This window comes from Paenibacillus sp. FSL P4-0338 (genome assembly GCF_038002365.1).
In the GTDB taxonomy this organism is placed as follows: domain Bacteria; phylum Bacillota; class Bacilli; order Paenibacillales; family Paenibacillaceae; genus Paenibacillus_AQ.
The window spans coordinates 1,095,761-1,211,103 of record NZ_JBBOCG010000002.1 but is presented as its reverse complement, the minus strand read 5'-3'; the positions used below and the strand labels follow the sequence as shown (position 1 = coordinate 1,211,103).

At 53.0% G+C, this 115,343-nt stretch carries 84 protein-coding genes and 1 other annotated feature (2 of these 85 running past the window's edge); of the genes, 25 read left to right on the top strand and 59 right to left on the bottom strand.

Features of this window, described 5'->3' with window-relative positions; genetic code table 11:
* Positions 1 to 696, top strand: partial view of a DMT family transporter gene (locus MKZ07_RS29120; RefSeq protein ID WP_341029021.1) — the 3' portion only. The gene continues 255 nt to the left of window position 1, outside the view; 696 of the gene's 951 nt are visible here — the last part of the coding sequence; the start codon falls outside the window, past its left edge; the stop codon is at positions 694 to 696.
* Between the two features lie 95 nt (positions 697 to 791).
* Here MKZ07_RS29120 and MKZ07_RS29115 read toward each other — a convergent pair whose 3' ends face one another.
* Both MKZ07_RS29115 and MKZ07_RS33680 read right to left on the bottom strand, forming a co-directional pair.
* A complete protein-coding gene (locus MKZ07_RS29115; protein WP_341029019.1) occupies positions 792 to 1,391 on the bottom strand; it encodes a hypothetical protein in 600 nt (199 codons plus the stop codon).
* 183 nt (positions 1,392 to 1,574) lie between these two features.
* Positions 1,575 to 2,465 carry a general stress protein gene (locus tag MKZ07_RS33680; protein ID WP_445670312.1) on the bottom strand — a complete coding sequence of 297 codons (891 nt, stop codon included), beginning with the start codon at positions 2,463 to 2,465 and terminating at the stop codon, positions 1,575 to 1,577.
* Between the two features lie 341 nt (positions 2,466 to 2,806).
* On the opposite strand from MKZ07_RS33680, the gene MKZ07_RS29105 reads away from it, so the two are divergent.
* From MKZ07_RS29105 to MKZ07_RS29090, 4 genes are all read left to right on the top strand, one after another.
* Positions 2,807 to 3,118, top strand: coding sequence for a (2Fe-2S) ferredoxin domain-containing protein (locus tag MKZ07_RS29105; protein ID WP_341029016.1), 312 nt, complete (start codon positions 2,807 to 2,809; stop codon positions 3,116 to 3,118).
* A 159-nt stretch (positions 3,119 to 3,277) separates the two neighbouring features.
* On the top strand, positions 3,278 to 4,120 hold the full coding sequence (locus MKZ07_RS29100; RefSeq protein ID WP_341029014.1) for an AraC family transcriptional regulator: 843 nt from the start codon (positions 3,278 to 3,280) through the stop codon (positions 4,118 to 4,120).
* Between the two features lie 95 nt (positions 4,121 to 4,215).
* A complete protein-coding gene (locus MKZ07_RS29095; protein ID WP_341029012.1) occupies positions 4,216 to 5,205 on the top strand; it encodes an aldo/keto reductase in 990 nt (329 codons plus the stop codon).
* Between the two features lie 540 nt (positions 5,206 to 5,745).
* Complete coding sequence (locus tag MKZ07_RS29090; protein ID WP_341029010.1) at positions 5,746 to 6,654, top strand: aldo/keto reductase; 909 nt, start codon at positions 5,746 to 5,748, stop codon at positions 6,652 to 6,654.
* Positions 6,655 to 6,859: 205 nt separating this feature from the next.
* Here the strand turns inward: MKZ07_RS29090 and ltrA are convergent, their stop codons facing one another.
* From ltrA to MKZ07_RS29060, 6 genes are all read right to left on the bottom strand, one after another.
* A complete protein-coding gene (gene ltrA / locus MKZ07_RS29085; protein WP_036694821.1) occupies positions 6,860 to 8,152 on the bottom strand; it encodes a group II intron reverse transcriptase/maturase in 1,293 nt (430 codons plus the stop codon).
* Positions 8,153 to 8,772: 620 nt separating this feature from the next.
* Positions 8,773 to 9,072, bottom strand: a complete 300-nt coding sequence (locus MKZ07_RS29080; RefSeq protein ID WP_341029009.1) for a hypothetical protein — start codon at positions 9,070 to 9,072, stop codon at positions 8,773 to 8,775.
* Positions 9,073 to 9,166: 94 nt separating this feature from the next.
* Positions 9,167 to 9,898: a ZIP family metal transporter gene (locus MKZ07_RS29075; RefSeq protein ID WP_341029007.1), complete on the bottom strand. Its 732-nt coding sequence runs from the start codon at positions 9,896 to 9,898 to the stop codon at positions 9,167 to 9,169.
* Between the two features lie 74 nt (positions 9,899 to 9,972).
* Positions 9,973 to 10,929 (bottom strand): peptide-methionine (S)-S-oxide reductase MsrA, encoded by a 957-nt coding sequence (gene msrA, locus MKZ07_RS29070; protein ID WP_341029005.1) that lies wholly within the window; start codon positions 10,927 to 10,929, stop codon positions 9,973 to 9,975.
* A 31-nt stretch (positions 10,930 to 10,960) separates the two neighbouring features.
* The gene (locus MKZ07_RS29065; RefSeq protein ID WP_341029001.1) at positions 10,961 to 11,758 is read right to left on the bottom strand and encodes a hypothetical protein; all 798 of its coding nucleotides are present in this window, start codon (positions 11,756 to 11,758) and stop codon (positions 10,961 to 10,963) included.
* Positions 11,755 to 12,678 carry an ATP-binding cassette domain-containing protein gene (locus tag MKZ07_RS29060; protein ID WP_051493344.1) on the bottom strand — a complete coding sequence of 308 codons (924 nt, stop codon included), beginning with the start codon at positions 12,676 to 12,678 and terminating at the stop codon, positions 11,755 to 11,757. Before MKZ07_RS29060 ends, MKZ07_RS29065 begins: the two co-directional genes overlap by 4 nt.
* 156 nt (positions 12,679 to 12,834) lie before the next feature.
* On the opposite strand from MKZ07_RS29060, the gene MKZ07_RS29055 reads away from it, so the two are divergent.
* Positions 12,835 to 13,569, top strand: coding sequence for a LytR/AlgR family response regulator transcription factor (locus MKZ07_RS29055; RefSeq protein ID WP_341028998.1), 735 nt, complete (start codon positions 12,835 to 12,837; stop codon positions 13,567 to 13,569).
* Positions 13,566 to 14,882, top strand: coding sequence for an ATP-binding protein (locus MKZ07_RS29050; RefSeq protein ID WP_036693743.1), 1,317 nt, complete (start codon positions 13,566 to 13,568; stop codon positions 14,880 to 14,882). The genes MKZ07_RS29055 and MKZ07_RS29050 overlap by 4 nt, the downstream gene beginning before the upstream one ends.
* Before the next feature lie 13 nt (positions 14,883 to 14,895).
* Here the strand turns inward: MKZ07_RS29050 and MKZ07_RS29045 are convergent, their stop codons facing one another.
* The 10 genes from MKZ07_RS29045 to MKZ07_RS29000 all read right to left on the bottom strand — a co-directional run bounded on the left by MKZ07_RS29045 (position 14,896) and on the right by MKZ07_RS29000 (position 49,062).
* A complete protein-coding gene (locus MKZ07_RS29045) occupies positions 14,896 to 15,258 on the bottom strand; it encodes a hypothetical protein (protein ID WP_036693741.1) in 363 nt (120 codons plus the stop codon).
* Positions 15,245 to 15,421, bottom strand: coding sequence for a hypothetical protein (locus MKZ07_RS29040; protein WP_155991288.1), 177 nt, complete (start codon positions 15,419 to 15,421; stop codon positions 15,245 to 15,247). Before MKZ07_RS29040 ends, MKZ07_RS29045 begins: the two co-directional genes overlap by 14 nt.
* Positions 15,418 to 15,672, bottom strand: a complete 255-nt coding sequence (locus tag MKZ07_RS29035) for a hypothetical protein (protein ID WP_036693739.1) — start codon at positions 15,670 to 15,672, stop codon at positions 15,418 to 15,420. The genes MKZ07_RS29040 and MKZ07_RS29035 overlap by 4 nt, the downstream gene beginning before the upstream one ends.
* A gap of 205 nt (positions 15,673 to 15,877) precedes the next feature.
* On the bottom strand, positions 15,878 to 17,041 hold the full coding sequence (locus tag MKZ07_RS29030; protein WP_051493343.1) for a response regulator: 1,164 nt from the start codon (positions 17,039 to 17,041) through the stop codon (positions 15,878 to 15,880).
* A gap of 22 nt (positions 17,042 to 17,063) precedes the next feature.
* Entirely contained in the window at positions 17,064 to 18,839 is a 1,776-nt protein-coding gene (locus tag MKZ07_RS29025) for a sensor histidine kinase (protein ID WP_143804290.1), read from the bottom strand.
* Between the two features lie 142 nt (positions 18,840 to 18,981).
* Entirely contained in the window at positions 18,982 to 33,060 is a 14,079-nt protein-coding gene (locus MKZ07_RS29020) for an S-layer homology domain-containing protein (RefSeq protein ID WP_341028991.1), read from the bottom strand.
* Positions 33,061 to 33,278: 218 nt separating this feature from the next.
* Positions 33,279 to 34,892 (bottom strand): S-layer homology domain-containing protein, encoded by a 1,614-nt coding sequence (locus MKZ07_RS29015; protein ID WP_036693735.1) that lies wholly within the window; start codon positions 34,890 to 34,892, stop codon positions 33,279 to 33,281.
* Positions 34,889 to 40,579 (bottom strand): hypothetical protein, encoded by a 5,691-nt coding sequence (locus MKZ07_RS29010; RefSeq protein ID WP_341028988.1) that lies wholly within the window; start codon positions 40,577 to 40,579, stop codon positions 34,889 to 34,891. The genes MKZ07_RS29015 and MKZ07_RS29010 overlap by 4 nt, the downstream gene beginning before the upstream one ends.
* Positions 40,580 to 40,582: 3 nt before the next feature.
* Positions 40,583 to 47,401 (bottom strand): hypothetical protein, encoded by a 6,819-nt coding sequence (locus MKZ07_RS29005; protein ID WP_341028986.1) that lies wholly within the window; start codon positions 47,399 to 47,401, stop codon positions 40,583 to 40,585.
* A 14-nt stretch (positions 47,402 to 47,415) separates the two neighbouring features.
* Positions 47,416 to 49,062 (bottom strand): clostripain-related cysteine peptidase, encoded by a 1,647-nt coding sequence (locus MKZ07_RS29000; RefSeq protein WP_341028984.1) that lies wholly within the window; start codon positions 49,060 to 49,062, stop codon positions 47,416 to 47,418.
* Positions 49,063 to 49,324: 262 nt separating this feature from the next.
* On the opposite strand from MKZ07_RS29000, the gene MKZ07_RS28995 reads away from it, so the two are divergent.
* On the top strand, positions 49,325 to 50,302 hold the full coding sequence (locus MKZ07_RS28995) for a tRNA dihydrouridine synthase (RefSeq protein ID WP_036693729.1): 978 nt from the start codon (positions 49,325 to 49,327) through the stop codon (positions 50,300 to 50,302).
* 143 nt (positions 50,303 to 50,445) lie between these two features.
* Here the strand turns inward: MKZ07_RS28995 and groL are convergent, their stop codons facing one another.
* The 7 genes from groL to MKZ07_RS28960 form a co-directional block, all read right to left on the bottom strand.
* Positions 50,446 to 52,080, bottom strand: a complete 1,635-nt coding sequence (gene groL / locus MKZ07_RS28990) for a chaperonin GroEL (protein ID WP_036693727.1) — start codon at positions 52,078 to 52,080, stop codon at positions 50,446 to 50,448.
* Between the two features lie 68 nt (positions 52,081 to 52,148).
* Complete coding sequence (gene groES, locus MKZ07_RS28985; protein WP_036693725.1) at positions 52,149 to 52,430, bottom strand: co-chaperone GroES; 282 nt, start codon at positions 52,428 to 52,430, stop codon at positions 52,149 to 52,151.
* Positions 52,431 to 52,735: 305 nt separating this feature from the next.
* Entirely contained in the window at positions 52,736 to 53,500 is a 765-nt protein-coding gene (tatC, locus tag MKZ07_RS28980) for a twin-arginine translocase subunit TatC (RefSeq protein ID WP_036693723.1), read from the bottom strand.
* 240 nt (positions 53,501 to 53,740) lie between these two features.
* Positions 53,741 to 53,983, bottom strand: coding sequence for a twin-arginine translocase TatA/TatE family subunit (gene tatA / locus MKZ07_RS28975; protein WP_036693722.1), 243 nt, complete (start codon positions 53,981 to 53,983; stop codon positions 53,741 to 53,743).
* Positions 53,984 to 54,114: 131 nt separating this feature from the next.
* Positions 54,115 to 54,600, bottom strand: a complete 486-nt coding sequence (locus MKZ07_RS28970; RefSeq protein ID WP_036693720.1) for a MogA/MoaB family molybdenum cofactor biosynthesis protein — start codon at positions 54,598 to 54,600, stop codon at positions 54,115 to 54,117.
* Positions 54,601 to 54,691: 91 nt separating this feature from the next.
* Entirely contained in the window at positions 54,692 to 55,168 is a 477-nt protein-coding gene (gene moaC / locus MKZ07_RS28965) for a cyclic pyranopterin monophosphate synthase MoaC (protein ID WP_036693719.1), read from the bottom strand.
* A complete protein-coding gene (locus MKZ07_RS28960) occupies positions 55,159 to 55,821 on the bottom strand; it encodes a 5-formyltetrahydrofolate cyclo-ligase (protein WP_076157171.1) in 663 nt (220 codons plus the stop codon). Before MKZ07_RS28960 ends, moaC begins: the two co-directional genes overlap by 10 nt.
* 216 nt (positions 55,822 to 56,037) lie before the next feature.
* Between MKZ07_RS28960 and MKZ07_RS28955 the strand changes: the two genes are divergently transcribed.
* Complete coding sequence (locus tag MKZ07_RS28955) at positions 56,038 to 57,993, top strand: ABC-F family ATP-binding cassette domain-containing protein (RefSeq protein WP_036693715.1); 1,956 nt, start codon at positions 56,038 to 56,040, stop codon at positions 57,991 to 57,993.
* 548 nt (positions 57,994 to 58,541) lie between these two features.
* On the opposite strand, the gene MKZ07_RS28950 is transcribed toward MKZ07_RS28955, so the two are convergent.
* The 7 genes from MKZ07_RS28950 to MKZ07_RS28925 all read right to left on the bottom strand — a co-directional run bounded on the left by MKZ07_RS28950 (position 58,542) and on the right by MKZ07_RS28925 (position 64,834).
* A complete protein-coding gene (locus MKZ07_RS28950; RefSeq protein ID WP_036693714.1) occupies positions 58,542 to 60,104 on the bottom strand; it encodes a 2-isopropylmalate synthase in 1,563 nt (520 codons plus the stop codon).
* Positions 60,105 to 60,179: 75 nt separating this feature from the next.
* Positions 60,180 to 60,472 (bottom strand) — a binding site (T-box leader).
* Positions 60,473 to 60,520: 48 nt separating this feature from the next.
* Positions 60,521 to 60,649 carry a hypothetical protein gene (locus MKZ07_RS33675; RefSeq protein ID WP_442792426.1) on the bottom strand — a complete coding sequence of 43 codons (129 nt, stop codon included), beginning with the start codon at positions 60,647 to 60,649 and terminating at the stop codon, positions 60,521 to 60,523.
* A gap of 268 nt (positions 60,650 to 60,917) precedes the next feature.
* On the bottom strand, positions 60,918 to 61,967 hold the full coding sequence (gene tsaD / locus MKZ07_RS28945) for a tRNA (adenosine(37)-N6)-threonylcarbamoyltransferase complex transferase subunit TsaD (RefSeq protein WP_036693712.1): 1,050 nt from the start codon (positions 61,965 to 61,967) through the stop codon (positions 60,918 to 60,920).
* Positions 61,964 to 62,488: a ribosomal protein S18-alanine N-acetyltransferase gene (rimI, locus tag MKZ07_RS28940; RefSeq protein ID WP_076157168.1), complete on the bottom strand. Its 525-nt coding sequence runs from the start codon at positions 62,486 to 62,488 to the stop codon at positions 61,964 to 61,966. The genes tsaD and rimI overlap by 4 nt, the downstream gene beginning before the upstream one ends.
* Positions 62,485 to 63,282, bottom strand: coding sequence for a tRNA (adenosine(37)-N6)-threonylcarbamoyltransferase complex dimerization subunit type 1 TsaB (gene tsaB / locus MKZ07_RS28935; RefSeq protein ID WP_036693711.1), 798 nt, complete (start codon positions 63,280 to 63,282; stop codon positions 62,485 to 62,487). The genes rimI and tsaB overlap by 4 nt, the downstream gene beginning before the upstream one ends.
* Positions 63,279 to 63,770, bottom strand: coding sequence for a tRNA (adenosine(37)-N6)-threonylcarbamoyltransferase complex ATPase subunit type 1 TsaE (tsaE, locus tag MKZ07_RS28930; RefSeq protein ID WP_036693709.1), 492 nt, complete (start codon positions 63,768 to 63,770; stop codon positions 63,279 to 63,281). Before tsaE ends, tsaB begins: the two co-directional genes overlap by 4 nt.
* Positions 63,771 to 63,859: 89 nt before the next feature.
* On the bottom strand, positions 63,860 to 64,834 hold the full coding sequence (locus MKZ07_RS28925) for a DMT family transporter (protein WP_036693808.1): 975 nt from the start codon (positions 64,832 to 64,834) through the stop codon (positions 63,860 to 63,862).
* Positions 64,835 to 65,299: 465 nt separating this feature from the next.
* Here MKZ07_RS28925 and MKZ07_RS28920 point away from each other — a divergent pair, with 465 nt between their 5' ends.
* Together MKZ07_RS28920 and MKZ07_RS28915 are read left to right on the top strand one after the other, a co-directional pair.
* Complete coding sequence (locus MKZ07_RS28920; RefSeq protein ID WP_036693708.1) at positions 65,300 to 65,632, top strand: transposase; 333 nt, start codon at positions 65,300 to 65,302, stop codon at positions 65,630 to 65,632.
* Complete coding sequence (locus MKZ07_RS28915; RefSeq protein ID WP_084648871.1) at positions 65,629 to 66,492, top strand: IS3 family transposase; 864 nt, start codon at positions 65,629 to 65,631, stop codon at positions 66,490 to 66,492. The genes MKZ07_RS28920 and MKZ07_RS28915 overlap by 4 nt, the downstream gene beginning before the upstream one ends.
* A gap of 427 nt (positions 66,493 to 66,919) precedes the next feature.
* Here the strand turns inward: MKZ07_RS28915 and MKZ07_RS28910 are convergent, their stop codons facing one another.
* A complete protein-coding gene (locus MKZ07_RS28910; RefSeq protein ID WP_036693706.1) occupies positions 66,920 to 67,105 on the bottom strand; it encodes an H-type small acid-soluble spore protein in 186 nt (61 codons plus the stop codon).
* A gap of 15 nt (positions 67,106 to 67,120) precedes the next feature.
* The gene (locus MKZ07_RS28905; protein WP_036693705.1) at positions 67,121 to 67,303 is read right to left on the bottom strand and encodes a hypothetical protein; all 183 of its coding nucleotides are present in this window, start codon (positions 67,301 to 67,303) and stop codon (positions 67,121 to 67,123) included.
* 141 nt (positions 67,304 to 67,444) lie between these two features.
* On the opposite strand from MKZ07_RS28905, the gene ku reads away from it, so the two are divergent.
* Both ku and MKZ07_RS28895 read left to right on the top strand, forming a co-directional pair.
* Positions 67,445 to 68,425: a non-homologous end joining protein Ku gene (ku, locus tag MKZ07_RS28900; RefSeq protein ID WP_036693703.1), complete on the top strand. Its 981-nt coding sequence runs from the start codon at positions 67,445 to 67,447 to the stop codon at positions 68,423 to 68,425.
* Positions 68,418 to 69,416: an ATP-dependent DNA ligase gene (locus tag MKZ07_RS28895; protein ID WP_051493340.1), complete on the top strand. Its 999-nt coding sequence runs from the start codon at positions 68,418 to 68,420 to the stop codon at positions 69,414 to 69,416. The genes ku and MKZ07_RS28895 overlap by 8 nt, the downstream gene beginning before the upstream one ends.
* Before the next feature lie 4 nt (positions 69,417 to 69,420).
* On the opposite strand, the gene MKZ07_RS28890 is transcribed toward MKZ07_RS28895, so the two are convergent.
* Genes MKZ07_RS28890 through MKZ07_RS28880 form a run of 3 tightly spaced genes read right to left on the bottom strand, consistent with a single transcriptional unit; the run spans position 69,421 to position 72,009 of the window.
* A complete protein-coding gene (locus tag MKZ07_RS28890) occupies positions 69,421 to 70,239 on the bottom strand; it encodes a hypothetical protein (RefSeq protein ID WP_036693699.1) in 819 nt (272 codons plus the stop codon).
* Between the two features lie 37 nt (positions 70,240 to 70,276).
* Entirely contained in the window at positions 70,277 to 71,470 is a 1,194-nt protein-coding gene (locus MKZ07_RS28885) for a hypothetical protein (protein ID WP_156949589.1), read from the bottom strand.
* Complete coding sequence (locus MKZ07_RS28880; protein WP_235218388.1) at positions 71,434 to 72,009, bottom strand: RNA polymerase sigma factor; 576 nt, start codon at positions 72,007 to 72,009, stop codon at positions 71,434 to 71,436. The genes MKZ07_RS28885 and MKZ07_RS28880 overlap by 37 nt, the downstream gene beginning before the upstream one ends.
* A 187-nt stretch (positions 72,010 to 72,196) precedes the next feature.
* On the opposite strand from MKZ07_RS28880, the gene ligD reads away from it, so the two are divergent.
* Positions 72,197 to 73,093 carry a non-homologous end-joining DNA ligase gene (gene ligD / locus MKZ07_RS28875; RefSeq protein ID WP_036693695.1) on the top strand — a complete coding sequence of 299 codons (897 nt, stop codon included), beginning with the start codon at positions 72,197 to 72,199 and terminating at the stop codon, positions 73,091 to 73,093.
* 174 nt (positions 73,094 to 73,267) lie between these two features.
* Here ligD and MKZ07_RS28870 read toward each other — a convergent pair whose 3' ends face one another.
* The gene (locus tag MKZ07_RS28870; protein ID WP_036693693.1) at positions 73,268 to 74,176 is read right to left on the bottom strand and encodes a YitT family protein; all 909 of its coding nucleotides are present in this window, start codon (positions 74,174 to 74,176) and stop codon (positions 73,268 to 73,270) included.
* A 167-nt stretch (positions 74,177 to 74,343) separates the two neighbouring features.
* Positions 74,344 to 75,774 (bottom strand): cardiolipin synthase, encoded by a 1,431-nt coding sequence (gene cls, locus MKZ07_RS28865; protein WP_341028968.1) that lies wholly within the window; start codon positions 75,772 to 75,774, stop codon positions 74,344 to 74,346.
* A gap of 276 nt (positions 75,775 to 76,050) precedes the next feature.
* Here cls and MKZ07_RS28860 point away from each other — a divergent pair, with 276 nt between their 5' ends.
* A complete protein-coding gene (locus MKZ07_RS28860) occupies positions 76,051 to 77,331 on the top strand; it encodes a M23 family metallopeptidase (protein ID WP_341028967.1) in 1,281 nt (426 codons plus the stop codon).
* A gap of 28 nt (positions 77,332 to 77,359) precedes the next feature.
* Positions 77,360 to 77,809: a bactofilin family protein gene (locus MKZ07_RS28855; RefSeq protein ID WP_083677908.1), complete on the top strand. Its 450-nt coding sequence runs from the start codon at positions 77,360 to 77,362 to the stop codon at positions 77,807 to 77,809.
* Positions 77,810 to 77,860: 51 nt separating this feature from the next.
* On the opposite strand, the gene MKZ07_RS28850 is transcribed toward MKZ07_RS28855, so the two are convergent.
* The 5 genes from MKZ07_RS28850 to MKZ07_RS28830 all read right to left on the bottom strand — a co-directional run bounded on the left by MKZ07_RS28850 (position 77,861) and on the right by MKZ07_RS28830 (position 88,605).
* On the bottom strand, positions 77,861 to 78,658 hold the full coding sequence (locus MKZ07_RS28850) for an ABC transporter permease (protein WP_442792425.1): 798 nt from the start codon (positions 78,656 to 78,658) through the stop codon (positions 77,861 to 77,863).
* Complete coding sequence (locus MKZ07_RS28845) at positions 78,642 to 79,568, bottom strand: ABC transporter ATP-binding protein (protein WP_036693687.1); 927 nt, start codon at positions 79,566 to 79,568, stop codon at positions 78,642 to 78,644. The genes MKZ07_RS28850 and MKZ07_RS28845 overlap by 17 nt, the downstream gene beginning before the upstream one ends.
* Before the next feature lie 904 nt (positions 79,569 to 80,472).
* Positions 80,473 to 85,068 carry a glutamate synthase large subunit gene (gene gltB, locus MKZ07_RS28840; RefSeq protein WP_036693685.1) on the bottom strand — a complete coding sequence of 1,532 codons (4,596 nt, stop codon included), beginning with the start codon at positions 85,066 to 85,068 and terminating at the stop codon, positions 80,473 to 80,475.
* A gap of 375 nt (positions 85,069 to 85,443) precedes the next feature.
* Positions 85,444 to 87,798, bottom strand: coding sequence for a YhgE/Pip domain-containing protein (locus tag MKZ07_RS28835; protein WP_036693682.1), 2,355 nt, complete (start codon positions 87,796 to 87,798; stop codon positions 85,444 to 85,446).
* Between the two features lie 231 nt (positions 87,799 to 88,029).
* Positions 88,030 to 88,605, bottom strand: coding sequence for a TetR/AcrR family transcriptional regulator (locus tag MKZ07_RS28830; protein ID WP_036693681.1), 576 nt, complete (start codon positions 88,603 to 88,605; stop codon positions 88,030 to 88,032).
* Between the two features lie 298 nt (positions 88,606 to 88,903).
* On the opposite strand from MKZ07_RS28830, the gene MKZ07_RS28825 reads away from it, so the two are divergent.
* Positions 88,904 to 90,100, top strand: a complete 1,197-nt coding sequence (locus tag MKZ07_RS28825; RefSeq protein ID WP_036693680.1) for a UDP-N-acetylglucosamine--LPS N-acetylglucosamine transferase — start codon at positions 88,904 to 88,906, stop codon at positions 90,098 to 90,100.
* Between the two features lie 204 nt (positions 90,101 to 90,304).
* Here the strand turns inward: MKZ07_RS28825 and MKZ07_RS28820 are convergent, their stop codons facing one another.
* Positions 90,305 to 91,207, bottom strand: coding sequence for a cell wall hydrolase (locus tag MKZ07_RS28820; protein ID WP_036693679.1), 903 nt, complete (start codon positions 91,205 to 91,207; stop codon positions 90,305 to 90,307).
* An 83-nt stretch (positions 91,208 to 91,290) separates the two neighbouring features.
* Positions 91,291 to 91,896 carry an RNA 2',3'-cyclic phosphodiesterase gene (thpR, locus tag MKZ07_RS28815; RefSeq protein WP_341028964.1) on the bottom strand — a complete coding sequence of 202 codons (606 nt, stop codon included), beginning with the start codon at positions 91,894 to 91,896 and terminating at the stop codon, positions 91,291 to 91,293.
* 90 nt (positions 91,897 to 91,986) lie between these two features.
* Here thpR and MKZ07_RS28810 point away from each other — a divergent pair, with 90 nt between their 5' ends.
* Positions 91,987 to 92,943, top strand: a complete 957-nt coding sequence (locus MKZ07_RS28810) for a D-2-hydroxyacid dehydrogenase (protein ID WP_036693676.1) — start codon at positions 91,987 to 91,989, stop codon at positions 92,941 to 92,943.
* 34 nt (positions 92,944 to 92,977) lie between these two features.
* Here MKZ07_RS28810 and MKZ07_RS28805 read toward each other — a convergent pair whose 3' ends face one another.
* The 3 genes from MKZ07_RS28805 to MKZ07_RS28795 all read right to left on the bottom strand — a co-directional run bounded on the left by MKZ07_RS28805 (position 92,978) and on the right by MKZ07_RS28795 (position 97,138).
* On the bottom strand, positions 92,978 to 93,352 hold the full coding sequence (locus MKZ07_RS28805) for a hypothetical protein (RefSeq protein ID WP_341028963.1): 375 nt from the start codon (positions 93,350 to 93,352) through the stop codon (positions 92,978 to 92,980).
* A 389-nt stretch (positions 93,353 to 93,741) separates the two neighbouring features.
* Positions 93,742 to 95,526, bottom strand: a complete 1,785-nt coding sequence (locus tag MKZ07_RS28800; RefSeq protein WP_036693672.1) for a methyl-accepting chemotaxis protein — start codon at positions 95,524 to 95,526, stop codon at positions 93,742 to 93,744.
* Between the two features lie 202 nt (positions 95,527 to 95,728).
* A complete protein-coding gene (locus MKZ07_RS28795; protein ID WP_036693670.1) occupies positions 95,729 to 97,138 on the bottom strand; it encodes a deoxyguanosinetriphosphate triphosphohydrolase family protein in 1,410 nt (469 codons plus the stop codon).
* Between the two features lie 192 nt (positions 97,139 to 97,330).
* On the opposite strand from MKZ07_RS28795, the gene MKZ07_RS28790 reads away from it, so the two are divergent.
* The 5 genes from MKZ07_RS28790 to MKZ07_RS28770 all read left to right on the top strand — a co-directional run bounded on the left by MKZ07_RS28790 (position 97,331) and on the right by MKZ07_RS28770 (position 102,807).
* Complete coding sequence (locus MKZ07_RS28790; protein WP_036693668.1) at positions 97,331 to 98,107, top strand: polysaccharide deacetylase family protein; 777 nt, start codon at positions 97,331 to 97,333, stop codon at positions 98,105 to 98,107.
* A gap of 117 nt (positions 98,108 to 98,224) precedes the next feature.
* Positions 98,225 to 99,250, top strand: a complete 1,026-nt coding sequence (locus MKZ07_RS28785) for a substrate-binding domain-containing protein (protein ID WP_076157121.1) — start codon at positions 98,225 to 98,227, stop codon at positions 99,248 to 99,250.
* 41 nt (positions 99,251 to 99,291) lie between these two features.
* Positions 99,292 to 100,929: an ABC transporter substrate-binding protein gene (locus MKZ07_RS28780; protein WP_076157119.1), complete on the top strand. Its 1,638-nt coding sequence runs from the start codon at positions 99,292 to 99,294 to the stop codon at positions 100,927 to 100,929.
* 82 nt (positions 100,930 to 101,011) lie between these two features.
* Entirely contained in the window at positions 101,012 to 102,019 is a 1,008-nt protein-coding gene (locus tag MKZ07_RS28775) for an ABC transporter substrate-binding protein (protein ID WP_076157116.1), read from the top strand.
* The gene (locus MKZ07_RS28770) at positions 102,016 to 102,807 is read left to right on the top strand and encodes a hypothetical protein (protein WP_341028958.1); all 792 of its coding nucleotides are present in this window, start codon (positions 102,016 to 102,018) and stop codon (positions 102,805 to 102,807) included. Before MKZ07_RS28775 ends, MKZ07_RS28770 begins: the two co-directional genes overlap by 4 nt.
* 48 nt (positions 102,808 to 102,855) lie before the next feature.
* Here the strand turns inward: MKZ07_RS28770 and MKZ07_RS28765 are convergent, their stop codons facing one another.
* From MKZ07_RS28765 to MKZ07_RS28750, 4 genes are all read right to left on the bottom strand, one after another.
* Positions 102,856 to 105,060, bottom strand: coding sequence for an alginate lyase family protein (locus tag MKZ07_RS28765; protein WP_341029798.1), 2,205 nt, complete (start codon positions 105,058 to 105,060; stop codon positions 102,856 to 102,858).
* A 50-nt stretch (positions 105,061 to 105,110) separates the two neighbouring features.
* A complete protein-coding gene (locus MKZ07_RS28760; protein WP_341028956.1) occupies positions 105,111 to 105,980 on the bottom strand; it encodes a carbohydrate ABC transporter permease in 870 nt (289 codons plus the stop codon).
* A gap of 24 nt (positions 105,981 to 106,004) precedes the next feature.
* Positions 106,005 to 106,913, bottom strand: coding sequence for an ABC transporter permease (locus tag MKZ07_RS28755; protein WP_076157105.1), 909 nt, complete (start codon positions 106,911 to 106,913; stop codon positions 106,005 to 106,007).
* 75 nt (positions 106,914 to 106,988) lie between these two features.
* Positions 106,989 to 108,560 (bottom strand): extracellular solute-binding protein, encoded by a 1,572-nt coding sequence (locus MKZ07_RS28750; RefSeq protein ID WP_162174450.1) that lies wholly within the window; start codon positions 108,558 to 108,560, stop codon positions 106,989 to 106,991.
* Positions 108,561 to 108,782: 222 nt separating this feature from the next.
* Here MKZ07_RS28750 and MKZ07_RS28745 point away from each other — a divergent pair, with 222 nt between their 5' ends.
* Together MKZ07_RS28745 and MKZ07_RS28740 are read left to right on the top strand one after the other, a co-directional pair.
* Positions 108,783 to 110,588: a sensor histidine kinase gene (locus MKZ07_RS28745; RefSeq protein WP_076157103.1), complete on the top strand. Its 1,806-nt coding sequence runs from the start codon at positions 108,783 to 108,785 to the stop codon at positions 110,586 to 110,588.
* Positions 110,575 to 112,191, top strand: a complete 1,617-nt coding sequence (locus MKZ07_RS28740) for a helix-turn-helix domain-containing protein (protein WP_076157100.1) — start codon at positions 110,575 to 110,577, stop codon at positions 112,189 to 112,191. The genes MKZ07_RS28745 and MKZ07_RS28740 overlap by 14 nt, the downstream gene beginning before the upstream one ends.
* Positions 112,192 to 112,377: 186 nt before the next feature.
* On the opposite strand, the gene modB is transcribed toward MKZ07_RS28740, so the two are convergent.
* The 6 genes from modB to MKZ07_RS28710 form a co-directional block, all read right to left on the bottom strand.
* A complete protein-coding gene (modB, locus tag MKZ07_RS28735) occupies positions 112,378 to 113,040 on the bottom strand; it encodes a molybdate ABC transporter permease subunit (protein WP_036693651.1) in 663 nt (220 codons plus the stop codon).
* A gap of 29 nt (positions 113,041 to 113,069) precedes the next feature.
* Positions 113,070 to 113,852, bottom strand: coding sequence for a molybdate ABC transporter substrate-binding protein (modA, locus tag MKZ07_RS28730; protein WP_341028950.1), 783 nt, complete (start codon positions 113,850 to 113,852; stop codon positions 113,070 to 113,072).
* A 217-nt stretch (positions 113,853 to 114,069) separates the two neighbouring features.
* Positions 114,070 to 114,450 carry a hypothetical protein gene (locus MKZ07_RS28725; protein ID WP_341028948.1) on the bottom strand — a complete coding sequence of 127 codons (381 nt, stop codon included), beginning with the start codon at positions 114,448 to 114,450 and terminating at the stop codon, positions 114,070 to 114,072.
* Between the two features lie 4 nt (positions 114,451 to 114,454).
* Positions 114,455 to 114,847, bottom strand: a complete 393-nt coding sequence (locus MKZ07_RS28720; RefSeq protein WP_036693646.1) for a PLDc N-terminal domain-containing protein — start codon at positions 114,845 to 114,847, stop codon at positions 114,455 to 114,457.
* The gene (locus MKZ07_RS28715; RefSeq protein WP_036693644.1) at positions 114,825 to 115,145 is read right to left on the bottom strand and encodes a hypothetical protein; all 321 of its coding nucleotides are present in this window, start codon (positions 115,143 to 115,145) and stop codon (positions 114,825 to 114,827) included. The genes MKZ07_RS28720 and MKZ07_RS28715 overlap by 23 nt, the downstream gene beginning before the upstream one ends.
* Positions 115,146 to 115,343 carry the 3' portion of an RNA polymerase sigma factor gene (locus MKZ07_RS28710; RefSeq protein ID WP_083677904.1) on the bottom strand. The gene runs 357 nt beyond the window's last position, so 198 of the gene's 555 nt are visible here — the last part of the coding sequence; its start codon lies off the right edge, out of view; its stop codon occupies positions 115,146 to 115,148.

The window sequence follows — 115,343 nt, the reverse complement described above, 5'->3', positions numbered from 1 at the left end:
TATGTATCCTCCGGGCTTGCTGCCGTATTGTCAGCTACTGGACCGATGATGATTCTGCTGATGCAGACGGTCTTCCTGCGCCAAAAAGCTCCCGCCTACTCCCTGCTCGGCTGCATCATCGGGTTCACTGGAGTCCTGCTGCTGGTGCTGCCCAGCCTGGCAGCTGACGTCACTCCGCTCTGGCTGATCGGCTGTGTGGTGGTGCTGATTGGGGAACTCTGTTACGCGGGGGGGGCGATCTATTCCAAAAAAGTAATCACCACCTTCTCCGCCGAGTCCCCCGTGGCTCTGAACGCAGCCCAGATGATGTACGGCGGGGCGCTGCTGTTCATCATCTCTCTGTTCACAGAGCCGATGCATCCGTCCTTCTTGTTGTCTTTCAAAACTGCAGGTTCCCTGCTCTACCTGACCGTTGTCGGCTCCATGGTTGGACACACGCTGTTCTACTGGCTCGTCTCCAAGACGAATCCGGTTTTCCCGTCCACCTGGCTGTATATCTCGCCGCCGATTGCCGTCGGGGTAGGCTTCCTGTTCTATAACGAAGCAGTCACCTGGGTAACGCTGCTTGGCGTGTTCACGATTATATCCGGAACCATTCTTGTGAATGCTGGCGCACTGAAGCAGCTGTTCTTCAAGCCTAAATCAGTAATACCCGTTCTGCCAAAAGCAAGCGTTGAACCCCTGGTTCAGGAGTAGCTGCTGCGCTTCTCCCGAACACAAACAGCCTGCTCCCTAACTTAAAGGGATGCAGGCTGTTCTGTTATCTTCACAGGCTTCACGCCAATGGGAGTCTACGGCTGCTCTTCTGAGCTGAAATACAAATTCAGCGGCAATTCCTTATCGCTATCGAAGCTATTCGCCATTCTGTAGGTGATGAACAACTTGTCATCACCCTCACCGTGCGTCCAGGATTCTTCTACCGCCCCTGTCAGCGGCTTCAACGGGAAGGTCATCCCGTCAATCGACTGGAGTGATTCCTCTACTTTGTCAGCCTCTGCCTCATCCACTGGTTTGTACTGGTTCAGGAAAGCACGTACCAGCTCTCTCGCATCCTCATACCCGCTGTCCGATCTGGGAAAAACCGTCCCGATCCGGTAACCGGTAATCTTACCGTTTGTGATATCTGCCGTCATCTGCTGGATAAATTCTTTTTGATTGACGGTCAGTTTCTCGTCCAGCATCAGTGTACCCAAGGATGTATCGTACGCTTGAGCAGCATCCTTCATTCCCAGAGTAGTAAGCCCTTCTTCAAGCGGTTGCTTGAATACGGCCCGGTGCTTCTCTACCTGTGTGAACAGCTCGTTATATTGGGGTGTATCCTTGCTGCAGCCCGCCGTTAATAAGGAAAGAACCACTATTCCACAAATGAGCACAAAGTATGATTGTCTCAATTGAACCTGCCTCCTTCTCCTATCCCCTTCTATAAAATAACAAATATTCAAGCTACGATCCACACCGCAAAAACAAGGGCCTCCCTAAAGTCCGGCAGGACTTCGGGAAACCCTTGTCTTTTATCCTCTAATACGCCGTTCATCACTCTATGCTCATTGCTTCATCCGCTGTTCATTCGCCACTTAACGGATGCGCCCGTGGTTTCTGAGCAGCTCGCTGTCATCCTTCGCCTTCTCATCTGCAAGGCTCCCGGACCGGGTGCCTTCCTGTCTGGCGGCTTCCTGTGCCTGCCGTTCCTCCCGGTCTTGGAGCCTGCGGTCGGCTATATGATCCGGCATCTTGTCGATGCCGTTACGCGTGCCGGAATACAGATCCCCTGTCATTCCCGGCCGTTTCATATCCTCGACTGCGCTTCGCTCCGGGAGATCATGCTCCGTGGCTGAATTCATCGTGTCCAGCCCGGTATCATGTCTGCCTTCGAGACCTGAGCCATTGAACGCCGCATCCACCGCGTCTGTTACGGAGTCCCGTGGAGCATTCACATCTGCAGCCGTATCTGCAGTGCCGGCATCCCTCATATAGCGGTCAGCATTTGCCGAATTATGGTTGCGGAATACAGTGTATACGTCATGTTCGCGGGAGACATCTGCATCCACCATAACCAGAATGTGTCCTTCGTCTACATAGTTGTCATAGCTCGCGGCTTCATCCTCCGGAATGCCTAATCCGATCAGACCGCCGACCAGACCGCCCGTTCCTGCGCCTACGGCTACTCCGGTCAGGGTGGCTGCAATCGGCCCCGCTGCGATAATCGGCCCGATTCCCGGAATTGCCAGAGCGCCGATGCCTGCGAGCAGTCCGGTTACACCGCCAAGGATACCCCCGGTCGCCGCCCCGGAAGCCATACCCTCCGGCACCTTCGTCCCGGTCTCATCATTGATCGCTTCCACATCGCGTTTATTTCTCGCTATCACTGAGATATCCTCTGTCAGAAAGCCGTGCACCTTCAAGTCTTCAATGGCCCGTGAAGCTTCATGCTCGGCATGGAACACACCTACAATTTTCTTATTCATAACGATTCCCTCCTGATAGCTGTTTTAGGTTGTTGTTGGAATGACGCTCGCTTTACTTTCACATCCCTTACTTAACCAAACCCTTCTCCGCGAAACTGGTAACTTTCGATCTTGAGCCGGGTTCCGCAAAAAAATTTATGAAACAGGAAATTGCCTGCCGGACACATTTTCCACAAATTCAGTGATTTGAAGTCAGCTTAGATTACACTGAATTCTCCAATTGATGGAAGTTATTAAGCCTTTGGGAACAATGCTCCAATCTCCTTACAGCGCGGCCAAAAGAGACTATACTCCTCGTATAACAGGTTAGCTACTCTTATAGAATCCAGGGGGAAACCGCGATGAATATGCGTCTGAAGGTACTCAAGAAGCATCTGCTCTTCTGCTGCAGTGAGCACTGCAATAACCAGGATGTAGAGCATGTCATGCAGGAATTCAAGGAGCAACTGGTGGAGCAAGGGATCAACAAAACGGTCAAAATCAACAAAACCAGCTGTCTCGGCCTATGCGGCAACGGCCCTTTTGTCATCGTGTATCCGGACGGGGTCTGGTATTACAATGTAACAACGGAGGATGTGGCCCGTATCGTGGAGGAGCATTTAGTGAACGGTCAGCCCGTAGAAGAGCTGGTTATGCTCAAAATGGAAGCCTGATTCCCAGCGTCCCCAGCCTGCCTGCCTTCTGCCTCCTAGTCCCTCCCCTTCCCGGGCTGGGACTATTTGCGGTTGTCCGGTGATCCTCCTTCTGAGGTATACTAGGGGTATATGTTCATTAGGAGTGCCATCATCCTTTTAGGAAATGAGGCTGCAAGCATGACAGTATTCAAATATAACGCCCATCGCCCCCACCGGGCCAATCCTGACCTGTATCTGCATTACTGGGGCCAGGAGCAGTGTGTACCCGGTCATTCGTTCGGACCCGGGGTACGCAGCCTGTACAAAATCCACTTCATACACGCCGGAACCGGCACGGTAACCGTCGGTGAAGCCACCCATACATTGAACGCAGGACAGGCCTTCCTCACTTACCCGCATGTGGTAACGCATTATGCCGCAGATCAGGACAACCCTTGGCTGTATTCCTGGATTGCTTTTACCGGGGAGGAGGCAAATTATCTGCTGGGACGGACTTCGCTTACTCCCGAGCAGCCGGTGTTCCCGATGGACCAGGTGCTGATGCCCTCGCTGTCCGCCAGGTTATCGGAGACAGGGAGCAGCGGGGAACTGCTGGATCTGCCGCTGAAGGTGATGCTCTATGAGTTCTTCTCCCTGCTGCTGCGCACGGTCCCGGCTGCCGACAGCCCGGCTCCGCGCAGCAGAAGTGTCTATGTCGAGCAGTGCCTGCATTACCTTCAAGCCCATTACGCCGAGAATGTGACGATGGAGAGCTTGTCCTCCTCCCTGAAGCTGGACCGCAAATATATGTCGGCGCTGTTCAAGCGGACAGTCGGCTTGCCGCCGCAGCAATATCTGCTCCAATTCCGTATGTCCAAGGCCTGCGAGCTGCTGACAGAGACCGGCTGCACCATCGGGGAGATCTCGCAATCGGTGGGGTATCAGGACGCCTTGCTATTCTCCCGGATGTTCAAGAAGGTGAAGGGCTGCTCCCCCAAAGAATACCGGCTCCGCCATGCGGATACGGACATTGTGCTATAAAAATCATCCATGCTGACATACGATTGAAAGCGTTTATCCGCTACAATTAGGGAGGTATGAGGTCAAGCACAACTTACACTTAGGAGGAATCCAATATGTATATCGCCAATTCTGAACGCTATGACAAGATGAAATATAACCGCACCGGACGCAGCGGCCTGCTGCTTCCGGCCATCTCCCTCGGGCTATGGCATAATTTCGGCGGCAATGATGTGTATGAGAATGGCCGCGCGATGGTCCGCCGGGCATTTGACCTGGGGATCACCCACTTCGATCTGGCCAATAACTATGGCCCGCCTGCCGGCTCTGCGGAAGAGAGCTTCGGCCGGATGCTGAAGACGGATCTCGCGCCTTACCGCGATGAGCTGATCATCTCCAGCAAGGCCGGATATTACATGTGGCCCGGCCCTTACGGCGAATGGGGCTCCAGGAAGTATCTGGTCTCCAGTCTGGATCAGAGCCTGAAGCGGATGGGGCTGGATTATGTAGACATCTACTACCACCACCGTCCGGACCCGAATACACCGCTGGAAGAGACCATGTCCGCCCTTGATTTCCTGGTCCGTCAGGGCAAGGCGCTGTATGTTGGCCTCTCGAACTACAAGCCGGAGGAAGCGCGCGAAGCCGCGCAGATTCTCCGCCGCCTGGGCACGCCTTGCCTGATCCATCAGCCGAACTATTCGATGATGTCGCGCTGGATCGAAGACGGCCTGCAGGATGTACTGGAGGAAGAGGGCATTGGCACCATCGCCTTCTCCCCGCTGCAAAAGGGGATTCTGACCGACCGCTACCTGAACGGCATCGCAGCCGATTCCCGTGCAGCCGGACCCAGCGTATTCCTCTCTGAGAAGGAGCTCACGCCTGAGGTGCTGGCCAAGGTTGGCAAGCTGAACGAAATTGCGGCGGCACGCGGACAGAAAATGTCCCAGCTCGCCTTATCCTGGGTGCTGCGCGGCGGCAAGGTGACCTCTGCACTGATCGGGGCAAGCAAGATCAGCCAGATCGAGGATGCTGTAGCTTCACTGAATGCGCCTGAGCTAAGCGTAGAAGAGCTGGGGCAGATTGAGACGATTCTGCACGGATAAGCCTTGCAGATACTGCTCCTGCCTGCTGAACCTGCAGCTCACAGATACCAGATCACAGATTGTAGATTACAGATCCCAGATCACAGATCACAGATATGACGGAAATCCTGCCCACCCGCTCGCGGTGGTGCAGGATTCTTTTTGTGCAGATATCCCTACCCTAACTAGTACAGCACAAGATTTAAATATATGGATTGGATCAGTAAGACGGAACCACCAAAACTATTATGTTCGGTTTACCGCATACATTAGGCCCGATACCTTCGCGCAAGCACATTGTATTCGGTTTTTAGCATACATTGGGCCTGATTACCTTCACGCTAACACATTGTATTCGGTTTTCCACATACAATTGCTCCCAATTCCTTTACTCCTTATAAAACTTCAGGTCTCATCATGCCCAACCACAATTAAAAGACTGAGGTTGTTCCAGTTGAACTCTGAAGGAATCCCGCCCGAGTGCTTACGGTGTGCCTGAATGCTATAATGAACTCATTCGTACCCATTAATACCCATCACTGCGTAACGAAAGGACATCCGATGAAGACTAACCGACTGGGGCAATCTGATTTACATGTAAGTGCCATGGGGCTTGGCTGCATGTCGCTGGGGACCGAGGAAGCGCAGGCCACCGCCATTATCCACGAAGCGCTCGAACGCGGAATTAACTTCCTGGATACTGCCGACCTCTACGATGAGGGCCGCAATGAGGAGATTGTCGGTCAGGCCATCCGGCACCGCCGCGCTGACGTGATCCTGGCGACCAAGGTGGGCAACCGCAGAATTCCCGGCCAGGAAGGCTGGAGCTGGGATGCCTCCAAGGCCTATATCCGCTCTGCTGTGAAGGAAAGTCTGCGCAGACTGCAGACCGATTATATTGACTTGTATCAGCTGCACGGAGGAACGCTGGAGGATGATATCGATGAGACGATTGAAGCCTTCGAGGAGCTGAAGCGGGAAGGGGTTATCCGCCATTACGGCATCTCCTCCATCCGGCCGAATGTGATCCGGGAATATGTGCAGCGCTCCGGCATCGTCAGCGTGATGAGCCAGTATAGCATTCTCGACAGACGCCCGGAGGAGAGCATTCTTCCGCTGCTGGGCCGCGCGGGCATCAGCCTGATTGCGCGGGGGCCGCTGGCAAGCGGCATTCTGACCGATCATGGCCGCAGCAAGGCGCAGCGGGCGTATCTGGACTATACGGAGGCCGAGCTCACGGCGCTGCATGAGCAGCTGATGAGCCAGACCCCCCTTACCCGGACGCTGACACAGACTGCGCTGCAATATCCGCTGGCTGATCCGGCGGTTGCGGCCATCATTCCGGGGGCCAGCAGCCTGGAGCAGCTGCGGCAGAATATGGCGGCTGCCCGCTCGCAGCCGCTCTCTGCACAGGAGCTTGAGGCCGTACGGGATTCCAGCAAGGCTGGACGGCATACTCTGCACGTATAGAGCAGCTTACGGCCAAGTGGAAACAGCTTCGCCGTCCTTTTAAAGGACGGTACCGTTTCAGCCAGAAATAGAAGGATAATTTCTAGCGTGAAATATATAAATTCTAGAGTAAAGGGCTGGTGCAACCCAGCCCCTCCTCATCAAACCGTACGTGAGGTTTTCCCTCATACGGCTTTCCGATGTTTGTCATTCATCGGCATGCAGATTACAATAGCGTTTTTAGTCCATATTGGATGGTCAAATATCTAACTTCTGACCGGGATCTCATCCATCTTCCTCGTTGTCTCTTCTTCGCATACCACCGGGTAAATCGTTGCAGAATATACCAATCCAGTTTTGCTAACCTCTTTTGGCTGTACTTTGTGTAATAGTAGTTTCTCCATCCTTGAATCTTGGGATTGAGCCATTCCACGTGTTCCGCAAACGATTTCGAACGCATGCTGGGCGGTGCTAATCTTTCTTTAACCACGCCTCGAATTCGTTCCTCCGCCTTCTTCGTTAGCCACTGCTGCGTGGTGTAATACACCTTGCCTTGGGATGTTTCTGCCTTCTTTTTCCGGTGGTGCATTCCTAAGAAGTCGAATCCTTCGTCTCCTGTCCATAAGCCGACAATACGGGTTTTGGTTGGGTGTAGCGTCAGCTCCAGACGTTCCATGATTCTGCGTATGAGTTCATACGCATGTCCGGCGTCCTTTTTAGTTTTACAGACCACCACAAGATCGTCTGCATACCTCGTGAGTTCACCTACTCCTTTCCCGTGTTTTTCCCACAGTCGGTCAAAATAGTTCAGATAGATGTTCGCCAAAAGTGGTGAGATCACTCCACCTTGTGGTGTGCCTAAATCGGAACGTCTTACGTTTCCTTCTTCCATGACTCCCGCCTGAAGCCACTTCCGGATTAACTTCAGGATTCGTCTGTCATTGATACGCATTTGTACCAATTTCATCAGTTTCTCCTGGTTAATATTGTCGAAGTAACCTTGGATGTCGACGTCGACTACCCAATTTCCTTTGCGGTTGCAGGCTTTCCGGATTCGATCCAGTGCTCCTTTCGCACTTCGCTTCGGGCGAAATCCGAAGGATACTTCTTCGAAATCCGCTTCGAAGATCGGTTCAATGACGAGTTTGGTTGCCATCTGCACCACTCGGTCGCGCACGCTGGGTATGCCCAGCGGTCTTGGTTTCCCGTCTTTCTTTGGGATATAGTGCCGCCGTACGGGCTGTGGGTGGTAGTTACCATCCTTTAATGCTCGCTCGCAGTCTTTGAGAAATTGCACTTCTCCTTGTTTCTCAATATCCGCGAGCGTCACCGTATCTACTCCGGCAGCCCCCTTGTTCGCTTTCACCCGTTTCCAGGCTTCACTCAGCACATCCCAGCGGTAGACTTTGTCGTACAGTGCATGGAATTTACGCTTGTTGTTCTCCTTGGCCGCATGACCTAGCTTTTCTTGGAGTTCTTGAACTTTTTCCTTAGGTGTCGTTAGCCTACTGGCATTCACTCACTCGTACCTCCTCCAAAAGCATAAACAAAGCAGGGCTCCTTCTCTCCCTAAGGTTATGTTGTCCTTAGGTTCCTCGGTACTATGAGCCCCTCGGACTCCCTTCCCACAGACGGTTCATTTCATCTTTTGGACTTATAGAGCGTCTTTTTACGGGTTTCTAAAAAAAAAATCCTCCCGTGTGGGGGAGGGTCTCCCCAGTTCACTATGTCTTCTTTCCTTCCATGCCGATCCCCATACGCCGGAGGATTCTTCACTGCCGTTCCAAGTTCTCTGCAGCTTCCATGGTCTTCACCCATATAAGCGAGGTTCGACTTCCTCTCTTCCCCCTTGCGGGGCCTTTATGACGACGCGGCAGGATTCACTTCATGTTACGGCCTGGCGGGTTGCTCGCCCTGTCTCTGACCGGACTTTTGTCGATGCGCTTCTACGCACGGATTTCGCCGTACGCAGGCATCCTAGCTACACGGGGGCTTGGCCCCTCCCGTGACCGGACTTTCACCGGTTAGAAGATACGCGCTTTCTGGGCACGCCTTATATTATAACAGAAGAAGCTGTCCGGAAACTGTAGGCATTACAGTCTCTGGACAGCTTCTTATTTTTGCTAAGCTTCTTATTTTCTACCTATGAGCGCGTTTCCTTGCCTTAACTACCCACGTAATTAGTGCAGCCACAAATACAACTGCGGTAATGAGCCAGGTCAGCAGGAACGCCATGCCCAGCCCGATATTGGCATCCAGCGCTTCTCTTCTGCTCTCCAGAATCAGCATCACGGCAAGCGGCGCTCCGCTGGCTATCAGGAGAACCGTCATGCTGTACCGGGCGAAATTCGTCCGCTTCTGAATAGCCGCGTATAAGCACAGGTATGAAGCAATCAATAATACGAAGGATAATACAGCTTCCCATTCCAGTCTAACCATCGTGTCACCACTCCTTCTCCATAGGAACCGGGGATTGCGTTATAGTATAGCGGCTGCGGCAGGCAGATGCAAACGACACTGCCGCTGAAGCGGCCTAGCCAAAAAACTGCGTAATATAGACCATCGCCAGCAGCCCGAAGATGAAAGAATACGTCGAGGGCCGTTCAAATCCGTGGCCGTGACTCTCCGGGATCAGCTCCTTATATACGATAAAGAGCATCGCCCCGGCAGCGAATGCCAGCCCGTATCCAACCACATTCTGTACATAGCTGGCTGTAAAATACCCGATCACGGCCGACACCATCTCCATCAGACCGGTCAATGCGGCTATAATTAACGCCTTGCGCCGGCTGGCGCGGGCATTCATGAGGAAGATCGCCAGAATCAGCCCTTCCGGCATATTCTGCGCACCGATCGCAATCGCCACCATCGGGCCAAGGCTTGTCTGCTCGCTGGCATAGCTGAAGCCTGTGCTGAGCCCTTCGGGGATGTTATGAATGAACAGCGCAATCATGACGAGCAGCGCTTTGGAATCCAGAGTGCTGAGGCCGGGCTTATTCTCCACATCGATATGCGGTATATGGCTCTCAATCAGATCAAGCAGCAATACGCCGGTAATCAGCCCCAGAGTCAGTGCAGTAATGCCCGATTCCTTGATTGCCTGCGGCATCAGCCCGAACGTGCTTGCAGAAACCATGATCCCTGCGGTGAAAGCCACCAGCACATCCTTCCACAGCTCAGACAGCCGCCTTACGAACAGAATAGGAATAACGCCCAGCACTGTTGCCATTGCAGACAAAAAGCTGCCTAGAAGTGCACCCGCCAAATCTTCAACCCCTTTTGTGGACAGGACTATAGATCAAGCATATGCTCAAGGCAGCTATAAATATGACCTAAGCTTCAGAGTCTCACATACCGTCTCAGCCCCCGGTCTTCAAGCTCTGCCTTAGGGACGAACTGAAGGGCGGCAGAATAGATATGGTAATGCTGCTTCGCCGGCTCCGGTCCGTCAAAGGTCAGATACCCCAGATAAGCTCCGCTCAGCCTGCTGCGCAGCACGGTCCGCACCTGCCCGCCGCTATAATCCGCTTCGCGCCGGATCAGCCCCTCTTCCACCGGACCCGTGAAGCTGGGCCAGCCTGTGCCGGAATCGAATTTGTCTGCCGAGCTGAACAGCGGATCACCGCTGATCACATCCGTGTATAGACCCTCCTCGAAGTGGTCCCAATACGCATTCTGGTAGGCAGGCTCCGCGCCTTTGTTCTGGGTGACCTCATATTGCAGCTCTGTAAGCCGCTCCCGCAGCCGCTTCTTGTCCTCACGGCTGTTCCAGTGCAGCGCTGTGAAGTCGTCACGGCCCGAGCCCTTCTGATATAGCTTATAATCCAGCGGATGGGTCAGATAATATTGCTGATGCTCCGCTTCCGCCGGATAGAACGGCGCAGCGGGCAGGATGGGCGTCACAATCGGCGCTTTGAAGCGCTTGCTGGCCTTCAGCCTCTCCTTCGACAGCTCCGCCTGCTTCTGCTGCTCTTCATTCTGAACAAAGATCGCCGAAGCGTAAGAATGCCCCCGGTCCATGAACTGTCCGCCGTCATCCGTCGGATCGATCAGCTGCCAATAGATGTCCAGCAGCCGTTCATACGGGAACAGCTCCGGATCATAGACAATCTGTACCGCCTCCCGGTGCCCGGTAGTTTCCGACCCTACCTCTTCATAGGTCGGATTCTCCGTATGCCCGCCTGTATAACCTGATACCACAGAGACGATGCCCGGCAGCTCGTCGAACGGCTTGACCATACACCAGAAGCAGCCGCCGGCGAAGGTCGCCAGCTGCAGCGCATCATTCGAAGTCAAACAGACCGCCTCCCTACATGCTTTTCCCCTATTATATCTGAATATCCCGCTTCTCCAAAACGGTCAGGGTGATAGTTAGAGACAGCAAGATCCAAGCTGCGGGAATCCACAACGCGCGTATATAATCCCCCGTCCCCGAGAGCAGGATCAGCTGTGAGTTCTCCACATATATCCTCGAGAATTTGAGAATCTGCGTCATGAGGGAATGCTCAGAAACTGCGCGAAGAACCGCAGAGGAGGCGTCCTTGAGATACCCGCTGAGCAGCAGATTACCGAAGATGAAGAAGAATGCGGCCACCACCGCCGAAGCCGGTTTGCGGATCAGCATCCCCAGCATCATGACTGCTGCACAATAAGCTGCCAGATAGAGCAGGTTCAGTCCCAAGGCTGTCAGACCAGCCGCCAGATCCTCTGTATATCCGGCATGTCCTACCGGCACTCCTGTGATCAGCGCTGCCGCCAGAGAGAAGAGATAATATAAACCGTAGAACTCCAGCAGCCAGCCCAGAACAGCAAGCAGCTCCAGCACGTATTTACCGGTGTAGTATTTCGCCTTGCTATGCCCGGCAGCAATAATATTCTGCACCGAGCCATGCTCGAAGCCTTCGGTTGCGAAGAAGCAGGCATGCAGCGGAATGACCAGATAGAACAGGATGGAGAACGAAGCAGCCGTCTTGAGCGGCTCTGCATAACTGCTTAAGGAATAACCGCCTTTGCTGCCCAGAATTAGAACAAGTGCGAGGCTGGCGAGGGCGAAGACTGCGGTGACGCTTTTGAAAGCCAGATCCTTACGCAAATAATAGATTTCAGCCTGCCAGAGGTTTCTCATCTTCCGCCGCCCCCGATCAAGTCCATATAATACTGCTCCAGATTGGGCGCCGTCAGATGGAAGCCGTCAACCGGAATCTCCCGCTGCACGAGAAGAGACATTAGGCGCTCCAGATCTACCCCGCTGCGGGGAAGCTCGATCTCTCCGGACTGCTTGACCCGGATATCCCCGCAACTTAGCTCCTGCCTCAATATCTCAGCTACAGCTGCTGCCGGAGAAGATGTGGTAATACAGATCATCACCTGCGCAGACCGCTGCAGTTCAGCAGCCGAAATCTCCTGAATCAGCCGGCCTTGATGAATGAAGCCGTATTTACCGGCCAGCAGCTGCAGCTCACTCAGAATATGGCTGGAGATCAGCAGAGTCACGCCTTGTTCCCGGGACAGTTGCTCCAGGATATGCCTGACCTCCACAATTCCCGCAGGGTCGAGTCCATTCACCGGCTCATCCAGCACCAGGAACTCCGGCCGGTTCAGGAGGGCCACCGCAATTCCCAGCCGCTGGCGCATGCCAAGCGAATACTCGCCCGCCTTCTTTGGTCCCGCCTCATCCAGACCTACAAGCTTCAGCACTTCAGCACTTCTGCCCTTATCCCTGATGCCGAAGATCCGGCAGTAAAAGCCCAGATTCTCCATAGCATTCATATGCGGATAGAGCGAAGGCCGTTCAATCAGAAAGCCGATCCGGCGTCTGGCCGCAATCTGTTTCTCCTTGCTCTGCTCTCCGAATAAGGCCATCCTTCCGGCTGTCGGATGCACCAGACCGCCGATGATTCTCATCAGCGTTGTTTTGCCTGCCCCGTTCTCCCCCACGAAGCCGTATACATCCCCCGCCTCAATTCTCATGCAGAGCTGATCCAGCGCCGCTCCTGTAGGGTACTCCTTGGATAAGCCCTCAGCCTCAAATACCGTTGCCGTCAAAGCAAACACTCCTTTTCCCATTCAAATCTGTTGACGGCTTAACGATACCATCTGGTGTTCCCTCCGCTAACGCAGGTGTCATATTCACGCGAGATCATGTCGTTTTCGAGGATGAAAATGTATAATGTAGGGATAAATGCAAAGGTGGAGAAGCCGATGATTCATATTGCTGTGTGTGACGATGAGCCCCGCGCAGCCGGAGAGGCCGAGCGCCTGATTCTGGAAACCGGAGAACACTTAAACGAGCCTATTGAAATTTCCATATATTATTCAGGAGAAAGCTTTGCCCGGGCCCTCCGAGATGGCAGCCCGTTCGATATTATCTTGATGGACATTGAGCTGGGCGGTCTGGACGGCATTGCGGCGGGACAACTGCTGAGGGAAGATGACGGCAATGATCCGGTGCAGCTTATCTATATTTCCAGCCATGAAGAATACCATATGCAGCTGTTTGACTTGCGTCCGTCGGGGTTCATGAAAAAGCCGGTAACGCCGGAGAGCTTCAAGCAGAAGCTGGTCCGGGCCATACATAAGACCCTCCGTCTCCGGCAGCAGGGCCGGACTAACTTCCTTGCAGTACAGCTGAAGAACCAGGAACTAAGGATTCCTCACAGGGACATTCATTATCTGGAGAGCAGCATCCGGCGGATTACACTGGTTACTCATGATCGGACACTGCAATACTACGGGAAGCTAATAGAGGAGGAGCAGAAGCTGGCGTCCAGCCATTTCGTAAGAATTCACCAGTCCTATATCGTGAACTTCTATTCAATCCAGGCCATCAGCGCCAAAAAAATCATTCTCACCACCGGCTGTGAGCTGCCGGTCAGCAGCAAATATAGCCCCGCTGTGCGCAGGGCCTATCTTCATTTCAGGGGGGAGCTGGTATGAATTCCTTACTCCTCGATGAAATCATATATCTCGCTGTACTACCGCTCCTGTCAGTCATACTGCATCTCTTCTTCAGCCGCTTCTTCACCTGCCGTGTAGAATCACGGCTGCGGCTGACCGCCTTTTATATTCTGTATATTGGTGTTCATGCTCTGCTCCATCACAGCTCCCTGCCCGGCTTGCTGCTGATGGCTGCTAATATCGGACTGATCCTGGGTCTGTCCCTGCTCTACAGGGGCAGCCTTGCCTGGCGGTTATACGCTGCGGTGTTTATCTCTGCTGTAATTATCCTCAGCGATGCAGCGGTTCTTCTGCCGCGTACAGACTTCGGTTACAGGCTTGGCTTGCTGCTCTCGAAGCTCTTGATGCTATTGCTCGTGCTGCTGCTGCGCAGGCTGGTGAAAGACGAGGGCCGGGGCCAGCCAAACGGATGGTTAGGGTCTGTTGTCTTTCTCTGTCCTTGTCTTAGCATTGCGGTATTGCTGAAGTTATCCGGCAGTCCCTTCTTCCAGCTATATCCGCAGTTATTCCCTATTGTTCCCGCCTTGCTGCTCGCTATCAATCTCTTGATCTTCCTCCTGATTGACCGCGTGCTGAACGCGCAGTCTGAACGCAGCCAGCGCCTGCTGCTGGAGCAGCAGAACAGCTATTATGTGAACCAATACCACCGGAACCGGGAATTTCAGGAGGAAGCTCTCCGCTTCCGCCATGACTTCAACCATATTCTGCTGGGCCTGCGCTCCAGAATTCTCAGCGGAGAAGAAGCCGCCTCTACAGCCGAGCTGGACGCTCTGCTGGGCTCGACTGGACAAGCCCAAGCTTACTGCAACACGGGCAACCCGGTTATTGACTCCATTCTGGACTACAAACGGCAGGAGGCATTCACAGCAGAGATAGATCTCCGTCTGGAGCTGAGCCTTCCTCCCCGGCTGATGCTCGATACCGCTGTTATCAGCGTTATTCTGGGCAATGCCCTTGACAATGCACGGGAAGCAGTCAGCCTGATCCCCAAGGAACAGGGAACAGAACGGTACATCGCGGTCCATATGCATTATCTGAATGACAGCTTATTTATACGGATTCAGAATCCGTATGCCGGGTCTGTCCTCCAAGGCCCAGGCGGCGAGCTGCTGACGACCAAAAGCGATAAGCGCTCCCACGGGATCGGACTGCGGAATATCCGCCAGACGATGGAGCGGGCCGGCGGGCTGTTTCAGCTTGCTTACAGCGGCCAGCTGTTTCAGCTGGAGCTGGTGCTTTTTCATATGGAGAGAGATGAACGCGGCGGAAGACTAGTGTCCGAGGGGGAATGATGGGGAATGGGGCCTACTTCAGTTTCTTGCGTTCGCTGCGGGGCTTAGGCCTATGGTTGCTGTCCCATAACTCCTTGTGCATCAAGCCTGCGAATACAAGCATGACGAGGGTCAGCACCAGCACATACTCCCGCAGGATATCGGATAAGCTGCCGGACAGGTTCAGCCCGAGAATAATGTTCAGCCTTCCCCACAGCAGATTGAGACACAGGAGTGCTACTGCCCCATAAGTTACCCACACACTGCGGAGGTACAAATTATAGGTGCGCATAGGTCCCCGTCCGATGAAATATTTGCTGTAACGGATAACATACGCGGTAAAAGCGATCAAGGCGATCAGTTCCAGTGTAATCAGGATCAAGTCAATAATGTCCATGCAGATCATCTCCCCTTCTACCTAAGCCCGTGCGGTGCAGATCAATAAGCCTCTCTAGATCATTGGATTCATACGCCTCCTGAATTTGGCCCAGGGTCTCAATTTCCCGTTTGACCCGGCTGGGCTTCAGCTCGTGCTTGCGAAAGATATCGAGGAGCTTCACTTGTTGACGACCTCCTCATCATTAGGTTTTCTCTCTGCGGTTCCTCTCTCAATCAGCAGCTTCACGAGCGTACGGTTATATTCGCTAAGCTGCTTCTCATTCTCCTCATCGCGTTTCTGATAATTCTGTATGACTTTCTCTTTATTCGCAATTTGCTTAATACTCCAGATCAAGGCAGTAGATAACAGAACATTCAGCACGACCGAACCATTGTTATCCACGAAAAGGCCAGTCAATGCACTGAAATCCATCTGTATCCCCCCATTTCCTAATGTAATCGGAACGGATTCGCGCCTTTACCCCTGTCCACATTTTTGGCGAAATTCCTTGCCGCCACTCTAACAGAATCACCCTCAAGCTAATCTACTCTAGCAACAGCCATTCTGATTGGGTTGAGCAGCAAAAAAAACCGGAAGACCCGTAATCCGGGCCCTCCGGAGAAGGCTGAAACAGCGCTTATTTGAGTTCCGAGATCCGCCGGACCAGGGAATCATACAGGTAGATTAGGTCACCGGAGGGCTTGATGCCAAGCTCGCGGCTCAGCAGCCGCACGTAGTCTGTGTAGACGGCATTCAGACCTTTTTTGTCTCCGGCCAGTTCGTGAACGGCCATCAGCTTGCGGATCACCGATTCATCCAGCGGATTCCGCTTGTTCAGCTTCAGCAGCAGCTTGGAGGCCGCAGCGGAATCCCGGCTGGCAATGAGCGCTGCGGCCAGCCGTTTGACGAAGGAGGCATACAATTCCGCATAACGCTCCGTCTCATGGATGGCCCACACATAAGCCTTGTCGCCGAACAGCTCCCCTGTATAGAGCTGCTCGATACGCATAGCCCTCTCTATATCCGGGAGTTCAATGGTGTGCAAGGCGGCTGCCTCCTGCTCAAATTGCAGATAGTCGATAACCGGCGCCTGAAGCTCAAGCGCATACCCGTCGTTCTCCGAACGGATGGCTTCCCGCAGGCCCAGCGGCTCCAGAGATTTGCGCAGTTGATAGACGGTAGTGTTAAGATAGCTCTCCGCATTGGTCTTATGCATGCCGCCGAAGATATCCGCAACCAGCCTGCTCCGGGGGACGCGCTTCCCCCGGAGCAGCAGCAGATAGGCAAACAGCTCAGCACATTTACGTGAGGTCCATTTGACCCGGCCTGCCCCGCTGCTGACGGCAACATCCCCAAGCATCGTGAGCGTTACCCGGCCGGAACCGGCCGGAGCCTGCACCTCCGGCTGAGGGGAGAGCCGTGCCGGCGCAGCCCGCCGCTGGGTAAGCACCCGGTTCACTGTGCGCGCAAGCCGCTCCTGGGAGACCGGCTTGACCAAATAATCCAGCACGGACAAGTCGTAAGCCTCCAGGGCAAATTCCTTATGTGAGGTCACGAACACAATTTGCACCGGAGAAGCGGCAGCCGCCAGCCTGGCTGCAAAGGCCATGCCGCCTTCTCCCGGCATAGAGAGGTCTACGAAGGCAAGCTCCACATCCGGGTGCTCCACCAGAAAGGCAGCAGCCGACTTCGTATCTGTGAACGTACCCGCAAGCTCAACTTCAGGCAGTTTAAGCAGCATAGTGCTAAGGATCAGATGCATCATCCGTTCATCATCGACCAGTATAACCTTCACTTGCATATCTCCTCCCTCCCGCTGCCCGTTACTCCATCCGTTCGCCTCCTGCCGATCCCGGCAAGGTGAAGAAGAAGGTGGTTCCACTACCCGGCTTGCTCTCAAACCACAGGCTCCCGCCATGAATGCGCACAAATTCACGCGCGAGCGCCAGGCCGAAGCGGGCATCTCCTGCCTCCTCTCCCAGCGGCGCCTTCAGAATCGGCTCCTCCAGGCGCAGCATGTCTGCGGTCGCTTCATCAATACCGATCCCGTCATCGCGGACAGACAAGATCACCTTGTCCTCTTCAAACAGGGCTTCAACCACAATAGAGCCGCCTATCCCAGTGAATTTGATAGCGTTAGAGAGCAGATTGCGCAGGATCAGATCCAGCATCTCTTTATCCGCCCGGACGGTTAATTCGCTGCCGATACGCTCCGTCAGGCGGATCTGCTTCATCCCGGCCTTCGTACCCGCCAGCATCAGGGCCTGCCGGACCACCTGCTGCACACTCCAGGCCTGCGGATGGAACGACACTGTCCCCTTCTGGCTGCGGTACCAGTCCAGCAGATTGTCAACAAGCTGGAACGTATTCCGCACCTGCCCTTTAATCTCCCGCACCACCTCCGCATGCTCCCCATCTGCAGCTGTCAGCCCGTCGCCCAGCAGCTCTGTCAGGCTGACCAGCAGTGCTACCGGATCGCGGATATCGTGGGCCACAATGGTGAACAGCTTATCCTTGAAGGCATTCAGCTCGGACAGCTGCCGGGCATTCTCGCGCAGCCGGACCTCGCTCTCCTTCAGCTCGGTAATGTCGCTGACCAAGAGGATTTTGCCGATAGGGGTGCTGCCTGTATCATGAATGAAGGACAGGCTGCAATTATAGTACATACGCCTACCAGCTTGGAGCCGCTCATAGGCAAACCGCTCGTCCTCATCGCTTAAGCCCCTGAGACGTTCAAGCAGCTCCCCGCTGCCGGCAAGCACCTCCGTCATATCCGCCGGGTAGCGCCGCCTGCTCCCAAGCTCGGGAAACATCTTCTCTGCGGCACGGTTGTAGCTGACGATCTGATTCTCATAATCGAACAGAAGGACACCGTCCCGGATCGTCTCGAACACCTGCGCCATAGCCAGCGGAGTCAGACGGAGCAGGTTGAATCTGAGGATGCCCCAGGCGTAGGCGATGCCCGATACTGCAAATCCGAACGGCGTAAGATCTATTCGGGTTCCGGTCCACAGGAACAGATTGAGCAGCATAGGCGCAACCGCACCCAGAAGCAGAACAGCAATCTGTTTGCGTACAATCGGCAGCGCCCGCACAAACATGGATATGAACAGCGCAATCCCGCCAAGCAGCACCAGATAATTATACGCAGCATGGATGTTATACCACAGCCCCTTGACGGTGTAATACAAGGAGACTGAAGGGTCCGTATTCAGCAGAAATTCCCGATAGATCAGATGATGCCAGTCATTGGTGAGCTGCAGGATGAAGATGACGGCGGGGATCAGGAACAACAAGGCAATCAGTCGCTTACGGAAGCGCGCAGCGGCTCCGGTGAATTGAATCGCTTGTACCAGCCATAAGGTGGAGACAAAGGGAATACCCAGATATTGAATGTGCAGCGCCAGCTTCACCTGGCTTAAGTTCCCGCTAAGCAGCTCAAGACCATAGCCGAAGGCGTAGAAGGCTGCTGTCAGCATAATCAGAATCATCGTTCTGGCAACAGGCAGATGTCTTTTCTGGTACGACAGGAACGAGACAAACAGCATCAGTGCTGCTGCAATAAAAAGCATAATCGACATCCAATGCCTACTTTCCACGGCTGCGTCTCCCTTAATAACAAATTCTATTAAGTTAGGATAGCACCTTCCGGGTCGGGGTGTCCACGCCTTGATTTTCCATGACAGGTTACCGGCAAAGGCCGGTCCTTATGCGGACCGGCCTTTGCTGCAGCCTCATTTCTTACTTGGATACTTTATAGATAATCTTGGATAACGTCATGACCAGCTTGTAGTAATTACTGAAGTCACTAATATACTTGCCTGCCGCCTTTTCGAACATCTTGAGGACAATCTTGGCCCCGATATAATCGCGGTAGACATCCCATACGGCTCCTGCCGAATCCAGCACATTGGCTCCTGATACAATCAGCACCTTCAGTGCATCTTCCGGTTCAATCCCTTCCGTCACCTTCAGCTGATTGGTGGCATCGGCGATACTGATCCTTCCGTTACGCATGGCGGACACCACTACAATCATGGCGATTTCATTGTTGTCCAGCAGCATGCGCTCCACGCTGCTAAGACTGTCATAGAATTCCCGCTGTTTCACGGTGGATACCTTTTTGAGAATACGATAGGTCTCCTTCAGCACGCCGCCCGTGGCCATCTGAATCGCCGTTCCCAGATCCACGAGTGAGATCAGCCCGGAATCCAGCATTCCCTGGGCGATATCATCCATGGTCCAGCCGCCAATCCCCACCAGCAATCCCAGCAGCCAGACCGGCTGATAATTGATCGCGATCAACGCACCTGCTACTTCACTGACCTGTGTAAATCCTCCGTCATACAGTGCTTTGGCTAAGTAATAGTGACTCATACTGCCCTTATACTTATTCAGCAGCTTGGCAATATCAGTTGCGGACAAGCCGAGCTGCTGTCTCAGAACTGCAATGGTATTGTCGGTCTCCACATTCCGGTAGCGGATGTATTCGCTTGGTGTATAGCCATTGCTGATCAGCCATTGCAGCTGCTCGTCCACGGACCAGCTTTTGCCTAGGAAAACCAGTGCCCGTACCACCGGAAGCCCAAGCTTCCTGAGAATCGCAGCAATGCTATCCCCGCCTTCTCCGATAATTTCAAGTCCGCCCATAATGGCTTCACCATCGTAGCCCTGCTCACGCATGGCAAGGGCAATCTCCGCGATTGGTGCATCCGGCAATCCTGCTCTTACGATCTTAAGAACCTTGTAAGGGGTCAGACTCCACTTGCGCAAGTATTGAACGATAGCGGCTGGTGTATTTACGCCGAGCTGCACCAGCTGTATTCCCTGCTCCTCTTCCGTGCCTGCATTCTGACGCATTTCGTTGAAATAATTGTAGCGCATCTTCAGGATGCTGGCGTTGTCGTAGCCCAGGCTCCGCAGTGTATCTACCAGGTAGCCGGACGGTGCCAGCTCAAGCAGTCCCCGCAGATCCAGTTCGGCAGCGACATCATTCGCACTCGCTCCCCGGTCTTTCATACGCTTCAGATAAGTATAGAGCGGATCAGCCCCGAACACTTCGGTTACCGCTGCCCGGACTCGCTCCGCAGGCATCACCGCCGTAGTGATTGCATCCAGCACACCGAGAGCGTCCAGATTGAACATCACCTTCAGCGCAAGCACGATATCGGTATCCCTGAATTTCGCCTTCATATAGTTCGCCACCGTTCCCGGGCTGCCCATAGAGGTTGCCGGAATCAGCTTCGCGAGATAACCGATATTCGTGCTGCTGTAATACACCGTAGTGACGGCCAGACCAAGCTCCGGCCCCTTGACATGCACGGCCAGCAGGGCGGTTGCTTCATCGGCACCCAAGTGATAAGCATCCTTCAAATACTGGAGGATATCCTGCACCGGTGTACCTTGCTTATAGAGCAGGCTTACAGCAGCCTCTGTACCCGTGATTCCATACAGATCAAGTACTTGCTGAAGCGTTCCAGAGGATGTGCCCACTGCGAAATACATTTCGGCCACTGTCTTCTGTACCGCATCCGCAGTGTAAATACCCAGTCCGTTCAGGACGTCCTTCGCCTCTGCCTCTGTCTTGCCATAGCTCTTCTTCAGTAATTCTGCGATATACGCCATCCGGTAGCCGCTTGTACTCAAGACCTGCGCCGCTTGCGGGGCGTCTGTAAAGATGCCCTGCGCTCTGAAGAGCTCCATCACAGCGGGATCATACGCAGTGCCATATATAGCACTGATGCTGCTCAGAACCGCAGAGCTATGGAACGAGCCATCGGCAAGCAGCAATGCTGCCGCTGCGGCCGCAGATTGGCCGTTATACTCTTTGAGCATTCTGACAATTTCCTGTAGCGGGTAGCCTGCGTTCCATAGATAGGCAATGGCCGCTGGCTCCCCTGTAATTCCAGCTTCCTGCAGGATTGATTGAGGCGTGGCAGCCGTAGTGCCTTCCTCCGCAGTTGTGCCGTAGACCTGCCGTACAGTCCATTCTATAATGCTGGCGTCTTCCAATTGGAGAGACAGTAAGGCGTCATAGGTAGCCTGTAGCGTATTACCGTAGTAGTTCTTGGATACTTCGCTCACATCCTGCAGTGTGTAGCCCAGCGAACGAAGATATGGCGCTGCATCCTGGATGGAAGCAATACCGCTGCGGTTCAGCAGCTCCTCTACACTCTCATTCACCGGCTTGCCATAGAATTCCGCCACAGCAGCCAGAAGGTCTGCAGCCGGATATCTCCCGGATTGCAGCAGGCTGTAAGTTGTCTCTCCGGCGCTGAGCTTGTAGTGCGTCTTGCCTGCAAGCACCAGGTCGGCTAGTGTAAATCCGGCGCTTATCAGCTCCGGCACAGCATCAGCGAACACGGTGATCCCCAGCGCATTCAGCGTATCGAGCCGGGTCTGCGTCAGATTCTGTCCGTATACATAGGACACCGCACTCTGGATGTCCTCATCACTATAAGTGCCCTCGACAGTCAGAGCGGCGGCAGTCTCACCGGCCGTTAACCGGTAATGCTCCTTGCCCACCCGGACGATCCCGTTCAGATCGAACTTCATGTTGCGCAGGAAGGTTACGGCAGATTCCAGGGTGACCAGCCCGCTGGCTGCCAGTGAATCCACGATACTCTCACGCTGCGAGGTCCGGTAGATATCCGTCACTCCCGCAAGGATATCCTCCTGGCGGTATAACCGGGAATCTGTGAGCAGCTGCAAGGCGGTTCCCGCAGATAATCCGTATTCTGTCTTGGCCAGCCTGATGCTGTTCGCCAGACTGAACCGGGCCTGGAACACAAAGGCAATGGCTCCCTCGAAGGAGGGGTCTCCCTGACGGACAAGCAGTGCATGGATCACCTGCTCTACGGACAGTCCATAGACAGAGGCAAGGGTCGTTACCAGTACATTTTTATCTGCCAGAATATTCTTCTGCACGAAGAGCAGTGCGGTCTGACCTGCGTCCTGGTGGAAGGCGTCTTTGGCAGAGACCGCAATTTCTTTGGGAGCAAATCCCGCATTCCACAGATATTCAACAGCTGCGCCTACTTCAGTAATTCCCTGCTCCTGCAGCGCTTCTGCTACCGTACTTCCGAGCGTCTGTCCGTATACGGAAGCAAGCCCGGAGAGAATAAGACTCTGATCATTCGGATAAGCGGCGGTAAGCAGCTTGGCTGCTTCTCCGGCCGTAAGCCCGTAATAATCCTTGAGTGCGCGGGCAATATCAGGCAGCTTATAGCCGCCCTTCTGCAGAAATTCCAGTCCGTCTCCCGGCGATTCGGACTTGGCCGCACTCAGCAGCTGGGCAATGGTAATCTGCTGCTGGCTATACAGCGACTGCAGCAGCGCAAGCGTTGCCTTCAGGTTGCCCCGCACTCCGGCATGGATCAGCAGCCCCCGCATCACCTCATCCTGGCTGAATCCGCCCTGAATCAGGGCCGGGCCCACCTTGTCCGACTGCCAGTAGGCAGGGTATCGCGCGGCGAGCGTATTAATCACGGAGGCAGCCGTAGCCCCTTGTGCCCGCAGCGTCTGAATCCACAACGCGATTGGATCGCTGCCGTAGGCCCAGGCCGCTGCCCGGCCGATATCCTCCTGATCCTCGTCAGTCTGCTGGAGCAGCTGTGCCACCGCAGCAGCGCTATCCAGCCCGTAGGCTTCGCGCAGGACCAGCGCCCGGTCCTTCAGCGGATAAGGAGCCAGCCGGTCAATGACCTGGCTCATGGTAAGACCTTTTGTAACCAAATAGGCAGTCACATCACTTGCTGCAATTCCGTATGTGCTGAAGACAGACACCCATTCACTCCACCCTTGGCGGTCGAATTCCGCAGCGACTTCTTCGAAGGAATACCCCGCATTTTTCAGCGCAGAGATCAGGTAAGGCATTCCCTTCGCTCTGACACCCCCTGTAGGGTAGAGATTAATCGTTCCTTCCACAATCATGTTCAAGGTATAGCTGCTGGATAAGCTCATGGCCACCGTAATCTCCGGCAGGGTTGCACCAGCGAAAAGATACTGGGTATCCTTCACCACCGTACGTACATCACAAGCGCAGCCGAACCGGGACAAGGCCTCTGTGCGCTCCAGCTCCACCCAATCCTGAATTGTGAGGCCCATCTGCCGGATAAGCGGCTTGGCAATTTCATATTTATCCCACAGCGTGGAGTTGCTCATAACAGCCGCTAGTGCGGTAGCATCCGCCTTCCCATCTACATCCTGGGCGAACACGGTACGCAGCGCCGTCAGGACTTGGTCTGCTTCGTAACGGTTATTGTAATCATGGTAGAACAGATCCATGGCTCCGCTCAACGTCAGCGCTGTTCCCGCTTGAATATAGGCATCATGCATCGTCTGCAGCGATTGTACCGGCGTCTTGCCCGCCAGCCTGAATTGTCTGAACAATTCATAAGGATGGCTGCCCTGCTTCAGATAATAATCTGCTAAGAGAACCGGATCATATCCCCCATCCAATAGGTATTTCAGGATATGCTCCCGCTGGGTCTGGGTAAGCCCTGGAGAGAGCGCCGCAATGCTTGCCGGAAGCTCTGCACGGAACTGCTCCCGCAGCAGCGCGGCCCGTGCTGAAGGCTCATATCCGCCAGCAGCGAACTGGGCAAGGATATCGCTTAACGGGGTACCCGCCGATACCCATAAATCATTCACAATGAGGGCAATTTCCTGCACCTCATAGTGCTTGGCCGTTAAGGCGCTAATGATAACAGCGGCTCCGTCACCGGCTGCTTTCACCGCTTCAGCCGCATCCCGGGCAGACACCTTGGCATTAAGCAGCTCTGCCGCCGCATCCTGCTGCGAATACTCCCTCCGCAGCAGAGCATACGTGTAGGCTGCCGGGAAGCCGGCGTCCATGAAGGCCTGCCGCATTTCAGCCGCACTGGCGTAGCTGTACTGCTCTGCAATCGCCTTGCTCACCTCCGCCGCCGGATATCCGGCTTGGGACAGCCAGGTTGCACTTGTAACCGCACTCTCCTGGTACAGCTCTTTAATGACCGCTGCCGATTTCGTTGCCGGCTGCTTGCCTTCGGCCATAGCAGACACCGTCTGTGCCGGATTCAGACCATATGCATTCTGGACAGCTCCGGCAATCCCGTTGCTGTCATAACCCGTACGCCCGAGTAACTCCACGGTATTTCCGCTTGTTTCATTCCAGTTCTCCCTCAGGACCTTCGCCGCTTCTGTCACCGGTACATTGTAGCGCTTCAGATATCCCAAGATGTCTTTGCTGAGCAGACCGAATCGCTGGAGGACCGGGCCAATCTCACTGGCCGAATAGCCTGCCGAGAGGAGCTCACCTATAATCAATCCATCATACGCAGCCGTAGCTGGCTTAAGCGAATTGTAAGCATCAAAGAGCGCTGACGCATCCGCGTTCATTGCATACAGGATAGGAGTGATTTCTGAACGGATCATCCCGTATTCGACCAGCACCGCTCGGTACAGATTCGCTGCCTTGAAGCCGCCGTCCCGCAGAAGCTCCGCCGTCTCCAGCGCCGTCTTGCCATATTGCTTGTGAAGGATTTGAGCCGGATAGGCTGCATCGTTCTTATAGGCATAGCTGGAGACGAACCCGGCCAGGGTCGCCGCATTGGCCACCGGCAATTCGTCAAAGACAGCCAGGAACGTCTGATTGACCGCCTTCACCCGGTTCACGCCGGTGTAAGCTACCGATACCGTAGAGGCTGAGCCAATTACCCGGCCGCTGCTATTCCAGCTCAGGAGAATCTGCGCCGGATCTGCGCCGAGTGCCGCAGTTACGGAGCTCTGCCATTGTCCGTCGATCTTAACGGAGAAGGACCCGCTTGCTGTTACGCTGGCCAGCGGCTTGTCGAACGTCAGGATCACCTGGGTTCCGCTCTCTGAAGAGGTCGCATCCATCAGTTGCGGCGGCGCGCTTATATTATTCACCGTCAGCTCCGCCCCGAGCTCATACCCCGCTGCGCTCAGCCGCAGCTTGAATTCCTTATTGTAGGCCAGGTTCGCTGCCACCTTGTACGTCTGGCCGAAGTCTGTGGTGGACACCGCGCCCAGTGTGACCGGGTTGTTGCCGGCGTCCTGCAAGCTGAACTGTACATCTGGAACCGGCGCACTGAAGCTTACAGTGAAGCCATTCTCATTCACTCCTGTGAGGCTTGAGGCAACACGGTAAGCCACGTACACTTTAGCCGCTGCGCCAAAATCATACCCCGCTTTCTTCAGAGTCAGCATATACGTACTACCTTCAGCAAGCTGAGCTTGAATGATGAAGGTACCAGCGTCAGTTCCCGCTGCGATCCCCGTCACCTTGATCTTATCGCCTGCAGCCGTAAGAAGCTCCACATCCTCAGGCAGCAACGTGATAGACTTGCGGGCCAGCAGCACACTTATTCCGCCGGTATCCGCACGGGTGACCTGGCTCGTAACCGCAACCGGCAGAACCACTTCCAGCGGCCCTTCTACCGGGTGGATTGAATCCTGCACCGTAAGTGTGTACGTTTGTCCGGCACTTATAGGCACCCGCACCTGATATACTTTGCCCGCATCTGCTGTACCGGGATTAGCATCATAGAATGAGCTTGCGGTAAGGGTTATATCCTGCCCGTCCGGTCCGCTAAGGCGAACGGAAGACAGCTTCAGATCAGGCACGGCCTTGCTCAGATTCAGACTGAAGCCTGAGGTACTAATGCTACCCACAGTCAACTGCAGCATCGGAAGAACATCCACATGAACCGACGGGCCAAAATCATACCCCTTAGCGGTCAAGGCCAGCCGGTATCCCGCCCCTTCTATTAGCTTCGCTGCCGCTTGGTACGTCAGCCCGCCGTCCGCCGTCACCAGGGAATCAAGCGCAACAGCCTCACCGCTGCTGTCCTTCAGCAGAATGTGATTGACCTTCAAATCTGGAACTGCGGATTGCAGGCGCAGAGTGAACCCGTTCTTGGACAGCGTCTCAATAGACTTGGCGACAGGCTGCAGCACCGTGAACGGCAGCACCATTCCGAAATCATACCCGTCAGCCGCAATACTCAGGCTGTAATCCGTTCCAAATTGCAGCGCCGCCCGCACAGCGTAGGTTGCACCGCCATCTGCCGTGCTTGCCGCAGATGCAACGCTCTGATTGCCCTCCGCATCCTTCAAGATGAAGCTGGCTGCGTGAAGTCCCGGAACAGCCGGGTCCAGCTTCACCGTCAGCCCGTCTTTTTGTATGGAGTCATAGCTCAGTGCGATGGGAACCGGTACCTTCACCGCAAGCGGGGCTCCGAAGTCGTAGCCTGCCGCAGTCACAGTCAGCGTATAGACCGCTCCAGCTGTAAGATTAGCAGATAACGAATACGCGGCTCCCGCATTCAGCTCTTTGACAGCTGTAACCGGAATGGCCTGCCCGGCAGCATCCACCAGCTTGAAGCTGCCTGCCTTAAGCCCGCCAACAGCCGGGTTCAGGAGAACCGTTACCCCTTGCCCGTTAACCGGCCCTGTCTCACTTGTAATCACACTTGGCAGCGTAGCAGACAAGACCTCCCCGAAGTCATGGCCCGTCTGTTGCAGCGCAATCGTATAGGTCTGGCCTCCGGCAAAGGCTGCCTTCAGGCGGTAGGTCAAGCCATGGTCGTCCGTCACCGCAGAGGACACAGGCAACGCTTGCCCCCTGCTGTCTTTGACCGTGAAATCAGCGGCGCTAAGTCCGAAGACACCGGGATTCAGTCCGATCTCCACGTAATCCGAGCCTGTTCTCAGCACAGCCGCGCTGATCATCGCCGGAACCTCAATGAAGAGCGGAGCACCGAAGTCATATCCCTGCCTCGCAATGCGCAGCGCGTAACGCTCGGTTCCCCAGAAGCTCGCTTCCACCTTATAGGTGAATCCTCCGTCTGCTGTAGATATTTTCAAGGGATGAGTCTGGAGTGTGTTCTCCCCTTGGGTAATGTTGAAATCGCCCGGCAGCAGACTTGGCATCGCTTGATCGAAACGGACGGTGAACGCCTGATTGTTCCCGCTCTCCATCCCCTCGAACGCAGCCGCAACAGCCTGAATGGACAACGGCAGCTCCGTACCCAGATCATATCCCGCCACATGCAGGCCCAGCTTATACTGCACGCCTGCCTTCAGATAGACACTAACCTCATAAGACCGTCCTGCATCCCGGGTAAGGATCGAACGGAGGTTAACCGTTTCTCCCTGCTCATCCGTCAGGCTGAGATTCCCGGGGTCCAGACTGAGCGGGGAAGACAGATTCAGCTTGAAACCGGTCAGCGACAGCTGATCCACCGTGACCGCAGCCGCATTCAGGGTGAACGGGTCAATGCTGTCAAACACATACGGCGCCTTCGCAGCAATCTTCACCGTGTACGTCTTGCCGCCGGATAGCGGAACAAGCACGTTATAGCTGCCTGGAGCAGTGGAAGCCTGGAGGGATTGTACCGCAGCGATATTTCCCCCTTTATCAGTGACGGTAATGTCCGCAGCACTCAGACCGGGCACCTCCGAGCTAAGAACAAGCTTGAAGCCGCTCCGCGACTGGCTGTGAATAATTGCATATACCCCAATCTGGAAGCCCACGGTAAGCGGTGCTCCGAACAGATAGCCGGGATACTTCGCCTGCAGGGTATACGTCTCGAAGGCGTCAAATTTCCCTTCAATGTTATACATCGCGCTATCCGGACCTTGAGAGGTCACCGTAATTGCGGTCTTGCGGCCTTTGCTGTCATACAGGGTGAAGTGCTCCTGTGTCATATCCGCCAGATTCGGCGCAACCGACACCACAATCTTGTTCCGCACAGTGCCGACCAGCCAGATTGCAGCCGACGCCAAGATATCGAAGGAGACCGGTGATGCCAGCCGGAATTCCTCTCTCGCCAGATCCAGCATATACCCCTTGCCTGCTGCCGCCGCATTCAGCGTCACCTGGTAGCTTAACCCCTGATCCGTTGTCTTAAGTGAATAATCGGATTCTGGGAGCAGATTGCCGCTTGGATCGCGGAGAATCAATTGCTGCGGGGTGAGACCGGGAACCCGGGAGCTGAATTGAAGCTTGAACCCCAGTACCGTCACATTGCTGACCACAGCCGTAATCGTTGCAGATATTGAAAAAGCAACCGGTTCATTCACCTGATAAGCTACATCAGGCTTGTACTGCACCGTATACGTCTGTCCGCCTGCAAAGGCACCGGCCAGAGTGTAATGAGCGCCCCCATCCGTGGTCGCCGCTGATGTCAGTGCAATGCTGTCACCGGAGGCATTCCGGATCACAAAATGCCGCTGGGCCAGCCCCGGAACCGGCGCATCCAGCTGCACCTTCACGCTTGCTGTCGTCGCCTCCGTAACTGTCAGCGCTGGCGGCAGCCGGAAGGAGACCGGATTCATTGAGAATTCATCCTTGTCCAGCTTAACCATATAGGCCATACCCGGCTTCAGCTGATTGCCCGGCACTCGAATCTGGTAGCTCGCCCCGCCGTCTGCCGACTCGAACAGATTCGGATAATAGAGCGTGCCCGCTTCATCCGTTAACGACAGTCCCAGATAATTCTCAATCTCCGGGAACGCGGGAGTGAACTTCAAGGTGAACCGCCCGTCCTTCGTTACATCCGCTATGCTGGCGGCAATCCACTTATTCACATGGAACGTAACCGGCGAGTCGAAGAGGATGAACCCTTTCTTCAGCACGATCGTGTAGTCTGCATTCTCCGCAAGTGTTACCCGCACACGATAGGTCCCGCCATTGTCACTCGTGCTTAATGTAATTCCGCTTAGCTTGTTATTCTGCGCATCCGTGATCGTGAGGTCACCAGGAAGCAGGCCCATCACCGGATTGGCAAAAGAAAGCTCGAAGCCTGTACTCGTGATCTTCGATACACTTGTTGTTCCTGCGTCTGTGGTAGCCGCAACCTTGAAATTCACACCCGCTTCCGGCAAATGCCCGGCCAGCTTCAGATTGTAGCTGCCTCCCGCCAGATGGGCCGACAGCCGGTAGCTTGCGCCCTGGTCCGCCGTTGACGCCGAGGATATCACTACCGGATCACCTGTATCGTTGTTGAGCAATACGAAACTCCCGGCATCCAGCCCATCCACGGCATAATCAAGCTTCGCAAGCAACCCATTGTTCTCAATCTCTCCGACAGAGACTGTAGCGGTTAGCGGAACCAAGAAAGAGACAACGTTCGGGTCCACCTCCGCATCCAGCGCGAGACTATAGTAGCCCGGAGTCAAGGCGGCTGAGAACTGATAGCTTCCGCCTTCCGGATCATTCATGACCGCCTTCTTGATGGGAACCTCCGGGCCTCCAAAAGCCTTGGTTAGCTTAAAGCCGTATTGCATATTAATCTTCATCGCAGGTGCCATCACCAGCGTGAAGCCGCTGTAAGTCGGATCTACCACCGTGTTCTGGGCATACACATAAATCTTCTTCGGCGCGCCGAAGTCATACCCGTCCGCATGGGCAGATACGTAATAACTCTGACCGCCCTCTCCGTCAAAAGTCACTACATAAATCCGCTGCTGGTTATCCCACGTCACACCTGTAATCGCAACCTCACGGCCTGCCAGATCCGTGGCGCTGAAATGTTCAGCCGTCAAATCCGGCACGCGCGGATTCAGTCCGGCCATGAATTGGGTCGGCTTCCGCCCCGCTCCCCACACATTCAGAGTCGCATTCACCAGTGTGGCCGGCTTCCCGAAGCTGTAGCCCGGAGCCGTAAGGCCAAGTACAAATGGGCCTCCGGCATTAATCTCCGTGGTCAGCAGCTTGTAGGTGCGGCCCCCGTCACTGGAGCTCGCCGAGTCCAATACAACCGCCCCGCCGCTGCTATTCTTAAGCTCAAAGGCTGAGACTGTTAACCCAGGTACCGCCCGCCCGAAGTGAACCGTAAGGCCGCTATAAGCACCAGGGTACCCGTCGAAGGTCGTATACTTACTGATCTCCACTGTCTCAGGAACAATTACGGTCCCTTGTATGAACCGTCCGTCATAGAGATTGACGCGGTAAGCATAACTTCCTGCTGCCGGCAGATCCGCAGCTATCATTGCCGATGTTCTGTCCGGGCTAAACTGGACTTCATCCACCGCTACGGCCCCGCCGCCCGGAGCCTGCAGAGTCATATCGCCTGCCGGGAAGTCCGGTGCGCCCTGCGCAAACCGCAGCTCGAATCCGCTATGCGTCACCCAGCCTGCCGAAGAGGGAACTTCCTCTGCCTGGACCGCCAGAGCCGCCGGTTCGGTGAACTCATACCCGTCCATATCAAGTGAAAGGGTATACGAATCCTTCGGCGCCAGGCTGGCCCACACTTCATATTGCCGGCCGGGAACCACTGTACTAAGCATGTCGATACTGACAGGCTCGCCTGCCGCATTCTCCAGCACCAGGCTCAGCGAATCTACATCCGGCACTGTCTTATCCATGGACAGGATGAAGCCGTAAGTACGTACGGTGCCAACCGAAGGTTCAACCTTCACCTTGCCTGCGACTGGTACAGTCACTTCAAGCGCTGTCCCGAAGCTATAGCCGCTCCGTTCCATACTAAGCGTGTAGCTGCTGCCCGGGACAAGCCCTGCCGTAATCGTGTATACACCGCCATCCTCTGTGGAAGCCGCTCCGTCCACCGGAACGCTGCTGCCATCCCCCACTGACAAGGCGAAATGGGCAGCGGTCATTCCCGCTACTGGCGGATTCAAGGATACCTGGAAGCCCGTCTCCGTGATGCCGTAGACCTCAGCAGATACTGAGATCACCACCGGGTCCGTGACCGGAACGAATACGGACACAACCCCGCCGAAGTGGTAGCCCGCCTTCGTCACGGTTAACAAGTAGGTAGCCCCTTCCTGCAAGCCGGCTGCCAGCCGGTAAGAGGTTCCGCCATTAAGAGCGGCAGCCTCTTGAATAGCTAATGCCTCGCCCGTCCCGCTGCGCTTCAGGGTGAAGCCGGACAGCGGCACATCCGCGACCGGCTGATCGAATTGGACCTCCAGGCCAGCTGCGGTGATATTCTGCACCGCCGTAGCCACCCGAATATCCTCCGGTATGATCACTGGAACAACGAAGGTAACCGGGGCGCCGAAGACATACCCTGCCTTGGAGAGAGTCACAGAGTAGGTCTCTCCCTCCTTCAAGTCTGCGGCAACCCGGTAAGTGCTTCCTCCGTTCAGTGAGCCGATGAAGGAGATCCCGACAGCCTGTCCCGCGGCATCCTTCAGCAAGAGCTCTGCTGCTGTCAGATTCGCAACAGGCTTGCTGAAGCTAAGCATGAAGCCTCCCAGGGTGCCAAGTGAAGCAGTGACTGCTACCTCAAGCGGCTGCCCTGCAGGCGGCAGGGTCGGCTGAGGCGTTGGGGACGGAGTCGCTGTTGGGGATGGCGGGGTCGTCGGATTGCTTCCGCCACCGCCGCCTCCACCACCACTTCCTCCGCCAGTTCCACCTGCTCCACCTGCTCCGGCAGGAGCCGTGCTTGCAGCCGGAGCAGTAACCGTGTACTCTCCGCGTGTCGTAGTCTCCACGCTGCCTGGGGAACGTTCAAACACTACTTTCGGAGCATCTACCAGCGCCTTCACGATTTCCCCAGTGCCCGATACACTGGCTGTGCCATGCAGCTCCAGATCACTCACCTTAACGCCTTCGTTCAGTGTAATGGCCGAACTACTAACTCCCCCGGCAACGCTTAAGCGGCCAATGGTCCCTGAGGTGACCACAACCTTGACGTTGCTCTTAATCTCCACCGAGCTGAAGTCTCCGCTCAGGGTAACTTCACCCGACCCTGAAATGACCACTCCCTCAATCCCGCCGGAAGCTGTCCCGCTCTGCTCTGACTCAAGCTTAGCATCAGACTGGACATTCAACTGCCTGATGATCGTTGTCCCACCGATGACAACCCGTACCAGACCATCCGCGCGATCTACGGTTACAACTCCGAGCCGGGACTGATTGATATGTACACTATGGGCACCGCCGCCTTGAATATCCGTGCTGCCCTGTACCGTCACCTGTTCAAGGTAGATCTCTCCGTCTCCAACCTTGGAGCCGATGAGCAGATTTCCTTGAACCTGTATATTGCGCAGCTTTATGCCCGGCGCATTCAGGGTAAGATCACCGGCCACGGTGAACGAGCCTGTAGCAGGACCATAAGTGCCGTCGGTCTCCAAGGTCTTCGCCGGAGGAATGATCCCTCCCTCTGCATGACTGCCGGACTGCTGCTTCAGACGATCCAGCAGCACAACGGCTTCGGCCCGAGTAAGCTGCCGTGAAGCTGCAATCGTTCCATCCGGGAAACCCTTCATGTAACCGGCACTTAGTACAGCACCCAGTGCATCACGGCCATAGCCCGGAATACTGCCCGCATCCTTGAACACCTTCAGCGGATCTTCGCCGTCCTTCATCAGCACAGGCGTAAGCTTGGCGAGCATCACAGCCGCCTCCACCCGTGACAACGGCTTGTCCGGCTGGAAGGTCCCGTCAGGAAATCCCGTCACATATCCGGCCTGGACCGCTGCCTGCACCTGTGAGACGAACCAGGCCGCAGAGGGAACATCCTTGAAGCTGATCTTTCCCGTTCCCTGGTAAGCAAACAAGCGGTTCACTAACGCCACAAACTCTATGCGTGAGATAGCCTGATCAGGCCGGAAACTTCCATCCTGGAAGCCTTTGATATACCCGCCTCCTATCCATTCGCTCATTTGCGGCTCCGCCCAATGACCGCTAATATCACTCGCAGCAGAGGCGGTCCCGTTCACAGCCGCAGCTTCTGCCTGGCCAGTCTGCCAAAGTCCGGGATTCCACAGCCCCGCAATTAGACTGACAATCAACAGCCAATGGAGCAAGAGCCTGATTTTCTGTTTTGCCCGGTGGTTCTTCACGTCAATTCCCCCTTCATCACAGCACCCATATTTTCGACAATCTTTGAGATTTTTCTCATAGACAAAATCATATCTTGTATATTCGAGTCTAAAGGAAGGGAATAAAAGAATAATGAAAACTTTAAAGGACAAACAGAGAAAAACCGCGCAGCAGCAAGGCTTCGCGGTTTTTCTTAGATGAGATAAATATTTTGAGGCGGCTGGTATTCATTTAAATTTCAATTCAGCTCATTAAACCTTTCGAGCATAGTGGCAACCTCCGCTCTGGTTGCAAGACCAGAAGGAGTTATAGTCAAATCCGTGTTGCCCTTCATGATGCCCTTGGACACAGCCCAAGTAATGGACTCTTTGGCATAGCCTGAAATTTGATTGGCATCTTTGAAGCTCAGGCTTGAATTTTTAGCTTGAAGGCCATAACCTTTAACCTTTGCGTACCTATGCAGCATAACAGCAATTTGCTCACGGGTGATCGCATCGTTGGGAGCAAATTTCCCCTTAGCATACCCGTTAACAATGTTCTTTTGATTGGCCCAAATCACCGGCTCTGAATACCAGCGGCCACTTTGCACATCAGAGAATACACTCACAAATGTAACATCCGGTTTATTCTCCATGCGATAGAGTACAGTGGCCAGCATGGCACGGCTCATTTTCCCGGAGGGTGAGAATTCCGTTTCAGTAGTTCCCGTGAACAGTCCCTTGTTGTAAACATATCTTACAGAAGAATAGAACCAATCGTCATGTGCTATATCTGTAAAAGGAGGTTTTTTCGCAAAGGTAACCACCACAAGGGTGTCACGGCTAACCTCTGGAATAGTGTAAATGTCGTGGCCTATCCATTTCTCACCGTTGACAAAGATATATTCGGTTTCATACCCTTCATCGGGAATCATTCGGATGGTGGCAGAGGTTGTGGCGCGAATGGTTTGAACTTCAAAGCCCTCGGCAATTTTGCCGTTTCCGCCTTTCACCGAAGCTTTAACTGAATAGTAAAGATCCACTGCGGTGCTACCGGCTGTGGCATCGCCCTCCGGAGCAGCCCAACGTTTCGGACCGGTAATTTTGGAGTTCTCAAAGTCAGAAACGCCAATGCTAAGCTTTTCAATAGCCTCTGAGATTTCCGAAGCCAGCGCGTCCTTGTTATTAAAAACAGCCTCAGCTTCAGCAATCACAGCTCTCAATGTTTGCGCGGATTTGGTTGGGTACCAATAATCCGGATAATAGATGGTTTTGGGATTATCCGCAATCGTCACTGAAGCAAGCAAAGCTTTTGCAGCAACAATGTTTTCATATAACAGAGATTTTGAGGCATCTTTTACTCCATCGCCCACAATGATTTGCACAGCTTCAACCGGTTCAATATACCGGTGTGTCGCATCTTTGTTTGTTAGAATGAAGCCGCTTGAAGAAATGCTGAACGTGCCGCTGTTTTTAGCTTGAAATACAGCCGTTCCTATATTTTTCAGGATGGAATCCTCTGTTCCCTTGGCGGTCATATCCAGATAGACATAGTTGATGGCACCATCGGAAACTTTCATCGAAATGTCCTTTTCCATCTTCACACCGGTATTTTCCAGTACATAAGAATCAAACTGCAGCTTTCCCTGAAAGCCATATACCGGTGCCCTTCCGGCACCAGTATAGGCAAGACTAAGCTTAACAAGTATTTTTTCTCCGACCTTAAATGATGATTTCGAGGAACCCGAGCTGTCCGTTACGGTGATGCCCACACGATAACTAAGGTCTGCAGCATCATTTGCGCCATAGGCATATGAAGGTATAACAGCCCCTAGAAGCATGATGCACACAATGATTTTTAAGTATTTGATCATCTTTGAAGTGCCTCCATTAGGGTGAGCTGCGCATCTACAATATCAACAATGCCGTCACCGTTGGTATCAGCTCTCATCCAATTTTCTACAGAACTAAAGCCGTTGTAAACATTGTCCAAAATAGCATTCAATGTTGCCGTAACGTCGACTTTATCGATCGCACCGCTACCATCGGTATCTCCTCGCAGAAGAACAGGAGATTTCACCGTTGGTTCAAAACCAAGCTTGGCTGTTAATTGCTCGCCTGTGACAAGCTCCTTTGAAGCGCCAATATAGGCTTTCTTGAGATTGTCATATAACAGAGTTTGTTTGTTGCCTCCAATCACAACCGTTGCCTTGCCCATGTTCATTTCAGTATATATGGTGTACAACGAGAACCCTTGGGTCTGACGAACCTCATAACGGTAACCATAATCTTTTACATGAATTTTGATAACGTCTGACAGTTCTTTATAGACCGTCTTCCCGTTCTGGCCTTCAAAAGCAGACAGTCTATAACTAACCTTGATAGCCGTTTCGCCTGGGGCTAATGCTTCAAGGGTCCCGTCTTGTGACAGTCTGATGATGTTCTGATTATACAGAACGTCCCACACAACGTCTTCTGCCTTTAGAACGGTGCCCTCAACTGTGCGGAGAGCTTTAACAGACAGCGCCGTTGCCGCGCCTATGCCAAGCTCAATCGAATCAGGCTGATCCTCGGAGCCTTCCAGGTCAGAGATTAGTTTGATGCTTTCATACTCTGACAGAACACGATTCACCAGATACACTGGAACCACCGTTTCGTTACCGGCATCATCAACCGCTGTAAGCATCAGAGTTTCGTTCGGTTCCTCACCTGAGGCCTTGCGATTGACAACGAAGGTTCCGTCAGGACGGATAACAATGCCGTCTGAACTGCCGTCTAACGTTAAGCTTGCGGATGGCTCTGTTAGGCCATGGAAGCTATAGCTGGAGTCCGCACCCACAAAAACAACCTGATTGCTGACGGTGTTATCAACGTTTTCCTTATCCAGGCTGGTTTTAACATCTTCATCAAGGAGTAACACAGGCGCTTTGGTATCAACAGTAAATCCAATGGCACCTGATGAACGGCTGCCTTGGAGGGTGTCACGGTTTTCAGCAACCGCTATAAAGTCAACCAGCTGCTGGCCGTCTTCAAGATTTTCTTCAAATGACCACACCTTCTTAAATTCTAGAGGCGTGTTTTTATCTTCGGTGTTAAGGTTGAAGGTCATTTTCACGGGTCTGTCGAAGGTGTACGTCGCCTTTAATTGGTTAGTGTTTAAGTAATAAAGATCCTTTGATCTGTCAATATTTGTATCAATGCTTACAAGCTGAGGCTTATCCGTTGAAGGCATAACAAAGCTTGGCGATGATGCAAATTCGGTTGAACGGTAATATTCCGCCTGTTTAAGAGCAGACTCCACAATTCTAACCGCCTGCACTTTAACAAAATAAGTCTTGCCTTCCTCTAATAGAGGCCGGTTGGTTTGGCTTTCTAATGGTTTGAGAACGATGTCACTGCCAACTTTAAATTGACCAAAGGAATTCTCGACCTCATCCCCGTCTTCATCTTGGATCGCCACAAGATAATGTGTGGCAGTATCATCGGTTCCCGCTATATCAACCTTCACATAGCCGTCACCGCTGTAGACCGCAGACACAGATTTCGGGTTTTGCGGGAGCAATGGATTGGTAAAAGTGAAGGTTGAAGCAGTGATTTTCTTGCTCATTCCGCCTTGATGGTTCACAAGCATGGCCACCACATGATATTTCCCTTCAGGAAAGGACTCAGGAAGCGTGAATACATGAGAGCCTGATTCAATTTCATCTAACTCCAGGTTGCCAATACTAATTAATGATGAAGTATCTTGAATGTTAGAGGATTCGATGGTTTTCATGACGGACGGGTCCTTCGTGACATAGACATTAAGTGCACCCGAATATTGGCCCTGCTTGTCCGTTGTCCAGGAAACGTTAATATCACGGCTTGTATTTGTGCTAGTAGAAGCACTAACTCCTGTCAGCTCAGGCATATAGTCAACACTGTTTACTGCAAAGTTGTCTATATAGACATCAGGTGTTGAAACTGAAACGGACCAGTTGCCCCCAACAATCAGAGAGGGATCAGTGACTGAAATGTACAAATAATTCGTGCCGTCTAAAGATTGAACAAGATAGTTTCCGTTGCCCTTGTTGTCGTCTTCAATCATGGTCAATCTTTTTCCATTTGGATTGGTGACAATGATTTCAGATGCAGACGGCTGGATTAAACCCCGAAGTGGAATTTCAAAGAGAAGTGCATCCTTTGTTGCCGGGTTAATCTCTTTGGTAACCCCATTCCCGGCCCTTGTCTTAGCGACGGCCTCCGTACTCAGTCTTCTCATATTCGTTCCATAGATCGTGGTGGTTGGCACAAGGTTGCCGCTCTCGTCCAGCGCTTCCGAGTGGACATAGTGAACGGCGTCTCCTCTTGAAGAGAGGTCGATGGACCCGCCAAAGCTTAGGTCACCGTTCCAATAATAGATGAAGCCAAGCTTCACCCCAATGACCTTAAAGTTTGCACCCACAAAGTCCGATGAGACGGCTGCCTCAACGCCTGCGATCTCCTTGCCCCCGAGCAGCGGGATGGAGTCTGGAATGAACAGCCCTGCGTACACATAACCATAGAAATAATCTTCCGTAATTTTAATCGTGATCCCGCCACGAATGGCTCCGGCATGAATACTGATACTGCCGAAGGCATTAAGCTGAAACGGCGAGATCCATTGAACATTCATTCCCGCTTGAATATTAAGCAGCCTTCCCTCTTCGTCTTTCTCCAAGTGGCCGCTGCCTTCTATGGCGAGACCGGATAGCTTCGCATCCAGCTTAAAGTCACCTACAATAATGGCATTAATTAATAGCCTCGTCTGAAGATGGATGGTAAGGGGTGGAAGCTCGCCTGCCGGTTCTCCGGCAACGGTGTCAGCAAGGTTTGAGATTCCTCCGCCAAGGCCTGTGATAAATACATAAGGTGCAACCACAGGAACCTTCATTGTGGATGGCGCTAAAAAGAAGGTGAGCTTGTCCAGCATCATTTTGGGCACGGAGTTAATAGGAACCTTTTTGAGGGCCAATGACCCTTCTACTTCGAGCATGGTAACAGATACACCGGCATCAATACTATAAATATCTTCAATGGTGTTAATGGTTATATCCGCTTTAACACCGGCTTCGTTTCCTACTAACGGGCCTAATATATCTTTGGGCAGAGCTACTGAGAGTGTTGTGTTAATGCCAACAAAACCAATCTCGCTGTCTTTACTTCCATAGAGAACATCTTGAACGTCCGCTGTGAGCGAGCCTTTATAATCATAATGCTCCTCACCCTTGGATGAGTCAGCAGCTTTTAAAGGCATTGAAATTCTACCGCCAAAGCTAATTCCGAAATCATCATCTTCCTGGGTCATAACACCGTACTTAATATTGATCAAAAAACCTGCAATATTTTGCAGCATATAACCGGCATCGCCGAGCTGAAGTTCAAAGGCTTGAGCCCTCTTCTCGGCAACAGCCTCCCGGTTCAGCGTATATTTGGTTCCATTGCTGGCTTCAAAATGCCACTTATTATGCCAAATATTAATCGAGTTGATCACTTTGACGGTACCGTCGCCTTCCAGCTTGGCCCCCTTGCTGTCAACGGTCATCTTCAAGGCTTCGGTGCTGTCATAGGTCAAGATGCTGTTGATGGTAATGTCGCCATCGGCCGGGCTGGCAGAGTAATATTTTTCTGTACCCGTATCCATAAGTCTGATTTTTCCGCGAAGGGTCAACAAAATTTCTGTTTCGTCTTCTTTAAAGACTATTCCTTTGTGAAGAATGCCGTCTTTGCTCACGCCGCCGGCTATGAATTTCTTCATTACATCTTCGTTTGTAAAACTAATATAGTCATATAACTGTCTGTGGTTCGCAGCGTCTGTGAACCGGACTAGCGAAACAATGCCGTAGCTTGCACTTTTATCCGCTAAATGATCGGTAACGTCCACTGTAGTGGCTGCTTTAATTTTGGTACCGAAGGCATCGATCAGCTGTTGATTTGTAAATCTGAATTCAATGTCATACTTTCCAACCGCTAACGTCTGATTCGTTGAGAACGCAAGCGTTTGGCCTTCATCAATAAAGCTTATTTTTCTTTTGTCAATCAGAGCAGCCTCACCGCTTGAGGATGAAACAAGGTACAGACTCCATCCGTCACTTCCCGAAAGAGCCCCTGACAACACCTTCATATCGCCAGAAACGGTAAGGTTTTTGTCACCTTCATAATAAACGGCCGCCGGGAAAACATGCTTCATTGAAACCTCCGGGAGCTTTCCTTCCACTGCAGGAATCAAAATGTTTGTGTTGGCACTATAGTCAACCACTTTATTGGTCTTAGCATCAATAATTTCTGTGGCGTTTAGCGAAACGACCAGACGTTTTGATGTGATCATGGACTGTGTCTCTGCAATAATGTCTACATCCGGAATATTAAACACCGTTCCAATGTTAAGACCGCCCGAAATCTTCACTGTGTATTCCCGTGTCTTCGTGGCTGCAAACACAAGCCCCTCTTCGAGGCTAAGCTTCACAATGGGTTCTATAAGTTCCTTTGCTCCTGAGACACTATTGTCGATGGTTACATTTGCTTTAAAAACACCATTGTTTTCATACCCTTTTTTGTCGTTAGCTAAGTATACATTTTCGGTTTGAATCCCTATGGATACATGCTCCTTTTGGGTTTGTTCAGCAAAGCTGCCGATCCCATAGAGCATTTCAGAAATTCTGACTTGACCCGGCTCAATGGCTTTTTCATTCCAATAATAGGCCGTTGCAGTGTCGGGAACTAAGTATTGGTTAGAATAATTAGTAAAGTCCACACTAGGGTTTGGTGTATACTCGTATCTGGTGTTTGCAAGATTAATCCAGTGTCCTACAATCACCTTATCAACATTCACATCCTTGTTGCCGCTCCAGCCGGACAAGAGAGCATAAGCCGTCTTGTTCGAGGCCGACAGAGAATCAACATATCTGATTTGCTGCGGAAGATTGTCACCGCTATATTCGGTTTCAACGATTGTCGGTTGCGACGGGTCAACTAACACATAAGGTGCGTCAATCTCTGAACCCAGCGCGTTGTCCAGCAGAAGCCGAATCCCCACCGTTCCGGCCGTGGCATTATTATTTTTCACATCATATGAAATACCAATGTTACCCGTCCTTGAATTGTTAGGGTCGATTGAAATGGACACCTTTTGTGTAATGGTATAGCCCTTAATGTCCCATGCAATGGTTAAAAGCCTATTTTGCTCAGAAACGACAGGTTCATGAAGCTTGGTATCAATTCCAAACCAGCCATATTCCTGACCGAAAATAAAATCCTTTCCGTCGATACGGACGGTTGTGAAGGATGTTCCGTTGCTCCTGGCCGCATCTTCCTTATACAGAAGCGGAAGGTTGTTATCAAACGCTTTTTGCGGATGACCGTCAATGGTTTCGATGGAGAAGCCGCCCGTTTTTGAATTAATTGAATATTTCATAAATTCGTTCGCAATGGAATAATCCGCATTACTGGCGTCAGCATGAACAGGGAAACTTGCAAACGTGAAAAGCATGGATAGAATCATAGCTGCAGCTATGCTGCGTTTCATTGTTCTATAGAACGTCATTGCCTATTTCCCTCCTTGATTTGAGACATATACATGAATGTTGAAATAGTCGCGTTTATCCGTTTGGATATATACGGTATACCAACCATTCGTAACATTATCGAGAGTATACACTCCGCTTTTCTCCCGCAGGACCGTTCCTTTTGTTTTCATCTGACCTTGGGTTAAGACACCTTTTTCATAACGTGCATACGAGATCCCGGAGAAATTCTTCAATGAAATTTCAACCTTGTTTCCTAGAACGGACACAGCATTGGAACTGTTTGGCATAACGCCGTTCACAAGGGCTATGGTGTCATAAAGACCCACAAGGCGAACGGTCCGGCGAAGGGTAGTTTGATTCCCTGCATCATCTCTTACGGTATAGTCGATATAGTACGGGTTCGAGCGAACAAATTCATTGGCTGAGATGTTGTCAGGGTTAAACACCCGCCCGCCGGCTCCATAGCTTATAGTGACCCGCTTCGTCAAGTCGACCTTCTTACCCGCAACCATGTCCCATGCTTCGAAGTCCAGAAGCTTGGACTTGTCATAGGCAATGGAGGCATCTTTTTTAGGCGTCATGCCTTCGATGAAGATTAGCTCTTCCCCATTTTTAAGTTTTAGCACAGGGGGTGTTTTGTCGATTAGACCAATGTCAACACCATACGAGGTATAGGTCCCTGTTCTTCCTTCAAGGTTAAAATTGTAAAGTCCATTGTCGCTATAGTTCATTGACTTCTCTTGTTTCCACGGATCGTTCCCGCCCACGAATTTAGCATCTTTATCCGTGATTACCGTGACATTCACATTCTGGTTCGTTGCCGGGTTCTTGTCGGTTCCCACAACGTATCCTTCTTCTTGTCCAGAGGTGTCAACACCAACAACAATCTTGTTTTGATGATCCTTTTCCACCCACTCGCCACTTTGGTTCTGTTCGAGATATTTGTATGTCCAGCGAACCTCTTTAACTCTTGGACCGCCCACTTCAATTCCTTCAACCGTTACCAGAATTTTTTGCGTGATGCCTGTTTGGTCCCTGACTTGAAAGACGTGCTCCCCGTTAGTTTTAACGTTGATCACTGCCTCTTTATAGGACAGGGCATCGCCGGCTTCGTCCTTCACTTCAGTCAGAAGTGCATGTTCATATCCACGATAAGAAACGGTAAGGTCTGTTAGTTTTCTTAGAATGTCGAGCGGAACGCCGTCACTGTCACGGATTTGGTCAAAGGTCACATTCACGCTCAGCTTATCTTCAGCTAATGTGGCAGTGGCTTTGATTTGCGGCGGTGTGGACACAATATTGGATACGGTTATCACTTCCTGGCCTTCATTGCCATAGTCGTCAACAAAGAACATGGACACTGTACCATTTTTTCTAAAGCGGACAGCTTTGGTGCCGGGGATATGTACGATATCGCCCGCAGTTAGGCTTCCGGCAGGCTCCACACCGGTGACTGTAATCGTTTTGAACTCCTTGCTGAACTGAGTCAGCTCCACATTCACGCTTTGTGCAGTAACGGTGGTGGGAGGTGTGCTGTACGTTTTTGCAATTGCAGTTGGCACTACTTTGTTAATGTTCGAGACAGTAATCGGAGTCGTCCAACGGTTTCCAGCGTAGTCATAGGCTGTCACATTATAAATTCCTGAGCTGTCCAGCTCTACGACATATTCATTCTCAAGCGGCTCCCCTTTGAACGGATACACCACATTGCCCTTCTTCACCTCTGCAAAAGCGATTTCACCTGAATCATCCGTTAAAGTGATCGTTGCAAAGATATTTTGGTTCGTCTTGGACATGTTAGATAACACATAGGATGTTTGGCCAATGGTATTGTCGAAATGGTTATAGCTAACCGTTTGAGAACCTGTGTTGCCCGATTGATCTCTAAACTCAAAGGTGAATGTGTGATTATCCTCCGTTAGCGTCCTTGAGAAGGCTGCGTTGTTGTTTGTCATCGAAAGCGTTTTTCCGCCTCCGGTAAACTTGAGCGTGGCCATAACCCTTCTATAGGCTTTTCCTTCTTGGATTGGAACCCAGTTCCCAAGATAGTTCTCATAGCTGTATTCAACGGTGTAGTGTGTGTCTTGCGTGATTGGCGTTTTATCAATGTTTGAAACGGTGACCGGCACGATTGTTACTATTCCGGCTTTGTTTGTCACTTTGAAATATACCGTTGCATTCTGCTCGAAGGTTTCGGTATGCGAAACAATCGATTCAATGGGGCTAAAGCTTATGCCGTCATACGAACGTTCAAGTTTTAGAATTCCGCTTTCCGGGTCATATACAGAAAGTGTTGCGGTAACATTTTGGTTGGTTGGCTCCGTGGTCGAATAGACCACCTGTGTAACAGGTGCAGTTTCGTCAACCGTTGCAATGGCAGCATACTCCGCTTCCATCCGGTCAGCTTCCATACCTTCTGCCGTATAGGCCTCGAAATAAGCTGATTTTGTTGTTTTGCCGTCTCTTAGCACTTCAAATACAAGCTTAGAATAAGCTGTTCTTCCTTCAACTTCTGTAAACGATGGGTCAGGAACACTTAGCTCGGTATTTAGTTCTAACCCGGATAACACTGCATGTTCAACAAAGAAATATTGTCCGGCATACTTTGGATTCGGAACTACAATATAATACAGCTTGTCGCCCTGGTTAAAGGATATGAACCCGCCGTTTTGAATCGTTTGACCATTTTTCTCTACATAACCTGTAGTATCAAAGCCTGTAACAAATTCAACCTCAGGTGTAAATTCCAGAACACTGTCTCTTCCAACCTCGTCCTGAATGTAAAGGCTGATTTTATTATTGTTTTGGATAACAACCTCATAATCCATTACATAGTTAGCGGAGGTTGTTAAAAGTCCTGTATACAGAAGGTTCGACCTGGCCATATCACCCACAACATCGCCCTCTACAGGTGCGTTTGGCATTACGGTTACTGGAACGTTAAAATAAACGCTGACCGTTGCGGTGGTTTTTGTAGTTCTAGGGTTTGCGCTGACACTTACAATGGCTGCCCCTGCGTCAACTAGGTCCAGTTTTGCGTCAGTGAACACTTTTTCAGTCACATTTCCTGCGGTGTCGGCGGCTTTGACCCCAATGGCATAGCTTCCGCTAAGCCCCTTCAGGTCAATGGTGTAGGTTTTCTGTTTGTTGCCTTCGCCATTAATGATGACCGGACTGCTTTGCATATCCACGGATGGGCTTGATTGAAACAGCGCATAGTCCGCTTCGGTTAGAATAGGGTTTGCTGCCGGATCTTGAATAAGTGCGAAGGAGACGGTTGTGTCATTCTTGTCTGAGACATCAACTGTAATCACACCATCTTGTCTTGCTCCTTTGGTCACGGTGTCACTTGAAGCAAGCGCAGATGGAGCTGCCCGGTCAATGTTAGATACGGAAATAGGAACTAGAACACGATTGCCAAGCTCGTCAGACAAGATCAGATTTGTGGTTATATTTTCGCTTACCGTTACTGTGAATGCACCGTCTGTATAGGGAGAAACCGTGATTTTGTCAGCATCCTCGGGTGCAACGGTCAGTTTGCTAATCCCTGTACCCGCATCACTTGCGATTATTGTTGCTGTCACTGATGCGTTGGTTGGCTGTATGGTGCTATAGTCCGGCAATTCAAAGGCTGGTGCCTGGCTATCATACAGAATGGTGAGCGGTCTTGCTTCTGTTAAAAACTCCGGTCTGTCGTCAGCAGGAGCATTGATGAGGCCAAACTGGAAATAGATGGTGTTGACGCCTTCTTGAAGCGGAACCGGTGTGTCGAGTGTAAATGCATAATTCCCGCCCGAATTGCTGCTCGCTGTAAACGCAGGAACTAAAGCACCGTTATCTGTTGGCATGCCGTCCGTTGTCGCATAATATACCGGGTTTTGATATTTCGTTGCGCTATCAGAAGTCCACGATGCATGTGGCTCATTCAACACAGCATTGATACTATAGGTTCCATCCGTGGTTGTACCCATTCCGTTTACAATCTTTGCTCCCGCAAAGTTTAAGGTATCCATTACCGCAGGCTCTGACCTCATCCCAAAGTACGGGGACACCTTTTTACTTTCTCTGCCATGCGGGTCTTTGGCCACAACAACAATGCTGTACGCACCTGATGGAAGTCCGGTCAGGGTCAAGGTTTGATTAACCTGCGCTATGTTGTCACTGCCAAGTGTCAGTGTCAGCGGATAGTTGGGCATATCTTCAATTCTCATCTCTGAATCCGGCTTGGATACATAGTAATATGCACTGGCAATTCCACTGCGGTCTGCCACTTTCACGTTAATTTGATGGGATGATTTGAAATGATCGTGCTGACTTCCTACGGTAAATTTAATCTCCGGGGGATAGGCGTCATACGTGTATTCTTGTGAGAATTCAGCAGTATTACCAGACTGTTTATTTTTCACCCGATATTCAAGGATATATTTCCCGTCCATCAGCACTTTGGTTCCGCTAAGATTCGTTTTTTCAGCTGCACCAACAGCATCGCTTGATTCGTACACTTTAAATTTTTGTGTAAAGCTGTTGTCATTGCCAGGATCAGAAATCCACCGGTAACTCGTTTCAAGGTTTGGATTGCTTACGTCAAAGCTAATGTCAAAATACGGCTTTGGCAGACTGGAATCCTCCGTATGGAGGGTGTCGGCAACATTTCCATTGAACATACTCACAGGCTTTTTATAGTAACTGGAGGCTTGCTCGTTTCTAGAATCGTTTCCAAGTGAGTCTACGGTGAAATAATAGAGAGTTCCCTCAAAGTTGTCCCCTTTGGGAATGGATAGAATGGCAGTGGTGCTGTCACCTTCTGAGTCTACGAATGCCCATGTGCCTTGAGTTGAAGCAATTTCTGCGGAGGCAGGTTTAATCTGATTGATTGGCGTGTCAGGCGGCGCCGCATTCCCGTTCATAAAGGTATAATAAGTTCTTGACCAGCCGTTATTGCTTTGCTCAAGGTCATTCATTTCAAAGCTATAGTCATTTCTTTTGCGGAGCTGTGCATCTTGGGGATGTACCGTTTCGTTTACGGTCACCCGCGGAGCCTGGTTATCGATTAGGATATTCTCAATTTCTGCATATCCGGCCTCTCCGCCAAGCGTATTGTCGGCTTGATCCCATCCATACAGCCGAAGCTTGAATTCACCCTCCACCCGATCGATTGGACTTAGCTTTAGGCTAACGCCATTAATAACCTGCGTGTTAATAGGTGCGGTAACTCTTGCTCTGTTTCCTGTACCGTCAAAGTTTGTGATTCGGGTCATAGCCGGCTCATAGGAATCACCGGTTTTCTTGTACAGCTCATAATTAAAATAGTTTTGATTCGACTCGCTGTGGGCGACATTTCCTTCTGGATAGAGGGTTTCGCTGGCAACCATATAGAATTCATGCAGCTTTTTGATGTTGCCTTGAATGGAATCTGCCCCCACCAGGTCATTTCCAGTTTGGTCAGTCACTCTTACCGTTGGGGTTTTGGTGTCCACTTTGTGAGTTGAGAAATAAAAGCTTTGTGATGACGGTGACTCTGGAGTTGGATTCTCTAAATAATAGGCCTGCGCCTGGCCTTTTTTCGTTAGATGGGTAGATACGTTGTCAAGCTGAAGCCTTATACCCTCGCTTTCCACTGCGCTAACATCCAGCGGGACTTGTCCATTGAACTGAAGCTTGCCGTTTGGTTTGCCATCATCGCCCTCCAGTTTGGTCATGGTTAGGTTGGCAAGCGGTGTTGTCGTGTTGTTCCCAATATATAACGAAGGCGTGGCTTGGAAGTTGGTGATCAGCTCCGTTTTAATTTCTTGCGTCATAGTTTTTTTATGAATGGACACCGCTTCAACCGTGATATTAACATCTGTGAATTTACGGTTGAGATACAGATTGTCCTGGCTCGGTGAATAGGTAACCGTTTGAGTGATATCTGGGTTGCCGAGGTTATATATGCTACGATAGAACGTATACGTTACATCTTTATAATAGTAGTCCGCTTGCCCTATCTTTGTTGTCAAATAGGTATTAACCGCGGGCTCTCCTGAGCTTGTATGGGCAAAGGTCCCCCCGAGACTCTCAGCATTGGTAGACTGGGCAAGCAGCGCCACTCTATAGGTTAGAGAAATCTCTGCTTTGTCCTTGGCAACCATCTGATCGTGAAGCTTCTTGCGGTCAATATTGAGCTCAAACGTTTTTGTTTTTGTCGGCTCCTGGAATGTTAACCAATCCCTGCCTACAGCGTCGTCCGAAACAGTATAGCTGACTACAGGAGCATCCTCATATTGCATAATGTCATAGTGACCATATTGATCTCTGACATAGTTGTCCCACTCTGCACGTTCAGAGCCTGACGAATTCGCATCCAGATAGAACTCTCCTCCATGCTTATCAACGTCACCCATATCTGTGAATTTTCTTTTGGTTACGTCCGAGATATCACGATACAGTCTGCCCTGGTCTTTTGTCCATGAGTATATTGGAATGGTCTTCGTCTGTGTTGGATTTATGTTTCCCCCAATTTGAGGAAGCCACAGAACCACCGACTCACCGTACCAGTCATCACTGCCTACCAGCCAAAAAACGAGCTCGTTCATTCTCCACGGTGGAGTATTTTGCAATTTAAATGTATGTTGTGTATCAGACCAAGCGGCAGCGCCGCCAAAATTTGTTGCTTGATCAGAGTTTATTCCAGATTCATATGTACTTACGCCCATATAAATATCATCACCGGTTCCGCCGTTATCGTTGCCTCCTGTTTTCACACCAAACACATACGTGTACTCTGTTGCTACATTCGCATACACAGGCGCTAATGATAGTAAAAGCGAGAATACCAGCATCAAACTTATTATCTTCTTCATAAAATACCTCCTCGTTAGAAAATAGTTTCTATGTATTTTGAGCTAAGACCAAGGGCTTGTAGCTCTTGTTTCATTTGATGTGTGAGTTCAATTTTTTTGTTAGGGACATATACTGCTACGCCGCCCCGATGGTTATAGCCTGCTGAATTTCTTACTTCGAAGGCAAGCGCTTGGGCGGCAGCAGTGACTTCTGATGATTGGCCCATGATCTCTATAAGATCATATTGATCGAATATCCCGTCGTTTTTGCCTAATAGCTCTGAGCGGTTTGCAAGCTCTGTTAGGGAAAGATCAAATTCTGCATGTTCTATAGCCTTAACCAAGGATTCCGCCTGAGACAGCTTCAACATTGATAGGGTGGTTTGCATCTTAGCTTCCATCCCTGAATGAAGGGTAAAGGAATCTAAAATTAAACGCCCTACTCTTTCAGTGCTGATCTGTGGATTTCGCTCTAGCGCACCTATCCATGTGGTATAATACAAGCCTGCTGCGGGGGTTGAATCTTCAGAAGCTATGAGATATTTGCTCTGATTTCTAAGCGCATAGGCAGTTTCAACTGTGCCCATAAGACAGGCATCAAAGACGATTAAGTCGAAATACATATCTGATGAACCGATCGCTTGGGAAAGCTCCGAGACCTTCATCGTTTTTCTTTCATTTAACTCGTCTGCACCAAATCCGCCCATTGTTCCATACCCGTGGTCCCATAGAATCAGGATATAACGCTCACTTGGTGCAACGGTTTTGCCCCATACAAGAAAATCCTTTAGTGTTTTAGGGTCTGATGCGGCGGTTTGGATGTGGCTGTCGTGCTTTTGCAGCTGTCCACGACTAACTTCAAAGCGTTCGGATGCTCCATCGGTCATATATTTGTTGTGATAGTTGAGCGTTCCGCCTGTTTGCAGCAGGATTTTCGTATTTTGGTTGGGTTGACCCCGCAAAATTTCTTCCAGGTCATCGGTTAGCCGGCCTTGCTGTGATTCAAGGTCAGAACCCACTGCATATATTAAAATCGTCGTTGAATCCAGATTTTTATCCTGCTCCCAAAGTGACCTGGCCTCGTTTAAAGCTTGTGTGGTGAACACATTTGTTGCACTAAGGGTTTGACCTAGCGTTGCAAGTTGGTTTTGGGGTCTTGTGTTTAGAACATAACTGCTTATTTTTGCAAGCGTTCCCCGATTGAATTCGCGTTCTTGGGTAAGGTCTATTCCTAGAACTATTGAGGCGAAAGAAACCGCGGTTCCATAGGTAAAGTCGCCCTTTGTTTCTGAATATCCCAACACCCTTAAAATCATTGAACAATATTGGTTAAGCGAGATAGGCCGGTTACCGCCAAAACGAAACTCATCCATTCCATTAACTACACCCTTGGTATAGGCATATGACACGTAGCGGCTTTCCCACCCTGTATCAGTAAATGGACTGTTGTAGGTGCTTTTCAGGACCTCTTTCTCCTTCCCCCACAGACGCAGCATCATTACAAGGGCTTCTGCTCTGGTAGGCACCCGCAACAGCTCATATCCATTCTCCGTTCCACTGAACAATCCCAAGTGGTTAAGCGCTTCTGCATAGCTGGAGCTTTGTGCCGCTGCTGCTGATGATGATGGAGTTATTGCAAGAAAAAAGACTAAAAAAATGATAAAACCTCTGATTTTTGTCATCAAGTTCCGGCCTTTCAATTGATTAATCCTATTAAGCTACTACTCTAACATGGCAGATTAACCCCTGTGTGAAAGTTAAAGAAATCTTTAAGTTCGCGCTTGCCGCTCCCTTCTGGCCAACAGCAAAAAGAGCCAGATCTCCAGGAGATCAGACTTTTACGGATACCTAATTTATTCACAGCCCCTAACAAAATGTGTTAGTCTATGTATGATGGGTAAAAGGCTTTGCTATTGATTATATGTTGCAACAGGAGAAGATAATATGAGTAACGAACCAAACTTTTGGCTGGATTTACCGAAACCGTTTTTTATATTAGCTCCAATGGAAGACGTCACAGATATTGTATTTCGTCACGTCATTAGTGAAGCTGCAAAACCTGACGTATTTTTCACAGAATTCACAAGTGCAGAACATTATTGTCATCCTGTTGGAAAAGAAAATGTAGGTGGCCGGTTAATGTTCACAGCTGATGAGCAACCGATTGTCGCTCATATTTGGGGCAATAAACCTGCACTTTTTGAACAGATGAGTATTGATATGAAAAAACTTGGTTTTCGTGGTATCGATATAAACATGGGATGCCCAGCACAAAACGCCGCAGCCAGTGGAAAAGGGGCTGGATTAATACGCCATCCTGAAGTTGCAGCAGAAATTATTCAAGCAGCAAAAGCAGGTGGATTGCCGGTTAGTGTTAAAACAAGATTAGGTTACTCTAAAATTGATGAGTGGCGCGATTGGTTAGGACATATATTGAAACAAGATATTGCGAATCTTTCCATTCACCTTCGTACCAAAAAAGAGAAGAGTAAAGTAGCTGCACATTGGGAACTAATTCCTGAAATAAAAAAATTGCGTGATGAAATTGCCCCAAATACGTTGTTAACCATTAATGGAGATATTCCGGACCGCGCAACAGGATTAAAAATAGTTGAACAATACGGCGTTGATGGTATCATGATTGGCCGCGGCATTTTCACTAATCCATTTGCTTTTGAGAAAGACTCTAAAGAACATAGCGCGAAGGATTTTCTCAATTTACTTCTTTTACAGTTGGATCTTCACGATAAATATTCGACAGAAACCTTGCCACGTTCATTTAGACCACTTCTTCGCTATTTCAAAATCTATGTTCGTGGATTTAGAGGCGCAGGCGAACTAAGAGACCAATTAATGGAAACCACTTCAACAGACGAAGTGCGTCGTTTAGTAAAACCTCTTTTAGATCAAGAATTAGATTGAAGAATATTAAAGTCTAAAGCTATGAAAAAGAGACTTCCCACAAGTTCAATGAACTCATAGGAAGCCTCTTATTTTTGCATCATGTGGTCAAACGGTGTTTCCTTCTCAGGAAACCCTTGATGCATAAGGGTTTGTAACCCTTATTACATCATTCCGCCCATACCGCCCATGCCGCCCATATCAGGCATTCCGCCACCAGCACCGGCTGGTTCTGGCTTGTCAGCGATAACCGCTTCGGTAGTCAGGAACATAGCAGCTACGGAAGCTGCGTTCTGCAGCGCGTAACGGGTTACCTTGGCAGGGTCAACGATCCCTGCTTCGAACATGTTTACCCACTCATCGGTAGCAGCGTTGTAGCCGATGCCGATGTCTTCTTTTTTCAGGCGGTCCACGATAACGGAACCTTCCTGGCCTGCGTTAGCAGCGATCGTACGAACAGGCTCTTCCAGTGCGCGCAGCACAAGGTTAACGCCAGTTCTTTCGTCGCCTTCAGCTACAACAGCAGCTACAGCAGCATATACGTTCACAAGAGCTGTACCCCCACCGGATACGATACCTTCTTCAACCGCAGCGCGGGTTGCGTTCAGGGCATCTTCGATGCGGAGCTTGCGCTCTTTCAGTTCAGTTTCAGTAGCAGCACCGACTTTGACAACGGCTACGCCGCCAGCCAATTTCGCCAGACGCTCCTGCAGTTTTTCTTTGTCAAATTCGGAAGTCGTTTCTTCCAGCTGGGAACGGATTTGGCTAACACGTGCATTGATGTCCGCCTTGTCGCCGCTTCCGTCTACAATTGTAGTGTTTTCTTTGGTTACGCGCACTTGACGGGCGTTACCCAGTTGCTCGATGGAAGTGCTTTTCAGATCAAGTCCAAGTTTCTCAGTGATCACTTGTCCGCCTGTCAGAGCAGCGATATCCTGCAGCATAGCTTCACGGCGGTCGCCGAAGCCAGGAGCCTTAACCGCTACAGCATTGAATGTTCCGCGCAGCTTGTTCACGATCAGCATCGCCTGAGCTTCGCCTTCGATGTCTTCAGCGATGATTACCAGCGGACGCGCCTGTTGAACGATCTTCTCCAAGAGCGGAAGAATTTCTTGAGTGCTGCTGATCTTCTTGTCAGTGATCAGGATGTACGGGTTCTCCAGAACGGCTTCCATCTTGTCCGTATCTGTGATCATGTACGGGGAAATGTAACCACGGTCGAACTGCATACCTTCAACCACTTCAAGCTCAGTCAGGAATCCACGGGATTCTTCAACGGTGATAACGCCGTCTTTGCCCACTTTTTCCATAGCTTCAGCAATCAGTTGGCCCACTTCTTCGTCAGCAGCGGAGATTGCAGCTACTTGTGCGATCGCTTGGGAATCCACAATCGGTTTAGCGATATTCTGCAGTTCAGCAACAGCAGCCTTCACTGCTTTGTCGATCCCTTTACGCATAACCATCGGGTTAGCGCCTGCAGTTACGTTCTTCAGACCTTCGCGGATCATAGCCTGAGCCAGAACCGTTGCAGTTGTAGTACCGTCACCGGCTACATCGTTAGTCTTGGTAGCTACTTCTTTAACGAGCTGTGCGCCCATGTTCTCGAAAGCATCTTCCAGTTCGATTTCTTTGGCGATGGTTACACCGTCATTCGTGATTAGCGGGCTGCCGAATTTCTTCTCCAGCACCACGTTGCGGCCTTTAGGACCCAGTGTAACTTTTACTGCATTTGCCAAAGCGTCAACCCCGCGCAGCATTGCACGGCGAGCATCTTCACTGAACTTAATTTCTTTTGCCATTGTATAGTTAACCTCCTAATATAATTTGTGAATGTATTCTGAATCTGACTTATGAGAGACGCTTAAGACTAGTCAAGAATAGCGTGGATGTCGCTTTCTTTCATAATCAGATATTCTTTGCCTTCATATTTGATTTCAGTTCCGGCATATTTCGAGAAAAGCACACGGTCGCCTTCTTTCACTTCCAGCGCTACACGGACTCCGTCTTTCAAAGTTCCGCTGCCTACAGCGATAATAGTACCTTCTTGCGGCTTCTCTTTGGAAGAGTCCGGAAGCACGATCCCGAAAGAAGTAGTTTCCTGTTGCTCGCTTGGTTCTACCAATACGCGTTCACCTAGTGGTTTAATCATGAAAAAATAGCCTCCTTTGAAATTATGTGATTTGCCTTGAAAACATAAATTGAGCTGCGGGGATCTGCGCCATCAGCATCCCTTACGGAAAGCTGCTCCGGCCAATCCCGGTTTTTCAGCAGCGTTAGCACTCAACCCTCTGTAGTGCTAACAACAATTTTTATGATACTCAACTTGAAGACGGATTTCAAGTCCTTTTACACAAAATCGTATTTGTTTTTGCCAAAATTATGGTTTCAGCACTTGTCTGGGCGCACACTCTACTCCATTCTATCCACCAAGGGGCATATTATGCCCCCTTCCCACTAATCTGCCTTCACATATCGTGCCTCCCGCTTAGCGTCCTCAGCCAATTGCCTGCGGTAGACGAATGCGGACAGGAACACACTGAATTCATACAGCACCAGCAGCGGAATCGTCACCAGAAAGTCCGAGATGAAATCAGGCGGCGTAATAACCACAGCTATGAACACAAGCGCGAAATAGGCATAACGGCGCATCTTGCGCAGGCGCAGCGGGTTCAGCACCCTGAGCTTGGTCAGGAACATGACGATCAGCGGCAGCTCGAAGAGCAGGGCCAGCGGAATCACCAGACTGAACATGAAATTGAAATATTCGGCGATGCCGTAGGTCTCCTCAAGCCCCATATTCCGCGTAATCGAGATGGTGAAGGATAAGGCCATAGGGAACACTATGTAATAGGCAAAAGCAATGCCGGCAATAAACAACACAAACACATACGGCACATAACGCAGGGCAGCGCTCCGCTCCACTGGCCGCAGGCCGGGGCTGATGAACGCCCATAGCTGGAAGACGATAAACGGCACCGAGAAGACCAGGGAGACCGCCATAGCGATCTTCATATACATCCCGATTCCATCCCAGAAGGAGAATGCATGCAGGACGAAGCCTTGCGCAGCATCGGCGCTGATCAGATACAGATAGATTGGTTTGGCGACGAATAAGCCGAGCACAAGTCCGGCCACAAACACGATCAGCACGTAGATAAGACGTCTGCGCAGCTCCGTCAGATGATCGACGAGGGACATTTCTTCCGCTTCCAGAGACATGACTGACACCACCCGGATTGACATATTAGCAATGGATAAGTTATCGCTTGATATACATACAAGTTCTTCTCTTCAAGTGAAAACGGCTATGCCGTCCTATTAAAGGACGGTACCGTTTCAGCGAGAAATAGAAGGATAATTTATCATGTGAAACATATAAATTCTTATATTTCAAAAAAAGGGCGCCGCCCCGGTCTAAAGCAGACCTGGGAAAGACGCCCCTGCGTGGGAACCTTAAAATTATTCCGGCAGACGGCGGTCCTGCGGAAGTTCTGCTGACACTGCCTGCGAGGCCGCAGGAGCAGGTGACTCGCTCCGCTTGGCCGGTTCCGGCTCGTTCACAATCTCCCGCGCACCGTCCTTGAATTCACGGAAGGTACGCCCGACTGCCCGCCCCAGCTCAGGAAGCTTATTGGGACCGAAGAGCAGCAGCGCCAAGATAACCAACAAGATAATTCCGGGTGTGCCAATACCACCTAACATTCCGGTTTCCTCCCATCCTTCTGTCCGTTCATGACAATAGTTAACGATAAAATAATAATACCATAACTTATATCACACATCCATCGTCTATCCTGAACGATTTAGACAAAAGTAATTAGGGCAGAACCCAGTTACTGGCGGTATTGTCCCGTAACCATCAACAGTGCTTCCGGAAGCTGATCCATAATCGCTGCCAGATTCTCATGTACCCCCTTCGGGGTACCGGGCAAATTGACAATCAGGGTTCTTCCGCGGATCCCGCAGATTCCCCGGAACAGCATAGCTGCGCGGTTCTTCTGCATCACCGTACTGCGCATCGCCTCGGAGAGTCCGGGCACTTCGCGTTCAATGACCCGCCGCGTCGCCTCCGGCGTAACATCGCGGATGGCCAGATCGGTTCCGCCAGTTGTCAGCACCAGATCCGCCTGGAAATAATCCGTTAGCTCAATCAGTGCAGCAATAATCTCATCCTGCTCGTCAGGCACGATCCGGTATTCAATGATCTCGCCGCCCAGCTCCTCCTCCACCAGTTCCCGAATCACCTGGGCGCTCGTATCTTCCCGTTCGCCCCTGGCCCCTTTATCGCTGGCTGTCAGGATTGCTGTTTTCCACGCCATAGGTTGTCCCTCCCTCTCTATGTACTATGTATGTCCGGCTGCTGAAGCAGCTGCCGCTGCGCCTTCGGCTGTATCATTCCCTGCTGCTGATCTATTCTGCTTCCAGCGCGTAATCCCCATTCTTGCCGCCGCTCTTGGACACCAGCATCGTAGGTCCGATAATCATGTCCTTCTGCAGCGCCTTGCACATATCATATACGGTCAGCGCCGCTGCCGATACGGCAGTGAGCGCCTCCATCTCCACCCCGGTCTTGCCGGTAGTGCTGACGGTTGCTTCTATATATAGTTCATCTTTGTTGTTATCCATGAAGCGGATATCCACTCCGGTAAGCGGCAGCGGGTGGCACATGGGAATCCAGCTGGAGGTCTGCTTCGCCGCCATGATTCCTGCAACCTGAGCTACCGCAAGCACATCGCCCTTGCGGATCGTTCCCGCCTTAATGGCGCTCAGCGTCTCCGGGGCCATATGTACCTGGCTTCTGGCTGCCGCTGTCCGCTTGGTAACTTCCTTGTCGCTCACATCCACCATGCGGGCTCTGCCCTGCTCGTTGAAATGAGTTAATTCCATGTAGCCCTCTCCTTCCGGCAATCCCAGATGCCGTTCTCCGTAATCAGCAGATCCATTAAGGCATCATGCTCTTCAAGCGGTACTTCGGGTACCAGCTGGAGGCCGTAGGCCAGACCAATCCACATAGGCTTGGCAGCCGTGCCGGGGACTCCGGCCTCCAAGGCAGTGTGCAAGCGGTCATAATATCCGCGTCCGTAGCCGAGGCGCCCGCCCCGCCGGTCAAAGGCCAGTCCAGGCACGAAGATGACCTCCGGCCAGCCGGTTCCCCGTCCTGCTTGCGCGATGGACCCGGCAAGTCCGGCACTCCCGGCTGGCGGCTCCATGATCCCGTAGGTTCCAGGGACAAGCTCATCCCATGAGCTTACCCGGTGAAGGCTTAAGTCCCCGCTCTCCCGGTTGACGCGGGGAAGCAGCACCTCATGCCCTTCCGCCCACGCCGCCGCAAGAAGCGGACGGCAATCCAGCTCGGAGCGCAGCGGGGCATAAGCAAGCAGTGAAGCTGCGCCTTCCTGCACGAACCAGCTCCACGCATGAGCGCATACCCGGGCGGATAACAGCTCCCGCTGCTCCATGGGCAAGGCATCGCGGAGTGCGGTATTCCCGGCGCGAAGCTCACGCTTCCGCCCGGCAAGCTGCATGCTGCGGTCCTGCATAGGCAGCCTCCTCCTTCACTTGTTCCTAGCTTATCATAGTTTGTAAGCTCAGTTTACCACTCTTCTCACCGGTTCGCCAAGGTTGATTCATTCCCCTTGTTAGAAGAATGGACCTCGCATGCCCAACCTTTTTCATGTAAACTGGAGAATAAGATTAGACAATCGCCTGGGCGCAAGCCGCCGAGGCCAATTTGCAAGGGCGGAGGTTTCATCAGAATGCTTCTTCAAGCGACAGGAATAACGAAATCATACGGTATACAAAGCGTACTGGACGGCATTAGCCTCATGGTGAATGAGAGGGAGAGAGTCGGGCTGGTTGGCGTCAACGGAGCAGGCAAATCGACCTTTCTACAGATCCTTGCGGGTGAGATGTCTTATGACAGCGGACAAATTCATAAGTCTAAAGAGACTACGATTGGCTACCTGGCCCAGAACAGCGGCCTGCAGTCGGATAACACCATACAGGAAGAGATGCTCGCGGTATTTGCGCCGCTGCTGGAGGCGGAAGCCGAGCTGCGGCAGCTTGAGACGGATATCGCCGATCCGGCACTTGCCGAAGATCCGAAGCGTTATGAGGATCTGCTGGAGCGTTATGCCAGACGCTCCGACTGGTTCAAGGATCACGGCGGCTATGAGATCAATACGCGTATCCGCAGCGTGCTGCACGGGATGGGCTTCGGAGAGTTCGCACCGGATACTCCAATCTCCACCTTAAGCGGAGGCCAGAAGACACGTCTGGCACTGGCCCGCATCCTGCTTCAAGCGCCCGATCTGCTCATGCTTGATGAGCCCACTAACCATCTGGACATCGAGACGCTCACCTGGCTGGAGGATTATCTGCGCGGCTACGCCGGCGGCATCCTGGTCGTCTCCCATGACCGGTATTTCCTTGACCGCCTGGTGACGACCATCGTGGAGATTGAGCGGCACCAATCGCGCAGATACACTGGCAACTACAGCCGTTATATGGAGCTGAAGGCTGCGGAATACGAGATCCGTATGAAGCAGTATGAGAAGCAACAGGATGAAATTTCGCGGATGGAGGATTTCGTGCAGCGCAACATTGTCCGGGCCTCCACCACCAAGCGGGCACAGAGCCGCCGCAAGGCGCTCGACAAGATGGAGCGCATCGACAAGCCGCTGGGCGACCTGAAGAAGGCCAGCTTCTCCTTCGAGCCTGATTTCATGTCCGGCAAGGAGGTGCTCCAAGTCCGGGAGGTCGCTGTCTCCTTCAGTCCGGAGGCTGCACCGCTCTTCCGCAATGCCTCCTTCGAGCTGCGGCGCGGCGAGACAGCGGCGCTGATCGGGCCCAATGGGATCGGGAAGTCCACACTGCTGCAATGTATGACCGGCACCCGCGAGCCTTCCCGCGGAACCGTGAACTGGGGAACCAAGGTGAAGATCGCCTACTATGATCAGGAGCAGACCCGGCTGAATCCGCGCAATACTGTGCTTGAGGAGCTGTGGAGTGAATATCCGATGCTGGAGGAGGCCAGAATCCGTACGATTCTCGGCAACTTCCTGTTCAGCGGAGAGGATGTACTTAAGAAGGTAGCTGCGCTGAGCGGCGGCGAGAAGGCCCGGGTGGCCCTATCCAAGCTGATGCTGCGCGGAGCCAATATGCTGATTCTCGATGAGCCTACCAACCATCTGGATCTCGTCAGCCGCGAGGTGCTCGAATCGGCCCTGATCGATTTTGAAGGCACATTGCTGTTCATTTCCCATGACCGTTATTTCCTCAACAAGATGGCTGAACGGGTACTTGAGCTGCACCCGGACGGAATTGATCAGTATTTGGGCAATTATGACGACTATATTGAGAAAAAGCTCGAGCTCAAAGCGATTGCCGAAGAGGAAGCCGAGCTGGCCGCCGCCAAGTCCTCCCGCAGTGCCGACAACGAAGCGATAGCGGCGGAAAAGGGTAGTTCCCTCTCCTATGAAGCGGAGAAACAGGCCAAACGCGAGGAGCGGAACCGCCAGCGCCGTATCTCTGAACTGGAGGAGAATATCGCGAAGCTGGAGGAATCCATCTCGGAGATTGAGCATGAAATGACTAAACCTGAGGTGTATCAGGATTATATGGCGCTTCAGGAGCACGAAAGTGAGCTGAAGGACAAAAAACGCAAGCTGGGAGATTTATTTAGCGAATGGGAGAAACTGGCTGAGGAATAATGTAAAGACGGTTCAAAAAAAATTTTAACAGTTTCCAATTTATTCAAATCTGGTTATCCACAGCCCCATCCACAGTTTCCGTGCATAACTATCGCCTAAAATTAGCCCTTCGGGGCTTTTTTCATGCGTAAAATGGCTACTTTGCTTGTCAAGGACTTTTTATCCACCGAATTATCCACATTATCCACAATTCTCACAATTCTGTTTCAGAGCATAACCTCCTGTTTATGCTGCTCGTAAAAAAGGCGTTATTGCTGATTTTACACGGTTTTTACACAACTCGTGCGGAATATGTGGATAACGTTGTCCACAGCTTGACAAATGCCGCACGGGGCAAAAATCATGTTAGGTTTAGGCGATTTTGTATGCCCACTTGCCGCCAGCAAATTGTGTTCGGTTCTCTGTATACATTTGGCCGTACGCCGTCCTGCTAGCCCCTGATAGCAAAAATGCCCCTGCCGATGTCGATGACATGGCAGAGGCATCCGGTTCTTGAAAAAGCGTTGAACCTGCGAGGCCACCTCGCTCTGTTCTTTGGTCTCCAGCTTCTAGCTATTCACCGCTGAGCCCGGAGAGGGCACCTCCGATTCCGACAGCAGCGCCGCATTACAGGCGGCGATATAAGCAATGCCTGCGGCCATCACGATATCATGATGGATGGCCGTGCCCCGGAACTTGGTGTCCTTCCACTCCACCATTACGGCGGCCTCGGCCTGGGCATTCCCGCCGCTGCCGAGGGAATGCAGCTCCAGCCCGTCGAAGCGGATATCCTCAGCAATCCCTTGCCCTATAGCGGCAATGATCGCTTCCAGCGGACCGTCTCCGGTGCTGGTCTGGGTCGTCTCTGCGCCGCTCTGCAGATGGCGCACTGTCACTGCAGCCACGCGGCGCGGCGCGCTGCCGGCCAGGACCTGGACCTCGCCGAGCGCATAGACCTGCGCCTGCTGTCCCGTAGTGCTGCTGACCATCCGCAGCAGCTCATCGTCGCTGACGGCTTTCTGGCGGTCAGCCGTCTCCTTGAAGGATTCGTAGAGCGCGTCCAGCTCCGCCGAATCCAGGGCAATGCCGTACTTCGCAGCACGGTCCTTCAGCGCATGCCTGCCGGAATGCTTGCCGAGGATAATCATGCTGCGCGGGATGCCCAGCCGCTCCGGGTCCATAATCTCGTAGGTGCTGCGGTCCTTCAGCAGACCGTCCTGATGGATGCCGGATTCATGCTGGAAGGCATTGCGCCCGACCACCGGCTTGTTGAAGGCAATCGGGAAGTGCATCGCCCCGCTGATCATCCGCGAGGTGTCATACAGCTTATCCAGCACGATTCCAGTCTCGGCGCCGATAGAGTCTCCGCGTGTCTCCAGCGCCATGACCAGCTCCTCCAGCGCACAGTTGCCGGTCCGCTCGCCCACACCGTTGACTGTGACCTCAATCTGTGTGGCGCCGCCTTCAATAGCCGCCAGACTGTTCGCTACGGCGAGGCCCAGATCGTTGTGGCAATGGGCACTGTAGATAACCTTGTCTCCGCCCCTGGCCCCAAGCCGCACACGCCGGAACATCTCTCCGTATTCCTGCGGCAGCGCATAACCCACTGTGTCCGGCAGATTGATAATCGAAGCGCCCTCTTCAATCACCGCCTCGACCATCTCGATCAGATCGTCGATGCCCGTCCGCGCAGCGTCCATTGCAGTGAATTCTACCACATCGCAGAACTGGCGGGCATAAGCCGTCATCTCTCTTGCAACCGCTACAACCTCAGGGCGGCTCATGCGCAGCTGATGGCGCAGGTGAATGTCGGAGGAGGAGATGAACAGATGAATCCGCCGCCGCGCGGCATCCCGGGTGGCCCGTACAGCAGCATCGATATCCCCCTTGACGGCACGTGCGAAGCCGCAGATCTCTACGCCCTGAATCTTGCGGGAGATCGTCTCCACTGCAGCGAAATCCCCCGGACTGGATACAGGGAACCCCGGCTCCATGACATCCACTCCCAGGTCCGCCAGCTTGCCGGCCAGAATAATCTTTTGCTCAGGAGTAAGACTGGCTCCCGGGGCCTGCTCGCCATCGCGTAGCGTCGTGTCAAAAATCTGAATTCGTTTCTTTACCGGAATGATCATCGTAATTCCTCCTCAAATTAGGTTTATCTAATGGAAGGCTGCCTCCTAAAAAGCACAAAGACCCCCCGTCTCTTATAAAGAGACGGGGGGTCAGCCCTCCGCGGTACCACTCTTTTTGACGCATAGGCTTCCTGATGTACAGAAGTCCTGGCTGCGTCCAGCTTAGTATCAGATCTCTTTAGCCCCGATAACGGAAGTTCTAAGGATCTGAATAGTCCGGTAACGGGGACATCCGTAGCAGCGTACCTGTAGCTCTTTCCGCCGCTCCGCTCACGGGCGAGATTCGCCGGCCTCTGGTGTCTGCGTCGCACCTCCCCGCAGCTCTCTGCTCACCTTAGCCGTCTACTGCTCCCGATCCTCGCGTGTCATTCCTATAAACTTCTCAAAAATGTACACAAAAAAGCCTGCCGTCTCATTCAAGAGACGACAGGCTGTTCACTGTCGCGGTACCACTCTTGTTGATATCCGAACCCGCTAACCTTCCAGCTGTTCTGCGATACCCACTCCATGTCTGCAAGGGTTCCGGAATGTTTCCACTCCGCCAAGCCCTGACTGACCACCCTCTCACGGAGGTTAACCGTAACGATGTACCTAAGGTCGCCGGATTATATCCTGTACCGGCCAGTGCTCCTGTTCAAAGAGCTCCCTGCTTCCACCGCTCCGCTCCCGGACGAGTTCAGGTCTCCATCGACTGCGTCGCACCTTCCCGCAGCTCTCTTATCCCGGAGTGACCTTACTGCTTCCGATCATTGCGTTTGTTCAAATATAAAGTAATTGAATTGAACTGATTATACCCGGCGGCTTCTGCAAAAGTCAATAGGCAGATACCGACCATTTCTCCAGCGAATAGCCGGGATCGGCTACCATATCCAGCGGAATCCCGCCTTCATGTCTCCATTTCACATAAGCAGCGGCACCAATCATCGCCGCATTATCCGTACAATACACGGGTGGAGGAATAATCAGCTCAATCCCTTCTGCCCCGCAGCGCCGGGTCAGTGCTTCGCGCAGCCCCTTATTCGCCGCTACCCCTCCGCAGAGCAGAAGCTGCTCCGCGTGGTATTCCCGGACAGCACGGATCGCCTTCTCGACCAGCACTTCAACAACAGATTCCTGGAAGCCGCGCGCAATAGCCGCGACATCCGGCACAAGCCCCTTCATCTTGCTCTGATTCACCGCATTCAGCACCGCAGACTTCAGGCCGCTGAAGCTGAAGTCGTACGAGCCCGGCTCCAGCCACACACGCGGCAGAGTGAAGGCTTCTTCCGCTTCATGCGCAAGCTTGTCCACATGCGGCCCTCCCGGATATGGGAAGCCCAGGGCCCGCGCTACTTTGTCGTACGCTTCGCCGACGGCATCGTCACGGGTGCGCCCGATGATCCGGAAGCTTCCTTCCCGCTCCATATGCACCAGCTCCGTATGTCCCCCTGACACCACCAGCGTCATGTTAGGATACTTGAGTTCCTTGACCAGCCGGTTGGCATAGATATGACCGGCAATATGATGCGTGCCGATGAGCGGCTTGCCCCAGGCCAGCGCCAGGCTTTTGGCAGCCACGACTCCCACCAGCAGCGCCCCCACCAGCCCCGGACCCTGCGTTACCGCCACTGCTGTCAGCTCCTGCGGACCTACGCCTGCTACGCTTAAGGCTTCTTCAATGACCAGCGTAATCACTTCGACATGCTTGCGGGAGGCCACTTCAGGCACCACACCTCCGAATGCCCGGTGGGTCTCAATCTGGCTGGAAATAATATTGGACAACACCTCACAGCCATCCTTCACTACAGCTACAGAGGTCTCGTCACAGCTGGTTTCAATCGCCAGAATCAATACAGGCTCCCTTACGCCCGTGTCTGTCTTCATTTCAAGTCCACGCTTCCTTCCGTTACAGCTTGCTCCCCGTACTCCGGCAGATCGGCCCACATGATGAGCGCATCCTCGCGGTTGTCCGAATAATAGCCCTTGCGGGTACCCGCAGGCTTGAAGCCTTTTTTGCGGTATAAATTCTGGGCCACCTCATTGGAGACCCGTACTTCAAGCGTGATCGACTGCATGCCGAGATAAGCTGCCGTTCTCATCAGCTCGTCCAGCAGCCGCTCGCCCCATTTACGCCCCCGGTAGGCCTCCAGCAGTGCAATATTAGTGACATGCGCCTCATCGACAATCGCCCACATTCCCGCGTAGCCGATAATATGCCCTGCCAGCTCCATTACCATATATTTCGCAAAATGATTGTGGGTCAGCTCGTTGCGGAAGGCTTCCTCCGTCCAAGGCATGGTAAAGGCCTCCCGCTCAATCACTAGTATCTCAGGGACATCCTCCAGCCGCATCAGGCGAAAAACAAGCTCAGCCCCCTGAGCTGGTCTACGTTCCGGTTCGATCATCGTGTATTCAGGCTCCCTTCGCTGCTGCGGCGCAGATTCGCCTCCGCCTCCGACAGCTGCGTATAGTTGGGAATCAGCGTATGCAGATCTCCGCTCTCCTCATAAAGGCCCGCTTCCGCCAGGAATCCGGTCCAGCGTCCTTCCAGCTCATAAGGCAGCGCCCGGGCATTCGTGGCTTCCATCAGCGGAGCCAGTATATCCGCACTTCCGTGCAGCGCCGTCTCGCCTACGAACCACAATGTGTCCGGCAGCTTGCCCTCAGCTGCGGCTTCCTTCAGCCGCACCGCCAGCTCCTGCACCCAGTCGGCCATCAGCCGGATAGCATCCGGTGCCAGCCGCCGGGGCGGCTTGTCCCCACCCGCCGCGAATACAGCGGTGTACGCTTGTCCCCGCCGGGCATCGATCAGCGGAATGATCCAGTCTGTTCCTGACGTGCCAAGCCTAGAAGCCGCATGGTATCCGCCCCAGGCCAGCGCATGCAGACTGGATACGCCAGTAACCGGAACGTTCCAAGCCCAGGCCAGCGTCTTCGCTGCGGTCACAGCAATCCGTGTTCCGGTATAGGAGCCAGGGCCGATCCCGACCGAGATTCCGCCAATTATATCGGCCGTAGTCGCAGACGCCTGAAGCGCCTGCTCAATAATAGGCAGCAGATGAACCGAATGATTCCGCTCCCCGGAAGCATTAATCTCATGCAGCAGCTCCCCGCCGCCAGTCACGGCCACTCCCAGAACTGCCGTTGATGTATCCAGCGCCAAAAACCGCTTACGCGGCTCATTATTCGAGTTCGTCATGTTTCTTTACCCCACTTCTGGATCAGCATCCGGCACACTTCGCCGTAAGACTCTCCGATTCCGGTCACCGTTATCTCCCGTTCATCCGGGCCGGCGGTCTTCAGCTCTATATGGAGATGCCGCGGCGGCATCAGGTCGGCGATAATTCGGCTCCACTCCACCAGACTCACACCATGGCCATAGAAATACTCTTCCAGCCCCAGCTCGTCCGCTTCCTGCAGCGATATCCGGTATACATCCATATGATACAGCGGCAGACGTCCTTCATACTCTTTGATAATGGTAAAAGTAGGACTATTCACAATACCTTCCACACCCAAATGGCGCGCATAGCACTGCGAGAACGCCGTTTTGCCCGCACCTAGATCCCCGTCAAGTCCGATAACCATCCCCGCCGATGATGCGGCAGCGATGGCGGCGGCAAGTGCCTCCGTATCCTGAAGGCTGAATGAACGGTATGTAAACACCGTTTGTGTATTATTGTCCAAAGCTGCAACTACCACCTTTTTAAAGTCCCTTAACGGTTAATAATATCCTTAATTATATCGGTATGCTACTTGCACCGCAACAGCCGCTGTTAGTCCGTCGAGACCGCTTGAACCGCCGTACGCTTCCCCGGATGCCGGGAGAACAAGCTATGAAGCACCATTCCGCCAATAATGACCGCGATCCCTGCCCATGAGAGCAGGGAAGGCAGCGGCGAGGCCAGCAGGAGCATCTCCCCCAGCAAGGCGAACAGCACCTCCAGTGACTGGGTCGCTTCCACGGCTGCCAGACTGCTCATGTTATCCCGGACCAGATCGGTAGCCCGGAAAAATAGCACCGTAGCCACAATTCCCGAACTGAGTGCAACAATGACTGATTGTCCTACCTGCGGGGAGGAGGGCAGGCCTGTATCTGCCATACCATACAGAGCGACAGCCAGCCAGAAGGGCAAGCTGGCAAGCGTCATGCCAAGAATCCGCTGGAATACATCCAGCTGGCCGCCGCACAGCTCCATCATCTTACGGTTTCCAAGCGGATAAGCGAAGGAAGCGATAAGTACCGGGACAATGCCCAGCAGGACCTGGGATGGGGCAAGCTGCCGCGCCTGCTCCACTTGCAGCAGCGCTACTCCGGCGAGAATAATCAGGGAGAGCAGCAGCCCGCGCAGCGGGATTTTACCTCTTATGTATACTTGTCCTCCCGGTCCGCTGACCCATTCTCCGAAGAACGGAGCCAGCAGCGAACCGGAGATAATCGTGATCTGCCATGTTCCCGCGCTCAGCCAGCCCGGTGCATAGGCAGCGGCGAAGCAGATGGGCGCGTAGAACAGGCCGAACCCGACAGTGCCCCACAGCAGCCAAGACCCCGGCCGTTCTCTCATCGCAGCCAACAGCGGCTTCAGCCTCCCTCTCCCGGCTACAATAACCAGCAGCAGCGGGAGCGTGAACAAGTACCGCAGCGAGGCGCTCCAGGCCCAGCTTCCTCCCGCAAGCTCCATCCTCCGGTTCAGCACAAACGTCACCGCAAAAAACAACGCCGAGCATACACCCAGCAATATCGGACGCACTTCCATCATCTCTTTTCGTCAAAATTCTTCTTCCAAATATAGGGGGTCACCACTCCCCGCGTCAATATCTGTGTCAGCTATAATTAGAGGGACGTTGCCCGTTGGAAGACGTAAGGAAGGTTGCTGGCGGAGGTGGCGGGTAAGGGGAGTGCTGGGGTGTGTTGTGCTAATAAGCGTGATGTTGGATAAGCGTGGTGGCGGATGAGCGAGGCAACAGTGTGTGAGGTGACGGATGAGCGTGGTGACGAATGAGCGTGGTGGCGGATGAGCGGGACGACGGTGTGTGAGGTGACGGATGAGCGTGGTGGCGGATGAGTGGAGTGTTGGGAGTTCGGCGGACCCAAAAGCCGCTATTTGGCTTAAAATATCATTCTGCTGCTTGTTGCGGACTCAGTGGGTTTAGAATAGATAGTAGACGTCTCTTAACGGACGGAGGGATAATAAGGATCACGGAGGTGTGTTGCCATGGGTGACCAACGAAAACGGTACAATGAAGAGTTTAAAAAGCAGACGGTTAAGTTTCTACAAGAACAGACGAAGAGTTTCGGGGAGTTAGCGGAAGAGCTGGACATCCCCAAGAGCACGCTTCATCAATGGATGGGACAATACCGGGAGCTCAAGAATGAACCTGTAGCCAGTGTGGATCGGGTGAGGGAGCTCGAAGCCGAGTTGAAGGAAGCGAGCCGTCAGCTCCAGGAGCGCCAAGATCAACTCGTCGACCGGGAGGAAGAACTGGCCATCCTAAAAAAAGCAGTGCACATCTTCAGCAAACCAAGGAACGCCGATTCCAGTTCATGAAGGAACATCGCTCCGCGTTTCGCTTGGAGAAGATGTGCATCACCTTGCAGGTATCCAGGAGCGGATATTACAAGTGGCTCGGAGCCAAAACCAGTGCACAGGCTCTCCGTAAAGCGGCCGTGCAGGAGCGAATCCGCTACCATTTTAATGACCATAAGGGGCGGTATGGAAGTCCGAAAATCACTCGACTGCTGCACCAGGAAGGCTATACCCTCACCGAACGTACGGTGAGTGTGTACATGCGGCAAATGAAGCTCCGCTCGGTGGTCTCTAAGCCGTACCGTGTACAGACCACGGATTCCAAGCACAACAACCCTATTGCCCCGAACACACTGAATCAAGAGTTTACCGTCGACAAGCCCAATACCGCCTGGGTGACCGATATTACGTACATCCCCTGCCGTGGAGGCCGCTTGTACCTGGCCAGCGTCATGGATCTGTGCACGCGCGAAATTGTAGGGTGGCGGTTATCGGACCACATGGAAACCAGCTTGGTCTTAGACGCCTTGCAGGCTGCCTATCAAGCCAAGCGACCCGGCCCGGGACTGCTCCACCACTCGGATCGGGGATCGCAGTATACCTCCAAGGAATATACCGAGCAGTTGAGGACGTACCAGATGGAATCAAGTATGAGCCGCAAAGGAAACTGTTACGATAACGCTTGTATTGAATCCTGGCACAGTATCTTGAAGAAGGAGCTCATTTACTGTAACCCGCGTTTTAAAACTCCAGGGCAGGCGTACCAGGACATCTACCAATACATTGAGTTTTACTACAACCGCAAGCGAATGCATGGCACGCTGGGGTATCTTTCCCCCGCCCGATTCGCTAAGCAGTTTACGACGGCATCCGTTGCGTGAGTATCTACTTTCTTGACAGAGGTCCACAGAAGCCGTTAACTTCCAATTTTGAGCCAAATGTTACGCCGAATGGGTTACTTAACGACATCTGAGTCCGGTCGGGTCCACAAAACGAAGAGTTTCATCCAAATAAAAGCACTCCAGTCCGCTCAACATCTTCCTCCCAACTCGCCCCCCCCTGAAGCCGCCGCTCCAAGCCCCCACCTTCCTCAAATTCACAGGCACTTCTGCACATCATACCCGCCCCACGCTCCCTCTTCACGCTCACCGCCACCGCCTAAAACAAGCATATAGCGCTCCATGCACCAGTTAGAGGATCAGCCAACAACCAACACACCAAAAAGCAGGGCCTCCGGCGTTAATCATACCGCCAATAAGGTCCTGCCCCAATGCTGAGTTACTTTTACTCCCCTGCATCTTCTACCCGCTACTTCCCCTGCTCCTCCAGGCGCTCAACACCCACAGTCTGCGTATTCGTCGGCCGGGAGCCTACCTGAACTGTTGCCATGCCGTTAGCGGAATCAACATGCTCAATCCAGACCGGCTCACCATCGAGATGCACCGCGATTTTGTCCTTGGAAGCGTAAATATCCTGCGCACGTGTTATATCCATTCTTTTCTTGCCTCCCTATTCCTCGTCGTCGTCTTCCGCCGGAAGCTCCCCAATCGTTGCATCGGCATCCAGCAGTCCTGCATCCTCATCCAGTCCGGCATCCTCCGGACCGGCAATAATGTTGTCCCAATTGACCGCCTCTGCCGGAATGTCCTGCTCCGATAGGGCATCACTCCAGCGATAATACTCCTTGTCCATATTGCCTCCTCTTCTCGCTATGGGTCTGTGCAAGCTGAGCAGCCTTATTTTTTCCCATGACTCTCAAATAATGCATCCGGCTAGAAAAACCCTTGACGCCCCATACTAAGCCATACCACATCCCATCAGGAGGCGATTCTCATGCATACCGTTTGGAAAGGAGCCATCAGCTTCGGGCTTGTGCATGTTCCGGTCAAGATGTTCTCCGCCACGGAGGATAAAGACATCTCGCTGCGCTACATACACAAAGAATGCGGCAGTCCACTGTCTTATGTACGTAAATGTCCTGTCTGTGACAAGGAGGTCACCTGGGAGGAGATCGGCAAGGGGTACGAATATGAGAAGGGCAAGTTTGTTCTGTTCGACAAGGAGGAGCTGGATCAGCTAAGCGAGGAGAGCAGCAAGAGCATCACCATCTTGGATTTCGTGGATTTGACGGAGATTGACCCGATCTATTTCCAGAAGACCTACTATTTATCACCCGATCAGGCAGGCGCGAATGCTTACCGTCTGCTGATGGAGGCTATGCGTCAGACCGGGAAGATCGGTATTGCCAAGATCTCCATCCGCTCCAAAAGCAGTCTGGCCGCCATCCGCGTCCTGGCGGACTGCCTGGCGATTGAGACGATCTATTACCCGGACGAGGTCCGTCCGGTATCGCAGGTCCCGGGCTTGCCGGAGCCGGGCAGTGTGAACGACAAAGAACTGGATATGGCCAAGCTGCTGATCTCACAGCTATCCACCCCGTTCGAGCCTGCCAAATATACCGATGATTACCGCCAGCGGATGCTTGATCTGATCACGCACAAGATTGCCGGCGAAGAGTTCCACATTGCTCCGGCCCGCCAGGAGAACAATGTCATCGATCTGATGGCTGCCCTGCAGGCCAGTATTGAGGCCGTGCAGCATATTCCTTCCGATCCCGGGCCCGCCAAAGGAGGCAGCGGAGCTAAGCCGAGGCCTGCTGCCGGTGCGAAGAAACGTCCGGCCAAGGCCACTGCCGCTGCGACTTCAACAGATACAACCGCCGCTCCCGTTGTAGATGAAGCTACCGGACCGATTCCGGTGATTGCCCCGAAGCCGAAGCGCCGGAGCGCGAAGAGCAAGGTCACCGGTGCCTAGGGGACGGACTCCCGCACCTGCTGCAAAGCCAGCCTGTTCCCTTCAACTTCAGCCCGTCACTCCGTTTGAGCCTGTGCTGGCCTCTGTGCTTCCAAGCGGAGAACAGTGGATCGCCCAGATCAAATGGGACGGCGTGCGGATGATCTCCTATTACGACGGGAGCCATGCCGAGCTGATTAACCGCCGGGGCAACCGGCGCACGCTCCAGTATCCTGAGCTGGCCGGACCAGAGAGCTATTGCCGGGCCGGCTCCTTCATTCTGGATGGCGAGGTCATTGCGCTCAGCGGCGGCAAGCCCTCTTTCCACGAGGTTATGCGGCGGGACAGTCTGAAGAACGAGGCGGCGATCCGGGCAGTGCAGCCGCAGGTTCCGGTGCTGTATATGGTTTTTGATATGCTGTACTGTGACGGCATCTGGCTGCTGGACGAACCGCTTGGCAGGCGGCAGGAGATGCTGAAGGAGATGCTGCTGCCCCATCCCCATGTGCAGCAGGTGCCAAGCTACCAGGACCCGGCCCAGCTGCTCACTGCGGCCCGGCAGGGGAGTCTGGAGGGAATCGTCTGCAAGGATCTGGACAGCACTTATGCGCCCGGCGGCAAAGATAAACGCTGGCAGAAGCTCAAGATCATCTCTGATGTCACTGCTGTCGCCGGGGGCGTCACCTTCCGCGACGGCATCGTGAATGCACTGCTTTTCGGCCTGTATGATGATGCCGGGAAGCTGCATTATATCGGACATGCCGGGGCGGGCAGAATGACCGTCCAGGACTGGCGGACACTGACCGCACGAATTCCGGGACTTGTCACAGAGCATATGCCGTTTGCCGCACTTCCGCAGCGAAGCTCAGGCTCCGTTTGGATTAAGCCTGAGCTGGTGTTTAAGCTGCATTTTCTGGAATGGAATCCCTCCGGCACCTTCCGCCAGCCTGTGATTCAAGCTCAGGTCGATCTGCCCGCACACTCTTGTTCTTTAAGCCAGAGGGGGGTCTAGCTGCCTATTGCGGAGTCAGACTTCCGGCAATCTTCAGCAGTTCAGCCTTACTCTGCACAGTGTTCCGGGTATCCGTTAATGTGTACTCTCTGCTGCCATCCGCACTGCTCCACTGCAATTGAGATTTCAGCTTGTCTTGATGTGGCCCGAAGGAGGTGAACATCATCTCCTGCCCGTTAACCTTCACCTGCTCATCCTTGTCCTTCGGCAATAAGGCCAGTGTAACTCCAGCCGGAAGCTGGCTTGCAGGCTCGGCACGCAGGCTCAGCACCTCTCCCTTGCGGGTATAGGTCAACGTGGTAACATGACCGCTCCAAGGGAGCATTTTGGTGATAACCTTTTTACCGGCTGCTGTGGATTGCCCCTTGAGTTCATCCCTGAGCTGCATATATTCTTCCTCATACGAAAAAGGTATGTCAGGGCTGATGATTGCCTCCTTCAGCACATAATCTTTCGGCAGCGAAGCCGGAGCCACTAATACACCTCCACCCATTGATGTTAATTTCTGCGCCGCTGTGCTTACAGACGTATAACTAAACGGCACGTAACTGATATTCAGACTATCCAGCGTATTAATTTTGGCATCATTTACATACACGGCCCGGATTTCCCCTGCGTTCAAGGGAAGCTTATATTCCTTGGCCAGCAATGCGTCTAACGGAGATAGCGCAGCCGGTTTAGCCGTTTCTGTAGCCAGGATACCGTTGCTTTTATTCTTTAATTTGTCAGGCAGCGTCCCTGCTGCTCCCACCGGCCCCGCTGCTGTGCTGAGTAGCAGGGACATGCATATTGCGGCAACAGCCGCTTTTTTAAACTGAATCATAGTTCAATCCCTTCCTTCCGGTTCATTTGCTGTTCCCTCACCGCTGAACCATACCGGCGGCAATGGTCTCCCATTGTTCCCGGGTCAGCCGCTGGTTCGGCGGGTCCGTCATCCAAGCAAGCCCTCCGTAGGCGCTGTCATACCAATACAGTCTGCTTACTGAACCCGCGTTGTTCTCGGCGCCTACCCCAGGAATATACAGTAGCTCCTTATCTTCATAGGACCACATTTCGGCAGTTTCGCCGGCGGATAGGATGATTTGAACCGGGCCGGTTGTTACTGTATTGTCCCAGGATATCTGAAGCGCAAGCTGATTACTTCCATCCCGATAGACCGCCTCGGCTCTCTCGATATCCTCTAAGGGCCATATAGTTACAGCCAACGGATTCCCGTCCTGGGCGGCTTCTGTTTTGGCCTTCAGCGCCCCCAGAACCACCCCGTACTCTGGATCAAATGAAGAAGGAATTTCTGCGAACAGTCTGCCTTCTGCAAACCGGAGTTGACCAATTCTCTCGGGTGGCAGCGCAAAGCTCCACTTGCCCGCTTGCTCCCGGGCTGCCGACAGCTTCGCGTAGCTGGTATACGTAACCGTTTTGCTGGTGAAAAATAGCGGTTTTCCATACCCCAGACCGTTCATCAATGCAATTAATTCACTGTCATTGACATAATAAGCCGCTGTCTCTCCCGGCTGTAAGCCGGCTTGCGCCTGCCATTCATATTGTTCCTTTAGCTTAAAGTAACGTTCCCGGGCCGAGCTAGAGCCAATGTAAGGCGTGTAGACCTTCGATTCAGCCTTCTTCACCTGTGCCACAACTCTGCCGCTGCTGTCCTTCAAGGCTAATGGCTGCCCCTCCGTCTGCCGGATGACCGCAAAGTCCGGTTGTAGCGCCTTCCCCGTAGTTTCCTGGTCCGTCACATGGCGGAGAATGCTGAACCCAGCCAGCCCCAGTAGCGCGACTGCGCAGAATCCGGCGGCCAGCCTTCTGCCCCGCTGTACCGCAGGACGCAGCGGAGGTATGAGCTGCCTGGTCATCACAGGCGCCTGCACCACCGTTCCCGGCTCCGCTTGTCCCTGTGAAGTTGGCGTTCCCCCGCCCTCTGACGCAAGCCGCTGGGCATGGATGGCCCGTACCCGCTCCATAACGGATGACTTAACATCAATGCTGCCCGATGCCTCACCTGCACCCATTCGTCTTATCCTTTTTTCTTCAGCAGTGAAGTGCTCGTCCAATGTGATTCCTCCCCCTCTCTTTGCGATTGCAGCAGGTTAGTGAGCTTAACAATCGTTCGCCGGTATCTTTTTTTGACCGCATCCTGATTCTTGCCCAGAATCACGGCAATTTCGGCAAAGCTCAACTCTTCAAAAATCCGCAGTACCAGCAGATTCCTCTCTTCCGCCTTCAGCCGGGAGAGCGCTACAGCGAGCGGTTCATCGAACAGGAAGCGGTCCATCTGCTGCTCCGGGCTTTCCGCGTATTTCTGCGGCCGCAGCAGCATCATCAGCCGGCTCTGCCGCTGGCGCTGGCGGATGACCCCTAGGCAATGATGATAAGCGATTTTATACAGCCATGAAGAGAAGCTGACCAGCGGACGATACTGGCCGATATTTTGATAGGCTTTGACCAGAATCTCCTGCACGGCGTCCTCCGCCTCTGCCCCGCTGCCGAGCAGGCGGCTGCAATAACGGTACATCGGCTGCTGAACAGCCTCAACGATCCCCCCGTACTGCTCCACGTCGCCGTTTTGCAACTTAACAACGAGGTGTTCCATTTCATCCAAAATCGTATAACGCTCCTCTCTTATAGCTAACACCCTTATAAGCATCTGCCCGGGCCAAAAGGGACATTTTGCGCAAAAAAAGTGTGAACTGCCCTTATCCCGGGCCGGAACCCCGACTGAAAACCGGCAGCGCGGCAAATACTAGGCAGACATAGACAAGCCTAAGGAGGGATGTCCCATGCCAGCAGCCGCTAAAGGAACCATTACCGTAGACGGGCAGCAAATCAGCATCACCAATCCCGACAAACCGCTCTGGCCCGAGATGGGCATCACCAAGCAGATCTATCTGCAAAAGCTGGCGGCCCTCTCGCCCTACCTGCTGCGCTATTGTAAAGACCGGCTCCTCACAGTGATCCGCTATCCCCATGGCGTTCCCGGGATGTCGTTCTATCAGAAGAACGCCCCGGAGCCGCTGCCGGATTTCGTCCGCACCGCGGTGCAGGACGATATCACCTACATTGTGCTGCAGGGCCTGCCGGAGCTGCTGTGGCTGGGCAATCTGGCCGCGCTCGAATTCCACCCTTCCCTCCATTATGCCGGAAGTACGCTGCCCTGCGAGTGGATGATTGATCTGGACCCTTCGCTTGAGGTCGAACCGCGGATTATGGAAGCTGCTGCTGTGGTAGGGGAGGTGCTGAAATCGCTCGGACTGGACTCCGTTCCCAAAACCTCGGGAGCCACCGGAGTGCAGATCATTGTTCCGGTAGGGCCGGGGGTAACCTTCGATGAACTGCGCCGGATCGGGCATTTCGTAGGCCGTTATGTCACCGAGAAGCGGCCCGATCTCTTCACCCTGGAGCGGCTGAAGAAGCATCGCGGGGATAAAATATACTTCGATTATCTCCAGCACTACGGCGGCAAAACACTCGCTGCCCCGTACACCCCGCGCGCCCGGCCGCTGGCCACCGTCTCCACTCCCCTCCTGTGGGAGGAGGTTGAACGGGGCGTCAAACCTACAGATTTCAACCTGCTGAATATAGAGGAGCGGCTCAGCCGGTTAGGAGATCTGATTGCCAAGGTTCCCCCCCAGCCGGTCGAAGCGATTATTGCCAAGCTGCCCTCAGGACAGCAATAAGCCCGCAAATGCCTTCTCAGGCTGCGGGCTTATCTGGCTTCCTCCTCAATCAGGACGAAAGGTATTATATATGGGAATACGGCGCAGCAAGTCAGAACCGCCGTATGGGTTACTCTGTCGTTCGTAAGTATACCTTCCTTCGAAAGCGTTACGGCTGGGCCGGTGACGCTAATGCTAATGAATTGCTTTTTTCTTGAAGCGGCCGCCCTTGACATCATGGATATTGCCGATGGCGATGAACGCGTCGGAATCCCAATCCTCTACAATCGACTTAAGCTTCGCTTCTTCCAAGCGGGTGATGACTACAAAGATCACTTTCTTGTTGTCACCGGAGAATCCGCCTTCACCATCAAGATAAGTCACTCCGCGCCCCAGACGCTCCGTCAGGGCTTCGCCGATATCACGGAATTTATCGCTGATAATCCATACTGACTTGGACTGGTCCAAGCCTTCAAGTGTAATATCGATCAGTTTGAAAGCAATGTAATACGCAATCAGGGAGAACATCGCATTATTCCAGCCGAACACAAAGCCTGCGCCGGACAGAATGAACAGGTTGAAGAACATAACAACTTCCCCTACAGAGAACGGAAGCCTCTTGGACACAAGAATGGCTACAATCTCAGTACCGTCAAGCGATCCGCCATAACGGACAACGAGTCCAACCCCAACGCCGAGAATGACCCCTCCGAATACTGCTGCCAGCAGCGGCTCAACCGTAATGGGATGAACAGGATGGAGCAACTGGGTACCGATGGACATTACAATGACAGCGAATAGAGTAGATAAGGCAAATGTCTTACCGATCTGCTTATACCCGATAACCAGGAACGGCAGGTTAAGCAGGGTCAATAGTATACCGAGCGGTATATTGAAAATATGGGACAACATAATGGAAATACCGGTGATTCCGCCATCAATCAACTTATTGGGAACAAGAAAAATCTCAAGCGCAACAGACATCATGGCCGCTCCGATGACAATCATCACAATCCGCTGGGCCAATCTTGCCGTCTTAAATACTCCGGACTTCTGCGGCTTCTTCTGTTCTTCACTCGTAAAGATATGTTGGCTTACAGTCATAGAACTCCCCCTATAAATAGTATATCTAAGAAGCTTACGAAAGCGAACGTACAGTCGTGCCTTCTCCCCTGTTCTTCTTATATTTCCATTATATCATAAAGGAAAGTCAAATAACGCATATAAATTGATATAACCTTCGATAATCGATGCTTCCGCCATCTTTTCTGTCATAATAGCGGCGATAAGAGCTGACACAGACTTTCTATGCGTTTGACATTACGACTGCGCTCCCGGAACTTTTTCGGATCGATGAATTCACTCTGCTCCTGGTCTCTGCTGAAATCCTCAGCCAGCTCTGAAATCATCTCCGGACGGAGCAGCACCGCCGTCAGCTCAAAGTTGGAATAGAAGCTGCGCATGTCCAGATTGGCACTGCCGACGGTGGCCAGCAGGCTGTCGATAATCATTACCTTGGCATGCATGAACCCTCTGGTATATCGGTAAAATTTCACGCCTGCGTCCTGCAGATTCTCCAGATACGACAGCGTGGCATAATAGACCAGCTTGTTATCCGGCTTCGCCGGGATAATGATCCTCACATCCACTCCGCTAAGAACCGCATTCTTCAGCGCCCTGCTTATCGCAGGATCGGGGATGAAATACGGCGAGGTCATCCAGATCCGCTGCCTTGCAGCGCAAATAGAAGCGAAATACATCTCCTGGGTAGCATCTATGGCCGCATCCGGCCCGCTCGCGACAATCTGTACAGCCTCCCTACCGCTACAGTTATGATCCGGGAAGAAGCGCGGATGGCTGATAATATCCCCGGCTGCCAGCCGCCAGTCCTTGAGAAACACATATTGCAGCTGATAAACGGCATCCCCTTCAAGTCGCAGATGCGTATCCCGCCAGTAGCCCATTTCCGGATTTTTGCCCAGGTAATCATCGCCTATGTTCATTCCTCCGGTGAATCCGGTCAGTCCGTCCACCACCAGAATCTTCCGGTGATTGCGGTAGTTGAAGCGGCGGTCCGGCAGTGCAGTTAGCAGAGGCAGAAAAAAATAGACCTGCACTCCCGCGTTCTTCAGTGTATTCACAAAACCCCGGCTTAGTTTGTGGCTTCCCAGTCCATCGCACAGCAGGCGCACCCTCACCCCCTGGCGTACCTTGCGGATCATCAGCTCCTGGAACTGCCGGCCGATCTCGTCCTCCCGGAAAATATAAAATTCCATGTGGATATGCTCCTGCGCACCCTCCATCACCTCCAGCATGGACTTATACGCTGCCTGCGCGCTGGACAACACTTCACACCGGTTATGGCTTGTAACCGGACTGTCCGCCAGTCCCGAGAACAGGTGCAGCAGCTCAGGGCGGTGTTCAAATCCGGGGTTGCCGGTATCCTCCACCTGCTTGACCTTATGAATCTTGCCGGTAACATGAATGCGGATTTCCCGCAGCAGAGAGACGCACCGGTTGCCAAGCTTGCGGCTCTGCCAGTAATCACGGCCCAGGAAATAGTAGAACAGCAGGCCCAGCGGCGGGCAGCAGAAGGTAATACATATCCAGGCAAGTGCCCGCTGCGGACGGCGGAATTCGGAAGCGGTAATAATGGCAAGCTGCACAATAAAAAGACACAAGATAACGGCAAATATTCTCATTCCAGGCCTCCTGATTAACTGAATGAACTCTTACTATCTCTGCGGGCATAGACGGTACTTACTAACTTTCATGAGGAATCTGCCACGGCAGAAGCCTGCGCTTACTACAGGTTTTGCCTTAACTCTCCTTCTTTATTCAAGTAAACCGTTGTCATGTTCACCTTAGTTATGGAATACATAGAGTAGTAGGACGAATCGGATAAGCCCCCTGCACCCCGACAGTTGTTTCAGTCAGTTCATACCAAGCGGCTGCCATGGCCGCAGTAAGGAGACGTTATGAAGAGTCAGCCCAGTCAGAAAAAGATTACGCTGCTCGTTATGCGTGAGGCCGGACGGCCTGTGAAGCAGCTGCAAATGTCGAAGCCCTTCGCTCTGGCGCTGCCTGCTGCAGCCGCTCTGTCCCTCTCCAGTCTGGTCACCTCCATGCATATCCATGCTTCCCGGTCGATCGCCGAGCTGGAGGCCGAAGCGGCCGCCTTATCACTGACCAATATCCGCATGGAGCTGAAGGTTGCAGATAAGGAACAAGCGCTACAGCAGCTGCGCGGCCAGGTAAGCGAGCTCTCGGAGGAAGCGGAGAGCATTAAAGACAAGCTGAAGAGTGTGACTGAGCTGGAAGAGCAGCTGCAATCACTGATCAACAAGGAGACCACCTCTTCTGCTGCCGGTAGCGGTTCTAGTGAGGCTATCCGCACTGAAAATGCTGGCGCCAAGACCTACAACGCGGATACGTCAACCTCAGCAGCTTCCTTCAAAGGCAGCCAGCCGGTAGTGGCGAACTTGCCTGATACCGGAGCCGGGGCTGCTGCTGCCGGAAGCTATGGCAAGATCAGCCGCTTAAGCGCCGGCCCGTTCATCCAGGAACAGCCGGAAGCTCTCTCTGCCGCCGTATCGCCTGCCGTCAACTTCCGGATCAGGGCTGCTGCTGCTACAGCACTAAGCCTGCCTACGAATCCGCAGGTCGGCGGTGAATATGTCGCCGTCTACGAGAATGATCCGCAGCGGCTGGTTGAGGAGACAAAGGACGACTTCGAGGAGATCCACACCATCATGGATGAGATGATTGGCAGTATCTCAAGCACGATTACACAGGCCGAGAAGGCACACAAAACAAGAGCGGAGTTTCAGGCAAAACAAGCCCAGGAGAAGCAAGCCCGGCTGGCGCGGGCCGTGATGTGGCCTACCGGCTCGAAGGTCATCACCTCCAGCTTCGGTTACCGCTCCGATCCTTTCAAGGGTGTCTCTGCTTATCATTCCGGGATTGATATTGCGGGAAATATCGGAGATGCAGTATACGCGGCACTGGGCGGCGTGGTTACCTCTGCAGAACAAATGGGAGCCCGGGGCAAATACATCATAATCAAGCATGACAATGGACTGGAGACCTGGTACATGCATTTGAACCAGATGACGGTCACCCCCGGTGAGCGGGTCGGCAAAGGGGAGCAGATCGGCATGCTGGGCAGCACCGGGCGCAGCACGGGCCCCCATCTGCATTTTCAGGTCGTGAAGCAGAACAAGCCGGTGAATCCGCTCAATTATGTTAAGCCTTTATAAGTTCAAGAATATAAGGAGGAATGCGGGAATGTGGAACAGACGTAAGCAGGGTGCTTCGCTGAGGTCAACCGACTCGCTGATCGGACATGGAGGCACGCTTGAAGGGAAAGTGCATTGCGATACGAACCTGCGGATTGAAGGGAACTTCAGCGGGGAGATTCTATGTGAGGGTACTGTGACGGTTGGTGAGCAAGGCACCGTCCACTCCAGCATTGAAGCGCAGGAGATTATTATCGCCGGCAAGGTTTATGGAGACGTAACCGCCCAGCGGAAGCTGATTCTCACCGGAACGGGACAGCTGCACGGCAATATTGCCGCCGGTTCCCTGAGCATTTCGGAAGGCAGCCTGCTGAACGGAGCTGTGGCTATGACCGAACAGCCCGCCCCTGAGACAGCGGGCGGGCTGCATACGGTCACTGCCAAGAAGACTGCAGCCAAGCGCAGAGACGGCAAGCAGAGTAAGCTGGAGGGCGCATGAGCCGCAAGCACTCAGTCTGTACGGCTCCACTGGCCAGCCCTATCTTGCTACTTACGCTGCTACATCCCTTTTGCGGAACACAATCCATGATACCGCCATGAAAATAACATAATACACAGCCAGGACGGCAATCGCGAACCACAGCGTCGCTCCTCCGGGACCGGTATCCGACACCACATAATTGCTAAGATTCATATGGGCAAAAATCAGATAGTTCGCCCACTCATACCGGTCAGGGTTGAAGATGGCGATAAAGATATCCTTGGTGAACATGATCGACAGCGACAGTACAATCGCAAGGCCACTGGAACGGAACACGCTGGAGATCATGAAGGCAATGGCTGCTGTCAGGAACAGCTCAATGTAGCTGCACAGAATCAGCATGAAGACATATTCCCCTGGCCCCCAGCCCATCACCATGTCCCCTGCATTTCCTGCAGTTGATGAAGAGAAAATGAAGGCAGAGCCATAGCCGAATAGGATCAGCACGCCCGTGCTGACAAGGCTGAAGATAACCAGCGAGATATATTTCGAGAGCAGAATCTTGGAGCGGCTCCAAGGGCGGATCAGCAGCAGCTTAATCGTTCCCCAGGTGAATTCGCCCGCTACGGAGTCGGCAGCCACTAAGGCTGTGAAGATGGTATTTAGGAAAAAAGCGATGGCTACGGTGGTCCGAAAGCTGTCCCATAACCCGACTACATCGCTGCCATTCGTGGTGAAGTGAACCAGCGCCGGAAACAGCGCACTCATCAGCGCCAGAAGAATCAGCATAATCCATGTCCGCAGACGTCTGAATATTTTGATATTCTCATTATGTATGAGAGAAGCGAACTCACCCAATGCCTTCACCTCCTGTCATTTCCAAGAATTGATCTTCGAGCGAACGGGACATCGCTTTGATGCTGTAGACCTTAATTCCGGCAGCTACCAGCTTGGCATTCAGCTCGGCAATCTCCTCCCGAACCGCCTCCACCGCTATTCCACCTTCCATGATTACACCTTGGCCGATCTGCGCCAGTGCAGCCTCAGGGTTATCTACCTCGAAGAACGTCTGGCTCACCGGTACCGCTGCATCCCCGACCGTCTTAAGCTGCTTCACATCGATCAGGCGGCCGTTCTGGATAATCGCCACACTATCGCACATCAGCTCCATCTCAGACAGCAGGTGACTGGAGACAAAAACGCTTGTCCCCTCGGTCTGGCACAGCTTGCGCAGATAATCACGCAGCTCGCGGATACCCTGCGGGTCCAGTCCGTTGGTCGGCTCGTCCAGAATCAGCAGCTTCGGCCGGTGCAGCAGAGCCTGGGCCACCCCCAGCCGCTGTCTCATCCCTAATGAATAGGTCTTGACCCGGTCATTGATCCGTTGGCTGAGGCCAACCAGCTCCACTACTTCATTGATGCGCTCTTTGGTCACGCCAGGCACCATGCGGGCGTACTGGCGAAGATTCTGGTATCCGGTAAGGAACTTGTACATTTCGGGATTCTCTACGATGGCCCCCACATTGGCTATGGCCTCTTCAAAATGGTCTTTGATGCTTCGTCCGCAGATCAGGATATCCCCGCGGCTAATGGAGATCAGTCCTACCATCATACGGATGGTAGTGGTTTTACCGGCTCCGTTCGGCCCAAGGAATCCGAAGATTTGCCCGGGTGGAATGTCGAGTGTCAAGTCGCTGATCAGTGTTTTGGAGCCGATCTTTTTGGTGACTCCCATCAGGCTGGCTACGGGCTTCACCACTTCTGCCGTATTCGGCATAACTTCACTTCCTTTCGTCGGTTTGGTGTGAAACGGGCTTGCGGTTTAAGATAAGGTATAATCATAGCAGAACTGAAGAGACTCTAATCTAGATGTAGTCGTAACTGCGGGAAATGTTTGCACTTCCGGCCGCTGCCTAAGTTTGGATTTCCTCCTTACACTGCTGTCTCAGCGGTAGAAAGCCAAACCTAGCTTATGCTTCCGAAGCGAGCTTTCCTGCGGAAAGCTTTCAGGCGGACGCTACCGCTCCTCCAGTTCCAAACTTCCCCTCCGTTACTCCCATCTTATTATTGTCTTTTTCAGTTCAAGCTATTATTAACCTTATCAGTGCATCAACAACCCATTTTCAACCATTTATATATTTTACCACACCTTCCCTTTTCCCTGAAATTAGGAAAGAAATGCAGGGAAAGCCAGTGGAAACGGCTTGGCACAAAATCATCCTAACGGGTGAACGGGATAGCACAAATGTATACTGTTTTTCGCATACATTCGGGCCATCCCTCCTCGCGCGAGTGCAATGTATGCTGTTTTTCACGTATATTCGGGACACACGCCTGCGTGCGAGCGCAATAATCGGCCAGCGCGGGGCGCGTGGGCGGAATGTAATCGCAAAACCGATTACATTGGACCAGCGTGGGGCGCGTGTACCGAATACGTACTGTTTTCACATACATTTGCCCCGCTCACCCTCGCGCCAGCATCCTGTGGATACCTGTGGATAAATGAAGGAGCATTTATCCTCCACAATTCTATGCATACTTTATCACCATCAGACGAGACCCTAAATTCCTGTAAGAAAAACATAAGAGGCCACCTCTTTCCATAATGAAAAGAGGTGGCCTCTTGAATTGGCAATGCGCTCCGTCAATGCCGAAGCATATCACTTATGAAATGTAGAACATTAACCGCCAACACGCGCAAGCTCACGCATATTCGCTTCAAAAGCAGCCATCAGTGCAGCTTCGCCGGTCAAACCGTTCTGCTCCACCTTGCGGATCTGCTCCAGCATCCGTTTGTAATCCTTCGGAATCACACGGGCAAATCTCGGCAGGGCCTCATCCCATGAATCCAGAATCGCCCGGCCCGCATTACTGTCTGTATGCTGGGTATGGCGGCTGATCATAGCATGCAGCTCAGCGATTTCGTCCGCTTCCTCTACCCGCTCCAGCAGCACCATCTCCAGGTTACAGCGTTTGATGAAGGTATTGTCAGGATCATATACATAAGCGATACCGCCCGACATCCCTGCTGCAAAGTTACGGCCCGTTGTACCCAGTACAACCACACGTCCGCCGGTCATGTATTCGCAGCCGTGGTCGCCCACGCCTTCAACGACTACATTCGCCCCGGAGTTGCGCACAGCGAACCGTTCACCGGCAATGCCGCTCACGTAAGCTTCGCCGCCGGTCGCTCCGTACAGCGCCGTATTTCCGATGATGATATTCTCTTCTGCCGCGAAGGTAGCCTTGCGCGAAGGCCGGATAATCAGCTTGCCTCCGGACAGCCCTTTGCCGACATAGTCATTCGAGTCGCCTTCAACGGTAATGGTGACGCCCTTCGGCACGAATGCGCCCAGACTCTGTCCCGCTGATCCGGTGAAATGCAGCCGGATCGTATCGTCCGGCAACCCGGCTGCGCCGTATTTGCGCGTCAGCTCACTGCCGAGAATCGTACCCACGGCACGGTTCACGTTCGTGATCGGCAGGGAAGCTTCCACCGCCTTGCCGGATTCCAGCGCAGGTGCAGCAATGTCAAGCAGATGGGTCATATCCAGGGTCTCTTCCAGACCGTGGTTCTGGAACTTGCTGCGGAAGCGTGTGCTTCCTTCCGGCATAGCCGGAATGTGCAGCAGGCTGCTCAGATCAACGCCCTTCTTCTTCCAGTGTGTGGATGCCTTAACCGCATCCAGGCAATCGGTACGGCCGACCATCTCTTCAATCGTCCGGAAGCCCAGCTCTGCCATAATCTCGCGCAGATCCTGTGCCACGAAGGTCATGAAGTTCACCACATGCTGCGGATCACCCATGAAGTTCTTGCGAAGCTCAGGGTTCTGGGTCGCTACGCCCACTGGACAGGTGTCCATCTGGCATACACGCATCATGATGCAGCCTACGGCTACCAGAGGTGCAGTAGCAAAGCCGTATTCTTCAGCACCCAGCAGAACAGCTACCGCGAGGTCGCGCCCGCTGAGCATCTTGCCGTCTGTCTCCAGCACGACACGGTCGCGCAGATTGTTCAGCATCAGCGTCTGGTGGGTCTCCGCCAGGCCAAGCTCCCAAGGCAGTCCGGCATGACGGATGGAGTTCATCGGCGAAGCGCCGGTACCGCCGTCGTAACCGCTAATCAGGATAATATCAGCGCGGCCCTTCGCCACACCTGCGGCGATGGTGCCTACGCCAACCTCAGAGACGAGCTTTACGTTAATATTGGCACGCGGATTGGCATTCTTCAGATCATAGATCAGCTCAGCCAGATCCTCAATAGAATAGATATCATGATGCGGCGGCGGCGAGATCAGTCCCACGCCTGCTGTTGAACCGCGGACCTCTGCCACCCAAGGGTACACCTTGCGGCCTGGAAGCTGTCCGCCTTCACCCGGCTTCGCACCCTGTGCCATCTTGATCTGAATCTCGTCGGCATTCACCAGATAGTTCGAGGTAACGCCGAACCGTCCCGAAGCGACCTGCTTGATCGCACTGCGGCGGGAATCGCCGTTAGCATCCGGAATGAAGCGCGCCGGATCTTCTCCGCCTTCACCGGTGTTGCTCTTGCCGCCGATGCGGTTCATGGCAATGGCCAGCGTCTCATGTGCTTCCTTGCTGATCGAGCCGAAGGACATGGCACCGGTCTTGAAGCGTTTCATGATCGATTCAGCCGATTCTACCTCATCCAGTGATACCGGAGCATTGGTGCTCTTGAACTCCAGCATCGAGCGCAGCGTCTGATGCTTCTCGCTTTCGCCCTGAACGAGTGCCGCATACTTCTTATACATCTCATAATCGCCACTGCGCACGGAGTGCTGAAGCAGATGAATGGTCTGCGGGTTGAACAGATGCTCTTCCCCGTCACTGCGCCACTGGTATTCACCGCCGGAATCCAGCACCATATCGTTGCCGTCTTTGTCGGTGAAGGCGCGGTTATGGCTGGCAAGCGCTTCTTGCGCCACTTCCTCCAGGCCAATTCCGCCGATACGCGAAGGCGTCCAAGTAAAGTAACGGTCCACGAATTCCGAATTCAGCCCGACCGCTTCAAAAATCTGTGCGCCGCGATAGGATTGAATCGTAGAGATTCCCATCTTGGACAGGATTTTGACAACGCTCTTCGTAGCTGCCTTGATATAGTTCTTCACAGCCTTCTCATGCGAGATTCCGCGGAGCAGGCCTTGGCTGATCATGTCATCGAGACTCTCGAAGGCCAAGTAAGGATTGACCGCACTTACACCATAACCCAGCAGAAGCGCATAATGATGAACTTCACGCGGTTCGCCGGATTCCAGCAGAATGCTGACCTTGGTGCGGGTTCCAGAGCGGATCAGATGGTGATGCAGGCTGGAGACTGCCAGAAGCGCCGGAATTGCCGCATTCTCGCGGTCTACACCCCGGTCGGACAGAATAAGAATATTATGGCCCTTGCCCATGACGCGGTCTGCTGCCTCATTCATCCGGTCAAGCGCAATTCGCAGCCCTTCTGCCCCCAGCTCTGCCGGGAAGAGAATTGGAATGGACATTGACTTGAAGCCCGCACGGCGGACATGACGGATTTTGGCAAAATCCTCGTTTGAGAGAATCGGAGAATCCAGCGAGATCTGCCGGCAGCTCTCCGGTTCTGCCTTCAGCAGGTTGCGTTCAGGTCCGATTGTAGTCGCTGTGGACGTTACCAGCTCTTCACGGATGGCGTCAATCGGCGGGTTGGTAACCTGGGCGAACATCTGCTTGAAGTAATTGTACAGGCGCTGCGGACGGTCTGATAACACGGCCAGCGGTGAATCGTATCCCATGGAGCCGACAGCTTCGGCGCCTGTGGAGGCCATTGGCTCCAGCACCTTGCGCAGATCCTCGAAGGTATAGCCGAAGGACTGCTGCAGCTGCTGCACATTATCATGCTTCGGATTCGGCAGCTCCGGTGCATCCGGGAGCTGATCGAGGCCGATCAGATGCTCATCCAGCCACTCTTGATAAGGCTGCTCGGAGGCGATTTCGGCTTTTACCTCTTCGTCCGAGATAATCCGGCCCTGCTTCGTATCCACGAGCAGCATACGGCCCGGTCTCAGCCGGTCTTTGTATAGAACATCTTCTGCAGGAATGTCGAGGACACCCGCTTCAGAGGAGAGAATAATCAGATCATCTTTGGTGACATAGTAACGCGCAGGACGCAGACCGTTACGGTCGAGGATGGCCCCAATCTGCACACCGTCGGTGAAGCCCATTGCGGCAGGTCCGTCCCACGGTTCCATCAGGGTGCTGTGGTATTCATAGAAGGCTTTCTTCTTCTCGTCCATGCTGTCATGATTGCTCCAAGGCTCAGGAACCATCATCATCGCCACATGGGGCAGGGAGCGTCCGCTCAGGTAGAGGAATTCAAAGGTATTATCGAACATGGCCGTATCGGAGCCGTCCGGATTCACCACCGGCTTAACCTTGCTGATGTCTTCTCCGAACTTCTCGCTCTTGAACAGCGACTGGCGGGCATGCATCCAGTTTACATTGCCGCGAAGGGTATTAATTTCACCGTTGTGGATCATGAAGCGGTATGGGTGGGCACGTTCCCAGCTCGGGAAGGTGTTGGTGCTGAAGCGGGAGTGGACCAGCGCAATCGCTGATTCGAGTGTCTCATCCTGGAGGTCCAGATAGAATTGTCCTACCTGTACAGTGGTCAGCATGCCTTTGTATACGATCTTCTTGCAGGAAAGACTCGGCACATAGAAGGATTCGCCTTCTTCTGCCCCGCCGTAGCGGATTGCCAGTTCTGCCCGTTTGCGGATCACATACAGCTTGCGTTCGAAGGACAGGTCATCCTTGATTCCCTCCGAGCGTCCGATAAATACCTGGCGTACATATGGCTTCGCAGCCTTGGCTGTCTTGCCGAGCATTTCGTCAAAGGTCGGGACATCGCGGTAACCGAGTACCTGCTGACCCTCTTCCGCGATAATCTCGCTCAGAAGCGCCTCATGGCGGGCCCGGATCTCCTCGTTATGAGACAGAAAGATCATGCCCACGCCATAATGGCCCGGCTCCGGAAGCTCAAAGCCCAGCTTCGCGGCTTCACCGGCAAAGAAACGGTGGGGAATCTGCAGCATAATGCCGGCTCCGTCTCCAGAGTTCGGCTCGCTTCCCTGGCCTCCCCGATGCTCCATATTGAAGAGCATAGTCAGCGCATTGCTGACAATATCATGGGACGGCTTGCCTTTAATATGCGCGACAAATCCCATGCCGCAAGCGTCTTTTTCGAACTGGGGATCATAAAGGCCCTGTTTGCCGGGCAGTTCAGTGTGTCTCATCACATGCAACCTCTCTATTATAAAGTAGACGGAATTCCAGGAAAATTTTTCAGCGGAAAATCTTAATAATTATTCAGGCAGAATTGGTGTTATTATTTTATCATCGAGCTGACATGAGCGCAATTTAAACTTTTTTATGAGCTTGATTAACATTTGCTTTTGCAGTGCAGCTTTAGCGAATAAAAGCGTAAAAAAACTGTCGAATGTATAATTATGCATAAATGACGAATAAGCGCTTATGCATTGAAAGCGTTTCAACCATTTTCCCGCACTGAAAACGGCACTTCCTTTAGCTATTTATATTTATGAATAAACCAAAAGCGCCCCCTAAGGGGGCGCTTTTGGTTCGTATGATTTACAAAGAATATTGCTGCTTTATACAGTCAAAACTTGTTCACTTTTCAGCACAGCTTCATTGCCGCGGTCACGGGTCATAAAGTAGGTGAAGGTTAATGCAAGGAATATTATTCCATAAGCACCAAGTGTTCCTGCATCGGCCCACATAGAGCCGAAGTCCCCAGTAGAGATTACTGCCTTGAAGCCTTTGACACTGTAAGTCATCGGCAGCAGCGGATTGAAGATCTTCATCCAGTTAGGAATCAGCTCCAGTGGGAAGGTTCCTGCGCTTGTAGTCAACTGGAAGATCAGAATCAGAATGACTACGAAGCGGCCCGGCTGATCCAGCCAAGTAACAATTGCTTGAATCATCCACATGAAGGCTAGGCTGGTAATGAACGAGAACGCGTAGAACAAGGGTACATTCTGTACTTCAAGTCCGAGACCATACAAGACAATCAGGACAGCCAGCAGTGCCTGAAGCACACTCATCATGGAGAACGTAAGGGTACGGCTCATGAACCGGTTGAACCGGCTGGCTCCAATGACTTCGGAATCACGCATTGGGATAACAATCGTACAAATCAGAGCACCTACGAACAATCCGAGGGACAGGAAGTAAGGAGCGAATCCTGTACCGTAGTTAGGCACCTTGTTCACCTTCACTTCTTCGATCTGTACCGGTTGGGCGAACATGGATACCAGTCCATCGGTCTTGTTCACCGATTTGGTCTGCGAAGCCGCATCGCCCAGTTTACTTGCCAGCTCACCGGAGCCTGTCTTCAGATCATCCAGGCCATCCTTCAGCTGCCCTGCTCCGTCACTCAGCTTCTTCGAGCCATCGGCTACCGAGCTAAGGCCGCTGCCCAGCTTGCCTGCTCCAGCCAGCAGTTTCGTAGTGCCGGCTTCAAGCGCCCGGCCGCCGTCTGCCAGCTTCACGCCGCCCGCTGCAGCTTCGTCCAGCTTCGCGCCGAACTGCTTCATGCCTGCGGTCAGCTTCGCGCCGCCGTTCTCCAGTGCGGCTGCACCGGCTGCCAGCTGATTCTGGCCATCCAGCAGCTGCGAACTGCCTGCGTAGAGCTTCTGCGCTCCGTCATGCAGCTGGCCTACACCTGCATCCAGCTGCTGTGAACCGCTGTGCAGCTGATTCGCTCCCTCAAGCAGCTGCCCCTGGCCGCTGTTCAGGGCCGCAGCTCCGTTCAGGAGCTGCTGCTGACCCTGGTCCAGCTGCGCGGTGCCCGCAGCTACTGCTGCGCTTGCTGCAAGCAGCTTCTGCACCTCAGGGCTTGCTGCCAGCTGAGGATTCGACTTCGCCAGCGCCTGCAGACCATCAGCTACAGCCTTGGCTCCGGCTGCTGTCTTGGCACTGCCGTCCTTCGAAGCCGTAAGTCCGGCTTCAAGCTTCGCACTGCCCTCGGCGGAGGAGCTTAATCCGGCCGCAAGCTTCGCGCTGCCGTCCACAACCGCCTTCGTACCTGTCTGCAGCTTCTCGGTGCCGGCTACAGCCGACTGTGTTCCGGCCTGCAGCGAAGCCGTTCCGGCTACTGTCTTCTGCAACCCGGCATTCAGCTGCTTGCTTCCCGCTGCCGACTGCGTTACACCCTCCTGCAGCTGCTTATGCGCTGCGGATAACTGCTGCAGTCCTCCGGCAAGCGTGCTGGTGCCGGTTTTGAGTGCGGCTGCTCCGTTATTGAGATCACTCACGCCCTGCGTCAGCGGCGCTACGCCATTCAGCAGCTTGCCGGTGCCTTCGGTCAGGACAACCAGATTGTCCTTCAGCTTCAGAGCGCCGTCATCCAGCTTGGTGGCGCCGTCTGCGATTTTGGTCGCACCGTCTCCGGCTTCGCCCAGACCGTCTGCGATTTTGGTGATTTTATCAAAGACAGAACTGGTGTAAGCTTCCGTAATCTTGGCGGATACCTTGCTCTTGATATCCTTCACTGCAGTGCCGCCAATCTGGCCCGCCAGGAAGTTGTAGCCTTCATTCGGCTCGTAGATAATCTTGGCCGGCTGCGGATCTGCATCCAGCAGTGTAGTTGCCTTAGCTGAGAAGTCTTCCGGAACCACAATCGCCATATAATAGGTATTATCTGCAAGTCCGGCTTCCGCCTGCTCCCGGCTGACGAAATTCCACTTGAACCCGTCCGTCTTCTTCAGCTCCGTGACCAGATCTGCTCCGGCGGTCAGCTTGGTGCCTTCATAGTCAGCACCCTTATCCTGGTTGACAACCGCTACCGGAAGCTCGTTCATTTTACCGTAAGGGTCCCAGAATGCTTTCAGGAACAATCCGCTGTACAGAACAGGAATAAATAGTATGGCGAACATGGAAATGCGCATCTTGGGATTCTTGAATACCGCGCCAAGATCCTTCATAAACACGGATAAAGATTTCATTCTGGTTCTCTCCTTATGATCATATGCTCTCTCTTGTAAAATACGATGACTTGCTTTGAAATGATAGTTTCGTGAATGTTACAGTAACACCAGATGACCGTTTTCCCCATTCGGTCAATCAAAGGCAAAAAAAAGGGGCTATCCTGTTCAGTACCATCCGCCTCAGCCCATCCATTCCAATCAGGGAAAGCGCAGCAGTGCGAAACGCCATCCCTATACCGGACTTAACTTCTACTGTGACAGCCCCTCTGCCAAAAACAGATGAAAATAATGCTTGATCTGTTCTTTGGTCAACGGCACATGTACCTTGCTCAGTTCAGCAGTAAGCGCGATATATAGCCTGAACATTACCACCGACACAATCTGGGGATCGCAGGGTTTGATTTCCCCCTGACGAATGGCCTGCTCCACCTCCCGTTCCAGATATTCAAGCACCACACTCTCGATCTTGTCGAGTCCTTCACCAGCCTGCGGCGTTCCGAAGTCCAGACTCTCCTGGGACAGCTTGATGAATAGCTCGTGTTCGCTACGAAATTCCAGCAGGGCATCCAGCACACGGTGCAGATTATCAAAAAACGGCTTATCACGCCTAATCTCCCGCTCGGCGATCATTTTCATCTCGATGATGACGTCCCGCAGGATTTCATCAAATAACTGTTCCTTGTTCGTAAAAAAGGTGTAAATCGTCCCTTTGCCGACATTGGCAATCTTGGCGACCTGATCCATCGTTGTTGCCTTATACCCGAATAATGAAAAAGACTTCGTCGCCGCCTGAAGCACCTGCTGCCTTCGATCTACCACAGCCATTCATACACTCCCTTTCCTGAAGGATCGTCTATAACTCCCGTTCTGACCAATTTACTAATCCGGTCACTCGGTCAAGACCAACTTTATCACTTTGCCTATGTCTTTGCAATACTTTTGCTGATTTTTTTTATTTTATTGCAGTGTTTTAACTTTCTATTTACGTCTTATTTGTATAATGTGAGAAAAGAAGCAAAATCCCTAGTATAATATTAGGAGAAGCATGTACGCGAGTAACCGCAGACGGACTTATGAAGCTATCTAACAAACCTACCTATAATGGAAAGTTGCAGGTGAACTTATGCGAAAGAAAAGAGTACTGCTGTTTTCGGAAGGCTTCGGCACGGGCCATACAGGGGCAGCCTATGCTCTGGCTGAAGGAATACGACTGCTGAACCCTGATGTTCAGTGCCGGGTCTTCGAGCTCGGAAAATTCCTGAATCCTACGGTCGCTCCTTGGATTCTTTCCGCTTACCGCAAAACTGTCAGCAGCCAGCCTAAGCTGGTCGGCATGATGTATAAGACCCAATATCATAAATCACTGAACCGGTTGACTAAGCTGGCCCTTCACCGGATTTTTTATACCCATGCCTCTCAGGTCATTGAGCAGCTGCGGCCGGATCTGATTATCTGTACTCATCCGATTCCTGCTGCGGTCATCTCCAGACTCAAGCGCCAGGGTCTTGATGTGCCGTTCTATACGCTGATTACAGATTATGATGCCCACGGCAGCTGGGTGAATGCGGAAGCCAACCGGTATCTGGTATCGACCTCCAGGGTCAAATCCATTCTTACGGGACGCGGCGTACCCTCCGAGCTGGTAACGGTGACCGGGATTCCCGTGCATCCGAAGTTCTGGGAGTCCCAGGGTAAGACCAAGCTGCGTAAGGAGCTGGGGCTCGCTGACATCCCGACTGCGCTTATTATGGGCGGCGGCTGGGGCCTGATGTTCGGCAAGGATATTATGAACTCGCTCACTGCCCGGATCAATGAGATCCAGCTTATCTTCTGTATGGGCAGCAACGACAAGGCTATAGCCAAAATGCAGGCCAACCCCCTGCTCAACCATCCCAACGTAAGGATTCTTGGGTACAGCAGCGAGATCAACAAGCTGATGGATGCCTCGGATCTGCTGATCACGAAGCCCGGCGGAATGACCTGCACGGAAGGCCAGGCCAAAGGTATTCCCATGCTGTTCTATAACGCCATCCCCGGCCAGGAAGAGAAGAACAGCCAGTATTTTGTCGAGCTGGGACTCGCCGAGATGCTTGCTCCGGGCGTCGTGGACAAATGGTTCTCCATGCTCCTGAGCGAATATGCCGGATTCGGAGGACCGCAGAAGCGCAAGACCTCTCCGGACCTCCAGCAGCCGCAGCACTGCGCCGCCACCATTCTTAAGATGCTGGGCAAGCCAGCTGCGGAAGCCGTCTTCTCCGAGGCGTGGAGCGCCCCTCCGCCCAAGGTACGGGGAGAAGAAGCCGTCTATGTCACACCATAAGCCCTTATCCTGATATTCATACGAAGGTGCAAAAGAACCTCCAGCCCATAGAAATGGGGCTGGAGGTTCTTTTCGCGCCGCGGACCTGACAAGGCATCGGAGCCAGCAGTACGGCTGTGTCTTCCGGCTGCGTCAAATAGCTGTAACTGAATAGACGTATAGCGTCTGGTGCATAAGATCTTTTTGTTTACGGAAGAACCCTTATTATTTATAAAAGGTATGATTGCCGATGGTCTTCGCGAGTGTCCGTGAATGATGTACGGTAAGATCCTGTGCCAGCGTCAGCGACAGGAAGAAATAGGTATCATCCGTAACTTCTTTAACCCCCATAAGCGCTGCGTTCACAGCCTTAATACTGTCCGCATTGGGCTTCACGCGTTTAAGACGCCCGTTTGCCACAGGACTGAACTGCCTTTTTTGATAGATGACTTCTCTGATCGTGTCGGGAAAATTGGCTGACCGCAGCCGGTTTAGAACAACGTTGGCAACTGCCACCTTGCCCTTGTACGGTTCGCCTTCTGCCTCTGCCATGACGATTTTTTGCAGCAGATGCAGGTCTTCTCCGGATACGGCGTAGCTCCAGGTAGCTTCAGCTTGATGCTCCTTGGGTAGTAGCTTGGTCCGGGAGAAGAACAATGTTGCGGGGGGATGTTGCTGAGTTACAGCCTTGCTTGGTTTCACACTCTTCGTCCCCGTTGCCGCGATCTTCAGCGCTTGCGCCGCTGGCGGCGATGCTTTCACCACAGTTACCTTAGGCTTAGTCACAATGGAAGCCGGCTTAGCCGCATTCTTGTGCTGCAGCTTCTCGGGACTTAACCATCCTGTACTCACCGTGCGGGTCCAGGTATGGACCGGCTTGGCAGCTGTGGTGAAGAGCATGGGTGTACTATTTTCAGCTGAATGGCTTGTCCTATGCAGGACGGATACGGCTTGCGGAATAAGCTGCTCTACCGATTGATGGCTTGCAGACTTCAGCTTACCCATTTCTATTACATTCTCCCCGGTAGCAGCAGTTCCTTCGGGGTTCATCAAACTTATCGCTGAGAAAGACACTAGGATTACACCAACCAGCAGCGCAATATAGCGGCTCTGTTTGAAAATCAACATGTTTTACCTCCTATTTTACGGCACATTCCTATTGTATGTAACCGAAAATGGAAGCTTTGAAAACTTTCTTGTCGATTTTATATTTAGAAAAATGTAAATTTTTCAGTCATTTCATACATAGGAATGGCATGCATCCTGGTAGCATACACCACAAAAGCATCTACCGTCCAGCCTATGTCTGGAAGTAATTGGTCCGAGGGGTGCTTCTCCATCCGTAAATTTCCCAGCCGCTCCAGCGTAAACGGATCTTCTCCGCGATATTTGCGGGCCACCGTCAAATGGGGATTGTACGTTCGCATCTCTGGAGTATAACCTAAGGGAAGGGTCGCTGAAACCACCTTTTGCTGCAGCTCCTTCAGCGGCTCTAATTCTCCGGAAACCCCCGCCCAGAGCACTCTTGGCGAGTCTGGAAGACCGAAGGTGCCCCATTCGCCGAGCTTCAATTGAAAGCCTTTACTTGAGCGTGCAACCGTCCATAAGGCCTCATAGAGAGCTGGAATAGTTTCCCTGGGGGTATCTCCAAGAAATTGCAGCGTAATATGGAAATCTTTAAAATGTGTCCATCTCGCAAATTTAAGTCCGGACGACACACGGGCAGACTCATTCTTCAGATATTCAAGCAGCCTATCAGGCAGCGGCACGGCAACGAACAGGCGCTCTACTTCTTGCTCCGGGTCCAAATGGTTCATGCGAATTTCACCTTTCCAGGCAGATTTGTTATGCTTATCTATACTTATCGTCCATTTCTCTACTGAAATGTAGAACAGGAGGGAACCATCATGACTAAATCCATCGTTTGTATGCAGCAGCTCTCCTCTGCTCAACAGGAGCTGATCCGGGCCGCTGCACCAAAGTACACACTCACCCTGGGAGATTCCAGAAACCCTGATCTGGATCTGCTCGCCGGCGCAGAGATTATTATCGGCTGGGGCAAAGGCATCCGTGACACCGTGCTGCGCCAGGGCTCGCCGCTCCGCTGGGTACAAGCCTGGTCCGCCGGTGTAGAGAAGCTTCCGCTGGAAGCCATGAAAGAGCGCGAAATTCTGCTGACGAACGCCAGCGGCGTGCATGCGGAACCGATTACTGCCGTCATCCTCAGCTTCATGCTGATGTTCACACGTAACATGCACACGGCCATCCGTAACCAGCAGAACCGCCGCTGGCACTCGGACGGGCAGGAGAGCGAGCTGACCGGCAAGACGATCGTCATCGCCGGAACCGGAGCGATCGGCAGCGAGACCGCCAGAATCGCCCAGGCCTTCCGGATGAAGACAATCGGTGTCAGCCGCTCCGGCCGGCCGGTGGAGGGCTTCGACCAGATTTTCACCACTAGGGAACTGAAGGATTCCGTCCGTGAAGCGGACTTCGTAGTCAACACGCTGCCTCTCACAGATGAGACACGGGGCCTGTTCGATGCTGAAGTCTTCTCCGCCTGCAAGCAGGGGGCCTACTATATTAATATTGGCCGCGGCGTGACCACTCATACTAACGACCTGATCGCCGCACTGAATAGCGGCCAGCTGGCCGGAGCGGGCCTTGATGTCTTCGAGACCGAGCCGCTCCCGGAGGACCACCCGCTATGGGACATGGAGCAGGTCATCATCACCCCTCACTGTGCCGGGGTAACCGACCGCTATGCCGACCGGGTGGTCGACATCTTCGTGGAGAACATGAAGGCCTACCTGGAATCCGGCAAGCCTTCGCGCAACCTGGTGGACTACAGCCGCCAGTATTAAGTTCCTTTCGCGGCTGAGCTGGCGGGTTGTAGAGCTAGGGGGTTGGCAGGCAGGCCGTAGCTTGGCGGGTTGACTCACAGTTTAGAGTTTTAACGTTCCCCTGCGGCCAAATGTTGCACATATTGCAACTCGGGTATCGCCAATTTGGGCTATTCGAGAAGATTGTTGCATGAAATGCAGGAATTGTCCCCTTCATCTGCCAACTGGATAAGAATTGCTGACATTTGTACAACATTCTCTCATTCACCTCATATTGATCAGGTAAATGTTGCAAATTGTGCAGGATTCCAAGCGAACTCATTAGCACCAGCACCAGCACCAACATCAGCACCAGCACCAGCACCTGCACCTGCACCTGCACCTGCACCAATATCAGCAACAGCATCACCAGCACCACATGTCGATACATGCTCAGCTCGTTCAACTCTTTCAACTAAATTCAGCAATTCAGTTCATTCAATGATTCCGCGATTCACGAATTCACGCATAATAAAGAGCCTCTGCTGAACTAAGCAGAGGCTCTTTATATACTTCCATCCCTAAATAGATTGAACTTGAAATTTCCCCATTAGGGAGCAGTGGCGGAAGAGAAGTTTGGAACTGTAGGAGCGACAGCGTCCGCCTGAAAGCTTTCCGCAGGAAAGCTAGCTTCGGAAGCATCAGCTGTTCCCGGATTTCAACCGCTACTGCGGTTCAATCCAAGAAATCCTGGAACAACAGCGGCCGGAAGTCCAAACATTCTCTGCAGTCACGGCGTATCCCTAATCCCCGAAATTTTACCGCTTCAATCTATCCCCCTCACACCTTAAATCGGCTCACCGACTCCCGAAGCTCCGTAAGCAGCAGCTTCAGCTCTGAGATGCCGTTAGCCACGGCAGTGGTTGAGCTGAGCTGCTCATGCGCAGAAGCAGAGGTCTCTTCGACACCTGCCGCGGATTCCTGGGAGAGTGCCGAGATATGCTGGCTGAACTCGTTCATAGTCTCGCTGGCACCGGTCATTTGCTGCAGGTCCTGGCCCATCTCGTCGATGGTCACCGCCATCATGCGGACCGAGCCGTTAATTTCTGCCAGCGCATCACCGGTCTCCACAATCTGCCGGCTGCCTTGCTCCGTCTTGGCTACCCCGCCGCGCAGCTGCTCTACCATGGTTCTGGAGTCGAGCTGGATGCCCTGCGTAATCTCTGTAATCTCCGATACTGTCCGCTGTACATCCTCTGACAGCTTCCGTACTTCCTGTGCGACAACGGCGAAGCCGCGTCCGCTGTCACCGGCCCGTGCGGCTTCAATGGCAGCATTGATCGCCAGCAGATGAGTCTGCTCCGAGATGCTCCGGATGGCTCCCACCAGATGGAAGATCCCCTCATTCTTGCGGTTCAGCTCTTCTACGGTATCCATGGACTGCGAGACCGCATCGGCAATCTCGTTCATCTGCGCCACGGAGCTTTCCATAAGCGACCGGCCCTTTTCACCCTTTTGCCGTACCTGCTCGGAATGGTTGGAGAGATCCGTACCTCTGCCGGCAAAATTCTCAATTAACGTATTTAGCTCCTCCACCGCCTTGGAGGCATCCACCGCTGCTTCGGCCTGGCTTCCGGACGCTGTGGCCAGCTCTTCCATCGTCAGCGCGATCTGGCTGCTGCCTTCCTTCGTATCGGCAATTCGATGCATCAGCTCATCGCCCTGCTCCGAAATAATAGTGGATACATTTCTGATCTGACTGACCATTTCGAGCAGCGTGCGGTTCGTTTCATTCACTGTCTTGGCGAGCAGGCCAATCTCGTCCTTGTTGCGGATCAGCGTCTCTTCGGCCGTCAGATCCCCGCTGGAGATCTGCTGCAGCTGCGCAGTTACCCTTTTCAGCGGATTGATGATCGTTCTGCGGATAACCGTGTTAGTCAAGCCAATCATCAGAAGCACAACCAGTACAGTCACGATATTTAAAGTCACTGAGGTATTGAAAATTTGCGCAGATATTTCACCCTCATTCTCAGCATCCTTCTGGCTGTGCGCTACCAGCGCATCCAGATCCACCTGCATGGAATTAAAAGCGTCAATCCCCTTCCGCGATACCTCAAGAGCTAATTTCTCGTCTTTGGAGCTGCTGAGCAGGATCGCCTGATTGTTGACCGTCAGGAACTCGCCCCATTTCCCGACGAGCGACTGTAATTGCTTCAGCTCCTGATCTCCTGTCAGGTTGGCTTTATACTCCTTAAAGGTGTCCGATACTTTGCGGATGTATTCGGACCGCTCTTCCGCAAGGGCGTTTTTGTCCGCACTGTCAGTGCTCAGGATATGCTGCAGGCTAAGCGCCATAACATGCTCTGTGAGGTAATTGACATTATGAATTTTATTCAACTCGGGGATAATGTGATTAATGATCTTCCCGGTATTATTCTGCATGCCGTTCATTTGATAGAGCGATACTCCGCCGCTGATCAGAACGAATACAGCCAGAGCCGCATAACCGTAGGCTATCTTGGAGCCGATGCTTTTTCTGCCCTGGATTAGACTTGCCTGCTGCTCCTTGTCTGCTCCCTTTCTCCCTTTTCCTAACAGATCCTTCAGTCGCTGACCTATACCCACACCTGTGTGCCCCCTTGATAATGTCTGGATGTTTACACCATTTTCCATCTGATTACATTTATTTTCATAAAAAAAAGCAAAAAAAAATAGGTTGTATGTACTATTTCGGCAGCAGACGATTAAAAATTTACATGTTTCTCCCGATGTAAGGTATTACCTGCCAGCCGGGGCGGCGGACAGGTAAGTGTTCCACTATATGGGTCTAATCCAGATCGTATATCGAGCCGACCTTCAGTCCGTAAAGCTCATTGTAGATTTTCTCGGCAAAAGCGTCAGTCATTCCGGCAATATAATCCGTCACCATATGCTCCCAGGTCCAAATCGGTCTGGCCGACTTCTGGTCCTTCTCGAACCGCTGCAGCCAGTCCGAAGGGATGATACTCCGGGATGTCTCGGGATCAAGGAATGCCTCCCACAGCCGCCGCAGTATCCACTCGCTCCGTTTCTGCAGACGCTGTACGCGTAAATCGCGGATCATCGTTACCCAGGCGAAGCTTTTGAGCACACTGACGGTCCGCAGCATGTCCTCATCCTCCTTGCCTTCCTTAATGAAGGTAACCTTCTTCCAGTCCCCGTCCCCAATCACGCCGAGGCTGGCGACGAAGGTACTGACCCAATAGGCTTTGACTTCACGGCGGGTACGGGAATAGTCATTCTCACAGGTAGGCATCTTCTCCTTCCAGACACGCAGGAATGAACTCAGTACCTCCTCCACTTTGAAGCGGATCGCAGACTTGTTCCAGCCGGACCAAAAGGCATCCTCAAGCGTGGTGATTTTCTCCACAATCAGCCGCTGGATATAGTCGTCATGCATGAAATGCTCATGTACCTCAATCTTCCCGGCCTTGATACCGTCCTCCAGGTCATGCGCCGAATAAGCAATATCGTCACACAGGTCCATCAGCTGCGCTTCCAGCGTCTTTTTGCCTGCCGGAATTCCCCACTGGGTGCGGATCTCATGGATATACTCCCATTCGTGCAGATACATCCCCTTCTTCAGTACCGTCCCGGGAAAAGGATACTTGTTAATGCCCAGCAGCACCGCGTCCGAGAGGTTCAGGCCGTCGATATTCTCACGCTTCTCCAGGAACATGATCAGGCGGAAGTTGTGGGCGTTGCCTTCAAAATGCTCATATTTGCGCTTCATGCTCTCATGAATCGTCTGCTGCTGAACGGGACCAGCGCCGGACTTGGCCACCGCCTCCACCGTCTTGCGGGTCACCAGCTTCTCCAGCAGGTTGTCCAGCACCTCTTCTCCCTTATGTCCAAATGGGGGATGACCGAAGTCATGGGCGATGGCCGCACATTCCACTACCTCCGGATCAATGACCAGGCCCGGATTCTCCGCGGCTCCTGTCTCTACTTCCGGGTAAGAACGCAGCAGGCTTTTGGCCGCTTCACGGGCAATCTGTGCCACCTCCAGCGAATGGGTCAGACGCGTCCGGTAGTAATCCCCGGTTCCGGCTCCAAACACCTGAGATTTGCCTTGCAGCCGCCGGAAGGTCGGCGAATGGATCAGACGCGAATAGTCGCGTTCATATGCGGCTCTGGAGGTCTCCAGCTTCGTGATTTCGGGATATTGTCTATGCTCTCTTTGTTCAATCAGTGTCATCTCCGCTGCCCCTATTCCTTGATCTGTATTTAGTAACTTATTATAAGTCATTTCCGCCGGAACTTTCACTCTAAAATGCAAATCGCCTTGCGGGCTGCTATAAATGCATAGCAACCAAGGGGGATAGAGCATTCTAAGACTTAAGCAGCAGGAACCGCTTATAAAAACAAGTGTGGAGTGAATCTGAGAGCCATGAGAACAGCCACCCGAATGACCGCCGCAGTTCTTGCAGCGCTAGTGCTGATACATAGCCCTTCCGATCTGGCCCTGGGCAGTCCGAACAAGGCAAAAAACCGCTACTACTATGAGGAGCGCGGCGATATGATCTGGGAAGTGCGCACCAGCCAGAAGGTAATTGCGCTGACCTTCGATGACGGCCCGGACCCCCTGGAGACGGACAGCATTCTGGAGGTGTTGCATGAGTATCAAGCGAAATGCACGTTTTTTGCGATTGGCAAGCGGATCGCCGCTTATCCCGATGTCGCCAGACGCGTAATTAATGAAGGACATGAGCTGGCGAACCATACCTATAACCATGTCTATTTCAAAAGGCCGATCTCCGGGAAGCAGATTCAGGAGGAGCTCGCACTGACGGAGCAGGAAATTATGAAGATATCCGGCAGACACAGCAGCCTGTTCAGACCGCCGGGCGGAATGTATGACGAGACTCTGATCGATGTGTCTAACAGCATGGGCCTGAAGCCCGTACTGTGGTCCTGGCATCAGGACACCCGCGACTGGAACCGCCCCGGCGTCTGGAACATCTCAAGCCGGGTGATCCGCAATGCCAAGAGCGGCGATATTGTCCTGTTCCACGACCATGTCCATGGGCCGTCGCAGACGAAGGAAGCGCTGAAGATTATTCTGCCTGAGCTGAAGAAGCAGGGCTTCAGGTTCGTTACCGTCTCGGAGCTGATTGAGTTATCCGATGTACAGCAGGCGAAGACGGACCGGCATATAACCTATTAGGGGGCCTCCCCGGATTGCACAGGTTCACAAAATAAGGTAGTCTTGAGCATAATAAGGCTATCATAATATGGCTATTTGTGAATCTGCCGCAGTCCATCCCCCAGGAGGGTACAATACATGACCGATAATACTTCCTATACAACCGAGGAAATCGCCCGGCTGCTCAAAATCTCCAAGCTCAAGGTCTATGATCTCATTAAAAAGGGCGAGCTTCCCTCTTACCGTGTCGGCAAGCAGATGCGCGTTGACCTCTCCGATCTGGAGAAATACAAGCAAAATTCCCGCAACAGCGGGGCTTATGCGAATCCGCTGCCCGGGGGCGGGCTGACCGAAGCTGCACTGCCGCAGGCCCAGCCATCGCAGCAGACGGGCCTCCCGTTCGCCGCGCCTTATCAGGCCTTTGCCTCCCCGCCGCCGCACAGTATGAAGAGCAGTGGTGTAAATGTAGTCATTACCGGGCAGGATATGTCGCTTGATATTCTGGCGACTCATCTGGAGCGGACCCTGCCGTCCACCCGGCCGCTCCGTTCCTATGCGGGCAGTCTGGACAGCCTCATTGCCATGTATCAGGGCGAATCAGATATTGTAAGCACCCATCTGCTGGACGGCGACAGCGGTGAATATAACCTGCCTTATATCCGCAAGCTGCTCGTAGGCTTCTCCTATATAGTAGTGCATCTGCTAACTCGCAGCGCAGGCTTCTATGTGCAGAAGGGCAATCCGCTGGGCATCCGCAGCTGGGGAGACCTCCGGCAGGATGGAGTGACGCTGATCAACCGTGAGCGCGGCTCCGGCGCCCGGGTGCTTCTGGATGAACAGCTGCGCCTGCATGGAATCCCGTCATCCCGCTTGAACGGATACACTAATGAAGAGAACAGCCATTTGGCAGTAGCCAGCCTGGTGGCGAGAGGCGGGGCGGATGTGGGCATCGGCACCGAGAAAGCCGCCAAAATCATTGACGGCATCGACTTCATTCCGCTGATCCGCGAGCGCTACGATCTGGTCATGGTGAAGAAGCCGGAGAATGAAGTCTGGATTAACGCCATTCTGGATATTCTGCGCTCGGAAGCGTTCCGCAGTGAACTAAGCTCGATTCACAGCTATGACCTGAGCGAGACGGGGGATATTATTTACGAGACTTGAAAGGATCTGCTATTTTTTTCCGGCCGAACGAGGAGGTACGCATGTTATCCACAATACCGCAGACAGCATTCAGGCTGGAGCGCTTGTTTTTTTCAAGCGTACACAGCTATTACGGAAGATTTGCAGAGGGGGAGTCTTTGCCCCGAAGGATCCTTCACCACCATGCCTTGTGTTATGTTACAGAAGGTAAAGGGCAGATTATCCTAAATGGGAGGCTGCTTACGGCGAATAAAGGAGACTTCTTTTTGTTATTGCCCGAAACTTCGGTGGAAGGCAAAGCGCTGACGGCAGAACCGCTGCGTTATATGATCATTTTCTTCTCCTGTATCCAGCTTCGTAAAAATCGCAGGCAACAGCAGCTCCACCCTCCGGTATTTCCAATTAGCGGGAAGCTTGAAGCTTCCGCCCATCCACAGGCTGCAGAGATCACCAGCCAAATGAGCTCCTTTCACCGTACCCGTGACCCGGAGGATATCCTGCACGCCAAATACCGGCTGCAGCAGCTGCTCGCGATGCTCCTTCAACCAAGTAAGCGTATTGTGCAGGACAAGGCTGTAGGGATGGACATTGTGCTTGCCCACATGAAGAACAACTACAACCAAGAGCTTAAAGTTGGGCAACTGGCTCTAATGGCGGGCTTAAGTACCAATCATTTTATCAGAGCATTCAAGCAGCTTACAGAAAAGACTCCTATGACTTATTTAATGGAGGAGCGGATAAAAAGGGCCAAGCAGCTGTTGTTCTCTTCTGAACGGGTCAAGCAGATCGCCAAGGAAGTGGGCTATAAGGACGAACATTATTTTAGCCGGGTGTTCAAAAAATCGGAAGGCGTGGCACCGGCCGGTTACCTCAAAAATAATCATATCCGTATTGCTGTTCTCTACTATGGTCTGGATGATTACCTGATGACACTTGGATTAGCGCCAGTGGCTGCGCTGTCTTACCGGGAGCGGGTGTCAAAAAATCACAGCCTTCCCCACTCCGGTATACTGGAGCAGGACATTGTCCGCCTGAACGGTTCCCGGTTGAATTATGAAGAGCTGGCACGGGTGAAGCCTGATCTGATTATTGGGAGCGACCGCCTGTTACCAGGCGAGCTACTGGAGTCCATCGCACCGACGGTTGTTCTTAAGCATACCGATAATGTGGAGCAGCAATTGTCAAGGTTGTCCCGTATTCTGGGCAGAGAGCAGCAGGCTGACGACTGGATGAACCGCTACGCAGAGCAGAAGCACCTCCTTAGATCACAGCTGGAGGCACAGGATGTGCTGCCCACCGTTTCTTTTATCAGAGTCAGCTCTGAATTCTACCGCTTGTACGGCGCCTCCAATCAGACAGGAACTCTGCTATACCAAGATCTTGGACTGAGTCCGCCCCCCTCAACCCGTGAGCAGACTGAAGCAATGGATTTCGAGATTCATGAGCTTCCCGGGTATAACCCGGGAACCATCTTCTTGGCTGCGGACCCTACCCTGGAATCGAGACAACGGCTGGAAGCACTGCTCTCGTCCAGAGAATGGTCTTCCCTGGATGCAGTGAAGCAGTCCCGGGTATTCGATGCCGGAGATCTGTTGTTCAAAACACTCGGACCCTCAGGCAGAAAGTGGGCCATGTCGTATGTTGCATCCCGGATTAGCAGGCCGGCCGATAGAATTATCCACGCCAACACAGGGTTATAATCCATTGAAAAGTATGTATCGTTCTCCTATCATAATGATAATGATTATTATTATCTATTGCACAAAGGAGACTAAGAAATAAATGAAGCGAATGAAATCCCTCCAGTTCATGCTCTTTGCCGTGCTGCTGCTGATCCTGGCGGCTTGCAGCAATGGAGCAGGACAATCACAACCGGCTTCTGAAGAACCGCGTCCCTCCGCCTCCCAACCCAGCGATCAGGGGGCTGCGGAAACGGGCACACGCACAATTACCCACCTTAAGGGAGAAGCTGTGATTCCGTCCGAAATCGATAAGATCGTTGTTCTCACAGCAGAGTACATAGATCATCTGTTGACTATCGGAGAGAAGCCTTCCGGCGTGAACACAGAGGTCCGGTACGGAGGAGAGTATCTTCCCTATCTGGCTGACAAGCTGCAGGGTGTACAAACCGTAGGTTCGGCGGATAATCCCAACCTTGAGGCCATTACCTTGCTTGATCCGGATGTGATTCTTATTGAGAGCCGGACGGCCGAGAATTCGTATGAGCAGCTGAACAAAATCGCCCCTACCATCGTTCTTGGAAATGAATGGCTTGATTATGGCGACGATACTTCCTTTTGGACCAAGGACCTGCTAACCATTGCGGAGATGTATGACAAGACGGACCTGGCGAAGGAAAAAATTGCTGAACTGGAACAGAAAACGGTCCAGGCCAGCGGGAAAATCAAAGCGCTGGACAGCAAAAAACTCGCCTACCTCCGTGTACGGGAGAAGACACTCCAAGTGTACGCACAACAAGGTCATCCAACCAATGCATTACTCTATCAGGATCTCGGGTTCGAACCTGCCGCACTTACGCCGGAAGAGAAAAGAGTTGATCTATCCTTGGAGAAAATACCGGAGCTGGGGGCAGACTTTATCGTCCTTGAGGTGGATTCCAATGCCCGCGATTTCCTGGACAACATGCAGGCCAGCGCACTCTGGAAGAACATCCCTGCCGTACAGGGAGGAAAGGTTCATGAGACCGATTCCTTCTGGCTCTTCAAGGGCTGGGGGGTTATCGGCCGGGGCGAGATTATTGATGAAATAATGGCATGGATGGAGCCATGAGCAGCGCTGAACCTTTTGGGAGCCAGTGGATACAAGATTTCATGCAGCAGCATTTTGCCGTGACTGTCGCGGAGGACAGGAATAATTCTTTTCCTTACAGTACAGAAGATCTATTGGATGCAGAGAGGCTACCGCTCATTATCGGCAAGCAATCGGTTCAGCTTGGGGAGCCTGGAGGAATTGTGGTCGGAACTTTATTTGCCAAAAGGTACTCGGTGTTGATCATGGGACTGGCCGCCTCCATCACTCTCTTCGATACCCCGCTCTCTCTGTTGCCCGGCGCTTTACGGTTCAGGCTAACGGATGCAGGAATGATGCAGTATGAAGCGGAGACGGCAGCCACGGACAAATGGCCTGCTAATCCTTCGGAAGTCCGTCAAGCCTGCCTTGCCGGCTATATGGATCGCCTGCTGGCACATTTACGGCAGGTGCTCCAGGCTGTATCAGGGTATACGGGAGCTAAGGAGAAAGTCATGTGGTCGCTGATTGCACATAATTTGCATAACCTGTATGGATGGCTGCTGACGGACAGGCGAATTTGGGATTCAGAGGAGCGTGGCCGGATCATCGGCCAGGATTATTCTACCCTGCTTCAGCCGGAGATACGAAATGAATTATCTGTAAGATTCCGCCGGTATGAGCATCCGAAGCTGCAAGGCCGTCCCTTCTATCTGCGCAAGCATTGCTGCCTGGCCTACCGGATCAGGATTGGACCTGATGCCGGAGAGTATTGCAGCACTTGCCCCAAGCTATCCCCGGAAGAGCGAGGGCGTATATTAGATGAATAAGCAACGCCCCTCACCGGTTCGGGAGGGGCGTTACTTATTCGTGCTGTGCTATTCTCTATGACCGCTAACGACAATAACATCCCGGTTATAGCTGCCTCCGGCAAACGCGATGCCTTCCGGTTCCGTCTTGCGGGGCAGCAGCGCCTCGGAGATACTATTGCCGGTATGGTCAAGGTAGCTGGTGACATCAATACTCTTATGGTAGAGGAAAATGTCGTCCACCCGGTCCCCCATCACGATACGCAGCGCGGTGGCCTCGTGCACGGAGAGCAAATCCCCCTGCTGCCGGACAGGCAGCCGTTCTACATTCACCTGCGGCTTCGCTGTTCCGAACGGAACGGCCAGGGTTACGATCGCCGCGCTCCCGGTCAAGGTCAGGTCGCGCTTCATTACCGGATTCCCGCTGTAGTGCCCCTGCTTGAAGATCAGGCCCTGCTCCAGCGCCAGCCGGTCCTCCGCCAGCCCGGAGGGGAGCGGCTTCAGCAGCAGATTGGCCCCCTCCAGCTGCGAGACCACTTCCGTGCTGAGCGAATCGTAGGCCGCTGCCCCCGGCGGCAGGTGGAAGTACTGCTCATAGCGGTGCTGCCCTTCTGCTTCGAACAGGTCCACAATCAGCCAGTAGCTGTTCTTGACGAACAGCACCTTACGGGAGTGAACCACCGGATCTTCGTACCGGGTATATCCGTACTGGCTTGCAAAAGCATAATCATAGGCTTCATTGAACTGGGTATCCCAGATTCTGCTGCTCGCCGTAGGCGGCGTATTCCAGTGGAAGCTGCGCACATGCTGGTCCTGACCGTCTACAACCACAGTGTTATGGGCACGGGTCGAGACTGTATATTTACGTTCCTTGTTCCACTCGAACAAGCCCATACCCGAATCCGCCAGCAGCTCGCGTCCTCCGGCGTAGAGCACCAGGCTGAGTGCATCGGAATGCGCATGCCCGCCGATCCCGACACCTGCCCGCATCGCCATGTACATATCGTTAGGGCTCCAGCCCTGGCGCGAGGTCACATAACCGCCTGCCGGGAAGCAGGCGGCCGTCTCCACAGGCTCCACGGCCTTCAGCTGATCATACTCCGCTGCAGCCTCCGGCCCCACTCTCCACAACAGGGAGAATGGCAGCCGCTCATGTCCCAGCGCCTTGAAGTCCCCCCGCTGGTACAGGTAAGCGCCAAGGCTCATGACGTTGCGCAGCTCGCTGACGACCTGAACATCCGTATCGCCGAACTTAACCAGCTGCCCGTCCGGTGCCAGCAGATGCATCGTGACGACATACATTTTCTCCAGCGTCTCCCTGTATTCTCCGGAATCGATGCCGAGCTTCTGATACAGAACCACCAGTTCGTACAGCTCGCGCATGACGATCAGGTGGTAATTCGGGCTGGCCTCAAACTGTACCCCGTCGGGGTAGACGTTCTCAAGGATGTATCCCGGAAGCTTCCGTCCGGCGTATTCCAGCCACGCAGCAGAATCCTTCAGCTCCGGCAGAAGCAGCGCCGTCTGAGTCAGCCCCCGGAGCTGCATGCAGACATGATTCCCGCCGCCGGCATGATATTTGCGCACATATTCCCCATGCTGCTGGAAGGACTGAATCAGCTTCAGCTTCACCTCAGGCTCGAAGGCCGGAGAGCTGAAGAAGGTAATGAAGGCTTCCGGCAGCATGAACATCCGCACACCCGCTGAGAGGGGGTCCCAGGTCGAGTGCTCCGCCCGGAACGTACCATCCACCGGCATAGGGTTATCGTCAATGAAATGGCTGATCATATCATTGAAGCATCTGGCGTATTTGTCATCCCCGGTCAGCGCATAGGCTCTGGACAGGCGCTTCACATAGACGAACCGGGTCAGATGCAGCTGATACTGCGAGCTGTCGAACAGCCAGCTGTTCCAGTCATAGCTTCCGTGCCGGAAGAGCACTCTTTTCCCTTTGAACAGGGGAATATCTCCCTCCACAATCCGGTCCGCTTCGGCAATATCCTGCTGCGCCTCCTCTTCTCCGCTGTAATGGCTGGCGGCATACGCCGTAAGCCCAGGAACATCCTTCACATCAAAGTAATATCTCCCGTTGTTACCCGCTGCAATGACACCTAGATAAGCATCCCGTGCACCGGGGACATCGCCTACGTCCAGCTTCGCAGCTACACCGGCAAGCTCCGGTCTGGTCAAGTCCAGCATTGTGCTTAAGAATTCTCCAGCCGATAGCTGCGGCTTCGTGTATGCGGGATTGTGCCGCAGATCTTTATAATTCATGGTCAATTCTATCATCACCTTTATATTTGCGGATTCATCCGCCTAAATGTCTATTCCTTAATCGAACCCAGCATGGCACCCTTAGCAAAATACTTCTGCAGGAACGGGTACACCATGACAATAGGCAGCATCGCCAGCAGAATGGCCGCATTCTGGACATTAGGTCCAAGGTTGGCCGCAAGCGAGGCATCCACCGCCGCCTCTGCTGAGATATTGGAGGCGCTGATCGCGACCATCTGCCGCAGGAGCGGTTGAATCGGCCAGCGCGTCGTATCATTCAGATAGATAACCGCCGAGAAGAATTCATTCCAGAACTGCACCATGAAGAACAGGGTGAACGTGGCGATAATCGGTTTGGACAGCGGCAGCACGATCGAGTAGAGAATTCGGAATTCCCCCGCCCCGTCAATTCTTGCCGCTTCGTCCAGACTCTCAGGCAGGCTCTGGAAGAAGGAGCGGATGACCATGATATTGAAGGCACTGGAGGCTGCCGGAAGCACTACCGCCCAGTAGGAATCGATCAGGCCCAGATTTTTGACGACCAGATAGTTCGGAATCATGCCCCCGTGAAAGATCATCGTGAAGAAAATAACCAGCAGCATGACCCGGCGTCCGGGCAGAAATTTCTTCGACAGCGCATAAGCCAGTGTAATCGAGACAAACAGACTGAGCACCGTGCCCATCACCGTGATAATTACAGAGTTCTTGACAGAGGTCAGGAACGTATTCGCATTCAGCAGATAGCTGTAGGCGTCCAGTGTCCAGTGCTTGGGCCAGATGAAGAAATTCCCGGCCATCGAATCTCCCGGCGGACTGAACGAGACCGCAATAATATATAGAAAAGGCAGAATAACCAGCAAGCTGATTAAGCAAATGATGACTACAATAATGGTATCAAACCAGGTTGCCTTAAGCTTCATAACCTCTCCACTCCTGTTCTAGTTCTAGAATATGCCTTCCTCACCCAGCAGCTTCGCCGCATAATTGGCCCCGAGGACCAGGATCAGACTGGCAACGGATTTGAACATGCCTACGGTAATCGCGAAGCTGTAATTGAATTGCTCCAGACCGACATGGTAGACGAACAGATCGAAGACATTGGAGACATCCAGGTTAAGGCTATTGGTCATCAGGAAGATCTGCATGAAGTTGGAGTCCATCGAGGAGCCCAGACGGAGCAGCAGCAGAATCACAATCGTACCCTTGATGCCGGGGAGCGTGATATGCCAGATGCTCTGCAGGCGGCTTGCTCCATCCACCTTGGCTGCTTCATACTGCTCAGGGTTAATCCCCGCCAGTGCCGCCAGGAAGATAATCGTACCCCAGCCCGCATCCTTCCAGATGGACTGGAAGATGACGAGCGGCCGGAACCATTCGTTGCTTACCAGGAAATTTGCACTGCCGTCGAACCACTGGCCCAGGTAATGGTTAATGACCCCCGAAGGCCCGAAGAAGGAAATCGTAATCCCGTAAATCACGACCCAGGAGAGAAAATGGGGCAGATACACGATGGTCTGCGAGACACGCTTGAACACCTTGAGCCGCACTTCATTCAGAAGCAGCGAGAGAAAGATAGTGAACGGAAAATAAATGATCAGATTCAGCAGACTGATCAACAGCGTATTTTTTAGCAACATATAGAAATCGGAGGTTCCGAAAAACTGTCTGAAATTATCCAGCCCCACCCAGGGACTGTCCATCATGCCCTTGAACGGGCTGTATTCCTTAAAGGCCAGAATAAGTCCTGTCATCGGGATGTAATGAAAGGTGAGAAAGTAGAGAATACCCGGTGCTGCCAATAAATAAAAGGGCCATAGCTGATGAAACCGTTTGGGGCGTAAAGCTCTCTGCACGGGCTAAACCTCCTTATCCGATTGGGCAAGTGGAGAGGGAAAGCCCCCTCCTTTGCCTCTGTGTATTGTGTTGTTTTACTTCGTGGAATGCTCTGCTTTATACTGGTCCAGCAGTTCCTTGGTGATCTGCACCCCCGGACCCTTAGTCCAGGCATCAATTTCCTTCTGCACATCCTCCCAGGCTCCCTCGCCCAGCACATACTTCGTCATTACTGCACTCATTTTCTTATAGCTGTCCGGATTCTTGCTGGCGTACTGTGAGTTGTAGCTGAGGAACGGATTCTCCACTCCGATCTTGCTGATCGTATCTAGAGTCGCCTTTTGCAGCGCCAGAATGTCCGGCTCCTTGGAGTTCGCGTATACATATGGATCTGCGCGGTTCTCCAGGATGAAATTGTTCGGCTTATCCAGCTCATATTGCTTCTTCTGCTCCTCGGTCTGCACCGCAACCCCATTCTTGAAATCGCTGGAATGAATGCCGGTGACACCCGCTTTGGAGAACGCTACATTCTCCTCGGAGGCCGTGAAATCAAGGAAGTCTACAATTTGCTGCACTTTATCCTCCGGTACGGAGCTTGGAACCGCCCAGAGTCCGTAGTACCCGGAGAGTACAGAAGCGCCCTTCTGTCCGTTCGCGCCTTCAAGCACATCGACAATCGCGATTTCGGCCTTCGGGTCCGTCTGCTTCAGCTTCTCTACGTTGGTCTCTACAATATCACTGACATTCCCGACAAAAGCACCCGCTGTACCGGCCAGGAACTTACTCCGCGCCTGCCCCTGGTTCTTCAGTACAGGCGCATCCTTGTCGATCAGGCCCTTGCTCCACGAATCTCTCAGCCACTCCAGGAAGGCCTTGTATTCCGGCGTCTGGAAATCACGGACTACGTTGTCTCCATCCAGCTTCCATACGTTAGGAATGCCAAAGGCATACTGGAGCGGGAGGACACCCGAGAACGGCCCGGGGCTGTTCACACCGTCTGATCCGTAGATTGTGAACGGAATGGTTTTGCCGCCGCCCGCAGGGTCCTTCTCCTTGAACACCGCAAGCGCATTCGTCAGCTCATCCATGGTCTTCGGAACCGGCAGATTATACTTATCCAGCCAGTCCTTGCGGATCAGGATATTGGCTTCACCTCCGCCGTAGAGACCGCGCGGCCGGGGAATCCCGTAGGATTTGCCGTCAATCTTGGCCCCGTTCCAGACCACCTCATCAATCTGGCTGATATTCTTGGTCTTCGCAAGGTAAGGCGTCAGGTCATGAAAAGCGCCCATTCTCACCAGGTTGTTGAATTTATCGTCCTTGCCGCCATCCATCAGCAGCAGATCATAGGAATCTCCGGCGGATACCGCTACTGAGAGCTTATCCGTATAGGCTTCGGATGGCACGAAGGTTACGTTCAGATCTACATTGCCGCGCTTCTCCAGATCCTCCAGCGCCTTGTTGTTCGTCATCTCCGGCGGATTGCCGAACAGAATCGTCATGGCCTTGATGCTGGCTGGCTTGCTAGCCGCGCCGCTTGGTGTGCCGCCTTCCGGTGCCGCTGTGCTGCCTGCCGCTGAATTTTTTTCTCCGCCGCAGCCCGCCAGTGTAGTTAAGGCTAACGCCGCTGTAGCCATAAGCGGTACAAGCTTTCTCTTGTAACTCATTGTCATCCCCCATTTGCTTGTATTGGTTGCGTTTACATCGTCCTTACACTTTGGATTATAGAAGACGCCGGAGCTTAAGAACATGCCGGATTCCAGCCAAAGTGTCACCATTTTTAAGATTTGCCGGGCCGCAGGTATCTCCCTGTTCTCCAATGTACTATAATCTGTATAGGATAGCCTGCCCGGTATCCGAAGTCCAAAACCTTTAACGGATGTGACTCTATGAATTCACCCTTTTTCAGCTTTTTGCGGCGGAGCTTCTATATCAAGATGATTGTGGTCATGTTCGCCATCTCGGTGGTTCCGCTGATTGTGCTGTCATTCATCTCTGTAAGCGTATCCAGTACGACAGTGGAACAGCAAGTGAACCGCCTGAACGCCCAACTCGTCAATCAGGTCGTGGACCGGATCGAATTAACCATGACCCGGCTGCGGGAGCTCAGCGAGCAATACTCGCGGATCTCGTCCATTCAAAGTGCGCTGGTCTCGCCTTCGGCCCAATATTTTGAAGAGGTGGTCCGCAAAAAGGATCTGATCTCCGTGCTCAGCGGCGCCTCCGCTATTATCGGGAATGTGGAGGGACTGCAGGTCTATTCCGCTGTCACCGGAGAAGTCCTCTCCTCCACGGAAGCCCCGGCCATGCTGGAGGAGTCCCCGTACCGGCCGCTGATTGAAGCCTACCTGGCTTCGGGACGGCCGAATCTTTTTCTGGACAAGCACTCGCTGCCTGAGCTGGCTATCCTTCATTCGTCCACCTATTATATCTCACGCGTTCCCTTCGACTTATACAAGGACCTGAAGGGCGTGCTGCTGATCTCCATGAACAATAGCCAATACCAGCAGCAGATTGAGAATATTCAGCTGGGGAGCGAGGGCTCCATCTCCCTGCTGACAGAAGACGGCCTGACCATTGCCACGACCAGCAAGCTGGAAAAGCAGGCGGATACGCAGCGGGTGCAGGAGATTCTGAAGCGCTGGAAGGAGCTGAAGCGCCCGGATCAGTTCGCGGCAGGCTCCTCTATTGTCTCTGTCAAACAAACCTCCACCTATGACAAGTGGATCGTACTCTCGGAGATTCCGTCCAAGGAGCTGACGGCCAGCGCCGAGATTATCCGCCGGACGGTCACTTATTTTCTGCTGATACTGGTCTGTCTGGGGGCGCTCTGTGTGATCGGCTTCGGATATCAGCTCTACCGGCCTCTGCAAGCTGTGAAGCGGCAGGTCGATGCTCTGAAAAAAGGGAATTTCGAGGCCCGGGTCACCCATTTCGCCAATAATGAGATCGGGGATCTGGGCAGGATGCTTAATACCATGGCTGTCCGCATTCAGGATCTGCTGGCAGACCTGCATGATTCGGAGGATCTGAAGCGCAAGCTGGAGATTCGGGCGCTGCAGTCGCAGATCAACCCCCATTTCATGTACAATACCCTCAATACGATCCGCATGTTCGCCATGATGAAGGATTATGAGAAGATCAACTCCCTGATGGGACGGCTGGTGGCCCTGCTGCGGTATTCGATGGAGAATTTCGAGCAGACGGTGCAGCTCCAGCAGGAGCTTGATTATCTGGCGGATTATGTCGGGCTGCTGAATATGCGCTACAAATGCCAGATTCACCTGGAGGCTGACATTGAGGAGCCGCTGCGGGGCATGATGATTCCGAAGCTGGGTCTGCAGCCGCTGATTGAGAACTCCGTATTCCACGGCATTCTCCCGCGCAAGGCACCGGAAGGGCATATCCGTGTGCGTGTATACAGAAGTCCCGGCGGGAGCCATATTATTGTACAAGTCGGGGACGACGGGATCGGTCTGGAAGAGAGCGAGCTGAGGAAGCTGCAGCTCCATCTCCAGCAGGAAGAGTCTGCCGAGAACATCGGACTGCAGAATGTATGGATGCGCATGAAGCTGCTGTTCGGAGCGGAGACACAGATCCTGCTCACAAGCGCTCCGGGCGAAGGCTTGAGCATCCGCATGCTGCTGCCGTCCGGTAACGTTCTGATTAAGGAGGAGCATCATGAATCACTATAGAGTTGTCCTTGTGGAGGACGAGATTCCGGCAAGAACGGTCTTTCGGCATTTCATTGAGGAGCGCGCTGACCTGTTCACCCTTGTCGGCGAAGCCGAGGATGGCCGGGACGGGCTGGAGCTGTTCCTGCAGCATAAGCCTGAGCTGATTGTTACCGACATCACGATGCCGGGCATGAACGGGCTGGAAATGCTGCGCGAGATTGAACGGAGCGGGGCCCGTGCGCCGCAGATCATTATCCTGACCTGCCATCAGGACTTCCATTATGCCCAGCAGGCCATTCATCTGAAGGCAGCCTCCTATCTGATTAAGGATGACTGCCTCTCTGATCCGGGCCTGTTGACCCGGACGATGGAGGAGCTGGCGGTTCTGGCGGATTCACGCGGCGAGACGAGGGACAATTACCTGCAGCTGGAGCAGCAGGTTCGCCTCAGCGAAGTGGAGATCGAGCAGAGCCTGTTCCTCGACATGCTGCGCAGCCCGGCGGCTGAAGCCAAATGGCTGCGCAGTCTTGCCGACTCGCAGCTTCCGCTTCACGGCCAGGGCTTCATGACCCTGCTCTTGGAGCTGGACCGCAACTCCCTGCGCTTCCCGATCGACCAGCTGGAGGAGCTGAAGCTGTGGCAATTCGCCGGGGTCAATGTGCTGAAGGAGCTGCTCGGCAGCATAGGCCCGCATAAGGTTATCGCCTTAGACAAAGGGCGGTTTCTGGCCCTGTATACCGACAGCTTGAAGACGGAGAGACCCCGCTTCCTGGAGCAGGTGCTGGAGTCTCTGGCCGCGAATCTCCGGATGAGCTGCATCGCCCTGCTGTGCAGCTTCGACCAGGGACTGGAGGAGCGGCCGGAGGCGCTGAAGCGGCTGGCTTCGGCGCCGTATCCGTTCTTTTACCGCTGCAATGAGCTTATCGGCATCGGGGAGTGGGGGCAGCTCTCCAGCTTCCAGCGGATTCCCGAGCCGCAGAGCCGTTTTTGGAGCAAGGTGCTGAAGAAAGCGCTGCTGGAGCCGCATCTCAGCACAGCCGCTCTGGAACAGGAGCGCCAATCCCTGCACCGTCAGGCCATGGAGCAAGCCTGGGACCCGGAGCAGATCAAGTCCCTGTACCTGAGAGTCTTCCTGGATATGAGCCATAACGTAATTGGGGCGGAAGGCGGAGCGGACCTCGAAGCGGAGCTGCGTGTACAAATCGAGCTCTGCCAGACGTTCAACTCCGTACATGAGATCACCTGCGATTATTTCCGCAAGCTTCAGCAGCTTCAGGAGGGCGGCCGGAAGATCGATGCCTCCATCACGCGTATCATTCAACAGATGCGTGAAGATCTCAGCTATCCCTACAAGCTGGAGGAGCTGGCGGCTTCGATCAATTACAGCGTGCCTTACTTCAGCTCCATGTTCAAAAAGGCCGTCGGCGAGAGCTTTGTCCAATATCTGACCCGCCTGCGGATCGAACAGGCCAAGCTGCTGCTGCTCACCACCGACCACAAGACCTTCGAAATCTCCGAATCCATCGGCTTCGAGAATTACCGGTCCTTCAACCGGATTTTCAAGAAGGAGACCGGCGTCTCCCCCTCGGATTACCGCCGGCAGGGGACACAAAACACATAAATTCAGGAACTAAACCGTGAGGGCAACATGGATACTCTTCAGCCAATTGTGGTCGGTTTTTCGATTACATTGGGTACGTGTGCCGTCCGCTCAAGCCGATTGTGTCCGGTTTACCGTAAACAACCCCCGCCTTCACCGGAAATCCGGTGAGGACGGGGGTTGCTCTTGTTAACCTGTAATCATCCATCAGGAACGGCGGTTCACGAACATCAGCATAAGCATGGAAATGACAATGATTGAGCCGACCCACATCCAGGCAAGCGTCATATTGCCTCCGTCCACCGCTACATAGATCGCGGTAGGCACGGTCTGGGTGCGTCCCGGGATATTGCCCGCCACCATAATCGTCGCTCCGAATTCACCCAGCCCGCGGGCGAAGCCGAGGACATATCCGGCAGCCAGCGAACGGCTGGCCAGCGGGAGAGTGACATAGCGCAGCACCTGAAGCTCGCTGGCTCCCTGCGCACGCGCAGCATCCTCAAGGTCCTTCTCTACCCCCTCGAAGCCTGCCTTGACCGTGCGGTATACCAGCGGAAAAGCCACCACGACTGCGGCAATTACCGCTGCCCCCCAGGTGAACAGGATCGTGTGCTCTGTGAACTGTTCATACAGCCTGCCAATCCAGCTGCGCCGCCCGAGGAAGACCAGCAAGACGAAGCCGACCACAGTCGGCGGCAGCACCAACGGCAGCAGCAGGACTGTTTCGACCAGGCTGTGTCCGAAGAACCGGCGTCCCGCCATCTTCCGGGCCGCCAGCGTGGCCAGCAGGAATACGATCACACTGGTTAATACCGCAATCTTGATGGACAGCCAGACCGGGGCGAAAAAATCGGTCCAATTGATCTCCATCTCTTTTCACCCTATCTAATAGAAGTTACTTATTTCGCTAATTGAAAGCCGTAGCCGGTAAAGACCGAGCTTGCAGAAGCAGTCTGCACATAGCTGTAGAAGGCTTTGGCCTCCACCTGATGCGACGAATCTGTGACAATGCCCACCGGATAGTTAATCGCCTTGTGTACATGGCCGCCTACAGTCAGGGCAATCTTCACCTTCTTCGAGGTTAACGCGTCTGTCTTGTAGACGAACCCTGCATCTGCATTCCCTGTCTCCACATAAGACAGCACCTGACGGACATCCTTGGCGAAGACCAGCTTACTTTGCAGCGTATCCCATACCTTCTTCGCGGTCAAGGACTGCTGGGCGTATTGTCCGGCCGGAACCGATTCCGGCTGGCCTACGGCTACTTTTTTGAAGGCTGGAGCAGTAAGGTCAGTAATGGTTGTAAGCTTCGTGTTCGAATCGGAAGGAACCACGACGACCAACTGATTCTTCAGCAGCGGCATGTGGTCAGCGATCAACCCTTTGTCCACCAGCGCGTTCATCTGCTTGTCGCCTGCCGAGAAGAACAAATCCGCCGGGGCCCCCTGCTCAATCTGCTTCTGCAGCGTACCGGAGGCGCCGTAATTGAACACCAGCTTAATCTCAGGATGCTGCTTCTCGTACTGCACCGCGATCTTGTCCAGACTATCCTGAAGGCTCGCCGCTGCGGAGACAATAATCTCCGTCTTTTTGGCTGCCGCCTCAACCTCCCCTGTTGAGCCGGCCGTTACCCCCGCCATCATCATGAATACCAGTAATCCCATTAACCACTTCTTCAGCATTTCCCATTCCTCCCAATCGCTATTTCGTATATTTTGAACATATTCTAGCAAGTTAAATCGAATTATACAATATATTTGATTATGTTTGTGTATGTTTAGTTATAATTAGTATTAAAATCAGGGATTTCCCTCTTCCACACAGCAAAAAGCCCCCGCCTATATATAGGGAAGAGGCCTGTTCTAGGGGTATTCGTAATCATCTTTTCACCAGTTCCAGTTATTCAACCTTGAAAGCAACCTTGAAGCTTCCTTTGGTTTCTTCACCCTTGATTTCAATCCGGTATTTCCCGTCTTTATCGGCTTTCACCTTCTCAGTACCGGTTTCATTGGTTCCCAGTTCAGTAAGCACCTGATTATCCGGTCCGTATAACTTCATGGACAGCTGGCCCTCTTCCACCTTGGATTTATAATCGATACTGATCGTTTCGCCGCTTTTCATACTCAGTTTCTTCTCCTCTGTACCCGTAAAAAACTTGTAGGAGCCGCTTATTTTGCTCTTCGTGCTGGACCCGACGTACATTATTTTCTTATCGCAGGAAGTCAGCAGCACCGATGCCATGATGATTAAGATCCCCAGTGTCATCCATTTCTTGTTCATATGCTTAACACTCCTCTGTATAGATTAGATGGCCGCAGTGCGGACAACGGATACCTTGATTGGCTACATCAGATGCAGCGTGAATGTGGTGCTGCTTCCTCGCGAGGAGATACAGGATCAAACCGATGAAGTTCGGAATATAGATGACTGCAGTCATCCACAGCCAGGCATTCATCCGGCGCCGCGAGGCATCCTTGTAAATGAATACTGCAATTAGCACATTGAGGCTCAAGAACAGCAGGGCCAGCAGACTCATCACAATAAGCCAGGTCAGATTCTCCTCCACATAATCGCCCATATACGGACTTATGCTGTATCCCAGCGCAATGCAGCTGGCCAGAACGATTGCCGTCATCCCCCCAAAAACAAACTTCTCAACGGTGAAGTGAACTTTCATAAGATCCTCCTCCGCTTCCCATAGTACGGTACAATAGTAACGTTCCGGCAACCATTGGAGACAGAATGAACAGCAGCCCCATGCTGATCTTCCACTGCAAAGCAGCCGGACCAGCCAGGAAATACAGTCCCAGCACCATGAATACCAGCCATTGCAGAGCCACTAAAATGGAAATCGCGCCCATTGTCCTGCGCCCTTGTATCCGCTGGATCGTATTAGAGACAAGCTCTGGAGATGGCGTAACAGGCAGCTTGAAATATTCCGTCAGCAGCCGGTCTTCGTCTCTAGGCTCCTTCATTTAGTTCATCTCCTTCATTAACTTGTGCAGCAGCTTCTTGCCATGATTCAACCGGGATTTGACGGTTCCGAGGGGAACTCCCAGCACCTCCGCAATGCCCTCATAGCTGAACTCCTCATAGTAATACAGCATGAGAGGGGCAAGGTAACGTTTGGGCAGACTCCGCAGGCATTCCTCCAGGAACCGGTGCTCCTCATG

Coding starts and splice junctions, on each gene's coding strand:
- MKZ07_RS33680 (WP_445670312.1), bottom strand. CDS start 2,465: ATGAATAAGAAAATTGTAGGTGTGTTCCATGCCGAGCATGAAGCTTCA.
- MKZ07_RS29105 (WP_341029016.1), top strand. CDS start 2,807: ATGAATATGCGTCTGAAGGTACTCAAGAAGCATCTGCTCTTCTGCTGC.
- MKZ07_RS29100 (WP_341029014.1), top strand. CDS start 3,278: ATGACAGTATTCAAATATAACGCCCATCGCCCCCACCGGGCCAATCCT.
- MKZ07_RS29095 (WP_341029012.1), top strand. CDS start 4,216: ATGTATATCGCCAATTCTGAACGCTATGACAAGATGAAATATAACCGC.
- MKZ07_RS29090 (WP_341029010.1), top strand. CDS start 5,746: ATGAAGACTAACCGACTGGGGCAATCTGATTTACATGTAAGTGCCATG.
- MKZ07_RS29080 (WP_341029009.1), bottom strand. CDS start 9,072: ATGGTTAGACTGGAATGGGAAGCTGTATTATCCTTCGTATTATTGATT.
- MKZ07_RS29065 (WP_341029001.1), bottom strand. CDS start 11,758: ATGAGAAACCTCTGGCAGGCTGAAATCTATTATTTGCGTAAGGATCTG.
- MKZ07_RS29055 (WP_341028998.1), top strand. CDS start 12,835: ATGATTCATATTGCTGTGTGTGACGATGAGCCCCGCGCAGCCGGAGAG.
- MKZ07_RS29050 (WP_036693743.1), top strand. CDS start 13,566: ATGAATTCCTTACTCCTCGATGAAATCATATATCTCGCTGTACTACCG.
- MKZ07_RS29045 (WP_036693741.1), bottom strand. CDS start 15,258: ATGGACATTATTGACTTGATCCTGATTACACTGGAACTGATCGCCTTG.
- MKZ07_RS29035 (WP_036693739.1), bottom strand. CDS start 15,672: ATGGATTTCAGTGCATTGACTGGCCTTTTCGTGGATAACAATGGTTCG.
- MKZ07_RS29030 (WP_051493343.1), bottom strand. CDS start 17,041: ATGCAAGTGAAGGTTATACTGGTCGATGATGAACGGATGATGCATCTG.
- MKZ07_RS29015 (WP_036693735.1), bottom strand. CDS start 34,892: ATGATCAAATACTTAAAAATCATTGTGTGCATCATGCTTCTAGGGGCT.
- MKZ07_RS29010 (WP_341028988.1), bottom strand. CDS start 40,579: ATGACGTTCTATAGAACAATGAAACGCAGCATAGCTGCAGCTATGATT.
- MKZ07_RS29005 (WP_341028986.1), bottom strand. CDS start 47,401: ATGAAGAAGATAATAAGTTTGATGCTGGTATTCTCGCTTTTACTATCA.
- MKZ07_RS29000 (WP_341028984.1), bottom strand. CDS start 49,062: ATGACAAAAATCAGAGGTTTTATCATTTTTTTAGTCTTTTTTCTTGCA.
- MKZ07_RS28995 (WP_036693729.1), top strand. CDS start 49,325: ATGAGTAACGAACCAAACTTTTGGCTGGATTTACCGAAACCGTTTTTT.
- groL (WP_036693727.1), bottom strand. CDS start 52,080: ATGGCAAAAGAAATTAAGTTCAGTGAAGATGCTCGCCGTGCAATGCTG.
- groES (WP_036693725.1), bottom strand. CDS start 52,430: ATGATTAAACCACTAGGTGAACGCGTATTGGTAGAACCAAGCGAGCAA.
- tatC (WP_036693723.1), bottom strand. CDS start 53,500: ATGTCTCTGGAAGCGGAAGAAATGTCCCTCGTCGATCATCTGACGGAG.
- tatA (WP_036693722.1), bottom strand. CDS start 53,983: ATGTTAGGTGGTATTGGCACACCCGGAATTATCTTGTTGGTTATCTTG.
- MKZ07_RS28970 (WP_036693720.1), bottom strand. CDS start 54,600: ATGGCGTGGAAAACAGCAATCCTGACAGCCAGCGATAAAGGGGCCAGG.
- moaC (WP_036693719.1), bottom strand. CDS start 55,168: ATGGAATTAACTCATTTCAACGAGCAGGGCAGAGCCCGCATGGTGGAT.
- MKZ07_RS28960 (WP_076157171.1), bottom strand. CDS start 55,821: ATGCAGGACCGCAGCATGCAGCTTGCCGGGCGGAAGCGTGAGCTTCGC.
- MKZ07_RS28955 (WP_036693715.1), top strand. CDS start 56,038: ATGCTTCTTCAAGCGACAGGAATAACGAAATCATACGGTATACAAAGC.
- MKZ07_RS28950 (WP_036693714.1), bottom strand. CDS start 60,104: ATGATCATTCCGGTAAAGAAACGAATTCAGATTTTTGACACGACGCTA.
- tsaD (WP_036693712.1), bottom strand. CDS start 61,967: ATGAAGACAGACACGGGCGTAAGGGAGCCTGTATTGATTCTGGCGATT.
- rimI (WP_076157168.1), bottom strand. CDS start 62,488: ATGATCGAACCGGAACGTAGACCAGCTCAGGGGGCTGAGCTTGTTTTT.
- tsaB (WP_036693711.1), bottom strand. CDS start 63,282: ATGACGAACTCGAATAATGAGCCGCGTAAGCGGTTTTTGGCGCTGGAT.
- MKZ07_RS28920 (WP_036693708.1), top strand. CDS start 65,300: ATGGGTGACCAACGAAAACGGTACAATGAAGAGTTTAAAAAGCAGACG.
- MKZ07_RS28915 (WP_084648871.1), top strand. CDS start 65,629: ATGAAGGAACATCGCTCCGCGTTTCGCTTGGAGAAGATGTGCATCACC.
- MKZ07_RS28910 (WP_036693706.1), bottom strand. CDS start 67,105: ATGGATATAACACGTGCGCAGGATATTTACGCTTCCAAGGACAAAATC.
- MKZ07_RS28905 (WP_036693705.1), bottom strand. CDS start 67,303: ATGGACAAGGAGTATTATCGCTGGAGTGATGCCCTATCGGAGCAGGAC.
- ku (WP_036693703.1), top strand. CDS start 67,445: ATGCATACCGTTTGGAAAGGAGCCATCAGCTTCGGGCTTGTGCATGTT.
- MKZ07_RS28890 (WP_036693699.1), bottom strand. CDS start 70,239: ATGATTCAGTTTAAAAAAGCGGCTGTTGCCGCAATATGCATGTCCCTG.
- MKZ07_RS28880 (WP_235218388.1), bottom strand. CDS start 72,009: ATGGAACACCTCGTTGTTAAGTTGCAAAACGGCGACGTGGAGCAGTAC.
- ligD (WP_036693695.1), top strand. CDS start 72,197: ATGCCAGCAGCCGCTAAAGGAACCATTACCGTAGACGGGCAGCAAATC.
- MKZ07_RS28870 (WP_036693693.1), bottom strand. CDS start 74,176: ATGACTGTAAGCCAACATATCTTTACGAGTGAAGAACAGAAGAAGCCG.
- cls (WP_341028968.1), bottom strand. CDS start 75,774: ATGAGAATATTTGCCGTTATCTTGTGTCTTTTTATTGTGCAGCTTGCC.
- MKZ07_RS28860 (WP_341028967.1), top strand. CDS start 76,051: ATGAAGAGTCAGCCCAGTCAGAAAAAGATTACGCTGCTCGTTATGCGT.
- MKZ07_RS28855 (WP_083677908.1), top strand. CDS start 77,360: ATGTGGAACAGACGTAAGCAGGGTGCTTCGCTGAGGTCAACCGACTCG.
- MKZ07_RS28845 (WP_036693687.1), bottom strand. CDS start 79,568: ATGCCGAATACGGCAGAAGTGGTGAAGCCCGTAGCCAGCCTGATGGGA.
- gltB (WP_036693685.1), bottom strand. CDS start 85,068: ATGAGACACACTGAACTGCCCGGCAAACAGGGCCTTTATGATCCCCAG.
- MKZ07_RS28835 (WP_036693682.1), bottom strand. CDS start 87,798: ATGAAATCTTTATCCGTGTTTATGAAGGATCTTGGCGCGGTATTCAAG.
- MKZ07_RS28830 (WP_036693681.1), bottom strand. CDS start 88,605: ATGGCTGTGGTAGATCGAAGGCAGCAGGTGCTTCAGGCGGCGACGAAG.
- MKZ07_RS28825 (WP_036693680.1), top strand. CDS start 88,904: ATGCGAAAGAAAAGAGTACTGCTGTTTTCGGAAGGCTTCGGCACGGGC.
- MKZ07_RS28820 (WP_036693679.1), bottom strand. CDS start 91,207: ATGTTGATTTTCAAACAGAGCCGCTATATTGCGCTGCTGGTTGGTGTA.
- thpR (WP_341028964.1), bottom strand. CDS start 91,896: ATGAACCATTTGGACCCGGAGCAAGAAGTAGAGCGCCTGTTCGTTGCC.
- MKZ07_RS28810 (WP_036693676.1), top strand. CDS start 91,987: ATGACTAAATCCATCGTTTGTATGCAGCAGCTCTCCTCTGCTCAACAG.
- MKZ07_RS28805 (WP_341028963.1), bottom strand. CDS start 93,352: ATGTATCGACATGTGGTGCTGGTGATGCTGTTGCTGATATTGGTGCAG.
- MKZ07_RS28795 (WP_036693670.1), bottom strand. CDS start 97,138: ATGACACTGATTGAACAAAGAGAGCATAGACAATATCCCGAAATCACG.
- MKZ07_RS28790 (WP_036693668.1), top strand. CDS start 97,331: ATGAGAACAGCCACCCGAATGACCGCCGCAGTTCTTGCAGCGCTAGTG.
- MKZ07_RS28785 (WP_076157121.1), top strand. CDS start 98,225: ATGACCGATAATACTTCCTATACAACCGAGGAAATCGCCCGGCTGCTC.
- MKZ07_RS28780 (WP_076157119.1), top strand. CDS start 99,292: ATGTTATCCACAATACCGCAGACAGCATTCAGGCTGGAGCGCTTGTTT.
- MKZ07_RS28775 (WP_076157116.1), top strand. CDS start 101,012: ATGAAGCGAATGAAATCCCTCCAGTTCATGCTCTTTGCCGTGCTGCTG.
- MKZ07_RS28770 (WP_341028958.1), top strand. CDS start 102,016: ATGAGCAGCGCTGAACCTTTTGGGAGCCAGTGGATACAAGATTTCATG.
- MKZ07_RS28765 (WP_341029798.1), bottom strand. CDS start 105,060: ATGAATTATAAAGATCTGCGGCACAATCCCGCATACACGAAGCCGCAG.
- MKZ07_RS28760 (WP_341028956.1), bottom strand. CDS start 105,980: ATGAAGCTTAAGGCAACCTGGTTTGATACCATTATTGTAGTCATCATT.
- MKZ07_RS28750 (WP_162174450.1), bottom strand. CDS start 108,560: ATGAGTTACAAGAGAAAGCTTGTACCGCTTATGGCTACAGCGGCGTTA.
- MKZ07_RS28745 (WP_076157103.1), top strand. CDS start 108,783: ATGAATTCACCCTTTTTCAGCTTTTTGCGGCGGAGCTTCTATATCAAG.
- MKZ07_RS28740 (WP_076157100.1), top strand. CDS start 110,575: ATGAATCACTATAGAGTTGTCCTTGTGGAGGACGAGATTCCGGCAAGA.
- modB (WP_036693651.1), bottom strand. CDS start 113,040: ATGGAGATCAATTGGACCGATTTTTTCGCCCCGGTCTGGCTGTCCATC.
- modA (WP_341028950.1), bottom strand. CDS start 113,852: ATGCTGAAGAAGTGGTTAATGGGATTACTGGTATTCATGATGATGGCG.
- MKZ07_RS28725 (WP_341028948.1), bottom strand. CDS start 114,450: ATGAACAAGAAATGGATGACACTGGGGATCTTAATCATCATGGCATCG.
- MKZ07_RS28720 (WP_036693646.1), bottom strand. CDS start 114,847: ATGAAAGTTCACTTCACCGTTGAGAAGTTTGTTTTTGGGGGGATGACG.
- MKZ07_RS28715 (WP_036693644.1), bottom strand. CDS start 115,145: ATGAAGGAGCCTAGAGACGAAGACCGGCTGCTGACGGAATATTTCAAG.